The sequence below is a fragment of the Citrobacter sp. Marseille-Q3906 genome, from assembly GCF_916618775.1.
Classification (GTDB): domain Bacteria; phylum Pseudomonadota; class Gammaproteobacteria; order Enterobacterales; family Enterobacteriaceae; genus Citrobacter; species Citrobacter murliniae.
The window spans coordinates 2,127,283-2,242,625 of sequence record NZ_CAKAKA010000002.1 but is presented as its reverse complement, the minus strand read 5'-3'; the positions used below and the strand labels follow the sequence as shown (position 1 = coordinate 2,242,625).

Annotated in this window: 101 protein-coding genes and 1 riboswitch (2 of these 102 only partly in view); of the genes, 61 read left to right on the top strand and 40 right to left on the bottom strand. The window is 48.9% G+C overall.

Features of this window, described 5'->3' with window-relative positions; genetic code table 11:
• The 4 genes from LG384_RS15000 to LG384_RS14985 all read left to right on the top strand — a co-directional run.
• On the top strand, nt 1–114 hold the 3' portion of the coding sequence (locus LG384_RS15000) for a glycogen synthase (RefSeq protein WP_225761160.1). The gene continues 93 nt to the left of window position 1, outside the view; 114 of the gene's 207 nt are visible here — the last part of the coding sequence; the start codon falls outside the window, past its left edge; it ends in the stop codon at nt 112–114.
• 119 nt (nt 115–233) lie between these two features.
• Nucleotides 234–330, top strand: a riboswitch (TPP riboswitch).
• A 31-nt stretch (nt 331–361) separates the two neighbouring features.
• The gene (gene thiM, locus LG384_RS14995) at nt 362–1,150 is read left to right on the top strand and encodes a hydroxyethylthiazole kinase (RefSeq protein WP_225761159.1); all 789 of its coding nucleotides are present in this window, start codon (nt 362–364) and stop codon (nt 1,148–1,150) included.
• Complete coding sequence (gene thiD, locus LG384_RS14990) at nt 1,147–1,947, top strand: bifunctional hydroxymethylpyrimidine kinase/phosphomethylpyrimidine kinase (RefSeq protein WP_225761158.1); 801 nt, start codon at nt 1,147–1,149, stop codon at nt 1,945–1,947. Before thiM ends, thiD begins: the two co-directional genes overlap by 4 nt.
• 114 nt (nt 1,948–2,061) lie before the next feature.
• Complete coding sequence (locus tag LG384_RS14985) at nt 2,062–2,808, top strand: GntR family transcriptional regulator (RefSeq protein ID WP_045444852.1); 747 nt, start codon at nt 2,062–2,064, stop codon at nt 2,806–2,808.
• Here LG384_RS14985 and LG384_RS14980 read toward each other — a convergent pair.
• The 3 genes from LG384_RS14980 to LG384_RS14970 are packed head-to-tail and all read right to left on the bottom strand — an operon-like array spanning nt 2,782 to nt 6,022.
• Nucleotides 2,782–3,747 carry a PfkB family carbohydrate kinase gene (locus LG384_RS14980; protein WP_200012746.1) on the bottom strand — a complete coding sequence of 322 codons (966 nt, stop codon included), beginning with the start codon at nt 3,745–3,747 and terminating at the stop codon, nt 2,782–2,784. The two genes, LG384_RS14985 and LG384_RS14980, sit on opposite strands and share 27 nt — an antisense overlap.
• Nucleotides 3,744–4,748, bottom strand: a complete 1,005-nt coding sequence (locus tag LG384_RS14975) for an ADP-ribosylglycohydrolase family protein (protein WP_200012744.1) — start codon at nt 4,746–4,748, stop codon at nt 3,744–3,746. Before LG384_RS14975 ends, LG384_RS14980 begins: the two co-directional genes overlap by 4 nt.
• Nucleotides 4,745–6,022 carry a nucleoside permease gene (locus LG384_RS14970; RefSeq protein WP_045444843.1) on the bottom strand — a complete coding sequence of 426 codons (1,278 nt, stop codon included), beginning with the start codon at nt 6,020–6,022 and terminating at the stop codon, nt 4,745–4,747. The genes LG384_RS14975 and LG384_RS14970 overlap by 4 nt, the downstream gene beginning before the upstream one ends.
• 252 nt (nt 6,023–6,274) lie before the next feature.
• On the opposite strand from LG384_RS14970, the gene fbaB reads away from it, so the two are divergent.
• Nucleotides 6,275–7,327 (top strand): class I fructose-bisphosphate aldolase, encoded by a 1,053-nt coding sequence (gene fbaB, locus LG384_RS14965; RefSeq protein ID WP_045444840.1) that lies wholly within the window; start codon nt 6,275–6,277, stop codon nt 7,325–7,327.
• 21 nt (nt 7,328–7,348) lie between these two features.
• Here fbaB and yegS read toward each other — a convergent pair whose 3' ends face one another.
• From yegS to LG384_RS14920, 9 genes are all read right to left on the bottom strand, one after another.
• Complete coding sequence (gene yegS, locus LG384_RS14960; RefSeq protein WP_200012742.1) at nt 7,349–8,248, bottom strand: lipid kinase YegS; 900 nt, start codon at nt 8,246–8,248, stop codon at nt 7,349–7,351.
• Between the two features lie 128 nt (nt 8,249–8,376).
• Nucleotides 8,377–9,108 (bottom strand): arginine ABC transporter substrate-binding protein ArtJ, encoded by a 732-nt coding sequence (artJ, locus tag LG384_RS14955; RefSeq protein WP_045444834.1) that lies wholly within the window; start codon nt 9,106–9,108, stop codon nt 8,377–8,379.
• A 194-nt stretch (nt 9,109–9,302) separates the two neighbouring features.
• Nucleotides 9,303–9,971: an arginine ABC transporter permease ArtM gene (gene artM / locus LG384_RS14950; RefSeq protein ID WP_045444831.1), complete on the bottom strand. Its 669-nt coding sequence runs from the start codon at nt 9,969–9,971 to the stop codon at nt 9,303–9,305.
• On the bottom strand, nt 9,971–10,687 hold the full coding sequence (gene artQ, locus LG384_RS14945) for an arginine ABC transporter permease ArtQ (RefSeq protein ID WP_045444828.1): 717 nt from the start codon (nt 10,685–10,687) through the stop codon (nt 9,971–9,973). Before artQ ends, artM begins: the two co-directional genes overlap by 1 nt.
• 6 nt (nt 10,688–10,693) lie before the next feature.
• On the bottom strand, nt 10,694–11,425 hold the full coding sequence (gene artI, locus LG384_RS14940) for an arginine ABC transporter substrate-binding protein ArtI (protein WP_045449691.1): 732 nt from the start codon (nt 11,423–11,425) through the stop codon (nt 10,694–10,696).
• A 17-nt stretch (nt 11,426–11,442) separates the two neighbouring features.
• Complete coding sequence (gene artP / locus LG384_RS14935) at nt 11,443–12,171, bottom strand: arginine ABC transporter ATP-binding protein ArtP (RefSeq protein WP_045444825.1); 729 nt, start codon at nt 12,169–12,171, stop codon at nt 11,443–11,445.
• Nucleotides 12,172–12,398: 227 nt separating this feature from the next.
• Nucleotides 12,399–12,914 carry a lipoprotein gene (locus tag LG384_RS14930; protein ID WP_045444822.1) on the bottom strand — a complete coding sequence of 172 codons (516 nt, stop codon included), beginning with the start codon at nt 12,912–12,914 and terminating at the stop codon, nt 12,399–12,401.
• A 205-nt stretch (nt 12,915–13,119) separates the two neighbouring features.
• The gene (locus LG384_RS14925) at nt 13,120–13,449 is read right to left on the bottom strand and encodes a YkgJ family cysteine cluster protein (protein WP_071828981.1); all 330 of its coding nucleotides are present in this window, start codon (nt 13,447–13,449) and stop codon (nt 13,120–13,122) included.
• A 161-nt stretch (nt 13,450–13,610) separates the two neighbouring features.
• Nucleotides 13,611–14,129, bottom strand: a complete 519-nt coding sequence (locus LG384_RS14920) for a ClbS/DfsB family four-helix bundle protein (RefSeq protein WP_045444819.1) — start codon at nt 14,127–14,129, stop codon at nt 13,611–13,613.
• A 375-nt stretch (nt 14,130–14,504) separates the two neighbouring features.
• On the opposite strand from LG384_RS14920, the gene LG384_RS14915 reads away from it, so the two are divergent.
• Both LG384_RS14915 and LG384_RS14910 read left to right on the top strand, forming a co-directional pair.
• Nucleotides 14,505–14,828, top strand: a complete 324-nt coding sequence (locus tag LG384_RS14915) for a heavy metal-binding domain-containing protein (RefSeq protein ID WP_001160725.1) — start codon at nt 14,505–14,507, stop codon at nt 14,826–14,828.
• Nucleotides 14,825–15,655, top strand: a complete 831-nt coding sequence (locus LG384_RS14910) for an N-acetylmuramoyl-L-alanine amidase (RefSeq protein WP_045444813.1) — start codon at nt 14,825–14,827, stop codon at nt 15,653–15,655. Before LG384_RS14915 ends, LG384_RS14910 begins: the two co-directional genes overlap by 4 nt.
• Here LG384_RS14910 and LG384_RS14905 read toward each other — a convergent pair.
• The 4 genes from LG384_RS14905 to poxB form a co-directional block, all read right to left on the bottom strand.
• The gene (locus tag LG384_RS14905) at nt 15,652–16,665 is read right to left on the bottom strand and encodes an NAD(P)-dependent oxidoreductase (protein WP_225761157.1); all 1,014 of its coding nucleotides are present in this window, start codon (nt 16,663–16,665) and stop codon (nt 15,652–15,654) included. The two genes, LG384_RS14910 and LG384_RS14905, sit on opposite strands and share 4 nt — an antisense overlap.
• A gap of 98 nt (nt 16,666–16,763) precedes the next feature.
• Nucleotides 16,764–18,194, bottom strand: a complete 1,431-nt coding sequence (locus tag LG384_RS14900; RefSeq protein ID WP_225761156.1) for an SDR family oxidoreductase — start codon at nt 18,192–18,194, stop codon at nt 16,764–16,766.
• 10 nt (nt 18,195–18,204) lie between these two features.
• Nucleotides 18,205–19,206, bottom strand: coding sequence for a low-specificity L-threonine aldolase (ltaE, locus tag LG384_RS14895; protein WP_225761155.1), 1,002 nt, complete (start codon nt 19,204–19,206; stop codon nt 18,205–18,207).
• A gap of 36 nt (nt 19,207–19,242) precedes the next feature.
• Nucleotides 19,243–20,961: a ubiquinone-dependent pyruvate dehydrogenase gene (gene poxB / locus LG384_RS14890; protein ID WP_045444800.1), complete on the bottom strand. Its 1,719-nt coding sequence runs from the start codon at nt 20,959–20,961 to the stop codon at nt 19,243–19,245.
• Between the two features lie 152 nt (nt 20,962–21,113).
• Here poxB and LG384_RS14885 point away from each other — a divergent pair, with 152 nt between their 5' ends.
• Nucleotides 21,114–21,548 carry a DoxX family protein gene (locus tag LG384_RS14885; protein ID WP_045444796.1) on the top strand — a complete coding sequence of 145 codons (435 nt, stop codon included), beginning with the start codon at nt 21,114–21,116 and terminating at the stop codon, nt 21,546–21,548.
• A gap of 90 nt (nt 21,549–21,638) precedes the next feature.
• Here LG384_RS14885 and hcr read toward each other — a convergent pair whose 3' ends face one another.
• The 4 genes from hcr to aqpZ all read right to left on the bottom strand — a co-directional run bounded on the left by hcr (nt 21,639) and on the right by aqpZ (nt 26,192).
• Nucleotides 21,639–22,607 carry an NADH oxidoreductase gene (gene hcr / locus LG384_RS14880; RefSeq protein ID WP_045444792.1) on the bottom strand — a complete coding sequence of 323 codons (969 nt, stop codon included), beginning with the start codon at nt 22,605–22,607 and terminating at the stop codon, nt 21,639–21,641.
• A gap of 10 nt (nt 22,608–22,617) precedes the next feature.
• Nucleotides 22,618–24,270: a hydroxylamine reductase gene (hcp, locus tag LG384_RS14875; protein ID WP_048221081.1), complete on the bottom strand. Its 1,653-nt coding sequence runs from the start codon at nt 24,268–24,270 to the stop codon at nt 22,618–22,620.
• A 155-nt stretch (nt 24,271–24,425) separates the two neighbouring features.
• Nucleotides 24,426–25,325: a lysine exporter LysO family protein gene (locus LG384_RS14870; RefSeq protein WP_045444786.1), complete on the bottom strand. Its 900-nt coding sequence runs from the start codon at nt 25,323–25,325 to the stop codon at nt 24,426–24,428.
• Nucleotides 25,326–25,496: 171 nt separating this feature from the next.
• Nucleotides 25,497–26,192: an aquaporin Z gene (gene aqpZ / locus LG384_RS14865; RefSeq protein WP_200012738.1), complete on the bottom strand. Its 696-nt coding sequence runs from the start codon at nt 26,190–26,192 to the stop codon at nt 25,497–25,499.
• Between the two features lie 370 nt (nt 26,193–26,562).
• On the opposite strand from aqpZ, the gene LG384_RS14860 reads away from it, so the two are divergent.
• A complete protein-coding gene (locus LG384_RS14860; protein ID WP_048221084.1) occupies nt 26,563–28,221 on the top strand; it encodes an ATP-dependent endonuclease in 1,659 nt (552 codons plus the stop codon).
• Here the strand turns inward: LG384_RS14860 and LG384_RS14855 are convergent.
• On the bottom strand, nt 28,218–29,165 hold the full coding sequence (locus LG384_RS14855) for a VirK/YbjX family protein (RefSeq protein ID WP_045444774.1): 948 nt from the start codon (nt 29,163–29,165) through the stop codon (nt 28,218–28,220). The genes LG384_RS14860 and LG384_RS14855 overlap by 4 nt on opposite strands.
• 161 nt (nt 29,166–29,326) lie before the next feature.
• On the opposite strand from LG384_RS14855, the gene macA reads away from it, so the two are divergent.
• Both macA and macB read left to right on the top strand, forming a co-directional pair.
• Nucleotides 29,327–30,442, top strand: a complete 1,116-nt coding sequence (macA, locus tag LG384_RS14850; RefSeq protein ID WP_045444771.1) for a macrolide transporter subunit MacA — start codon at nt 29,327–29,329, stop codon at nt 30,440–30,442.
• Entirely contained in the window at nt 30,439–32,385 is a 1,947-nt protein-coding gene (macB, locus tag LG384_RS14845) for a macrolide ABC transporter ATP-binding protein/permease MacB (RefSeq protein ID WP_048221086.1), read from the top strand. Before macA ends, macB begins: the two co-directional genes overlap by 4 nt.
• Nucleotides 32,386–32,469: 84 nt before the next feature.
• Here the strand turns inward: macB and cspD are convergent, their stop codons facing one another.
• Complete coding sequence (cspD, locus tag LG384_RS14840; RefSeq protein WP_003036813.1) at nt 32,470–32,694, bottom strand: cold shock-like protein CspD; 225 nt, start codon at nt 32,692–32,694, stop codon at nt 32,470–32,472.
• A 322-nt stretch (nt 32,695–33,016) separates the two neighbouring features.
• Between cspD and clpS the strand changes: the two genes are divergently transcribed.
• Entirely contained in the window at nt 33,017–33,337 is a 321-nt protein-coding gene (gene clpS, locus LG384_RS14835) for an ATP-dependent Clp protease adapter ClpS (RefSeq protein ID WP_003036810.1), read from the top strand.
• A gap of 30 nt (nt 33,338–33,367) precedes the next feature.
• On the top strand, nt 33,368–35,644 hold the full coding sequence (gene clpA / locus LG384_RS14830; RefSeq protein WP_045444765.1) for an ATP-dependent Clp protease ATP-binding subunit ClpA: 2,277 nt from the start codon (nt 33,368–33,370) through the stop codon (nt 35,642–35,644).
• Between the two features lie 249 nt (nt 35,645–35,893).
• On the opposite strand, the gene yegQ is transcribed toward clpA, so the two are convergent.
• From yegQ to LG384_RS14790, 8 genes are all read right to left on the bottom strand, one after another.
• Nucleotides 35,894–37,255, bottom strand: a complete 1,362-nt coding sequence (gene yegQ / locus LG384_RS14825) for a tRNA 5-hydroxyuridine modification protein YegQ (RefSeq protein ID WP_225761154.1) — start codon at nt 37,253–37,255, stop codon at nt 35,894–35,896.
• A 159-nt stretch (nt 37,256–37,414) separates the two neighbouring features.
• A complete protein-coding gene (locus tag LG384_RS14820; protein WP_045444759.1) occupies nt 37,415–37,747 on the bottom strand; it encodes a YegP family protein in 333 nt (110 codons plus the stop codon).
• A 138-nt stretch (nt 37,748–37,885) separates the two neighbouring features.
• Nucleotides 37,886–38,608 carry a two-component system response regulator BaeR gene (gene baeR, locus LG384_RS14815; RefSeq protein WP_225761153.1) on the bottom strand — a complete coding sequence of 241 codons (723 nt, stop codon included), beginning with the start codon at nt 38,606–38,608 and terminating at the stop codon, nt 37,886–37,888.
• Entirely contained in the window at nt 38,605–40,008 is a 1,404-nt protein-coding gene (gene baeS / locus LG384_RS14810) for a two-component system sensor histidine kinase BaeS (protein ID WP_045444753.1), read from the bottom strand. The genes baeR and baeS overlap by 4 nt, the downstream gene beginning before the upstream one ends.
• Nucleotides 40,008–41,420 (bottom strand): MFS transporter, encoded by a 1,413-nt coding sequence (locus LG384_RS14805; RefSeq protein WP_225761152.1) that lies wholly within the window; start codon nt 41,418–41,420, stop codon nt 40,008–40,010. The genes baeS and LG384_RS14805 overlap by 1 nt, the downstream gene beginning before the upstream one ends.
• Nucleotides 41,417–44,497 carry a multidrug efflux RND transporter permease subunit MdtC gene (gene mdtC / locus LG384_RS14800; protein ID WP_225761151.1) on the bottom strand — a complete coding sequence of 1,027 codons (3,081 nt, stop codon included), beginning with the start codon at nt 44,495–44,497 and terminating at the stop codon, nt 41,417–41,419. Before mdtC ends, LG384_RS14805 begins: the two co-directional genes overlap by 4 nt.
• Nucleotides 44,498–47,620, bottom strand: coding sequence for an MdtB/MuxB family multidrug efflux RND transporter permease subunit (locus LG384_RS14795; RefSeq protein WP_225761150.1), 3,123 nt, complete (start codon nt 47,618–47,620; stop codon nt 44,498–44,500).
• Entirely contained in the window at nt 47,620–48,867 is a 1,248-nt protein-coding gene (locus LG384_RS14790; protein ID WP_225761149.1) for an MdtA/MuxA family multidrug efflux RND transporter periplasmic adaptor subunit, read from the bottom strand. Before LG384_RS14790 ends, LG384_RS14795 begins: the two co-directional genes overlap by 1 nt.
• A 278-nt stretch (nt 48,868–49,145) precedes the next feature.
• On the opposite strand from LG384_RS14790, the gene LG384_RS14785 reads away from it, so the two are divergent.
• Complete coding sequence (locus LG384_RS14785; RefSeq protein ID WP_136345439.1) at nt 49,146–49,205, top strand: type I toxin-antitoxin system Ibs family toxin; 60 nt, start codon at nt 49,146–49,148, stop codon at nt 49,203–49,205.
• A gap of 99 nt (nt 49,206–49,304) precedes the next feature.
• Here the strand turns inward: LG384_RS14785 and yegD are convergent, their stop codons facing one another.
• Nucleotides 49,305–50,657, bottom strand: a complete 1,353-nt coding sequence (yegD, locus tag LG384_RS14780) for a molecular chaperone (protein WP_225761312.1) — start codon at nt 50,655–50,657, stop codon at nt 49,305–49,307.
• Nucleotides 50,658–50,793: 136 nt separating this feature from the next.
• On the opposite strand from yegD, the gene alkA reads away from it, so the two are divergent.
• Nucleotides 50,794–51,663 (top strand): DNA-3-methyladenine glycosylase 2, encoded by an 870-nt coding sequence (alkA, locus tag LG384_RS14775; RefSeq protein ID WP_225761148.1) that lies wholly within the window; start codon nt 50,794–50,796, stop codon nt 51,661–51,663.
• On the opposite strand, the gene LG384_RS14770 is transcribed toward alkA, so the two are convergent.
• Nucleotides 51,631–54,960: a diguanylate cyclase gene (locus LG384_RS14770; protein WP_225761147.1), complete on the bottom strand. Its 3,330-nt coding sequence runs from the start codon at nt 54,958–54,960 to the stop codon at nt 51,631–51,633. The genes alkA and LG384_RS14770 overlap by 33 nt on opposite strands.
• A 316-nt stretch (nt 54,961–55,276) precedes the next feature.
• Here LG384_RS14770 and udk point away from each other — a divergent pair, with 316 nt between their 5' ends.
• From udk to asmA, 3 genes are all read left to right on the top strand, one after another.
• Entirely contained in the window at nt 55,277–55,918 is a 642-nt protein-coding gene (gene udk, locus LG384_RS14765) for a uridine kinase (protein WP_003036776.1), read from the top strand.
• A 91-nt stretch (nt 55,919–56,009) separates the two neighbouring features.
• Nucleotides 56,010–56,591: a dCTP deaminase gene (gene dcd, locus LG384_RS14760; protein WP_045444731.1), complete on the top strand. Its 582-nt coding sequence runs from the start codon at nt 56,010–56,012 to the stop codon at nt 56,589–56,591.
• A 26-nt stretch (nt 56,592–56,617) separates the two neighbouring features.
• Entirely contained in the window at nt 56,618–58,471 is a 1,854-nt protein-coding gene (gene asmA, locus LG384_RS14755; RefSeq protein ID WP_048221095.1) for an outer membrane assembly protein AsmA, read from the top strand.
• Between the two features lie 53 nt (nt 58,472–58,524).
• On the opposite strand, the gene LG384_RS14750 is transcribed toward asmA, so the two are convergent.
• Entirely contained in the window at nt 58,525–60,111 is a 1,587-nt protein-coding gene (locus tag LG384_RS14750) for a TerC family protein (protein WP_045444726.1), read from the bottom strand.
• A gap of 653 nt (nt 60,112–60,764) precedes the next feature.
• Here LG384_RS14750 and LG384_RS14745 point away from each other — a divergent pair.
• From LG384_RS14745 to ugd, 42 genes are all read left to right on the top strand, one after another.
• On the top strand, nt 60,765–61,904 hold the full coding sequence (locus LG384_RS14745) for a polysaccharide export protein (RefSeq protein WP_045444723.1): 1,140 nt from the start codon (nt 60,765–60,767) through the stop codon (nt 61,902–61,904).
• A gap of 5 nt (nt 61,905–61,909) precedes the next feature.
• On the top strand, nt 61,910–62,359 hold the full coding sequence (gene wzb / locus LG384_RS14740; RefSeq protein ID WP_225761146.1) for a low molecular weight protein-tyrosine-phosphatase Wzb: 450 nt from the start codon (nt 61,910–61,912) through the stop codon (nt 62,357–62,359).
• On the top strand, nt 62,356–64,518 hold the full coding sequence (gene wzc / locus LG384_RS14735) for a tyrosine-protein kinase Wzc (RefSeq protein ID WP_225761145.1): 2,163 nt from the start codon (nt 62,356–62,358) through the stop codon (nt 64,516–64,518). Before wzb ends, wzc begins: the two co-directional genes overlap by 4 nt.
• 76 nt (nt 64,519–64,594) lie before the next feature.
• Nucleotides 64,595–65,437 (top strand): colanic acid biosynthesis glycosyltransferase WcaA, encoded by an 843-nt coding sequence (gene wcaA, locus LG384_RS14730; protein ID WP_225761144.1) that lies wholly within the window; start codon nt 64,595–64,597, stop codon nt 65,435–65,437.
• A gap of 2 nt (nt 65,438–65,439) precedes the next feature.
• A complete protein-coding gene (gene wcaB / locus LG384_RS14725) occupies nt 65,440–65,928 on the top strand; it encodes a colanic acid biosynthesis acetyltransferase WcaB (RefSeq protein ID WP_045444710.1) in 489 nt (162 codons plus the stop codon).
• Complete coding sequence (gene wcaC / locus LG384_RS14720; protein ID WP_225761143.1) at nt 65,925–67,142, top strand: colanic acid biosynthesis glycosyltransferase WcaC; 1,218 nt, start codon at nt 65,925–65,927, stop codon at nt 67,140–67,142. Before wcaB ends, wcaC begins: the two co-directional genes overlap by 4 nt.
• Nucleotides 67,117–68,334, top strand: a complete 1,218-nt coding sequence (gene wcaD, locus LG384_RS14715) for a colanic acid polymerase WcaD (RefSeq protein WP_045444705.1) — start codon at nt 67,117–67,119, stop codon at nt 68,332–68,334. The genes wcaC and wcaD overlap by 26 nt, the downstream gene beginning before the upstream one ends.
• A gap of 5 nt (nt 68,335–68,339) precedes the next feature.
• Complete coding sequence (wcaE, locus tag LG384_RS14710; RefSeq protein ID WP_225761142.1) at nt 68,340–69,086, top strand: colanic acid biosynthesis glycosyltransferase WcaE; 747 nt, start codon at nt 68,340–68,342, stop codon at nt 69,084–69,086.
• Between the two features lie 9 nt (nt 69,087–69,095).
• A complete protein-coding gene (gene wcaF / locus LG384_RS14705; RefSeq protein ID WP_225761141.1) occupies nt 69,096–69,650 on the top strand; it encodes a colanic acid biosynthesis acetyltransferase WcaF in 555 nt (184 codons plus the stop codon).
• Between the two features lie 24 nt (nt 69,651–69,674).
• Entirely contained in the window at nt 69,675–70,796 is a 1,122-nt protein-coding gene (gene gmd, locus LG384_RS14700) for a GDP-mannose 4,6-dehydratase (RefSeq protein WP_045444698.1), read from the top strand.
• Nucleotides 70,797–70,798: 2 nt separating this feature from the next.
• Nucleotides 70,799–71,764 carry a GDP-L-fucose synthase gene (locus LG384_RS14695; RefSeq protein WP_048221100.1) on the top strand — a complete coding sequence of 322 codons (966 nt, stop codon included), beginning with the start codon at nt 70,799–70,801 and terminating at the stop codon, nt 71,762–71,764.
• 2 nt (nt 71,765–71,766) lie between these two features.
• Nucleotides 71,767–72,246 carry a GDP-mannose mannosyl hydrolase gene (locus tag LG384_RS14690; RefSeq protein WP_045444694.1) on the top strand — a complete coding sequence of 160 codons (480 nt, stop codon included), beginning with the start codon at nt 71,767–71,769 and terminating at the stop codon, nt 72,244–72,246.
• Nucleotides 72,243–73,466 (top strand): colanic acid biosynthesis fucosyltransferase WcaI, encoded by a 1,224-nt coding sequence (gene wcaI / locus LG384_RS14685; RefSeq protein WP_225761140.1) that lies wholly within the window; start codon nt 72,243–72,245, stop codon nt 73,464–73,466. Before LG384_RS14690 ends, wcaI begins: the two co-directional genes overlap by 4 nt.
• Before the next feature lie 3 nt (nt 73,467–73,469).
• Nucleotides 73,470–74,906, top strand: a complete 1,437-nt coding sequence (cpsB, locus tag LG384_RS14680; RefSeq protein ID WP_225761139.1) for a mannose-1-phosphate guanyltransferase — start codon at nt 73,470–73,472, stop codon at nt 74,904–74,906.
• 112 nt (nt 74,907–75,018) lie between these two features.
• Nucleotides 75,019–76,389: a colanic acid biosynthesis phosphomannomutase CpsG gene (gene cpsG / locus LG384_RS14675; protein WP_045444688.1), complete on the top strand. Its 1,371-nt coding sequence runs from the start codon at nt 75,019–75,021 to the stop codon at nt 76,387–76,389.
• 39 nt (nt 76,390–76,428) lie between these two features.
• Nucleotides 76,429–77,823 carry an undecaprenyl-phosphate glucose phosphotransferase gene (gene wcaJ / locus LG384_RS14670; protein ID WP_225761138.1) on the top strand — a complete coding sequence of 465 codons (1,395 nt, stop codon included), beginning with the start codon at nt 76,429–76,431 and terminating at the stop codon, nt 77,821–77,823.
• Between the two features lies 1 nt (nt 77,824).
• Entirely contained in the window at nt 77,825–79,303 is a 1,479-nt protein-coding gene (wzxC, locus tag LG384_RS14665) for a colanic acid undecaprenyl disphosphate flippase WzxC (RefSeq protein ID WP_225761137.1), read from the top strand.
• A 23-nt stretch (nt 79,304–79,326) separates the two neighbouring features.
• Nucleotides 79,327–80,607 (top strand): colanic acid biosynthesis pyruvyl transferase WcaK, encoded by a 1,281-nt coding sequence (gene wcaK / locus LG384_RS14660; protein ID WP_225761136.1) that lies wholly within the window; start codon nt 79,327–79,329, stop codon nt 80,605–80,607.
• Nucleotides 80,604–81,824 (top strand): colanic acid biosynthesis glycosyltransferase WcaL, encoded by a 1,221-nt coding sequence (gene wcaL / locus LG384_RS14655; RefSeq protein WP_048221107.1) that lies wholly within the window; start codon nt 80,604–80,606, stop codon nt 81,822–81,824. Before wcaK ends, wcaL begins: the two co-directional genes overlap by 4 nt.
• 11 nt (nt 81,825–81,835) lie before the next feature.
• Nucleotides 81,836–83,224, top strand: a complete 1,389-nt coding sequence (gene wcaM / locus LG384_RS14650; protein ID WP_225761135.1) for a colanic acid biosynthesis protein WcaM — start codon at nt 81,836–81,838, stop codon at nt 83,222–83,224.
• A 165-nt stretch (nt 83,225–83,389) separates the two neighbouring features.
• Nucleotides 83,390–84,283 (top strand): GalU regulator GalF, encoded by an 894-nt coding sequence (galF, locus tag LG384_RS14645; RefSeq protein ID WP_045444671.1) that lies wholly within the window; start codon nt 83,390–83,392, stop codon nt 84,281–84,283.
• A gap of 371 nt (nt 84,284–84,654) precedes the next feature.
• Nucleotides 84,655–85,740 carry a dTDP-glucose 4,6-dehydratase gene (gene rfbB / locus LG384_RS14640; protein WP_225761134.1) on the top strand — a complete coding sequence of 362 codons (1,086 nt, stop codon included), beginning with the start codon at nt 84,655–84,657 and terminating at the stop codon, nt 85,738–85,740.
• A complete protein-coding gene (gene rfbD, locus LG384_RS14635; protein ID WP_225761133.1) occupies nt 85,740–86,639 on the top strand; it encodes a dTDP-4-dehydrorhamnose reductase in 900 nt (299 codons plus the stop codon). The genes rfbB and rfbD overlap by 1 nt, the downstream gene beginning before the upstream one ends.
• A 54-nt stretch (nt 86,640–86,693) precedes the next feature.
• Nucleotides 86,694–87,572, top strand: coding sequence for a glucose-1-phosphate thymidylyltransferase RfbA (gene rfbA / locus LG384_RS14630; protein WP_048221110.1), 879 nt, complete (start codon nt 86,694–86,696; stop codon nt 87,570–87,572).
• Nucleotides 87,573–87,575: 3 nt separating this feature from the next.
• Nucleotides 87,576–88,124, top strand: a complete 549-nt coding sequence (rfbC, locus tag LG384_RS14625) for a dTDP-4-dehydrorhamnose 3,5-epimerase (RefSeq protein WP_048221111.1) — start codon at nt 87,576–87,578, stop codon at nt 88,122–88,124.
• 8 nt (nt 88,125–88,132) lie between these two features.
• On the top strand, nt 88,133–89,107 hold the full coding sequence (locus LG384_RS14620) for a CDP-6-deoxy-delta-3,4-glucoseen reductase (protein WP_225761132.1): 975 nt from the start codon (nt 88,133–88,135) through the stop codon (nt 89,105–89,107).
• A gap of 19 nt (nt 89,108–89,126) precedes the next feature.
• The gene (rfbF, locus tag LG384_RS14615; RefSeq protein WP_045444653.1) at nt 89,127–89,900 is read left to right on the top strand and encodes a glucose-1-phosphate cytidylyltransferase; all 774 of its coding nucleotides are present in this window, start codon (nt 89,127–89,129) and stop codon (nt 89,898–89,900) included.
• Nucleotides 89,901–89,904: 4 nt separating this feature from the next.
• A complete protein-coding gene (gene rfbG / locus LG384_RS14610) occupies nt 89,905–90,987 on the top strand; it encodes a CDP-glucose 4,6-dehydratase (protein ID WP_048221113.1) in 1,083 nt (360 codons plus the stop codon).
• A gap of 26 nt (nt 90,988–91,013) precedes the next feature.
• Entirely contained in the window at nt 91,014–92,327 is a 1,314-nt protein-coding gene (gene rfbH / locus LG384_RS14605; protein WP_045444646.1) for a lipopolysaccharide biosynthesis protein RfbH, read from the top strand.
• A gap of 40 nt (nt 92,328–92,367) precedes the next feature.
• Entirely contained in the window at nt 92,368–93,222 is an 855-nt protein-coding gene (locus LG384_RS14600) for an NAD-dependent epimerase/dehydratase (protein WP_225761311.1), read from the top strand.
• The gene (locus LG384_RS14595) at nt 93,222–94,562 is read left to right on the top strand and encodes a hypothetical protein (RefSeq protein ID WP_225761131.1); all 1,341 of its coding nucleotides are present in this window, start codon (nt 93,222–93,224) and stop codon (nt 94,560–94,562) included. Before LG384_RS14600 ends, LG384_RS14595 begins: the two co-directional genes overlap by 1 nt.
• Nucleotides 94,555–95,520, top strand: coding sequence for a glycosyltransferase family A protein (locus LG384_RS14590; RefSeq protein WP_225761130.1), 966 nt, complete (start codon nt 94,555–94,557; stop codon nt 95,518–95,520). Before LG384_RS14595 ends, LG384_RS14590 begins: the two co-directional genes overlap by 8 nt.
• Nucleotides 95,521–95,667: 147 nt before the next feature.
• Nucleotides 95,668–96,282, top strand: coding sequence for a DapH/DapD/GlmU-related protein (locus tag LG384_RS14585; RefSeq protein ID WP_225761129.1), 615 nt, complete (start codon nt 95,668–95,670; stop codon nt 96,280–96,282).
• A 1-nt stretch (nt 96,283) separates the two neighbouring features.
• Nucleotides 96,284–97,327, top strand: coding sequence for a glycosyltransferase family A protein (locus LG384_RS14580; RefSeq protein WP_225761128.1), 1,044 nt, complete (start codon nt 96,284–96,286; stop codon nt 97,325–97,327).
• Between the two features lie 19 nt (nt 97,328–97,346).
• Nucleotides 97,347–98,615 carry an O-antigen ligase family protein gene (locus LG384_RS14575; RefSeq protein ID WP_304522405.1) on the top strand — a complete coding sequence of 423 codons (1,269 nt, stop codon included), beginning with the start codon at nt 97,347–97,349 and terminating at the stop codon, nt 98,613–98,615.
• 2 nt (nt 98,616–98,617) lie between these two features.
• Nucleotides 98,618–99,628, top strand: coding sequence for a glycosyltransferase family 1 protein (locus LG384_RS14570; RefSeq protein WP_225761127.1), 1,011 nt, complete (start codon nt 98,618–98,620; stop codon nt 99,626–99,628).
• Nucleotides 99,615–100,772, top strand: coding sequence for a glycosyltransferase family 4 protein (locus tag LG384_RS14565; RefSeq protein ID WP_225761126.1), 1,158 nt, complete (start codon nt 99,615–99,617; stop codon nt 100,770–100,772). Before LG384_RS14570 ends, LG384_RS14565 begins: the two co-directional genes overlap by 14 nt.
• A gap of 14 nt (nt 100,773–100,786) precedes the next feature.
• A complete protein-coding gene (locus LG384_RS14560) occupies nt 100,787–102,232 on the top strand; it encodes a mannose-1-phosphate guanylyltransferase/mannose-6-phosphate isomerase (RefSeq protein ID WP_225761125.1) in 1,446 nt (481 codons plus the stop codon).
• On the top strand, nt 102,216–103,646 hold the full coding sequence (locus tag LG384_RS14555) for a phosphomannomutase (RefSeq protein ID WP_225761124.1): 1,431 nt from the start codon (nt 102,216–102,218) through the stop codon (nt 103,644–103,646). Before LG384_RS14560 ends, LG384_RS14555 begins: the two co-directional genes overlap by 17 nt.
• 88 nt (nt 103,647–103,734) lie before the next feature.
• A complete protein-coding gene (locus LG384_RS14550) occupies nt 103,735–105,165 on the top strand; it encodes an undecaprenyl-phosphate galactose phosphotransferase (RefSeq protein WP_045444616.1) in 1,431 nt (476 codons plus the stop codon).
• 148 nt (nt 105,166–105,313) lie between these two features.
• Complete coding sequence (gene gndA / locus LG384_RS14545) at nt 105,314–106,720, top strand: NADP-dependent phosphogluconate dehydrogenase (RefSeq protein ID WP_045444613.1); 1,407 nt, start codon at nt 105,314–105,316, stop codon at nt 106,718–106,720.
• Nucleotides 106,721–106,928: 208 nt separating this feature from the next.
• The gene (ugd, locus tag LG384_RS14540) at nt 106,929–108,095 is read left to right on the top strand and encodes a UDP-glucose 6-dehydrogenase (protein ID WP_045444610.1); all 1,167 of its coding nucleotides are present in this window, start codon (nt 106,929–106,931) and stop codon (nt 108,093–108,095) included.
• 61 nt (nt 108,096–108,156) lie between these two features.
• Here ugd and LG384_RS14535 read toward each other — a convergent pair whose 3' ends face one another.
• On the bottom strand, nt 108,157–109,161 hold the full coding sequence (locus tag LG384_RS14535) for an NAD-dependent epimerase (RefSeq protein WP_225761123.1): 1,005 nt from the start codon (nt 109,159–109,161) through the stop codon (nt 108,157–108,159).
• Nucleotides 109,162–109,515: 354 nt separating this feature from the next.
• Between LG384_RS14535 and wzzB the strand changes: the two genes are divergently transcribed.
• Entirely contained in the window at nt 109,516–110,499 is a 984-nt protein-coding gene (wzzB, locus tag LG384_RS14530; protein WP_045444604.1) for an LPS O-antigen chain length determinant protein WzzB, read from the top strand.
• Between the two features lie 62 nt (nt 110,500–110,561).
• Here wzzB and hisIE read toward each other — a convergent pair whose 3' ends face one another.
• The 6 genes in view from hisIE to hisC are tightly spaced (each overlapping or abutting the next) and all read right to left on the bottom strand, a layout consistent with a single transcriptional unit that may run on beyond the window.
• Complete coding sequence (gene hisIE, locus LG384_RS14525; protein WP_048221123.1) at nt 110,562–111,173, bottom strand: bifunctional phosphoribosyl-AMP cyclohydrolase/phosphoribosyl-ATP diphosphatase HisIE; 612 nt, start codon at nt 111,171–111,173, stop codon at nt 110,562–110,564.
• A complete protein-coding gene (gene hisF / locus LG384_RS14520) occupies nt 111,167–111,943 on the bottom strand; it encodes an imidazole glycerol phosphate synthase subunit HisF (protein ID WP_045444599.1) in 777 nt (258 codons plus the stop codon). The genes hisIE and hisF overlap by 7 nt, the downstream gene beginning before the upstream one ends.
• Nucleotides 111,925–112,662, bottom strand: coding sequence for a 1-(5-phosphoribosyl)-5-[(5-phosphoribosylamino)methylideneamino]imidazole-4-carboxamide isomerase (hisA, locus tag LG384_RS14515; RefSeq protein ID WP_225761122.1), 738 nt, complete (start codon nt 112,660–112,662; stop codon nt 111,925–111,927). The genes hisF and hisA overlap by 19 nt, the downstream gene beginning before the upstream one ends.
• Nucleotides 112,662–113,252 (bottom strand): imidazole glycerol phosphate synthase subunit HisH, encoded by a 591-nt coding sequence (gene hisH / locus LG384_RS14510; protein WP_048221125.1) that lies wholly within the window; start codon nt 113,250–113,252, stop codon nt 112,662–112,664. The genes hisA and hisH overlap by 1 nt, the downstream gene beginning before the upstream one ends.
• Nucleotides 113,252–114,319: a bifunctional histidinol-phosphatase/imidazoleglycerol-phosphate dehydratase HisB gene (gene hisB / locus LG384_RS14505; RefSeq protein ID WP_048221127.1), complete on the bottom strand. Its 1,068-nt coding sequence runs from the start codon at nt 114,317–114,319 to the stop codon at nt 113,252–113,254. Before hisB ends, hisH begins: the two co-directional genes overlap by 1 nt.
• A protein-coding gene (gene hisC / locus LG384_RS14500) for a histidinol-phosphate transaminase (protein ID WP_045444590.1) crosses the window boundary here: on the bottom strand, nt 114,316–115,343 show its 3' portion. It continues 52 nt past the right edge of the window; 1,028 of the gene's 1,080 nt are visible here — the last part of the coding sequence; its start codon lies off the right edge, out of view; its stop codon occupies nt 114,316–114,318. The genes hisB and hisC overlap by 4 nt, the downstream gene beginning before the upstream one ends.

The following is a 115,343-nucleotide window of genomic DNA, read 5'->3' as shown; positions in this document are numbered from 1 at the left end:
AACGGGACTCAATTGAGCCCCGAGGAAGTCGCCGGGAATATGACCGATGAACAAAAAGAAATTTTTCTGGCGCGTCTCGATTTTCACAGAAACAGGCATGCTAACAATAAGTGATTATTAGGTGTTGATGTTTCTGCTGTTGGCTTGTATCAGATATAAAGATGGGATACCTGGCGAGGACTTGCATCAGCAAACGACTTCCTCTACGCTGCCAGTGTTACAAAATTTTATGTGACAACGACTCGGGGTGCCCTTCCTTGTGAAGGCTGAGAAATACCCGTACCACCTGATCTGGATAATGCCAGCGTAGGGAAGTCTGACACTGCTCGTGTCCCTTCTTCGCGCGGGCAGGAGCTGAACCATGCAGCCTGACCTGCACAGCCGCACGCTCGCGGCTCATACCCTTCACCAATTTAGAACACTTTCCCCGCTCACACATTGTATGACCAATGAGGTCGTACAGAGTTTTACTGCCAATACATTACTGGCTTTAGGTGCGTCGCCTGCAATGGTGATTGAACCGGAAGAAGCGAGCCAGTTTGCAACTATCGCCAGTGCGTTACTGATTAATGTAGGTACTCTCACTCAACGTCGCGCCACAGCAATGCGTGCTGCAGCCGAGCGGGCGCATCTTGCTAAAACCCCCTGGACTCTCGATCCCGTTGCCGTGGGTGTTCTGGACTATCGTCGTTATTTTTGTCTGGATTTACTGACGCTTCGGCCTGCCGCAATTCGCGGTAATGCCTCGGAAATACTTGCCCTCGCGGGGATGAACAGCGGTGGGCGAGGGGTGGATACCACCGATACGGCAGTCGCAGCACTTCCGGCGGCACAGGCGCTGGCGCGCCAGGCTGGAACTATTGTTGTGGTCACCGGGGAAGTGGATTACGTCACCGATGGCCAGCGCACCGTCAGCGTGAGCGGAGGTGATCCGCTGATGACGCGTGTGGTTGGTACTGGATGTGCTCTGTCGGCGGTGGTAGCAGCCAGTTGCGCACTGCATGGTGATCGGCTTGATAACGTGGCTTCCGCCTGTAGCTGGATGAAGCAGGCTGGAAAAATAGCCTCTGAACAAGCAATCGGACCGGGAAGTTTTATCCCGGCATTTCTCGATGCCCTCTATAACCTGGAAATGCAGGAGCAAGCATGAAACGCATTAACGCATTAACGATAGCCGGAACCGACCCTAGCGGCGGCGCAGGTATTCAGGCTGACTTGAAGACCTTCTCAGCGCTCGGGGCATATGGTTGCTCTGTAATTACGGCGTTAGTGGCGCAAAATACGCGCGGGGTGCAGTCGGTTTATCGGATCGAACCTGATTTTGTCGCCGCGCAGCTGGACTCCGTATTCAATGATGTGCGTATCGATACCACCAAAATTGGCATGCTGGCTGAAACGGACATTGTTGAGGCGGTCGCTGAACGCCTGCGCCGTCATCAGGTGCAGAACGTGGTGCTGGACACGGTCATGCTGGCGAAAAGCGGCGATCCATTACTTTCGTCTTCTGCGGTTGAAACACTACGTACCCGTTTGTTGCCGCAGGTGTCAATTATCACGCCGAATTTGCCAGAAGCTGCGGCGTTACTTGGGGCATCGCACGCACGAACGGAACAGGAAATGCTCGAACAAGGGCGTGCACTTCGTGCGTTAGGCTGTGATGCAGTATTAATGAAAGGTGGTCATCTGGATGACGAACAAAGCCCGGACTGGCTTTTTACCCGCGATGGTGAACAGCGTTTTACCGCCCCAAGGGTGATGACCAAAAATACCCACGGTACTGGTTGTACGCTATCGGCGGCGCTGGCGGCACTGCGTCCGCGTCATTCCAGTTGGGCCGACACGGTACAGGAGGCTAAGTTGTGGCTCTCTGCAGCACTGGCTCAGGCGGATACGCTTGAGGTGGGGGAGGGGATTGGTCCGGTGCATCATTTCCATGCGTGGTGGTAACACAGATTATCTTTCAATATTGCTCCCGGTCGATTTCACATTCGCCACCACGATGCATCTTGAATGATTTTTTGTATATACTGACTGCAGTACTGGCAGCCAGGAAAAAGATAAATGGAACAAGCGCATACCCAGCTTATCGCGCAACTGAATGAACGTATTTCAGCGGCAGATAACACGCCGCTGTATATGAAATTCGCTCAAACGGTTAAGGACGCTGTGCGCAGCGGGATCCTGGAACATGGCAATATTCTGCCTGGTGAACGCGATCTCAGCCAGTTGACTGGTGTTTCACGAATTACGGTGCGCAAAGCGATGCAGGCGCTGGAAGAAGAAGGTGTGGTAACCCGCGCCCGTGGTTACGGGACGCAGATTAATAATATCTTCGAGTATTCGCTAAAAGAAGCACGCGGTTTTTCGCAGCAGGTGGTTTTACGCGGTAAAAAGCCGGATACGCTGTGGGTTAACAAACGTGTGGTGGCATGCCCGGAAGAGGTGGCGCAGCAACTGGCAATTGCCGTCGGAAGTGAAGTTTTCCTGCTCAAACGTATTCGCTACGTGGATGAAGATGCCGTTTCAATTGAAGAATCGTGGGTTCCCGCGCATCTTATTCATGATGTGGATTCCATCGGTGTTTCTCTTTATGACTATTTCCGCAGCCAGCATATTTTCCCGCAGCGTACGCGCTCACGCGTCAGCGCGCGGATGCCAGATGCGGAATTTCAGTCGCATATTCAGATGGACAGCAGAGTGCCGGTACTGGTGATCAAGCAGGTAGCGCTCGACCAGCAGCAACGGCCCATTGAGTACAGTATTAGCTATTGTCGAAGCGATCTATACGTCTTTGTGTGCGAGGAGTAACGCGTCACGTGAGGGGGCACAATCGCCGCCGCGATGACCGACCACCCACGATCCCACTGCGTTGCCAAGGAGTACGGCATCGGCCAGCGACCAGCCCGAGGCCAGTCCAGCCAGCATTCCTCCTGCGTGGCTGTCACCCGCGCCAATAGTATCCACGACCGTCGTGGGGAATGCGGCAACGCAACCGGACGTTTGCTCGCTGAAATACCATGCACCCTCTTTATCGTGGCGGACCACAACCGGTGTGGTAAAGCGCTTCACCCACTCGGCACCAAAACCTTCAACATCGGGGCTTAACCTGAACCGCCCGGCGGCGATTTCTGCCTCCTGGCGATTCAGTGACACCAGCGGATGACAGGCCATAATTCGTGCCATCAGGGCATCAGAAATATCGCTGAGCCGTGGACCAAAATCGATAAACGGCGTCACCTCTTCCAGACCCTCCAGCCATTGCACAAGCAACTCGCCGCACGGTGAGGCCAGCTGGTAGCCTGACAGGTAAACCAGGCTCTGGCGCGGAATGTTCAATTGTGCCAGCCAGTCAGCATTCCACTGATTTTCTACGCCGCTGAAGGACATAAAGGTGCGTTCACCATCCGGCTCCACCAGTGCCAGACACCAGCCATTATCGCCTTCAGCATTATCGATCAGACTGTGTAATCCCTCTTTTGCCATCCGGTTGCGGATAATATCGGCCCACACGCCCTGGCCTAGCGGTAGAGCATTACTGGCGTTGATACCTAAACGCTTGAGCGCTACAGCAATATTCAGCGCACAGCCGCCAACGTTAACGCCCTGTTGTTTCAGCTCAATGTCACAACCGCGCCAGGGAAGGGCATACGCATCGGCAATCACATCAATTACCGCCGCGCCCACCACCGTTACCGGCCGCTGAGTGTGTAATTGCGGAAGAAGATCTCGCAGACGCGTGATGCTCATAATGCCTCCCGTTGTTCGCGCAGGCGCGTCAATTCCGTGGCGTAGCGTGTAAAGTCCAGTTGATTAACGGTATCCAGCTCCAGTTTCAACATCGAATCAATAGCGTCAGGGCCGTGCAACGCGCCGCAAATAGCTGTCGCCATTGCGCCGATAGTGTCCGTATCGCCGCCGAGGTTAGCGCACAGAATGGCGCAGCGGTTGGGGTCGGTCCCCGCCAGTTCAACCATGGCGATTGCGCAGGGGACGGATTCAATGGTACTGGTACCGGCTCCAACGACCTGATACAACTGCTCGCTGGCCGATTCTGCACCGTCTGCGTTGCGGACGATTTTAAGCGCCAGCTCCAGACGTGCGCAGAGCGATGCACTAAAGGTAGTGATCCGTTTTTGTTGTGCATGCAGGGCAATGGCTGGGAGAGCCTCGACAATATCCGCCCATTTCGCTCCGTCGATCGCACGCGAAACCGCCCATGCGATCACCACTGCACCGGCCACCGCCAGGTCTGATTTATGCGTCGGGCTGGATGCCAGCGCCACATCATCGATAAAAGCATCGAGATCGCGTGCTGGCAGCAGACAACCCAGCGGAGAAACGCGCATCGCTGCGCCGTTGGTTACGCCGTTATTTTCAAGATCGGCGACCGGCTTACCATCGCGAATAGCGTTTAGCGCAATCTTAGATGTGGGGCCGAGTACGTTTTTATTGAAGGCATCAAAGCGTTCGGCCCAGGCCAGAATATTGCGCCCAATCACGTCTGGTACGATTTCCCCGTTGCATTCAAGCAGGGCGTCAGCCAGGCACAATGCCATTGACGTGTCATCAGTGAATTCTGCCTGGTTAAAATAACAGGCAGCGTTATTTTCCGCAGGGCCAGGCAAAAAGCGGTCGATCCACCCAAAGTGTGCTTTAACACGGCTTCTTGGCCATAGTTCCGACGGCATACCCATCGCATCCCCTAACGCCTGCCCATAAAGAGCACCGAGAATACGTTCTGCTTTCATTTTACTTCCCCTTGTGTCAACGCAGTATCGCGATCGTCCACCTTAATTGCGGTGATTTCTTTGTCTGATTCGCGAAAGAAAATCATAAACAGTACGGCAATGACGGCGATCATAATCGCGCCAAATCCCCACATACCTGCCCAGTTGAAAGTGAGACCATTTACTGGTTCTTTATAGGCAAACATTTTTTCCATCATCACCCCGCCCAGACGGTACCCAAGCAGGCTGCCGAATCCCTGACAACAGAGAGTGATCAACCCCTGGGCGGCAGTCCGCATGTGTACTGGCGCTTTTTTATCGACATAGATATAGGCCGTCACGTAGTAGAAGTCGTAACTGACCCCGTGCAGCAGAATGCCGAGAAACAGCAGTGCGTAAGTGAAATATTCTTCCGCGCCGCCGTAAACGAAAAATCCGTAACGGATCGCCGCGGTAATAAGACCAAGCAGTAATACCTTTTTGATGCCAAAGCGTTTCGTGAAGAACGGCAGCGCCAGCATAAAGAAGATTTCAGAGAACTGGCCCAGCGTCATCCAGCCGGTAGCGTTTTTCATCCCGACTTCCGTGAGGTAGCCGTTGGCGAAGATGTAATAAAACGCGAGTGGCATAGCAAACAGGAACGAACAGAAGAAAAAGACGAGGAAGTTTTTATCACGCAGCAGGATTAATGCGTCCAGCCCCAGCATGACTTTGAAATCCATTTTGCCGGTACTTTTCGGTGGTGTATCCGGTAAGAAGAAGGCAAAAACACCGAGTAAAGCAGAGCTTCCGGCGGTGATGAGCAGAGGAATATTGGTTGGTGAGATATCGTTGTAGCCGAGCATTTGCGGTAAGAATCCGCATGCTAAACCGGAAGCAATCCAGCCAATTGTCCCCATAACACGGATGCGCGGGAAATCGCGTTCGACGTCCGGTACGTTGGCAAAAGCGATGCTATTAGTGAGCGCAATGGTCGGCATATAGGTTAGCGAGTACGCCAGTAATAACGGGAAGAATCCGCTAAATGTCGTTTGCTGCGCCGCAAAGTACATCAGAATTGCCCCGACGAACATCAGCACGGCCAGCACTTTTTGCGCGGAGAAAAAGCGGTCAGTTAACGAGCCAACAAAAATTGGTGAGAGAATGGCAGCAATCGCTGTACAGGCATAGGACCAGCCAATTTCACCGGCGGTAAATCCGCTTTTACTCAGCCATAGCCAGAGAGGTACAAACCAGGCGCCCCAGATAAACCACTCTACAAACATCATGAACGACAGCTTAACTGTAGTTTTCATCTTTAAATCCTTCATGACAGGTAAGGTACGCCTCGATAGTACCACTTGATAATACCTTTAAAATACCTTTGTGGCTTAAATTTGACCGCTGTAACATTTTTTCTGCCTGAATCGAGCCAGCGGAAACCGCTGAAAAGTGCGCTAAAGATGGAAAAAATGCGCAGTCAGTACCAGACTTATTGCTGCCCGCAACAAGGCGGGTCAGGACAATCCATATTCCGGTATCTGGCCGGAACTTACGGGAGCATAGCTATGACTGATATTGCGCAGTTGCTTGGCAAAGACGCCGACAACCTTTTACAGCATCGTTGTATGACCATTCCTTCTGATCAACTTTACCTGCCTGGACATGACTACGTCGACCGGGTGATGGTGGATAATAACCGTCCGCCTGCCGTGCTGCGTAATATGCAGACGCTGTACAACACAGGCCGACTCGCCGGGACGGGATATCTGTCTATTTTGCCGGTGGACCAGGGCGTGGAGCATTCCGCCGGGGCATCGTTTGCTGCTAATCCGTTGTACTTTGATCCAAAGAATATCGTTGAGCTGGCTATCGAAGCGGGCTGTAACTGCGTGGCATCGACCTATGGTGTGCTGGCTTCCGTTTCTCGCCGCTACGCGCACCGTATCCCATTCCTTGTGAAAATTAACCACAATGAAACGCTCAGTTACCCTAATACCTTTGATCAGACGCTGTATGCCAGCGTGGAGCAGGCGTTCAACATGGGGGCGGTAGCGGTTGGAGCGACCATCTATTTTGGTTCAGAGGAGTCGCGTCGCCAGATTGAAGAGATTTCTGCGGCATTTGAGCGTGCTCATGAACTGGGGATGGTGACGGTTCTGTGGGCCTATCTGCGTAATTCGGCATTTAAAAAAGACGGCGTGGATTACCATGTTTCCGCCGATCTGACCGGGCAGGCTAACCACCTGGCTGCCACTATCGGTGCAGATATCGTTAAGCAGAAAATGGCAGAAAACAATGGTGGGTATAAAGCGGTTAATTTCGGCTACACCGACGATCGCGTCTATAGCAAATTGACGACTGACAACCCTATCGATCTGGTGCGCTATCAGCTAGCGAACTGCTACATGGGCCGGGCTGGATTAATTAACTCAGGCGGGGCCGCCGGGGGCGAAACCGATCTCAGCGATGCGGTGCGCACAGCGGTGATTAATAAACGTGCCGGTGGGATGGGATTAATTCTTGGTCGTAAAGCCTTCAAGAAAACTATGGCAGACGGCGTTAAGCTGATTAACGCCGTGCAGGATGTTTATCTGGATAGCAAAGTCACAATTGCCTGAATCATTGCGGATTGCTTTGTACTAACGTAACAGCGGGCAATCTGGTGGTAACCGGCAACGCAACGCTGCGGGCAGGATTTCAATATGAAACTCCTGTCCGCTGAGCGGTTCACCATCGAGATTAAAGGTGATTTCATGTGGCGCACGGATGTCAAACCATGCCGATGCTCCATCAATGATGTTAGGGTTGTCATCGGATTGCGTTAACGTCGAAAGCAGTGCCGGAAGCAGTTCTTCTCCGGTAAATATCCGCAACTGTAGCAAACCGTCATTAATCAGTGCTGTTGGGCAAAGCTGCTGTCCGCCACCAGCCTGGCGCCCGTTGCCGATGCCAATCACCAGCGCGTCGCCCTGCCAGTGAAAGCCCTCACCGCGAATTTCGCAACTGTCGGGTTTGAGGGTATCCATTCGCATTAGTCCATGGATAAAGTACGACACGCCTCCCAGTGCGGCTTTGAGTTTTTCCGGTGTCTCGGTGGTGATCCGGGTTCCAAAACCCCCCGTCGCCATATTGATAAAATAGGTTTTATCGTTCACCTGTACCATATCGATCTCTACCGTATTCCCGGCGATAGCAAGCTTTAACGCTTTATCCAGCGCCTCCGGGATGCCTGCGCTGGTGGCGAAGTCATTCGCTGTTCCCAACGGCAGAATACCCAGTGCGATAGCGTGGCTATCCTCCGACTGAATTAACGCGGTGGAGACTTCATTGATGGTGCCGTCACCCCCGCCGGCAATCACCGTTGCGACACCCAGTTGACGGGCTTCATCAACGTAGCGCCGGGCATCACCTTTTTCCCAGGTAACGCGAACATGAATTTCCACGCCTTCATCGCGAAGCAGGGCGACTGCATCACGTAGAGGGAGATTATCAGCACTTTTTCCATTCAGGATCAGTAAGCTGGCAGGGAACGCTATCATCCTTTTGCCTCACTTTTATCGTTTTAACAAGTGTATGCCAGGAATCGGGATATGACCCAGGAACAGACTGAAAGCGGAAGCGTAAAGAGAAAAAAAGCCGCGATTGCGGCTTTTCTGACAAGGGGAGATTATTGCGGGAACCACTGGTCGCTGATTTTTTGATAAGTACCGTCAGCTTTGATGGCGGCCAGCGCATTATTCAATTTTTCCAGCAGGGCTTTGTTATCCGGGCGAACTGCGATACCAAGGCCGGTTCCGAAATATTCAGGGTCAGTTACTTTTGCCGTTGCCGTACCTAACTGAGGGTTGGTTTTCAGCCACTCATTAACCACCGCGGTGTCACCAAATACGCCATCAATACGTCCATTTTTCAGGTCGATAATCGCATTCTGGTAGCTGTCATAGGCTACAGTTTTTACTTCAGGATGTTTGTCCTGCAGGTATTTCTGGTGTGTGGTGCCGTTTTCCATTCCGATACGTTTGCCTTTTAGATCGGCAAAAGTTTTATAGGTATCTTTTTTCGCAATCACCAGCGCAGAGTTTGCATAGTATGGCTGAGTAAAGGAGACCTGCTTACTACGCTCTGGGGTGATATCCATACCGGAAATCACCGCATCATATTTTTTGAATTTTAGCGCGGGGATCAGACTGTCGAAAGCATGATTGGTAAAAGTACAGTCAGCCTGCATTTGTTTGCACAATGCTGTTGCCAGGTCGATGTCAAAACCGACAATTTTATTGCTCGCATCCAGCGATTCAAATGGCGGGTAGGTCGCTGATACACCGAAATTAATTTTATCAGCAGCTGAGGCGCCGGTGGCGAAAGTAGCAAGTAATGCGGCCAGTACTAACTTTTTCATGGTGGAACTCCCGTCTGTCAATCTTATGATTATTTACCGTGTCTGCGGCATAGATTTACAATGCCATTTAATGAATTTGTATGCAATAAAAATGATTAAGTATTTTTTATAAGATAAAAAAAGACGGACAGTTGAGAGACTTGTCCGTCTTGATGTTATTGTCTTATGCAGTTTATACGGTCTGGATTATATGGTTAGTTTCTGTGTTCAAACGCCAGTGCCTTGCGCTCGATTAAGCGCATCATTAAAGTCAACAGCCCGTTTACGATCAGGTAAATGACGCCTGCTGCACCGAAGACCATCACGTCATAAGTGCGACCGTACAACAACTGGCTGTAGCCCATGACTTCCATCAACGTAATGGTGTAGGCCAGCGAGGTGCTTTTGAACACCAACACCACTTCGTTTGAATAAGAGGATAGGGCGCGTTTAAAGGCGTAAGGTAGCAGTATTGCCAGCGTATCCTTTTTGCTCATCCCCAGCGCACCACATGATTGCCACTGGCCCTCCGGTATCGCACGGATAGCGCCGTAGAACAGTTGCGTGGTATAGGCCGCGCTGTTTAATGACAACGCAATCAGGGCGCACAACCACGGTTCTGACAGCAGATGCCAGAGTACCGGGTATTCCTGCAACGCGGGAAATTGTCCTGGCCCGTAGTAGATGAGGAAGATTTGCACCAGCAGCGGCGTACCAGTAAACAGCGTGATATAGGCGCGAACCAGCCAGACCAGCACGGGGGTTTTCAGCGTCAGGATGACGGTGAAAATTAGCGCCAGAACAAGAGCCACAACGATGGATGCGACCGTGAGTGTCAGGCTGGTATGCAGCCCTTTCATCAATTCAGGTAAATACTCAAGCATCAGCCCGGTCTCCGCTCAAAACGTGTTGCGCGCAGGTCAATGCGTTTGAGAATGTACTGACTCACCAGCGTAATCACCAGGTAAATAGCGGCTGCAACGATGTACCAGGTAAATGGCTCCTGAGTACGGGTAGCAATGCTTTTGGTTTGCAGCATCAGATCATTCACGCTAATCAGGCTAACTAATGCGGTATCTTTCAGGAGTACCAGCCACTGGTTACCCAGGCCTGGCAGAGCATGGCGCCACATTTGCGGCATCACCAGACGAAAGAAGATGGCGGTCTTAGACAACCCCAGCGCCTGACCCGACTCCCATTGTCCGAGCGGAACGGCCTTCAGCGCACCGCGCAGCGTTTGCGAGGCATAGGCCGCGTACAGCAATGACAATGCAATGACGCCGCACAGGAACGGGCTGACGTCGAAGTTTTCGATCTGCATCTGAACGGGGATCTGTACGAACCCAAGATTGATCGTAAAGCCATCGGCCAGCGTCAGCAGAAGTTGAGAGGAACCAAAATAGATAAACAGAACGACCAGAATTTCTGGTAGCCCACGCAGGATAGTGACCAGAGCTGAGCCCGTCCAGGCCACCGGACGCCATTTTACAGACTCCCAGACGGCAAAAAGCATGGCGAGCGCAAGGCCGATGATCAGCGCACAAACCGCAAGGCCGACGGTCATCCCGGCGGCGCTTGCTAAAGGAAAAAATTCATTCATCAAGTATTACTTCTGGAACCATTTGTTGTAGATGGTCTCGTAAGTCCCATCTTTCTTCACTTTTTCCAGCGCAGCGTTAAATTTCTGCTGCAGCTCGGTATTACCCTGGCGCACAGCAATGCCCAGGCCGGTGCCGAAGTAATCTTTATCCGTGACTTTATCGCCGACGGCGGCCAGTTTCGGATTGTCTTTCAGCCATTCAGTCACGACTGCAGTATCACCAAAGACGCCATCAATACGACCGTTTTGCAGATCAAGTTTGGCATTCTGGTAGCTGTCATACGGAACGGTGGTCACTTCCGGATGTTTATCCATGATGAATTTCTGGTGCGTGGTGCCGTTTTGCACGCCGACTTTTTTGCCTTTCAGCTGGTCAATACTGGTAAATTTACCTTGCTGACCAACAAACAACGCAGAGTTGTCGTAATAAGGAGTAGTGAACAGTACCTGTTTTTCACGCTCCGGAGTGATGTCCATGCCGGCCATTACCGCGTCAAAACGACGGAATTTCAGGCTTGGGATCAGGCTGTCGAACGCCTGGTTAGTGAACGTACAGGTAGCGTCAATCTCTTTACACAGCGCATTCGCCAGATCAACGTCAAAGCCCACGATCTTATTATTAGCATCGATGGATTCAAACGGAGGATAAGACGCTTCTGTAGCAAAACGAATAGTTTGGGCTGCGGTAGCGGAAAGGCTAAAACCTGCGATTAGCGCGGCAATCAGAACTTTTTTCATTGTCATTGTCCCGAATCTTAGTGAGAGAGATAGTTTTTAAACGCTTCGGTTTGCGGGTTGGCAAAGCAGCTCGCATCCCCAAACTCTACGATATGACCGTTTTCCATATACACCACACGACTGGCAGTTTTACGTGCAACTTCCACTTCATGGGTGACGATCACCTGAGTAATGTTGGTTTCAGCCAGCTCACGGATGATGCTGACGATTTGTGCCGTAATTTCCGGATCAAGCGCCGCGGTAGGCTCATCAAACAGCAGTACCTGCGGCTCCATCATCAACGCACGAGCAATGGCCACACGCTGTTGCTGACCGCCGGAAAGATGCAGTGGGTAACGATCGCTGTAAGGCTTGAGGCGCAGACGTTCCAGCAGTTTCTCGGCACGTGCCAGCGCTTTTTCTTTCGTCAGACCGAGTACGCGGCAGGGCGCTTCAATCAGGTTTTGCTGCACTGTGAGATGCGGCCAAAGATTGTATTGCTGGAAAACCATACCCACGTTCTGACGCAGCTCACGAATGGCTTTATCGGAAGGGGTTTTCGTGAAGTCGAAACGGTTGCCCGCAATAGAGAGCGTGCCCGAGCGCGGCATCTCAAGCAGATTGAGTACGCGCAGTAGCGAGCTTTTCCCGGCTCCACTTGGGCCAAGTAACACCAGTGTTTCACCCTGAGGGCAATCCAGCGTGATATCGAACAGCGCCTGATGGGCGCCGTAGAAGCAGTTAATGCCGTTTAATTGAATACTCATTGACACTCGTATACTGGCAGTCTGATAGCTATTGAAGCCGCAGATACTACCTTTGACAGAATAGTTATGCAATATTTATGCGTTAAAAGTTAAATGCAAACCGCATTCTTATCTAAACATAGCACAAAATAGCGGGGTCACCAGTGGGCAAGAATAATTGTCGGCATTCTATGCAGAATGCCAGACAATTTATGGGGGTTATGATTTAAGCTGTTGAATGGTGGTAATTAGCGATTTTCGATGGACTGGCGCAGCGTCCCGGCTGGCGCGTGTACGCTGCCTCCGAGATAGCGTACATCGTCCACAACCCAGCACTGGCCTTCACGGATCATCAGCACTTCATCACGCCAGGTCTGATTCCCTTGTTTAAGCTCTACGCGCAGTGGAATGTTGCGTGCATCACTATTCGGAATGGTCGATGCACTGGCAACGCTGGCGCTATCCGGTAATGTGGTGCGGCTGGAGAAAAGATCGCTGTTAAACAGTTCACGGTGCGTGTTGTCGCGGCTGGCATCGGTCAGCAGTTTCGCCAGATTGTCGCTCAGGTACGGACGAAGGGCGGTCATATCATTGTTACGATGCTGAATGCGGTAATCGTAGAATTGCTGTGCCACGCTGTCCGGCCCACCTTCCACACATGCGCCGCTACGCGGACCATTGTCTTTATAGGCCGGAGTCACCGTCGTACAGGCGCTGAGAAGTAGTGCACATGGAACCAGCAGAGAGAGTTTTGAGTAGCGCATAATGATTTCCTTATATACTCGTTATATTTCAAGTTGCTGATGCGTTGGCTATACTCGCTCATCCCGGTCACTGCGTAGCAGCGTGACCGGCGCTCGAACGATTCAGAGTATGAGCGTTCTACAACAGCGATAATGAATCATATCTTTTCAATGATAGCATAATTGATTAAGGCATTGTTTTTACTCGCTCCCTGGGGAGCCACGTTCAAAGTGGGGGGAGTCCGTAATATGTCCTTGCACGATTACACGCTTCATTCACACCACCATTTTCACCAGTCATGGCAAACTCTCTACATGTAGTAGGCCTGTTTTCATAAATAGTACAGTGGGCAGATTGTCCTGGCGTTCCACAAAGGGCAACGCAGCGGGGGCGGGGTTGGTTAGTGCCTGTCATACAGCGCAGGAAAGGGGATACCTGTTCGGTTAATTGGGCTGGCACTACACCATCAGCATCATCACCTTCAGACCAATAGAAAGAAACACGAAAAAATGCACAACACGCGCCACATGTCATGCATGGGTTCAGATTGCTCATTACTTCACCTGTTACAACATTACATATCAATTAAATCGACATATAAATTATGTCAGCCTTTGGTACCCGGGCAAGTGTACGTTACTGATATTGCATCCAGTTGGGTATTTGTAAATAGGGGGGCAGGATAATTTTTCATCCATGCTATTTTGCGCAGATGTTTACTTTAAGCTGATATTCTTATTTTTGGCCCATTTTCTTAATCTTCCATTAGCATTGGCATAAGGTGAAGATGTATTAAAGGAGATCATCCTTCCCATTGTCCATTTTGTGTACCATGGTTTTCCATACAAAATGTCATTAGAGCGCTCATCAATAAGCTTCACAATTTCATTTTTTACGGCCTGAAGCTCGGTTACTAATGAGCTATAGCTCAACTCACTGTAATCTGAGTAGAATTTTTGCGCTAAAAGACCAAGCTGATTCCATTTATAGCCCGTCTCAGGAAAGTCGACGGGCATCCCTTTCGCGTCAGAAGTGATCCACTTTACAACCAGGGCGTTCCATCCGAGCAGGTATGAAACCAGGTCATGAACGCTCATTTCTGTCCCTTTGGCATGTCCCTCCATCGAGCTATCTGCAGTTAACTCGGGAGGGATTGCGCTAAGGTAACTCATTAATTTACTGAAATTTTTATCAATAGCGAAAAGTAGTTCAGATTTGGTTTGCGGCACACTCATAAAGAATTCCCTCTCGCTTCAGAAGAGTTACCATAAAGACTACGGTGTAGTGTTTGAAAAACAGTCAATTATGTATCACTTACAACAGCAGGGAAAGGCCCTTGGGTAGATAAGCTCATTTGCTTTTTCTTCATAAGATATCAATACAAAAAACAGGGAAACTATTGGGAGGAAAATTGTTTATTGAGGCAGCATCGAGCTCAAAAAAATCAAATATATTAATTTGAAATTTATATAATTTGCTGAAAGGTAATCGACTTCTGGACGTGCTTTTTGTCGTTTTGAAAAATATACAATCACATCATTTTCAATGATAGTGTATAGGTTTGAGAATACTTTTGAGATCGCACGCTTAGCGCATTAAGGAGATTAACCATGCAGTTTTCGACTACCCCTACGCTTGAAGGGCAGAGCATCGTGGAATACTGCGGTGTGGTAACTGGTGAAGCTATTCTGGGCGCAAATATCTTCCGTGATTTCTTTGCGGGCATTCGTGATATTGTCGGGGGGCGCTCCGGCGCGTATGAAAAAGAGTTGCGAAAAGCGCGAGAAATTGCCTTTCAGGAGCTGGGGGAACAGGCGAAAGCGCTGGGTGCGGACGCGGTCGTCGGTATCGATATTGACTATGAAACTGTAGGTAAAGACGGCAGCATGTTGATGGTGAGCGTCAGCGGTACTGCGGTGAAAACTCGCCGATGAAACGTTTGTTATGTCTGCTGATGTTTACCCTGCTATTGGCAGGGTGTGCCGGTGAGAAAGGTATTGTTGATAAAGACGGGTATCAACTGGATACCCGCCGTCAGGCTCAGGCGGCGTATCCGCGGATAAAAGTGCTGGTTATCCACTATACGGCAGACGATTTTGACTCTTCTCTGGCGACGCTGACGGATAAAAACGTCAGTTCGCACTATCTGATCCCGGCGATACCGCCGCTGTACCACGGAAAGCCGCGTATCTGGCAACTGGTTCCGGAGAAAGATCTGGCGTGGCATGCGGGGATTAGTTTCTGGCGTGGCGCCACACGTATTAACGATACGTCGATTGGTATTGAACTGGAAAACCGTGGCTGGCAGAAATCGGCAGGCATAAAGTATTTTGCCCCGTTTGAGCCCGCGCAGATTCAGGCATTGATCCCTCTGGCGAAGGAAATCATTGCTCGCTACGACATCAAACCACAAAACGTGGTGGCACATGCGGATGTTGCGCCGCAGCGCAAAGACGATCCTGGTCCCCTGTTTCCGTGGCGTGAACTGGCGGCACAGGGGATTGGCGCATGGCCGGATGCGCAGCGCGTGATGTTTTATCTCGGCGGACGCGCACCTCATGAGTTAGTTGAAACGGCATCGTTACTCGATCTGTTGTCGCGTTATGGCTATGAGGTAAAACCGGAAATGACGTCACGCGAGCAGCAGCGGTTGATTATGGCGTTTCAGATGCACTTCCGCCCGGCGTTGTGGAACGGCGTGGCGGATGCAGAAACTCAGGCGATTGCCGAAGCGCTACTGGAGAAATACGGGCAGGATTAACGCGGTAGCTTACCGTGGTCGCGCAGCCAGGCCGCGGTACGCTCAATTCCTTCATCCAGCGTCACAACGGGCTGATAGCCTAACTCTTCCTGGGCGCGAGTGGTATCCAGCGTAAAGTCAAAATTCAGCTTTGAAACGCCGTAGTGAGTGAGCTTAGGTTCTTTAGCCGATTTGTTACCAAGACGCTCCATGCTGCGGGCAACCATGTCCAGCATCGGATAGGGTACTGAGCGAATACGGCAATCAATATTGAGCTCGTCGATAAGTTTTTGCACGATACTGCGCAGGGTACGATGCTCACCATTGGTAATGTTATACGCACGACCCGACGGCAGGTTATCGCAGGTTTCCTGACTTACCAGCCACATTGCGTGAACCGCATTTTCATAATAGGTCATATCCACCAGCGCACTGCCACCGTGTGGCAAAAGGATGCTGCCGTAGTGATGCATCATGTGTGCCAGGCGGGGGATAAAAACTTTATCGTGAGGGCCGAACAGGCTTTGCGGACGAAGCACTGTAAAGCGGGTCTGCGGGTTGGCCTGGGCCAACAGCGCAATAACGTCTTCACCAGCCGCTTTACTACGGGCGAATTCGTTGGCGAAACGGTGTGGACGGAAGTCCTCTTTAATATCGCGATGGTGGTGATAATCAAAATAGAGCGACGGGGAGGAGATATGAATAAAGTTACGCACGCCCCAGGCGACGGCCCATTCGCCCAGACGACGGGTCGCACGGACGTTGGCCAGATCGAACGCTTCTTGTGTTCCCCACGGCGAGGTAAAACTGGAGCAGTGCCACAGCGTGTCGATGCCTGCGAGCATCACTTTTGCCTGCGAAGAGACCAGTTCGGTCAAATCTGCATGCACAAATTCTGCGCCCATTTTCTCCAGCAGCTTACCCATCGCTTCGTTGCGACCGGTGGCTCTGACGCTGATGCCTTTGTTGCGTAAAAACTCAACCGCGTTTCGGCCTAAGCCGCTGGTGGCTCCGGTAACCAGTACCTTCATATCAATCCGCTGTGTTTAATAGAACTTCACGCGCATTCTTCCGTGAAATACGACTGTATGCAATGGGAAACGTGAAAGAATACAGCCTCTTTTTGTCTTTAGTCTGTGATTTGTTCTGCAAGTTTGGCGATACGCTTCGCCATCCCCCTGAAAATGAACAGGTGAGCCGGGATCATCAGCAACCAATAGAAGAGGCCTGGCATACCATGTGGATGCCACCAGGCGCGAACGTCTATACGGCGGTGATCGCCTTTATCTTCCAGCGTAAAGCTCAGGCGGCCAAGTCCTGGAGCTTTCATTCCAAACAGCAGGGTGAGCTGTTTTTCCGGCTCTACAATAATGACTTTCCAGCTATCAACGGTATCGCCGACCTGTAAAATCGGGTGTTCGGGTCGACCTTTCGCCAGCTTATGGCCTACCAGCAGGTCCAGTGCTGCACGCGTTTTCCACAATATATTGCCAAAGAAATAACCTTCCTTACCGCCGAGCCGGTTTACTACCTGCCACAGCGCTTTCCGGCTGGCAGACGTTTCGACGCTAAAACCGGCCTGTTTGGCAAAATAGCCGTATTCAGGGCGCCAGCGTGCGAATGCCTGGGCGTCGTAACCCCAGTCGCTGGAGTTGACCAGCTTCTCTTCTTCTTTGAGCGTACTGCGTACCGCATCGTCAAACGCAATCAATTGTTGCGGAATAAGCGACCGTAGCGCGGCGTCATCAGCCAGAAGATCGTGTTTCAGCCCTTGTATCAGCGCTTTTGCGGTGTTCGGCGGAACTGAGGTAATCACATTTAAAAACCAGACCGAGATCCAACGGGTAGGAAAGGGGATGGGAATAAGCAGGCGATGCTTGCCGCTGACGGCCATAAAATGCTCGAATTGCTCCTGGTAACTTAATACCTGTGGCCCTGCGGCTTCGAGCACACGATGTTCGCTTGTTGGGTGATCCAGCAATGCCACCAGGTAATGCAGCAGGTTTTCCAGTGCAATTGGTGTGGTGCGTGAGCGTACCCAACGGGGGGGAGTCAGCACCGGCAGGTTGTAGACCATGTCGCGCATCACCTCAAAGGCTGCTGAGCCAGCCCCCACGATTATGCCAGCCCGTAGCTCAGTTACCGGCACACCGGATTCTCGCAGTGTGTCCGCCGTTATCTGGCGTGCGCGCAAGTGATCGGACTGTTCATGTTTGGGAGCCTGTAATGAACTCAGGAAAATAAGCTGTTTGACCGGGGTGTTACGCAACGCATCACGGACATTCAGCGCGACCTGACGTTCATGAGCGATAAAATCGCCACCTTCGCCCATGCCATGAACCAGATAATAGACAGTATCGACCCCAGCCAGAAGAGGCGTCAGGTTATCCGGCCAGTTTAAATCGACTTTATGGCAACTGACGTTAGCCAGCTGCTGTTTTTCCAGTCGCTCAATGCGACGTGCCGCAGCCAGCACCTGATGCCCTTGCTGGCTGAGCGCCTGAACCAGATGCTGACCAATGTAACCACTGGCGCCAAGTACCAAAATCCGTTGCGGCACGCCTGTCTCCTTAGCGGTTTAAGAATGTGCGCCAGTGAGCGGCGACTTCAGCAAGTTGCTCACGCGAGACGTCCAGATGCATTACCAGACGTACAATTGGCGAGGCGTTAATCAGAACGTCTTTCGATTTCATATACTCGCCCAGCGCGGCAGCATGCTCTTCACCGACACGGACAAACAGCATATTGGTGTCGTGACGCATCACGTCAGCGCCAGCTTCTCGTAGTTGCTCTGCCATCCAGGCCGCGTTGTCATGATCGTCCTGCAAACGCGCAACGTTATTTTTAAGCGCGTACAGGCCGGCAGCCGCCAGAATACCAGCCTGACGCATCCCGCCGCCGGTCATTTTACGCCAGCGAATGGCGCGTTTGATGTAGTCCTGGCTACCGACTAACAGTGAGCCGACCGGCGTTCCCAGACCCTTGGAGAGGCAAATGGTGAACGAGTCGCAATACTGGGTGATCTCTTTCAGCTCACATCCGTAGGCAACGACAGCGTTAAAAATACGTGCGCCGTCAACGTGTAGCGCAAGATTTCGTTCGCGGGTGAAGTCCCAGGCATCCTTTAAATACTTGCGCGGCAGCACTTTACCGTTGTGGGTATTTTCCAGACTGAGCAGGCGTGTGCGGGCAAAATGGATATCGTCTGCTTTGATTTTGGCAGCAACTTTATCCAATGGAAGAGAGCCGTCTGGTGCTGCGTCGATAGGCTGCGGCTGAATACTGCCCAGCACTGCGGCACCACCGGCTTCGTATAAATAGTTATGCGCCCCCTGGCCTGCAATGTACTCTTCACCGCGTTGGCAGTGACTGAGTAGCGCAACCAGATTTGCCTGAGTGCCGGTAGGTAAGAAAATCGCCGCTTCTTTGCCTGAAAGCTCAGCGGCATATTGTTGAAGTGCATTGACGGTAGGGTCGTCCCCGTACACGTCGTCCCCGACCGGGGCGGTCATCATTGCTTCGAGCATGGCACGGCTCGGCCGGGTAACGGTATCACTGCGTAAATCGATCACGGGCATTCCTTGTAGTGTGAGGTAATGCCCTCTGTTTTACCTGAGCCAGTTGGTTTTCGCCAGTTCGATCACTTCATCACCGCGTCCGCTGATGATCGCGCGCAACATATACAGGCTAAAACCTTTAGCCTGTTCGAGCTTGATTTGTGGTGGAATTGCCAGTTCTTCTTTCGCTACAACCACGTCAACCAGCACCGGGCCATCAATCGACATTGCCCTTTGTAGTGCCTCATCTACGTCTGATGATTTTTCCACGCGAATGCCGGTGATCCCACACGCTTCGGCAATGCGCGCGAAGTTGGTATCGTGCAGTTCAGTACCGTCAGTCAGGTAGCCGCCGGCCTTCATCTCCATCGCCACAAATCCCAGCACGCTATTGTTAAAAACGATAATCTTCACTGGCAGTTTCATCTGCACGACTGAAAGAAAATCTCCCATCAGCATGCTGAACCCACCGTCGCCGCACATTGCGACTACCTGGCGTCCTGGTTCTGTCGCCTGAGCGCCTAACGCCTGTGGCATAGCATTCGCCATTGATCCGTGATTAAACGAACCAAGCAGACGGCGCTTACCGTTCATTTTCAGATAGCGAGCTGCCCATACGGTAGGCGTGCCGACATCGCAGGTAAAGATGGCGTCGTCGGCGGCGAAATGACTGATCTGTTGCGCCAGATACTGCGGATGTATGGCTTTATCGCTGGGTTTGGCTAAATCATCCAGGCCTTTGCGTGCATCACGATAGTGTTCCAGTGCTTTATCCAAAAACTGCCGGTCGGTTTTTTCTTCCACCAGCGGTAGCAGGGCGCTAAGTGTGGATTTAATATCACCCACCAGCGCCATATCGACTTTACTGTGCGCGCCAATGCTCGCCGGATTGATATCAATCTGAATAATTTTGGCGTCGGTTGGGTAGAAGGGGCGATAGGGGAACTGGGTGCCGAGTAAGATCAGCGTGTCGGCATTCATCATTGTATGAAAACCTGATGAAAAGCCAATTAGCCCGGTCATGCCGACATCGTACGGATTGTCATATTCAATGTGCTCTTTCCCGCGCAGGGCATGAACAATCGGTGCTTTGATTTTCGCAGCAAACTCGACCAGTTCTTTATGCGCACCAGCGCAACCACTGCCGCACATCAACGCGATATTGCTGGAATAGCGTAGCAGTTGCGCCAGCTTTTTAATCTCTTCTTCTGCTGGGGTCACCACCGGTAACGGCGCGTGGTACCAGTGTGTACTGGCGCTTTCAGGGGCCGGTTTTAATGCCACGTCACCTGGTAGAACGACCACGGAAACGCCGCGGTTTAACACCGCTTTACGCATGGCAATTGCCAGTACCTGCGGGATCTGTTCAGGGCTGGAAACCAGCTCGCAATAGTGGCTACATTCACGGAACAACTCTTGCGGGTGGGTCTCCTGAAAATAACCACTGCCGATTTCACTGGAGGGAATATGCGCGGCAATCGCCAGCACCGGGACGTGGTTACGGTGGCAATCAAACAGGCCGTTAATCAGGTGCAGGTTTCCCGGCCCACATGAACCGGCACACACCGCCAGTTCACCAGTCAGTTGTGCTTCTGCACCTGCGGCAAAGGCCGCAACCTCTTCATGCCGGGTTGGCATCCAGTCAATCGTTCCCATACGATTCAGACTATCACTCAGGCCATTCAGTGAGTCTCCTGTTACACCCCAAATGCGTTTTACCCCAGCTTGTTCGAGGGTTTTAGCAATAAACGCAGCAACCGTTTGTTTCATGGTTTTCCATCTCCTTTAATGTGATACCGGTTACAAGTTTAGATGAAGATAATAGTTATGCTTCTCATTCCCCCTGATTTTCGGCAGCTTTCTTTTCAGATAGATAAAGCGTAGCTTGAGAGCAGATATGGTAAAACAAGGAATAAATTCAAATGTTTACGAGCCTATTAAATGCAGTGAATCGGATGCTGACTCATGAAGACTTTGGCAAGTTTTTGTTACGCCTTGCCGTTGGGGGACTGATGCTGTTTCACGGCTTGCATAAGCTTTTTGCGGGTATTGATGGTATCAGCGGCATGTTGATCGCTAAGGGATTCCCGGGTTTCATCGCTTACGGTGTTTTGTTGGGGGAGGTGGTTGCTCCTTGCCTGATTATTCTCGGTATTTTGACGCGTCCGGCGGCGTTAGGGCTGGCGTTTACGATGGTTGTAGCATGGCTGATGGTCGGGATGGGGGAGACCTGGTCGCTGGACAAAACTGGCGCATGGGCGATTGAAAGCTTGGTGTATTTTTTTATTGGTGCGCTGGCAGTGGCATTTTTAGGTGCGGGGAGATATGCGTTGGGTGGCAACTCGGCCTGGCGGTAAAAAATAGTCGGATGACAGCATAAACAGCTTATCCGTCCTACGGTTGTTCTTGTAGGACGGATAAGCTCAGTGTCATCCGGCTATTAATGATTATGCAAGTACCAGATCACCTTGTGGATGGCAGGAGCAGGCCAGTACATAACCTTCAGCAATTTCCGCGTCAGTCAGCGTCATGGTGCTGGAGACCGTGTAGTTACCATCAACCACTTTGGTTTTACAGCAGCCGCATACGCCCGCACGGCATGCGGCGACGATCGGCACGCTGTTGCTTTCCAGCGCTTCCAGAAGGGTCGTGCCAACCGGTGCATAAAACTCTTTTGCCGGTTGTAACTTGGTGAACTTCAGACCGCTGGTGGCGGCTTCCGCTACCGGAGTGAAGAACTGCTCTTTAAAGAAGCGCGTCACGCCAAGCGCTTTCACTTCTTTTTCAACCAGATCCATGTACGGCGCCGGGCCGCAGGTCATTACGGTACGTGCGGTCAGGTCCGGTACGCTCTTCAGTAGTTCGGTTGTCAGTCGGCCGGAAACAAAGCCATGGGTAGCATTGTTTTCGGCGACTAACGTGACCGGATACTCACGCCATTCGTCGGCAAAAATGACATCTTCCGGCGAACGGACGTTAAAGATCACCTGTACATCGGCCTGCGGACGATACTTTGCCAACCAGCGACGCATTGACATGATTGGCGTAACACCACAGCCAGCAGCCAGCATCAGGAACTTGTCTTCCGCTTTATCTTCACAGGTGAATTCACCCATGGCATCGGACAGCCAGATGTAGTCGCCGCGCTTCACGTCACGGGTTAACCACTGAGAACCTGCACCGTCGTCAATCCGCCGAATAGTCAGCGTGATGTATTCGCTAACGCCCGGTGTTGAGGAGAGGGTGTAAGCACGCAGCGTATCCGCGGAGTTACGTACGCTGACCAGTGCATACTGCCCGGCACGATATGGGTAATAGTCGTGGCATAGCAACGAAATTGTCCATACATCCGGCGTTTCCTGATGGATGTGATGAACCTGCATCCGCCACGGGCACTGATGGGTTGGCATTGTCATTCTCTACTCCTTACGCGCTCAGCAGCTGCTTCATGTCTTCTTCAACAGTGGTCACAGAACGCAGACCGAATTTCTCGTTGAGTACAGCCAGCAGATCCGGCGTGAAGAAGCCAGGTGCAGTTGGGCCAGTGACGATGTTTTTCACACCCAGGGACAGCAGGGTCAGCAGAATTACAATCGCTTTCTGTTCGAACCAGGAGAGCACCAGAGACAGCGGCAGGTCATTGACGCCACAGCCCAGTTTTTCCGCCAGGGTTACTGCCAGGATGATGGCAGAGTAAGCATCGTTACACTGACCGGCGTCGACCAGACGTGGCAGACCTTCGATATCGCCGAAGTCCAGTTTGTTGAAACGGTATTTACCACAGGCCAGCGTCAGGATCAGGCAGTCGTCCGGTACGCTGGTGGCGAAGTCGGTGAAGTAGTTACGTTCACCACGGGCGCCGTCGCAGCCGCCAACCAGGAAGATGTGACGCAGTTTTTCGCGGCTCACCAGGTCGATCAGGGTATCAGCTGCGCCCAGCAACGTCTGACGACCGAAACCGACGGTGATCAGGTGTGGAATTTCGCTGTACGGGAAGCCCGCCATTTGCTGCGCCTGAGCGATAACCGGACCGAAGTCGTCGCCTTCCAGATGGCTCACGCCCGGCCAACCGACGATGCTACGAGTCCAGATACGGTCGTCGTATGCGCCAACGGTCGGGTCGATGATGCAGTTAGAGGTCATTACGATTGGACCTGGGAATCGGGCGAATTCCACCTGCTGGTTCTGCCAGCCACTGCCGTAGTTACCGATCAGGTGTTTGAATTTACGCAGCTCCGGGTAACCGTGCGCTGGCAGCATTTCACCGTGGGTGTAGACGTTAACGCCGGTGCCTTCGGTCTGCTCCAGCAGGTTATACAGATCTTTCAGGTCATGACCAGAGATTAGGATGCATTTCCCTTCGGTCGCTTTCACGTTGACCTGAGTCGGTGTTGGGTGACCGTATTTGGTAGTTTCACCGGCATCCAGGATGCTCATCACTTTGAAGTTCATCTGGCCTATTTCCATAGAGCACTCCAGCAGAGCGTTCATATCGGAAGGCCAGGTACCCAGCCATGCCATGATTTTGTGGTACTGAGCGTAGATATCGTTGTCGTACTGACCCAGAACATGTGCGTGTTCCATGTAGGCTGCCGCACCTTTCAGGCCGTACAGGCAAAGCAGACGCAGGCCGAGAATGTTCTCGCCAATGGTCGCTTTGTCTTTATTCGGGGTAAATTCCGCTGCCTGACGTTGCAGGTCACCCAGATCGTCGCTGACCAGTTGCAGGTCAGCCATCGGGTTATCGACAGTCGCGTTAGCATCAATGTTCAGGCATTGTGCTTTCAGTGCGTCACGCATGGCGATAGCTTCGCGAGCATAGCCGACAATACGTGGGGAGTCGAAGTTTACGTTGGTCAGCGTGGAGAAGAACGCGCGCGGAGCAAAATTATCAACTTCATGGTCGATGATGCCGTATTCACGCGCTTTAACCGCCCATGCAGACAGACCTTGTAGGGAAGCAATCAGCAGATCCTGCAGATCGGAGGTCTCCGCTGTCTTACCGCACATACCCTGCGCGTAAGAGCAGCCGTTCCCTGCCGGAGTACGGATGGTTTGTTCACATTGCACACAAAACATGGTCACACCTTTTAAAGTTATATTTAATATACATGTTTAAGGTTATGCCTGCGCGCGCAGGGATTAAAGGGATTTCTAATACAACTTGCAGGGAGATTGATTTAGCGCAATTTTGGCGGTAGCTGACTACCGCCAGAGAGGTATTTGTCTGTATATCAGGCGGAGAAAAATGCCATCAACAGAGGCACCAGTAAACTCAGAATAAAGCCGTGAACGATTGCAGCTGGAACCATCTCCAGACCACCGCTACGTTGTAAAACGGGCAGGGTGAAATCCATTGATGTCGCACCGCAGAGTCCTAAGGCGGTGGATCGACTGCGGCCAACTAATCCCGGAATTAACATAATGGCAATCAGTTCGCGCGCCAGATCGTTAAAGAAAGCGGCGCTGCCGATAACCGGCCCGAACGATTCGGTCAACAAAATACCGGAAAGGGAATACCAGCCAAATCCCGATGCCATCGCCAGTGACGTTTTCATCGGTAGACCGAGGATTAGTGCATTGATGACTCCACCCAGCAGCGAACTGGCAACCACGACGACGGCAACAATCATGCCTCTGCGGTTCAGCACAATCTGTTTTAAGGTCATGCCGCTGTTGCGCAATTGAATTCCCACGAGGAACAATAAAAAGATCAGCGTATATTCGCTGGCTTCGGTTGCGTGCTGCAGCATTGAAAACCCGGTAAGCCCGAGCAGAAAACCCAGGACAACGACACCACAAAGTTGTAGCGACTCAAGTGCCATTGCAATTCGCGAAGGTAACTTTTCTTGCTGGTGGTTGTGTCGCCAGGGCAGTGCACGTTCCAGCCACAGTAGCGCCGCAATGTTACATAGCAGAATGACCGTAATACTGACGGCAGAATAATGAAGAATGGATAACAGATTACTGGCGAGATTATCCAGAAACGCCAGGCTGATGCCCATAAAGAAGAGAATAAGGTAGACGATCCAACTCAGCAGGCGATTAATGAGTTTTAAAGCAGCCCTGTGCCGAAGCGGAATCAGATAACCCACAATAAGTGGGACCAGAATGATTAACAGTCCTGAAAACATGAACAACCGGGTCCTTTATATGTGAAGCAGCGCACTGACACTACCCAATAAAAGCTTTCAGGTAAAGTTACAAAAAAAGCCGGGTGGCGCTGATGCCTACCCGGCTTACATATTGCAGTGAACTGTAGGTCAGGTAAGACACTGCCACCTGACACTATGGCCTACGTGGGATTAATCGCGTTTTTCCAGCAGGGTGCGATAAATAAGTCCACCGAGAACCCCACCGATAATCGGCATGACCCAGAACAGCCACAGTTGTTCTAGCGCCCAGCCGCCCTGGAAGAGGGCAACGGCGGTACTACGTGCCGGGTTTACGGATGTGTTGGTGACCGGAATGCTGATCAGGTGAATCAGCGTTAACGCAAGACCAATAGCAATGGGTGCGAAACCAGCCGGAGCATGTTTATCGGTAGCACCGTGGATAACCAGTAAGAAACCTGCGGTCAGAACGATTTCAATAACGATAGCAGAAAGCATCGAATAGCCGCCCGGAGAATGTTCACCGTAGCCGTTTGACGCAAACCCACTGGCTGTAGCATCGAAGCCTGCTTTACCGCTGGCAATAAGATACAGCACAGCTGCCGCAACAATACCGCCCACGACCTGGGCAACAACATAACCAATAACGTCTTTTGCCGGAAAGCGACCACCAGCCCATAAACCGAATGTCACTGCTGGGTTAAAATGTCCGCCTGAAATATGACCGACGGCAAATGCCATTGTCAAAACAGTGAGACCGAAGGCCAGCGCAACACCGGCAAATCCAATACCTAACTCAGGGAATGCTGCGGCCAGCACGGCACTCCCACATCCACCAAAAACAAGCCAGAATGTACCGAAGAATTCGGCTGCTAATTTCCTGAACATAACCACCTCAATTAAAAGTTCCGGGTTCGTTGTCGTACCCGGTTATTCATCGCTAAAAGGGGCGATGATTAAAGAGCGTATATTTTAGAAAAAAACATCATCCCTTCGCCACTTAAATTAATAAAAAAATTTGATTTAAGGCAATGCGACGTCAATCCTTTTTGGATTTGATGTAGATAAGGTATCGTTTAATTACATTAAGCGGATTGTTGTGCCCTGAAATAATATTCATTGTAAATTTTAAGAAGAATATTCTTATGTTTTTTAGTTCCCCCGGTTTCGGTTTGGGTGATATCGGGTGTCCTGAGTGCCTGCTTGCCGTTATACTCCTGATAACTTGAAGGAAAAAGTTAGCATTTCCGGAGGCTATATGATTCTCGAACGCGTTGAGATTGTTGGGTTTCGTGGTATTAATCGGCTGTCGTTGGTGCTGGAGCAAAACAACGTGCTGATTGGGGAGAACGCGTGGGGTAAATCCAGCCTGCTGGATGCATTAACCCTGTTGTTGTCACCTGAGTCGGATTTATACCATTTTGATCGCGAAGACTTTTGGTTCCCACCGGGTGATGTCCAGGGGCGGGAACATCATTTGCACATTATTCTGACGTTTCGCGAATCTCAACCGGGCCGCCATCGGGTACGTCGGTACCGTCCGCTGGAAGCATGCTGGTCCCCATGTTCGGATAACTATCACCGTATTTTCTATCGGCTGGAAGGAGAGTGTGCGGATGATGGTAGTGTCCTGACGCTGCGCAGCTTCCTTGATGGCGCAGGCCATCCTTTACCCATCGACGATATTAACGACCAGGCCCGCCATCTCGTCCGCCTGATGCCGGTTCTACGTCTGCGTGATGCGCGTTTTATGCGGCGGATCCGCAACGGTACGGTGCCAGATATGGCCGATGTTGAAGTCACCGCCCGTCAACTGGATTTTCTGGCGCGCGAACTCGCTAACCGTCCACAAAATTTGACGGATGGACAGATTCGCCAGGGGCTTTCAGCCATGGTTCAACTGCTGGAGCACTATTTTTCTGAGCAGGGATCTAGTCAGTCACGTTATCGTCTGATGCGTCGGCGATCCAATAACGAACAACGTAGCTGGCGTTATCTGGACATTATTAACCGCATGATTGATAAGCCAGGAGGACGTACGCACCGCGTGATCCTTTTGGGGCTTTTTTCGACCCTGTTACAGGCTAAAGGCACACTTAGGCTGGATAAAGATGCCCGTCCTTTGTTGCTGGTAGAAGATCCAGAAACACGGTTGCATCCTATTATGCTCTCTGTCGCCTGGCAGTTGCTGAATCTACTTCCTCTGCAGCGTGTGGCGACCACCAACTCCGGAGAATTGTTGTCTCTCACGCCCGTTGAGCATGTTGTCCGTCTGGTGCGTGAATCCTCCCGCGTTGCCGCCTGGCGGCTGGGGCCGGGTGGTTTGAGTGCGGAAGACGGACGGCGTATTGCGTTTCATATTCGCTTTAATCGAGCGTCGTCGTTGTTTGCCCGCTGCTGGCTGCTGGTGGAGGGGGAAACGGAAACCTGGGTTATTAACGAACTGGCTCGTCAGTGCGGACATCACTTTGATGCCGAAGGCATTAAAGTCATTGAGTTCGCCCAGTCAGGCCTTAAACCGCTGGTTAAGTTTGCCCGGCGTATGGGGATAGAGTGGCATGTGTTGGTCGATGGAGATGAAGCGGGCAAAAAGTACGCCGCTACCGTACGCAGCTTGCTGAATAACGATCGGGAAGAAGAACGCGAGCATTTAACCATACTGCCTGCGCTGGATATGGAACACTTTATGTACCGACAGGGATTCTCTGACGTCTTTCATCGGGTGGCACAAATTCCGGAAAATGTACCAATGAATATGCGCAAGATTATATCGAAAGCTATTCATCGTTCGTCAAAACCGGATCTGGCGATTGAAGTGGCGATGGAAGCAGGGCGACGCGGCGTTGAAGCCGTACCAACCCTGCTCAGGAAAATGTTTTCGCGCGTGCTGTGGTTGGCGCGCGGACGGGCTGATTAGTGGCGGAACATCAGCGATAACTGAGCGTGTATATTGTCCAGTAACTGATAGCGGCGGCGATATTCCGCGCGTTTTTTACTGGCAATATCTGCCTCGTTTTTTCGAGCCAACGAGCGTGGAATATGATAATACCCGTGGCTGTCGCATTCTCCACCTACCGACTCCCAAAAGGCATTATAGTCAGAAAGAATAACCTTGTTTTTATCATGGTAACGTGGGCTGCGAAAAATATGCTGCTCATTACTGACAGCCAGAACTTGTTCGATATTAAGCTGTTCCGCAAAGCGGCAAATAGCCTCCATTACAATACGCTTAGGAAAAATTCCATGGCATGATTTGGTCGCTTTTTGAATTTCTTCGTGCGGCAGTTGAGCATTACCCTGTACGCCGCCAATAAAGAGCGTACTTTTCTTATTGTACTTACACAGTGTGAACGTCATTTTAATCAGGATGTCCCCGGCGCTATTACGCATGAGAATTGTACTTTCCCCTTCTTTATCCAGTGCAGTGAACATCATCATGTCGACAGTGAATATTTCACCGTCTTTGCCTTCAATTTTCGCCAGTTGCAATCCATCATTGCTTAAAAATGCACTAAACTCCGCGGGCAAAAATGCGTTACGGATAACATGGTAATGAAAGCGCACCGCGTCTAAACGCATTTTCAGGTCGAAATTTTTAGCAAGATACGGGCGATGTAAACGCACCGGCAAGCGCGGCTGGCGGGAGAGTAAATTATCAAGGTCTGGCCACTGTGCCAGTTCAGTCATCCATTCTCGAGTCAGTCGTGGTATCAGCAATGAGCGCCACATAAACTTACGGCGAAAACTTCGCTTTTCCCAACAATTACCGGGTCGCCAATGACCGGTAGTCAGGTTGCAAAAAAGGCCAAAACCAGTTGCTGGTTTTGCAGAATGAAAAGTGCTTTCAGTTAGCTGGCTCATAATAACAATCCAATTGATACGCTGGTACTAATTTCAGCACGGTGGATCTTAACGATTCATCAATAACTCTGTTATTCTTTGAACTTTTCAACGCCTGTTAATTTATCGTTGATGTTTATCACTCCACTCTGGTGGACGTATTGGGGGAAACTGGGATTTTTATGAAGCTCAAGGGAAAAATTAAAAAACGGTATTTTCTCATCGCCATCATTATTATTGTGGTGATGATTGCACTTTGGAGAACACTAAATGCTCCATTACCTCAGTATCAGACGTTAATTGTTCGACCTGGCGATCTCCAGCAAAGCGTACTGGCAACCGGGAAACTGGATGCGTTACGCAAAGTTGACGTAGGTGCGCAGGTGAGCGGGCAGCTAAAAACGTTGTCAGTAGCGATTGGCGATAAAGTAAAAAAAGATCAACTGCTTGGTGTTATTGATCCTGAACAGGCGCAAAACCAGATCAAAGAGGTTGAGGCGACGCTCATGGAATTACGCGCTCAGCGTTTGCAGGCAGAAGCCGAATGGAAACTGGCGCGGGTAACGCTTTCTCGTCAGCAACAGCTGGCGAAAACACAGGCTGTTTCTCAGCAGGATCTCGACACTGCGGCTACCGAAATGGCGGTTAAACAGGCGCAAATTGGCACCATTGATGCACAAATTAAGCGTAATCAGGCCTCGCTTGATACGGCAAAGACTAACCTCGATTACACCCGCATCGTGGCTCCTATGGCCGGTGAGGTAACCCAAATTACCACCCTGCAGGGGCAAACCGTGATTGCTGCACAGCAGGCACCAAACATTCTGACTCTGGCAGATATGAGTACCATGCTGGTAAAAGCGCAGGTGTCCGAGGCGGATGTTATTCATCTGCATCCGGGGCAAAAGGCCTGGTTTACTGTGCTGGGCGATCCGCAGACGCGCTATGAAGGTACACTCAAAGATGTGTTGCCAACGCCAGAGAAAGTGAATGACGCTATTTTCTATTACGCCCGCTTCGAAGTGCCTAACCCGAAAGGGATCCTGCGTCTGGATATGACCGCGCAGGTTCATATTCAGCTAACGGATGTGAAAAATGTGCTGACAATCCCGTTAGCGGCCCTTGGCGATCCTATTGGCAACAACCGTTATAACGTCAGACTGTTGCGCAACGGCGAGACCCGGGAACGTGAGGTCTCTATCGGCGCACGTAATGACACTGATGTAGAGATTGTAAAAGGGCTGGAAGAAGGGGATGAAGTCATCATCGGTGAGGCGAAACCTGGAGCGGCGCAATGACGGCATTGCTTGAGCTGAGCAATATCTGCCGCAGTTACCCGTCAGGAGAAGGGCAGGTCGAGGTGTTAAAGAACGTCTCCTTGAGCATCCAGGCCGGCGAAATGGTGGCGATTGTCGGGGCTTCTGGCTCGGGCAAATCGACGCTGATGAACATTCTGGGATGTCTGGACAAGCCTACCAACGGGACGTATCAGGTTGCCGGGCGCGATGTTTCCACCCTGGACAGCGACGCGTTAGCGCAACTACGGCGTGAGCATTTCGGCTTCATCTTCCAGCGGTATCATTTACTCTCGCATTTGACGGCAGCGCAAAACGTTGAGGTACCCGCGGTCTACGCCGGAACCGAGCGTAAGCAGCGGTTGGCACGAGCGCAGGAGTTGCTCCAGCGACTGGGACTGGGTGACAGGGTCGACTATCAACCTTCCCAGCTTTCCGGTGGGCAGCAGCAGCGCGTCAGTATTGCGCGTGCGCTGATGAATGGCGGACAGGTGATTCTGGCCGATGAACCGACCGGGGCGCTGGACAGCCATTCTGGCGAAGAGGTGATGGCTATTCTGCATCAGCTGCGCGATCGTGGACATACGGTGATTATCGTAACTCACGACCCGCAGGTAGCCGCACAGGCCGAGCGAGTGATTGAAATTCGTGATGGCGAAATCGTGCGTAATCCGCCGTCACAGAAACCCTCTGCAGGGCGCGGTATTGCGGAACCGACGGTGACGACGGCCTCCGGTTGGCGTCAGTTTGCCAGCGGTTTTCGTGAGGCGCTTACCATGGCGTGGCTGGCAATGGCCGCCAATAAGATGCGTACACTGCTGACCATGCTTGGCATTATCATTGGTATTGCTTCTGTGGTCTCTATTGTGGTTGTTGGTGACGCAGCAAAACAGCTGGTGCTGGCTGATATTCGCGCTATCGGGACGAACACCATTGATATCTACCCCGGCAAAGATTTCGGTGATGATGACCCACAGTATCAGCAGGCGCTGAAATATGACGACTTAGTCGCTATTCAGAAGCAGCCCTGGGTGAGTTCCGTTACGCCTGCGGTGTCGAAGAATTTGCGTCTGCGTTATGGAAATATCGACGTGGCGGCCAGCGCGAACGGCGTTAGTGGAGATTACTTTAACGTTTATGGCATGACGTTTAGCGAAGGGAACACTTTTAACGCAGAACAGTTAAATGGTCGGGCACAGGTGGTGGTGCTTGACAGCAATACCCGACGCCAACTCTTCCCCAACAAAGCGCAGGTGGTGGGAGAAGTTATCCTGGTGGGAAATATGCCTGCCACCGTGATTGGGGTCGCCGAAGAGAAGCAGTCGATGTTTGGCAGCAGCAAGATCCTGCGGGTCTGGTTGCCTTACAGCACCATGTCCGGGCGGATCATGGGGCAATCGTGGCTGAACTCTATTACCGTGCGTGTTAAGGATGGTTTCGACAGCGCGCAGGCGGAGCAGCAACTGACCCGACTGTTGTCGTTGCGCCATGGTAAAAAAGATTTCTTCACCTGGAACATGGACGGCGTCTTGAAAACCGCCGAAAAAACCACACGTACTTTACAGTTGTTCCTGACTCTGGTTGCGGTGATTTCTCTGGTGGTCGGCGGAATAGGCGTGATGAACATTATGCTGGTTTCCGTGACTGAACGAACGCGTGAAATTGGCATTCGTATGGCGGTTGGTGCGCGTGCCAGTGATGTGCTGCAGCAGTTCTTAATTGAAGCAGTGCTGGTGTGTCTGGTCGGTGGGGCGTTAGGTATTAGCCTGTCGATGCTAATCGCTTTTACGTTGCAACTTTTTCTGCCTGGATGGGAAATTGGATTCTCTCCTTTTGCCCTGCTGACGGCTTTCCTGTGCTCAACGGCGACCGGCGTTTTGTTTGGCTGGCTGCCTGCGCGTAATGCGGCGCGCCTTGATCCCGTCGATGCTTTGGCGCGTGAATAACGTGTTGTATTGCATAAGAAATAAAAATGCCAGCCTCCGGGGCTGGCATTTTGTCTGCGGGATGTACACAATGAGACAGAAGAGCTATGCGACAGCTTCTGCTTCAATGACAGGCACGATGACGCTGGCGTGATTGCCTTTTGGCCCCTGGTGGACATCAAACTGGACAGACTGTCCGGCTTTTAGCGTTCTGTAACCATCCATTTGAATGGTGGAGTAATGGGCGAAGATATCTTCGCCACCGCCTTCAGGGCAGATGAAACCAAACCCTTTGGCATTGTTGAACCACTTAACAGTACCCGTTTCCATGCTTCGACATCCTTCGTAAATCTTATATAAGTAAGATGGAATGAACCGGTGGCGGAGTGGGGGCTGTTCAAAACCTCGCCAACTCTCGAGACTACAATTTAGAGAAATCAGGCGGGGCGTCAAGCGTCAGGCTAGTGGAATAGGGTAAAAATGCATCAAAATTTGAAGCAGTTAACGCTATTGTCGGTTCTGTGACAGATGTCGCGAATGACACTGATAGATGATAATTATCTAATACTTGAGGTAGATTGATTGTGCGCATAGGCTCTTGTCAGCGGCAAGTTATTCTGCCGGTAACCGTAACTGAAGATGACGACTGACAATGGGTAAGACGAACGATTGGTTGGATTTCGACCTGCTGGCGGAAGACAAATTGCGCGACGCGCTAAAACCGCCATCTATGTATAAAGTGATATTAGTCAATGATGATTACACTCCGATGGAGTTTGTTATTGACGTGTTACAAAAATTCTTTTCTTATGATGTAGAACGTGCAACGCAACTGATGCTTGCTGTTCACTATCAAGGTAAAGCTATCTGCGGCGTATTTACCGCGGAAGTGGCTGAGACCAAAGTTGCGATGGTGAACAAATATGCGAGGGAGAACGAGCATCCGTTGCTGTGTACGCTGGAAAAAGCCTGAATGCAGGCATAAATATTGGGGGAGGTGCCTATGCTCAATCAAGAACTGGAACTCAGTTTAAACATGGCTTTCGCCAGAGCGCGCGAGCACCGACATGAGTTTATGACCGTCGAGCACTTGTTACTGGCATTGCTCAGTAACCCATCGGCCCGCGAAGCGCTGGAAGCGTGTTCTGTGGATTTGGTGGCGCTCCGTCAGGAACTCGAAGCCTTCATTGAACAAACCACACCCGTATTGCCTGCCAGCGAAGAAGAGCGCGACACGCAACCGACGCTGAGTTTTCAGCGTGTACTGCAACGTGCTGTCTTTCATGTTCAGTCCTCCGGGCGTAATGAAGTCACTGGCGCAAATGTGCTGGTTGCCATCTTCAGCGAGCAGGAATCTCAGGCGGCGTATCTGCTGCGTAAGCATGAAGTCAGTCGCCTGGACGTGGTGAATTTTATTTCTCATGGCACGCGCAAAGACGAACCGAGTCAGTCTTCTGATTCAGGTAATCAGCCAAATAGCGAAGAACAAGCTGGCGGGGAGGACCGTATGGAGAACTTCACCACTAACCTTAACCAGCTTGCTCGCGTGGGCGGTATTGATCCGCTCATTGGCCGGGAAAAAGAGCTGGAGCGAGCCATTCAGGTACTGTGCCGCCGCCGTAAAAACAACCCGCTGCTGGTGGGTGAGTCTGGCGTCGGGAAAACCGCGATTGCTGAAGGCCTCGCCTGGCGTATTGTCCAGGGTGACGTGCCGGAAGTCATGGCAGACTGCACGCTTTACTCGCTGGATATTGGGTCGCTGCTGGCGGGAACCAAATACCGTGGTGATTTTGAAAAACGGTTTAAAGCTCTGCTGAAGCAGCTGGAACAGGATACCAACAGTATTCTGTTTATCGATGAGATCCACACCATTATAGGTGCAGGGGCTGCATCTGGCGGCCAGGTTGACGCCGCAAATCTGATCAAACCGCTGCTGTCCAGCGGTAAGATCCGCGTGATCGGTTCGACCACCTATCAGGAGTTCAGCAATATTTTCGAGAAAGACCGTGCGTTAGCGCGTCGCTTCCAGAAAATCGATATTACTGAACCGTCGGTGGAAGAGACCGTGCAGATTATTAACGGTTTGAAACCCAAATATGAAGCGCACCACGATGTTCGTTATACCGCAAAAGCAGTGCGTGCAGCGGTTGAGCTGGCGGTGAAATATATCAACGATCGTCATCTGCCGGATAAAGCGATTGATGTGATCGATGAAGCTGGCGCCCGTGCGCGACTGATGCCGGTCAGCAAGCGCAAGAAAACCGTCAACGTAGCGGATATTGAGTCCGTTGTGGCTCGCATTGCGCGGATCCCGGAGAAGAGTGTTTCGCAGAGCGATCGAGATACGCTGAAAAATCTGGGCAACCGCCTGAAAATGCTGGTGTTCGGGCAGGATAAGGCTATTGAGGCACTGACTGAAGCGATCAAGATGAGTCGTGCAGGTCTTGGTCACGAGCATAAACCTGTCGGTTCGTTCTTGTTTGCTGGTCCGACTGGCGTCGGTAAAACCGAAGTCACGGTGCAACTGTCCAAAGCGCTGGGTATTGAACTGCTGCGTTTTGATATGTCTGAATATATGGAGCGCCATACCGTCAGCCGCCTGATTGGTGCGCCTCCGGGGTACGTTGGATTTGACCAGGGCGGTTTGTTAACGGATGCGGTGATTAAACATCCGCATGCGGTACTGCTGCTGGATGAAATCGAAAAAGCGCACCCGGATGTCTTTAACCTGCTGCTGCAGGTGATGGATAACGGTACGTTGACTGACAACAACGGGCGCAAAGCGGATTTCCGCAACGTGGTGCTGGTAATGACCACGAACGCCGGGGTGCGTGAAACTGAACGTAAATCGATTGGGCTTATTCATCAGGACAACAGTACTGATGCGATGGGCGAGATCAAAAAAGTATTTACGCCGGAGTTCCGTAACCGTCTCGACAATATTATCTGGTTTGATCATCTCTCTACTGAGGTCATTCACCAGGTTGTGGATAAATTTATTGTCGAACTTCAGGTTCAGCTGGATCAGAAAGGCGTATCTCTGGAAGTGAGTCAGGAAGCACGTGACTGGCTGGCAGAGAAAGGCTATGACCGCGCCATGGGCGCACGCCCGATGACGCGTGTAGTCCAGGACAACCTGAAAAAACCATTGGCAAACGAACTGCTGTTCGGTTCGCTTGTGGATGGTGGGCAGGTGACAGTCGCGCTGGATAAAGAGAAAAATGAGCTGACGTATGGCTTCCAGAGTGCGCAAAAGCATAAACCGGAAGCAGCACATTAAATTCTTATCTCATAACAGACCGGGCGTAAATGCCCGGTTTTTTTTCGCCTGAAATTGGGTAACGGATGGAGCAGAGGCAAAAAATAAGCCTGCGTAAGGGAGATTACGCAGGCTAAGGAGGTGGTTCCTGGTACAGCTAGCATTTATGGGTTATGTTTTTCAGCGAAACAGATAATACCCTTAATGAACGAAACGGTATGTGATCGGTTTCTAAGAATCTTCCGAACGCCGAAAAATATCCATAATTAACTACTTAGTATGCGGATTTCGCGTGGATTCCCCGGCAAAATTACGCATTAACAAGGCATAGTTCAGATCAATATCTTGCGGTACCGGCATCCACACAGTGTAGCCATCCCCTGGAGCGACCGGCATTGCCTCGCCTTTGGCGTTTTCCATCTGCTCTAGGGTGAAATTGATATTACCCTGCGGGGTCATCAGTTCTAGGCTATCACCAACGGTGAATTTGTTTTTCACCAGTACTGCCGCCAGCTCACCTTTGCGCTCGCCAGTGAATTCACCGACAAATTGCTGGCGCTCGGAAACAGAAAAACCATATTCGTAATTCTGATAGTCGTCATGTGTGTGGCGACGCAGGAAGCCTTCGGTATATCCACGGTGCGCCAGACCTTCCAGCGTCTCTAACAGACTGGTGTCGAAAGGTTTACCGGCAGCGGCGTCATCAATCGCTTTACGGTACACCTGCGCGGTACGAGCACAGTAGTAATAGGATTTGGTACGGCCTTCGATTTTCAGTGAATGCACACCCATTTGGGTCAGACGCTCGACATGGGCAATGGCGCGTAAATCTTTTGAGTTCATGATGTAAGTACCGTGTTCGTCTTCGAACGCGGTCATATATTCGCCCGGGCGCTGAGCTTCTTCGATCATAAACACTTTGTCAGTCGGTGCACCAATACCCAACGTAGGTTCGACGTTTTGTACTGGAATAGGCTCATGCTTGTGTACGATGTTGCCTACCACGTCTTCTTTACCTTCCTGCACGTTATATTCCCAGCGGCAGGCATTGGTACAGGTGCCCTGATTCGGATCGCGCTTGTTGATGTAGCCGGAGAGCAGGCAGCGGCCGGAGTAAGCCATGCACAACGCACCGTGAACGAAGATCTCAATCTCCATATCCGGTACCTGATTACGGATCTCTTCAATTTCTTCCAGCGACAATTCACGGGACAGGATCACGCGGGTCAGTCCCATCTGCTTCCAGAATTTTACCGTTGCCCAGTTTACAGCGTTAGCCTGTACCGACAGGTGAATGTCCATATCCGGGAAGTTTTCGCGTACCAGCATGATAAGACCCGGGTCGGACATGATTAAGGCATCCGGTCCCATTTCCACAACCGGTTTCAGGTCACGAATGAAAGTTTTCAGCTTGGCGTTGTGTGGGGCAATGTTTACCACCACGTAGAATTTTTTACCCAGTTCATGGGCTTCATTAATCCCGAGCTGCAAATTTTCGTGATTGAATTCGTTGTTGCGCACGCGCAGCGAGTAACGCGGCTGGCCCGCATATACTGCATCTGCGCCATAGGCAAAAGCGTAACGCATATTTTTCAGCGTTCCCGCCGGGGAAAGGAGTTCCGGTTTAAACATAATTTTCTCGTTCTGATGACAGGTCAGACTCGCCTCACTCAATGAGGCGGTTAGGGGAGTGCCCCCATATTAAGGGCGGGCATTGTAGCGCTGCGGGGAAGACAGGTAAAGAAAAACGCCGGGCGACAGTTTGGCGTTACCCGGCTGATGAAGTGATAATCAGGTTTTATCTTTCACCGTCTGACTTATGCCATTGGTTTTTACCGACGCAATTCCGGTATCTCGCGACTGCTCGTTTGCATACAGCTGACTGGTACCAATAACCTGATGGTTTGCCGCTTTCAGATTGAAATGCAATTTGCCGTTTGTCGCCGTTTTTTTCTCATAACGTTCGCTCAGTGGGCTGTTTACCTGGACCGAGGCGATCCCCTTTTCCGCAGCACCTTTTGTGGCGTAAAGCTCACTGGTCAGGATAGTTTCTCCATTTCCTGCCTTAAGAACAAATCGGTACTGATTATCACTGCTTTTGCTTAACTCAAACCAACCAGCCATATGAACTCCTTGATTAAAAATTTTATATCAAACAGTTATTAACGACAGCGTATTGCCAGTAAGAGTATGGGTGATATTCACAGAGTTGCTAGTGACGAAGGCTCCGCCAGCTGACAGAGCCATTTTAGAGAGGGATGTTTACGCAATTCTGCACGCATCGGCTTCCCAGCGATATCCCACGCCATAAACGGCGCGGATAAACGACTGTTCCGCGTCCAGCGACTCCAGTTTGCGGCGCAAGTTCTTGATGTGGCTGTCGATGGTGCGGTCAGTGACGACGCGATAGTCGTCATAAAGATGGTTGAGCAACTGCTCGCGCGAGAATACTTTCCCCGGTTCATGCGACAGCGTTTTGAGCAAGCGGAATTCGGCTGGCGTTAAGTCGAGCATTTTTCCACGCCACGAAGCCTGAAAACGACCTTCATCAACGATCAATGGGCTGTCAGCATCCATCTGTTGCAGCTCTTGCTGTGGCTTGCAACGACGCAAGATCGTTTTCACCCTGGCAACGACTTCTCGCGGGCTGTAGGGCTTACAAATGTAGTCATCTGCGCCGATCTCAAGCCCCAGTAGCCTGTCTATCTCTTCAATTTTGGCGGTAACCATCATGATGGGAACTTCAGAGAAACGACGAATTTCCCGGCACAGGGTCAGACCGTCGGTACCTGGCAGCATCAGATCCAGTAAAATCATATCGGGTGGCGTCTGTCGCACGTAAGGCAGCACCAGATCACCGTGATTGATTAGGGTTGGGGCATAGCTTGCAGCGCGCAGATAGTCGATAAGCAACTGTCCCAGCTTGGGTTCATCTTCCACAATCAGAATACGTGGTGTGTTTTCATCAATGGGTAACTCAGTCATACATCTCTCTGTAAATCGCGTTCCAGCGGTAACTCTACTGTAATGCTAACCCCACCAAAAGGCGAATGGGCGGCACGGATATGTCCATTATGCGCCTGGACGATATTGACGCAAATCGCCAGCCCCAGCCCGGAACCCCCGCTGGCGCGGTTACGGGACCCTTCCGTACGATAAAATCGTTCAAACAGTTTCTGTAACTGCTCCTCACTGACCCCTGGCGCTGAATCGGCGAAGGTCAACAGCACCAGCCGGTCACGTTGTTCGGCAGAAATATGCAGCCCACCGCCGCTGTCGGTGTAGCGCAGGCTGTTTTCCAGCAGATTGTTGAATAACTGCATCAGACGATCGCGGTCACCAAATACCGTTACGCTGTCCGGGAGCGAAAGCTGGATCGTTAATCCGCGGCTGGCGAAGCGTTCGCGGAAAGCTCCGCTCGCGACTTCCAGCAACGGTATAAGATCTAACGAGGTTTTTTGGTAGGCCAGAGCCCCTTCATCAGACATCGAGAGCTGATGAAGATCGTCCACCAGTTTGGTGAGCGTACCTACTTCGGCCTGTAGCGAGGCAACTGAGTCAGGAGTGAACTGGCGAACGCCATCCTGAATAGCTTCCAGTTCTCCGCGTAAAACTGCGAGTGGTGTGCGCAGCTCGTGAGAAATATCGGCCATAAAATCACGACGCATCTGCTGGTTCTTTTCCAGCGTACTGGCAAGCTGGTTGAAATCTTGCGCCAGTTTGCCCAGTTCATCCGTGCTGGTGGGCGTAACTCGAGTGGTAAAATCACCTGCCGCCAGTTTGTGCGTGCCGTCTACCAGCCGCTTGACTGGTGCCAGCAGGCTACGCGCCAGGGTAAACGTTGCCAGTGCCGCCAGCAGGGTAGAGAGCGCGACAATGAGCCAGCTGGTTCGGCGCTGTTGTTTATCAAAATTGATATCCGTATTGCGCGTTAAGCGCTCGACGGGAGAGGCAATGACAGCCCCAACTTCAGCACCGTTAACTTTTATAGGGCGGCGCATACCGTCACGGGGCACCGGGCCGCGCGGACCAACCAATACATGTGCTTTTTGATCGACAACCCAAAACTGTGTGCGCCAGCCGTGTGGGGGCATTCCCGGGCCGGGTTTGTCATCGTCATTTTCGTGTTCAAAAGAGCGCAGGATCTGAAAAACAAAGCGCTCGTTGTTGCGTAAGAAACGCCAGTTGCCGTGCTGTTCATACTGTTCGCCCAATGCGTCGCCCAGCATTTGCAGACGCTGTTCATTACCATGCTTGATGTAGTCAATAAAACCGCGTTCGAAGCTAATGCGTACGGCCCAGTGCATGCTAATCAGCAACACAATGCAGGTGGCGAAAATTGCCAGAAACAGTTTGCCGGTGATACCGGGCCGCCAGAACTTCATCAGGTGCTCCTTTTGCGTCGTGAAATCACCGCGTTGGGTTGCGTGTCGTTCGGCACGCGGGCAAAAATGATGGCTGGCAGCGCAATAATGAGAGCAATGCACAGCCAGGTATACATAAAGACGGTATGCGTGGTGTCGCTGCCGATAGCGATATGCTGTTGACCAAACATACCCAATAGCAGTCCGGCAATGGTAACCCCAATGCTCATTGACAGTTGCATGATCATCGAAAGCAGACTGTTGCCACTGCTGGCGAGATCGTCAGGTAGATCTTTTAACGTCAGGGTGTTCATTGACGAAAAACGGGTTGAATTGACCATTCCTTGTAAGAATAAAACGAAGGGCAGGGCGTAATACCAGCCGAGCAGGGCGGTCGTCATCAGCAGCAGGCTGACCAGTGACAGGCCAAGCGTCGTTGCGACCAGCACCCGACGATAGCCAAATCGATTAACGACCTGAACCACGATGCGTTTCATTCCCATACTGCCCAGTACCATTGGGATCATCATCAGACCGGCGTGAAACGGTGAAAAGCTCAGGCCAATCTGTAAAAATACCGGTGTCATAAATGGCAACATCCCGCTACCAATGCGCCCGGCAAAGCTGCCAAACAGGCCTAACGAGAAGCAAGGTGTGCGGAAAAGCTTCAGGCTAAACAGTGCCCGCGGATTATGCCGGGCGTGTTTGAGGTATAACAGGACCGCCACTACGCCGCAGATAACGAGCGCAGCCAGAGTAATGTCTGAAATTCCGCTTCCCTTACTGCCATCCAGAGCCAGCGTCAGCACCGCCATGCCAACTGCCAGCATCATGAAACCCGAAAGATCGAATCGTCGGGTTTGCATGGTGTAGTTGGGCATCAACATCAATGTCGCTATTGCCCCGACAATGCCGACCGGAATGTTAATCAGGAAAATCCAGTGCCAGGAGGCGTATTCAACCAGAATGCCTCCTAACGCCGGTCCCAATAGCGGACCCACCTGACCCGGCAAGGTGACGAATGTCATTGCCGCCATATATTGTTCGCGGGGGACAATTTTCATCACCGTTAACCTGCCGACCGGCACCATCATTGCTCCGCCAACACCTTGTAAAACGCGGGCAATGACCAGCTCATTGAGCGTATTGGACCAGGCACAAAACAGCGATCCTAGCGTAAACAGGATGATGGCGGTGAAGAAAATATTACGCACACCAATCTTATCCGCCAGCCACCCGCTGGCGGGCAGCATTACGGCCACGGTTAATACATAGGACACAATGACCATATGCATATGCAACGGGCTTTCACCAAGGCTTTTTGCCATTGAGGGAAGCGCGGTGTTGACGATGGTGGTATCCAGCGACTGCATAAAAAAGCCAAATGCCACAATCCACAGTTGCCAGCGGGTGCTGTCAGGAAGTTCTGTCATAGATCTGCTACCGGTTTGCTGTTTTTACGCGAAAAACGCAGACGCAGACGGTCGAAAAAGAGATATACCACTGGAGTGGTGTACAGCGTCAGAAGCTGACTGACTACCAGCCCGCCGACAATGGTTATCCCGAGAGGTTGGCGCAGTTCCGAGCCGTCGCCTGCGGATAACACCAAAGGTAGTGCGCCAAACAGCGCCGCCAGCGTGGTCATCATTATTGGGCGAAAGCGCAGCAGACATGCCTGGAAAATCGCTTCTTCCGGCGTCAACTTACCGTTTCTCTGCGCTTCCAGCGCAAAATCGACCATCATGATGGCGTTTTTCTTCACAATGCCAATTAATAGCATGATCCCTATTAGCGCGATTAGGCTGAATGGGGCATTGAACAACTCCAGCGCCAGCAATGCGCCAACGCCAGCAGAGGGAAGCGTTGAGAGGATCGTCAGCGGATGAACGTAGCTCTCATACAGCATGCCCAGTACGATATAAACCGTCGCTATTGCCGCAATAATCAGGATCACCTGCGAGTTCATCGTGTCCTGAAAAACCTGCGCTGTGCCAGCAAAACTACCGCGCACCGTGGAAGGTACACCAAGCTGCGTCATCGTTCTGTTGATAGCCTCTGTCGCTTCAGAAAGTGAAGCCCCAGTTGGCAGGTTAAAGGAAATTGTTGAGGCAGCAGAGAGTCCCTGATGATTTACGGACAGCGGGGCGTTCGCTGGTTGCCATTTGGCAAAGTACGACAACGGTATAGCCTTCCCGTCGTTATTGATGACGAACATTTTATCCAGCGCACTGATGTCCTGGGTGTAGCGTGGATCGACTTCCATCACCACTTTGTACTGGTTCATCGGTTGATAGATAGTCGATATTTGTCGCTGGCCAAAGGCGTTATTTAGCAGACTATTGGCAGCTTCAACGTCGATCCCCAGACGAGACATGGTGTCACGATCGTAGGTCAGGTTCATCTCCGCGCCGTTGTCCTGCTGATCGGAGTTGACGTCAGCCAACTGGGGCAGGGCAGCTAACGCTTTACGGATTTTGGGCTCCCATTCACGTAGTGCCGCAAGGTCATCGGATAACAACGTGTACTGATAGCTGGCGTTGGCTTGTCTTCCACCGACGCGAATATCCTGCACCGCCATCAGAAACAGGTTCGCACCAGGCTCTTTGGCTAACTTCACACGCAGGCGGTCGATTACCTGCTGAGCGGTTTCATGACGCTCGCCACGAGGCTTCAGCGTAATAAACATCATGCCACTGTTGACGCGAGAACCGCCGGTGAAACCGGTCACGTTATCTACCGCCGGGTCGTCGCGGATGATCTTCATAAAATCCTGAAGCTTGCCGCGCATGGCCTGAAACGAAATGCTTTGGTCGGCCTGGATCCCACCCATCAATACGCCAGTATCCTGCTCCGGGAAGAAGGTTTTGGGGATGGAAATATAGAGCCAGACGTTCAGTGCGATCGTGCCGAGTAAAACAACGCCTACCAGCCGCGTGTGGTGTAATACCCATTTCAGTGAAGTGCCATAACTCTGTTGTAAAGCGACCAGCAGACGACCAAAGCCCCGTTTACGGGACTGTTGGCGAGGAGGCGTGGACTTAAGCATCCAGCCGCACATCATAGGTGTGAGCGTCAACGAAACCAGAAGTGAGATACCGATTGCTACCGACAGGGTGACGGCAAATTCACGTAATAATCGTCCCGGCAGCCCTCCCATTAACAGTAACGGCAGGAATACCGCTACCAGCGACAGGCTCATAGACAGTACCGTAAACCCCACTTCGCGGGTGCCCTGTAATGCTGCCTGTAATGGCTTCATCCCCGCTTCCAGGTGACGGGCAATGTTCTCCAGCACGACGATGGCATCGTCGACCACAAAACCTGTGGCGATGGTCAGTGCCATTAACGACAGGTTGTTGAGGCTGAATCCACAAAGATACATGGCGGCAAAGGTGCCAATCAGCGAAACCGGAACCGCAACGGCGGGAATGAGCGTCGCGCGTCCGGAGCGCAGGAAGACAAATACGACCAGGATCACCAGCGCGACTGAGATAATCAGCGTCTGTTCCACTTCCTCCAGCGAAGCGCGAATGGTCGGAGAGCGGTCCTGGGCAATTTGTAGATCGATGGTAGCCGGGATCAGGGTTTGCAACTCCGGCAGTTTGGCCCGGATGCTGTCGACCGTCTGGATGATATTGGCTTCCGGCAGTTTGCGAATGATCAGCAAAATAGCCGGTTTGGCGTTGGTCATACCGGCATTACGAACATCCTGTACCGAGTCACTGACCGACGCAACATCACCCAGCCGCACGGCCGCACCATTGTTGTAGTGGATGATCAGCGGTTGATATTCCGCTGCGGTTTTTAGTTCGTCGTTGGTTTGTACCTGCCAGCGCCGTGTTTCACTCTCTATGGCCCCCTGAGGTTTGCGCACGTTGGCATTACTGATGGCACTGCGCACATCGTCAAGCGAGACCCCCTGGTTAAATAAGGCTTGCGGATTCAGCCCCACGCGCACGGCGGGCAGGGAACTGCCACCGACGTCAACGTCACCGACACCGTCGATTTGCGCAATAGTCTGCGCCAGTTGAGTCGATGCGAAATCATACAACTCACCCTGCGAGTAGGTATCCGAGGTCAGTGTCAGGATCATGATTGGCGCATCGGATGGGTTGGCTTTTCGGTAAGTCGGGCGATTGGGCATCCCGCTCGGTAACAGGCTCTGCGCAGCGTTAATGGCGGCCTGAACGTCCCGCGCCGCACCGTTAATATCACGGTCGAAATTAAATTCAAGAATAATGCGCGTGCTACCAAGTGAACTGCTTGAGGTCATTTCGTTCACGCCCGCGATGCGCCCCAGTGAGCGCTCCAGCGGCGTTGCTACCGAGGAGGCCATCGTTTCTGGCGACGCGCCGGGCAACGATGCGCTAACCATGATGACCGGAAAATCCACCTGCGGCAGCGGGGCGACCGGTAACAGGCGAAAGCCCAGTATGCCGCACAGGGTAATAGCGACGGAGATGAGAATGGTCGCGACAGGACGATGAATGAAAAGAGCGAAAAATTTCATTTACGCTTCCTCTTCCTGGCGCGGGAAGCGGTTTTTCACATACAGCGACAGACGGTCAAACAGCAGATAAATCACCGGGGTGGTAAACAGCGTTAACACCTGACTGACCAGCAAACCGCCGACCATACCAATACCTAATGGACGGCGCAATTCAGCACCCACGCCAGTACTTAACATGAGTGGTAAAGCTCCCAACAGCGCCGCCAGGGTGGTCATCAGGATCGGCCGAAAACGCAGCAGGCAAGCCTGAAAAATGGCGTCGCGCGGCGCCATTCCCTGTTCGCGTTCGGCGGCGAGGGCAAAGTCGATCATCATGATGGCGTTTTTCTTAACGATACCGATCAGCAAAATGATGCCGATAATCGCGATGACGTCCAGCTCACTACCGGCAATCATTAACGCCAGTAGCGCCCCGACGCCCGCAGTAGGCAGCGTGGAGAGAATGGTAATCGGGTGAATAAAGCTCTCATACAGGATGCCAAGCACGATATACATGGCGACAACTGCCGCCACAATCAGCCAGATGGTATTGCCGAGCGCGGCCTGGAATGCCAGCGTGCTACCCTGGAATTGAGTAGTAATATTCGACGGCAGGTTGAGCGTTTTTTCAGCCTGCAAAATCGCCTGTACCGCATCACCCAGCGAATGATTGTCCGGTACGTTAAACGAGATGGTCGTAACCGGAAACTGATCGAGGTGGTTAATCGACAGTGGGGCAAAACGTTGTTCAACGCTGGCGATCGTGCTCAGAGGCACAATTCCGCCATCGCTGCTGGTCAGGCGAATGGAGTCCAGCGCGGAAAGACCGGGCGTATTGTCGGTGTCGTGTTCTAACACTACACGATACTGGTTTGCCTGGGTGTAAATAGTCGAAATCAACCGTTGTCCGAAGGCGTTGTACAGAGCGTTATCGACATCCGCCATACTGATGCCTAAACGGCTGGCACTGTCGCGATTGACGTTAACCCATGCTACCAGTCCTTTATCCTGCCAGTCGCTGCTGACATCTGAGAGCTGCGGTAACTGCTGCAGTTTTTCCAACAGCTGTGGTACCCAGGTGCTGAGCGCGTCGAGAGAGGTGGCTTGCAATGTAAACTGGTATTGTGTCCGGCTTACCTGCGTGTCGATGGTCAGATCCTGAGTTGGCTGCAGGTAGAGATCTACGCCAGGAACTTTATCAACGGCATCCTGCAGGCGGGCGATAACCTTCTGTACGCGATCATCTCGATCATCCAGTGGCTTAAGGTTAATTTGCAGGCGCGCGCTGTTCAGTGCCGGATTAGTACCGTCAACACCGACGAACGCGGTCAGGCTTTCAACCGCCGGGTCTTTGAGGATCACGTCAGTCACCAGGCGCTGGCGCTGGGCCATACTGGCAAATGAACTGGACTGTGGAGCCTGCAGCGTGCCCTGAATAATGCCATTATCCTGCACCGGGAAGAATCCTTTCGGAATAAAGACCCACAGCATGACGCTAAGGACGAGTGTGCCGAGCGCCACGCTGAGTGTCAGCCATGGGTGGTTCAGCACTTTAGCCAGCCAGTGACCGTACCCGGCAATGACCCGATCAAACATTCTTTCAGAAGCGCGAGAGAAGCGGTTTTGTTTGCGCAATGACTCCTGACTGAGCATACGTGCGCACATCATCGGCGTGAGGGTCAGTGACACGACGGCGGAAATCAGAATGGCTACTGCCAGCGTAACGGCAAATTCGCGGAACAAACGCCCGACAATATCTCCCATAAATAACAGCGGGATTAGCACGGCGATCAGTGAGAAGGTCAGAGAGATGATAGTAAAGCCGATTTCGCCTGCCCCTTTCAGGGCTGCACTCAACGGTTTTTCTCCCTTCTCGATATAGCGTGAAATATTCTCGATAACCACAATGGCGTCATCCACCACAAAGCCTGTGGCGATGGTCAGCGCCATTAGTGTCAGGTTATTGATGGAGAAATCGAGAAAGACCATCACCGCGAAGGTGCCAATCAGCGACAGCGGAACGGCGACTGCGGGAATAATGGTGGCGGGGATATTACGCAGGAACAGATAAATAATCATCACCACCAGCGCGATTGCCAGCATCAGTTCAAACTGGGTGTCGGAAACCGACGCGCGAATATTGGTCGTGCGATCCGAGAGCACGGTGACATTGACTGACTTCGGCAGGCTTTCCGTTAACTGTGGAAGCATCTGGCGAATGCTGTCTGCTGTGGAGATAATGTTTGCACCAGGCTGGCGCTGAACATTCATCACAATGGCTTGTTGCTTATTGGCCCAGGCGCCAAGCCAGCTGTTTTCTGCTCCTTGCTCGACGGTGGCGACATCGCCGAGGCGCACTGGTGCGCCATTTTTATACGCAATGATTAACTGACGATATTCATCGGCAGACTGCATCTGGTCGTTGGCAGAAAGAGTAACGGCGCGTGTTGGGCCATCAAGACTCCCTTTTGCTGAATTGACGTTTGCACTGGTGATGGCGGTACGGATGGTTTCGCTGGTCAGCCCGAGAGCGGCAATGGCTTGTGCATTAAGCTTGACGCGTACTGCCGGACGTTGCCCACCTGAAAGTGTCACCAGACCAACACCGGAGACCTGGGAAATTTTTTGCGCCACGCGCGTTTCCACCATATCTTCCACCTGCGTCATTGGCATGGCGGTAGAGGTGACGGCCAGCGTCATGATCGGCGGGTCTGCCGGATTTACTTTGCTGTAGACCGGTGGGTTCGGCAGATCGCCCGGCAATAGATTGGTGGCGGCGTTAATCGCGGCCTGGACCTCCTGTTCGGCTACGTCCAGCGGCAGGGTTAGCTGAAACTGCAATGTGACAACGGATGCGCCGCCCGAACTTTGCGAGGACATTTGTTTCAGGCCGGACATCTGTCCAAACTGGCGCTCCAGCGGGGCGGTGACGGCGGAAGTCATAACATCCGGGCTAGCGCCAGGGTAGAGCGTCACGACCTGAATAGTGGGGTAATCCACTTCAGGCAAAGCAGCAATGGGCAGGAAGCGATAGCCAATAATCCCGGCGAGTAAAATTGCCACCATCAACAGCGTGGTCGCGACGGGACGTAAAATAAACAGGCGCGATGGGCCGCCTGTATTGCCTGGGGGTAACACCTGCATCAGGAGCGTGCTCCTTTTTTGCTGTACCCGCTAGCGGTGGCTTTCTCTTCTGTGGCTGAGGAGGTGTGTGCCTCCACGACTTCGACTTTAGCCCCTTCCGTCAGGCGGTCGATACCATCGGTGACGACGCGATCACCCACTGACAGCCCTGCAGTGATCACGACTTTTTGGCTATCCTGAATACCCGGTTTGACAAGATGCTTGCTGACCTTGTTTTCTGTGTTCAGTACCCAGACAAAGTGACCCTCGTTGCCCATCTGTAATGCGGAGGTTGGGATCACGACAGCATTTTGTTCGGTGTCGACCAGCATGCGGGCGTTAACAAACTGATTCGGAAACAGTGCGTCGTCCTGATTATTAAAACGGGCCTTAGCTTTGATGGTACCGGTGGTGACGTCAATCTGATTATCCAGACTCAGCAGTACGCCTTCGCTCAGTTTCTGCGAATTGGTGCGATCCCAGGCCTCGACTTTCAGCGGAGCACCCGTTTTTTGCGCCCGTAACACGGTGGCAATATCGTTTTCAGGCAAGGTGAAGATCAGATCGATCGGATGGGTTTGGGTAATAACGACAATCCCTGTGGTGTCACTGCTGGAAATCTGGTTGCCGACATCGACCTGCTTCAGTCCCACGCGGCCATCCACAGGTGCCGTGACCCGGCTCCAGTCGAGCTGTAATTGTGCGCTGGCGACGCTGGCCTCATCAGCTTTGATCGTCCCCTGAGTTTCATTGACCAGAGCCTGCTGAGCATCCAGCTCCTGTCGGGAAACAAGATTGGTTTTGACCAGTTGCTGATAACGGGCAAGGTCGCGACGGGCATTTGTCAGCGTGGCTTTATCCTTCGCTAACTGTCCCTGCGCCTGAGCTAAAGCAACTTTAAACTGGCTGGGATCGATCTCTGCAAGCAGGTCGCCGGCTTTAACCTGTTGTCCTTCCTGGAAGTGTAGCGCGATGAGTTGACCGTCCACGCGGCTACGTACCGTCGCAGTGTTAGCCGCAGTAATTGTTCCCAACCCTGTCAGATAACGCGGGACGGTTTGTTCGGTGGCGGTTGCTGCCTGAACGGGAGCCAATGAACCGGAACGCATTCCCCGACGACCAGGGCCAGAGGTGTGCTGCGCTTGCCCGGTAGCACCAGGCGCGCTTCCCTGGCGATCGCTATGGTTTTGCCAGAACCAGAATGCGCTGATGGCGGCCACGACGATCACGATTGCTATCACCCTGCGGGTTTTGTTACTGCCTTTCATTGTTATAAGTTTCTCATCCTGAAACGTTTCGCGGAATGATACTAGTTTAGCCAGCGGACAAGGGAGAAAAATGGAGGAATTATGAAACACTGTAGGGATTCGTCTGAATGCTGACGCGGCTTGCGAGGCATTACGCAACAATCAGCGGTGAAAATAGCGATTACGTCATTGTGCGTTAGAGTGCTGGCACGGCAAAAAGGAGGAAAGCCAAAGATTTCAGCGGGACGCTGGAACGGGAAAGCCCCTCCCGAGGAAGGGGCCAAAATAAGGAAAGGGTTATGATGAAGCACGTCATCATACTGGTGATACTCTTAGTGATTAGCTTACCGGCTTACTAAGACACCAGGTGGAAGGGAAACCTTCCCTAACCCTCACTCCTGAAAATAAGCCACAGTAGTGATGATGTCAATACGCGTGCTTTTCAGCCTGCGAGCCACTTAGCGGAAAACCACTTCCGCCCAGCGAGCCAGTCCCGCGGTGACAGAGCCAAAATCATCACCACCGGCGATCGGGATCCCCGGGAGCTGTTCTGCAAGGGCTTTTTTAATCAACGGTGAACGGGCACTACCGCCGGTCAGATAAATGACATCCGGTTTTTCCTGTGCATTATCCAGGGCCAGTTGTACCTGTTCCAGAATACGCGCCAGGGGCTGATTCAGCGCCGTTTCCAGCCCCTGCTGGCCGATAGCCGTTGCCAGTGCATCGCTGATAAACGGGAGTGCTGTAGTGATGTTTGTCTGGCCCGACAGCGCAATCTTGCTCTCTTCTGCGCAGCGCACCAGACGATAGCTCAGGCGCTCGCGCCAGACTTTAAGCAGCAGGGCCACTTTGTCAGCTTCGCGAGCATCGCGGATCAGATCGTTTAACAACCGTCCGTTGGCGGTACTATAGAAATCACTTTGTGCGGGAACATCGTTGATAGCGACCGCGTTCCACCACGGAAGAATGGGTAAAGCGATGCCCTTTTCTGTTTCTCCACCCATGCCGAGCAACGGCATCAGATGTTTAAATGCCAGCGCAATGTCCAGGTCGTTACCGCCTACGCGGCATCCGCTGTGCCCCAGCAAACTGTTTTCACGATCGGCTCGGTGGTGCCATTGTGGTCCCATCAGCAGTAACGAGCAGTCAGTGGTACCGCCGCCGATATCCACAACCAGTACGCGCTTTTCTTCTTGCAATGTAGCTTCGTAATCCAGACCCGCTGCTACTGGTTCGTACTGAAAGACCACATCCTTGAAACCAGCACGTTTTGCCGCGCGCTCAAGAATGCCCTGGGCCTGAGTGTTGGCGTCATCACCGCCTAACCCCTGAAAGTTTATCGGACGGCCAATTACAGCCTGGGTGATGGTTTCGGGTAGCTGGTTTTGCGCCTGGTTGCGGATGTGCAGCATCATTGCGCAGACTAAATCTTCAAACAGGGCAACCTGCTGTGGCTTCAGGCCGCTGGCACCCAGAAAAGATTTAGGCGATTTAACAAAGTAAACCTCTTCCGGATCCTCAATATACTGACCCAGCGACGCCAGACCAAACTGCACGCTGTTGGCGTTAACATCAATGTCTTCTTCGCGGTTATAGCGCATCGCGCGACGCAGCAGAGCCTGCGTTTCGTCATCTGTTGTTGGCACATCATGATGGCGATACAGCCATTCACTTACTGCTTCGCGCGTTGGAGCGCAAAGCATAGAGGGGAGTAGCGTGCTGTTATTTTCCATTTTGAGCAATTGTGGTTGCCCGTCACGCATTACAGCCACTGAACAGTTTGCCGTACCGTAGTCAAAACCAATAAACACCGTAAAAATCCCCATGCCAGTGAAGAAGGGGCGTGACTTTAGCGAAATGTTGCCGTCCAGACAACTGGAATATGAAAGCAAGGCACATCGTTCGGATACCGTTTATGCTGTAGGTTTGAATAAAAAGGAAAACCAGATGTTAACGCTGAGCTGGCACCCACCCTATGACTGGCCCTGGATGTTAGGGTTTCTTGCCGCACGTGCGGTGGATGGCGTAGAAACCGTGGGGGAGTTGTACTATGAAAGAAGCCTGGCCATCGGTGAGCATCGCGGCCTGGTGAGCGTCACCCCTGATCCGGAAGCCAACCTGCTGCAGATTACGTTGAGTCCAGGGTTACAACCCGTGGCCTCCGAGTGTCTGGCGAAAATCGAGCGGTTGTTCGATCTTACCTGCCGTCCCCAACTTATTGTCAGCGCATTGGGTAATCTGGGGGCTGCTCGCCCCGGGCTGCGGCTACCAGGATCGGTCGATGCCTTCGAACAGGGGGTTCGGGCAATTTTAGGACAACTGGTGAGTGTGACGATGGCGGCAAAATTGACGGCGAAAGTTGCCCATGCCTACGGTGATACACTTGAAGACGCTCCAGAATATGTATGTTTCCCCCTCCCTGAAGCGCTGGCCTCGGCCGATCTGTTGCATCTGAAAGCGTTAGGTATGCCGCTGAAACGTGCCGAAGCGTTGATCCACCTGGCCCGGTCCGCGCTGGAGGGTACGCTTGCATCTGTTGCCCCGTCTGATATTGAACAAGGCGTGAAGCATCTACAAACTTTTCCAGGAATTGGGCGCTGGACTGCCAACTACTTTGCTCTGCGCGGATGGCAGGCGAAGGATATTTTTTTGCCAGATGACTACCTGATTAAACAGCGTTTTCCAGGCATGACACCTGCGCAAATCCGGCGATATGCAGAGCGCTGGAAGCCATGGCGTTCCTATGCGCTGTTGCATATCTGGTATACAGAAGGCTGGCAACCGTCAGTTGATAGCAAAGTTGCTGGTGTTGAGTAACAGATCCAGCGGTTGGGCATCGGCAATGATATCGCCATAAATCATATCGATACCGATGCCAGAAAGCGCATCCATGATAAGTGGCATTTGTACCGGGCCAGCGATGGTTTTGATATCAAGACGCTGTGCATGGCTCTGTATAATGGAAACCCACATTTCATCCATCAGATTACCGTGAGCGCTGGCGCTTAGTTCGCTGTCGAGCAAAAGGTAATCGGCTACGTGATACTTGAGGTCGTCAAAGACCTCTAAGTCCCGACCTGCCTGACTTAAAATAATACGACAGCCTGCATGACGTAGGCGATGGATTGCTGATACGGCCTGCGTAGGATGCGTATTCATCACTCCCACCGGGATGGTCAGATGCAATAACCGTGGCGGCAGCGAACTCTGTTCCAGATGCTCCAACAGTTCATCCACAATCTCCGAATTTAGCAGTCCGGCGGCGGAAAGCGGCAGGGCAATACTGAGTCCTTTGCTGGCGACAGCTGAGGCGGAATGAGAGAAAAACTCATTAAATACCCGCCGATCGAGCGCATGATTGAGTATGGGATCTGCCAGACCGGCGCGGAAGGTCTGTTCTTCGATGACTTCGCCGTCGTTATTCCATAGACGTAGTGAGAGAAGCCAGAAGCTAAATGTCTCAGGAATGCGCGGGGATGCGACACCCCTGGCAACCATGAGTATCGGGTTGTGGGTAATAATCTGTTTCTGTTCATCTGGCAAGAGCAGCCCTCGTGTACCATGCGTTTGACTCTGCTCTGGCTCGTACACGCATACTCGCCCACGACCACTGTTTTTCGCTGCGTAGCAGGCAATATCTGCCTGAGACATGACCTCGGTCGCGACATGGTTTTTTTCATCAATCAGCGTGATCCCTGCACTGGCACCAATACGATGTAAGCGGCCTTCCCACATAAAGTGATAATCGTTGATGGCGCTAATGATACGGCCCGAGATGAAGCGTGCGCTTTCAATATTGCAATCCGGTAGTAACAGACCGAACTCATCGCCGCCAAGACGTGCCAGTACGTCGCTGGAGCGCAGCATACTGAGCATCAGTGAAGACAACTCGCGCAGCAGGGCATCGCCTGCGGCGTGTCCAGCGCTATCGTTCACTGCTTTAAAACGATCCAGATCGATAAAGACCAGTACATGACGCTGGTGTGAGTCCTGTACGGTGTACAGTAATTGTTTCAGATGGTTCTCGAAACTGACTCTGTTGGCAAGATTGGTCAGGTCATCATGCGAGGCGCTGTAGCTGAGTTGACGTAACATTTTACGTGACTCAGTGACGTCCTGAATCACCAGTACGGAACCAATACTACCACCGTCAAGAGTGCTGAGCGGGGTGATGCTGTACTGAATATCGTAACTACTGCCGTTACGACAATGCAGGACCACCTCTTGCTCTATTGCCGAACGTGACATGTCGGCACTGTAGATGTTTTCCATGAGCGGACCGTTTTCACCAAAGGTGATGCGTAGCACTGTCAGCAATGGAATACCTATTGCGCTTTCCTGCTGCCAGCCGCTCATTTTCTCGGCAACTGGATTCATAAAGGTGACGTTCATATTAACGTCAATACAAATCACTGCTTCGCCGATGGAATCGAGCGTAATATGCAAACGCTCTTTTTCCTGATAAAGCTCTTCATGCAGTTGCTTCACTTCGGTCATATCCAGATTAATGCCGAGTAAGCGTTCAACTTCACCGTCTTTGTTCAGCACCCGATTAGCCAGCGAGCGAATATGGCGCACGCCGTCTTTTACCGCGATACGGTATTCGAGCTTGAAAGGGATCCGCGCCGCAAGCGAATCGCGAATCACATTTTCGGCGTACTCACGATCTTCAGGAACGACGCAGTTGTACCAGACTTGCCAGGTTGGTTTGATATGCGCAGGGACTTCATAGAGATCGAACATGCGTTTATCCCAACTGATCACGTCAGGCTGCAGATCCCATTCCCAGATACCAATGCCGCCCGCCTCATTTGCCAGCGTAATACGTTCCATCAGTCGTTTATTTATCCACTCCGTGTGCTTCAGGTCGTTGATGTCCTCAACCTGCGCAATAAAGTAGAGTGGGGTGTTATCACTATGGCGAACCAACGAAACGGCCAGCAACGCCCAGACAACTTCGCCTGCGCGGGTGTAATAGCGTTTCTCCATGGAGTAACTATTGATTTCCCCACGAGACAGCATATTCAACTGTTCCAGGTCATTGTTCAAATCTTCCGGCCATGTCAACTGCTGGAAGGTTAACGCTCTCAGCTCATCCTGGCTATAGCCAAGAAACTGGCACAGGGCTTTATTTGCCTGAAGCCATTGTCCTTCAGTACCGACCAGTGCCATGCCTATCGCCGAGTATTCCATAGCATTACGGAAGCGTGATTCGCTTTCAGAGATGTGTTTTCGTTCAGCCCGGAATGCGTACATCACCATGGTCATCATGTTGGCAGGCAACAGAATCATTAAAAACGGCAGCCACGGTATGCTCGTCATAATGTGCGTTTTTGGTGTGTAGAGCAGCGATGGGTTAGCGGCGAGCATCAGCGAAACCATCATTACCGTGCTCAGGAAAATCAAAAACGCCTCCATACGTGGCAGACGGACGGCACTCCACATCAGCAGAACGATAACGCAGGTAAACGGCCATGGAACGTACATCATGGAGAGCCAGCTTAATGTTAAGGTCACCAGCAGGGTGATGAGAGTCTCAAACAGTAAACGGGGATCGCGATGGCGCAGCAGATAATGAGGCTTAAACAGCAAACCTAATGGGACCAGCGCGAGGGCGCCGATGGATTCTGACAGAACCCAAATGAGAAACGTATTTAGCGATGTTTCGCCTGGGAGGAGCAGCCACATTAAAACGCCGCCAACCAGCGGCGGGACGACGGCGCTACCGAATGCCAGGCGTGACCAGTCATTAAGATTTTGTAATGGATTGTACCAGGGTAACAGTTTGCGCAATAACATTGCGCCAGTGATCGCCTCAATAATATTGATGGCCGTGTAGGTAAAATTAAGTGACTCGCCAGGGAAAAATAGCAAAGACGCACCGATGCTACCGAAGGAGCAAGCCAGTGCAATCCCGGGCCACATTCGTCCCGCATGACGGTAAAATGCCACCATCATGATAGAGGTGGGGAACCAAAGCGGTGCCAGTTGCGTTCCGAAGCGTGATAGCTCCAGCGAGAACAGCGTAAAGACAAAAGCCACCAGACCTAAACTGGCCAGGCGCAGTAGAGGATGAGGTAAGGTAACTAAAACATGTTGGGATTGTTTACTCATTACCACTCTACCCAAATAGCTGATGTCGCCCTGGAGGAGATGCCGGGCGCGTACTGTTTAATCTGAGATTATGCTAGTACAAACAATTTACAATTTATACGCCAGCTGCTCATAAATTAACACTCCCAAGCTATTAATTCATAAGGCGGGAGAATAAATGGCGTGCCTGCTTTAAAACTGACCATTTTAATTTGCGACAGGGACAGCATTGGTGCAGCCTGGGCTGGCATCGCGCCAATGAAATCCCTATAATTGCCGCGTTTGGCGTTTCGACGCCGCCCTTCCTTACATCCAGGTTAATCAGGTCGCTAAATTTATGACTGATCAGTCTCATCAGTGCGTCATTATCGGCATTGCCGGCGCATCGGCTTCCGGCAAGAGTCTTATTGCCAGTACTCTTTATCGCGAATTGCGCGAACAAGTGGGTGACGAACATATTGGCGTTATTCCCGAAGACAGTTATTACAAAGATCAAAGCCATCTGTCGATGGAAGAACGTGTAAAAACGAATTACGATCATCCGAACGCGATGGATCACAGCCTGCTGTTTCAGCATCTTCAAACGCTTAAACGCGGGTCGGCGATTGAATTACCCGTTTACAGCTATGTTGAGCACACGCGTACGCAAGACACCATTCATATTGAACCAAAGAAAGTGATTATCCTGGAAGGCATTCTGCTGCTGACGGATGCACGTTTGCGTGACGAGATGAACTTCTCTATTTTTGTTGATACACCACTGGACATTTGCCTGATGCGTCGTATCAAACGGGACGTGAATGAGCGAGGCCGCTCCATGGATTCAGTGATGGCGCAATACCAAAAAACCGTCCGTCCGATGTTCCTGCAATTTATTGAACCTTCAAAACAATACGCCGATATCATCGTGCCGCGTGGGGGTAAAAACCGCATCGCAATTGATATTCTGAAGGCGAAAATCAGTCAGTTCTTTGAATAAGTTCAGCGAATTGTGTACCGTTCAGTGATAACCTGGTTCACCCTTAGCACGTCTGGTGTTAAGGGGTTGAAGCACGAAAGGAGAAAGTGCCATGCGTTTATGTGACCGAGATATTGAAGCCTGGTTGGATGAAGGTCGTCTGTCGATCAATCCACGCCCTCCTGTCGAGCGAATCAATGGCGCAACGGTAGATGTGCGCCTTGGAAACAAATTTCGTACGTTCCGCGGTCATACGGCACCGTATATTGATTTGAGCGGACCGAAGGATGAAGTCAGTGCCGCGCTGGATCGCGTGATGAGTGATGAAATCGTTCTCGATGATGGTGAGGCGTTTTTCCTGCACCCGGGGGAATTAGCACTGGCTGTCACTCTGGAGTCCGTTACGCTGCCATCCGATCTCGTTGGCTGGTTAGACGGACGTTCGTCACTGGCGCGTCTGGGTCTGATGGTACACGTTACTGCACACCGCATCGATCCGGGCTGGTCGGGTTGCATTGTTCTGGAATTTTACAACTCCGGGAAATTACCGTTGGCCCTGCGCCCCGGCATGCCGATTGGCGCGCTGAGTTTTGAGCCGCTTTCCGGTCCGGCTGCGCGACCTTACAATCGTCGTCAGGATGCGAAATATCGCGACCAGCAGGGCGCTGTAGCCAGCCGGATTGATAAAGACTGAGTATTTGTCAGTCCATTGGGGATAGCATGAGACGATTTCTGACGACGCTGATGATTCTTCTGGTCGTGCTGGTGGCCGGTTTTTCCGCGTTAGTACTGTTGGTTAATCCGAATGATTTCCGCGCGTACATGGTAAAGCAGGTTGCTGCGCGTAGCGGATATCAGTTGCAGTTGGATGGTCCTTTGCGCTGGCATGTATGGCCTCAGCTAAGCATCCTCTCCGGGCGCATGGTGTTAACGGCTGAGGGTGCCAGCGAACCGCTGGTACGTGCCGACAATATGCGTCTTGATGTGGCGTTGTGGCCGTTACTGAGCCATCAGCTTGATGTTAAGCAGGTGATGCTCAAAGGTGCTGTGATCCAACTGACCCCACAAACCGAAGCGGTGCGCGGAGAAGATGCGCCCGTAGCTCCGAAAGATAATACGTTTCCTGATCTGGCAGACGATCGCGGATGGTCGTTTGATATCGCTCGTCTGCGGGTTGCTGACAGCGTTCTGGTATTTCAGCATGAAGACGATGAACAGATTACGGTTCGTGACATTCACCTGAATATGGAACAGGATGCCCAGCATCGCGGTACGTTCGACTTCACCGGACGCGTGAACCGCGATCAGCGTGATCTTGCGTTATCCCTTAGCGGCACCGTAGATGCTTCTGATTATCCGCACAATCTCGCGGCTAATATTGAGCAGCTTAGCTGGCAGTTACAGGGCGCCGACCTGCCGCAGCAGGGGATTCGCGGCCAGGGGCAGCTTCAGGCTCAATGGCAGGAAGATAAAAAACAGCTCGCATTTAGCCAGATTAAGATGACGGCTAATGACAGCTCTCTGACTGGGCAGGCTATGGTCGCGCTGGCGGATAAGCCGGAATGGTCGGTCGACCTGCGATTTGGTCAGCTCAATCTCGACAACCTGATTGTGCAACAGGATGCCGCTGCTGTAACAAACGGTGGGGCGCAACAGGGACAGAGTCAATCGACGCTGGCTCGACCGGTCATCGCCTCGCAGGTTGATGCCGTATCTTATCAAGGACTGAAGGGGTTTTCTGCGGATATTACATTGCAGGCGGACAAGGTTCTCTGGCGGAAAATGGCCTTTGATAATGTTTCCGCGAAGATATCTAACGATTCCGGATTGCTGAACATTGATGAGTTACAGGGAAAAAGCAATGGTGGGATTATCTCACTTCCCGGTACGCTGGATGCCAGAAAGACTCAGCCGCGAGCGGTCTTTCATCCACGTCTGGAAAATGTAGAAATTGGGACTATCCTCAAAGCCTTTGACTATCCGATTGCGCTGACGGGCAAGCTGTCGCTGACTGGCGATTTTTCAGGTTCAGATATTGACGCTCAGGCATTTCGTCACCACTGGCAGGGGCAGGCCAGCGTCGAGATGAGCGACACGCGTATGGAAGGGATGAACTTCCAGCAACTGGTGCAGCAGGCGGTTGAGCGCAGCGGCGGTGATGTAACATCGCAGCAAGATCTGGACAATGTCACCCGGCTGGATCGTTTTGTTACCGATCTGACGCTGAGTAACGGCAAGGTTATGCTGGACGACATGGAAGGGCAGTCCGCGATGCTGGCACTTTCAGGTAAAGGCACGTTAGATCTGGTTGAACAGAACTGTGATACACAGTTTAACGTACGCGTGCTGGGCGGCTGGAATGGGGAAAGCAAACTGATTGATTTCCTGAAAGCCACTCCCATTCCGCTTAGGGTCTACGGTAAGTGGCAGGCTTTAAACTACAACCTGCAGGTAGACCAGCTTCTGCGTAAGCACATGCAGGATGAAGCGAAACGCCGGTTGAATGACTGGGCCGATCGCAATAAAGACTCCCGCAACGGCAAGGACGTTAAAAAGCTGCTCGATAAACTCTGATTTGTATTGTCGGACAAGATGTCTTACGTCTTGTCCGACTTACAACACGTTACCTACACTTCGTAATCCATCTCTTCTTCATTATTGTGCAACGGTATTAACTGTACTTTTTGCACCCGGTGATTTTCTACCTGCAAGGTTTTCAGCAGGTAATCACCAACCTGAACTTCCTCCCCGGTTTTTGGAATGCGTTGCAAATACTCCATTAACAGCCCGGCAATCGTGTGATACTCACGTTTATCGTCCAGTGGAATAGGAACGTATTGCACCAGGTCCTCCAGTGGCATATGTCCGTTAGCTGTCCATGACCCATCGGCATTCTTCTGAATATCATGTCGGGCGTCGATCTCTTCCACCTCATTAGGCAAGTTACCGGCGATGGTTTCCATTACGTCACTCAGTGTCACGATCCCTTCAACCGAACCAAACTCATCAGCCACAAAAGCAAAGTGCGTCCGGGCGTTACGGAACTGCTCCAGCGCTGGAAGCAACGGCAGTGTCTCCGGGAATACCAACGGCTGGCGGATCAGGACGCGTAAGTCGAGTTGCTCGCCACGTAGCGATTGTTGCAGAAGGTCAATCACATGCACCACGCCAAGCAGATCTTCCTGTTCGTCTTCTCCGGTCACAACGAGGCGCGTATGCTGGTTTTTCTCCAGTAACGCGCGGATTTCTGTTTCAGGAGCATTGAGATCGATATGCTCAATATCATGACGTGAAGTCATGATGCTGCTGACGGTACGCTGATTCAGGTTCAGTACGCGCTCGATCATCCGGCGCTCCTGCGGGGCAAAAATCTGGCCGTCGTGATGATCCGCCAGCATAGCAGAGGTTTCTGCATCCAGTTCGGCGTCTTCTTTTTGTCCACTTAGCAGGCGCATAACCGCCTCGGCAGTACGCTGGCGCAAAGTATGGTTGGCTGACAGGAAACGACGGCGGTTAAAGATAGCTAACTGGTTCAGTGCTTCTATCATGACCGAGAACCCGATAGCGGCGTACAGATAGCCTTTCGGAATATGGAAGCCAAACCCTTCTGCGACCAGGCTGAAACCGATCATCAGCAGGAAGCTAAGGCACAGGATGACGATGGTTGGATGGCTGTTTACAAAACGGGTCAACGACTTGCTGGCCAGCACCATCAGGCTAATAGCAATAATGACAGCCGCCATCATAACCGCCAGGTGATCGACCATCCCCACGGCGGTGATCACTGAGTCCAGAGAGAAAATGGCATCCAGTACCACAATTTGTGCCACGACTCCCCAGAACTTAGCGCCTTTACGCTGGGTGGGGTTATCGCTGTCTTTTCCTTCCAGTCGCTCGTTAAGCTCCATTGTGGCTTTGAACAGCAGGAAGAATCCCCCGAATAGCATAATCAGGTCACGTGCACTGAAGCTCAGATCCCGGATGCTAAATAGTGGCGTGGTCAGCGTCACCAGCCAGGATATTGACGCCAGCAGCAGCAGGCGCATGACCATCGCGAGCAATAGTCCGGTAATACGCGCCTTGTCCCGCTGGCCAGGTGGCAGTTTTTCCGCGAGGATGGCAATAAAAACGAGGTTATCAATGCCAAGAACAAGTTCTATCACGATTAGCGTGACGAGTCCGGCCCAGATCGACGGATCGGCAATCCATTCCATAGTAAAAGCTATACCCATAGTTGTATGACAATTGTCACAATTCGATCATGGATAAAGCCGACGGAAAATGCAATGGCGATAAGGGATTTCTCTGCCGTTTATATCTGGAGTGACACGAGATAATAGCCTTAAATTTACTACAGGATATAGTTTTATAAATATTAACATATTTAAGAAATATCGCAGGTTACGTAATTGCAGAGTGATAATGTCAATATCAATAAAATCCTAAAAATATAAAATTTGCGTCCTTAATATTAATCTTAAAAGCAAGGGGACGACGAGCTGTTTTCTTGCCTGTAACACCGTTAGCTGTAACAATTCTTTCCGTAATCACCAAAAGAGAAATATTACTATATCACCCCGCAGTGCTATTTCTGCTGCATTGTTGCTATGAAAGTGATGAAAATAGAGGGGCGAGAAAAATATAAATTAATCAGTGCATTGGTAGCTAAAGAAGCCAGGGGCGGTAGCGTGCCTGGTCGCCTGATGATAAGCCTGAATTAATCTGTCAACAGACTGCTGACGAATTCATTTTTTTAGGACTGATGCCGATTATATTTTCGTTTAATTAACGGCAATGTAAATGGCACAGGTGAAGACGCTATTTAGAATGCACGTGATAATTACTCTGCCAAAGTGATAAATAATCAATGATGAAATCCAAACTTAGATTAATACCAGTATTGGTATCGGTAATCTTGATCAACGGTTGTACCGTACTTCCGGGCAGCAATATGTCTACGATGGGTAAAGATGTGATCAAACAGCAGGATGCTGATTTTGATATCAATCGGATGGTGAATGTTTATCCACTAACCCCTCGACTGGTAGAGCAATTACGTCCACGACCGAATGTTGCACAACCCAATATGTCGCTGGACCAGGAGATTTCGGGGTACCAGTATCGGGTCGGCGCAGGTGATGTACTAAATGTGACCGTCTGGGATCATCCAGAACTCACAACGCCAGCGGGGCAATACCGAAGCTCAAGTGATACCGGCAACTGGGTTCAACCTGATGGCACCATGTTTTATCCCTACATTGGTAAAGTGAGCGTTGTTGGGAAAACGTTGGCAGAAATTCGTAGTGATATTACCGGGCGCCTTGCGAAGTACATTGCTGACCCGCAGGTGGACGTTAATATCGCTGCTTTCCGCTCGCAGAAGGCGTATGTCTCAGGGCAGGTTAATAAATCCGGCCAGCAGGCCATCACCAACGTTCCGTTAACTATCCTTGATGCGATTAACGCCGCCGGTGGACTGACCGAGGCGGCGGACTGGCGTAACGTTGTGCTCACCCATAGTGGACAGGAGCAACGTATTTCCCTGCAGGCGCTGATGCAAAATGGCGATCTGAGCCAGAACCGTCTGCTCTATCCTGGCGACATTCTGTTTGTCCCACGTAATGACGATCTTAAAGTCTTCGTGATGGGGGAAGTGAAAAAACAGAGCACCCTCAAAATGGACTTCAGCGGGATGACGCTTACCGAAGCGCTGGGAAATGCGGAAGGTATCGACCTGACCACCTCCAATGCCAGCGGTATCTTCGTCATTCGACCGTTAAAAGGCGAGGGCGAACGCAGCGGCAAAATTGCCAATATCTACCAACTGGATATGTCAGATGCGACCTCTCTGGTGATGGCGACCTCTTTCCGACTTCAGCCATACGACGTGGTGTATGTCACGACCGCGCCGGTTTCTCGCTGGAACCGTTTGATCAATCAGTTGCTGCCGACTATCAGCGGTGTTCGTTACATGACGGATACGGCCAGCGACCTTCACAACTGGTAATCGCCATGTTTAACAAGATATTAGTCGTTTGCGTGGGGAACATTTGCCGCTCCCCAACGGCAGAACGTTTGTTAAGGCAATTTCATCCGGCGTTGACGGTCTCTTCCGCGGGCCTGGGCGCGTTGGTCGGCAAAGGTGCGGATCCCAAAGCCATTAGCGTGGCTCTGACACACGACCTGTCTCTTGCAAATCATAGCGCGCGTCAAATTTCGGGGCGAATGTGTCGGGAGTATGACCTGATCCTGACCATGGAAAAGCGCCACATTACAGCACTGTGTGAAATGGTGCCGGAGATGCGGGGCAAAGTGATGCTTTTTGGTCACTGGGACGGTGAGCGTGAAATCCCCGATCCCTATCGCAAAAGCCACGAAGCATTTGACTCGGTATACGCATTACTTGAACGGTCTGCCCGCCAATGGGCTAAGGCGCTGAACGCGGAGCAGGATAAACAATGACGGAAAAAATAAAACAGTCTGCCACGCCGGTAACAGGCAACGATGAAATCGATATCGGTCGCCTGGTGGGGACGGTTATAGAAGCGCGTTGGTGGGTGCTTGGCATAACCACTGCTTTTGCGCTGTGTGCTGCGATCTACACCTTGTTTGCCACCCCTATCTACAGTGCTGATGCTCTGGTGCAAATTGAGCAAAATACCGGTAACTCGCTGGTTCAGGATATTGGTTCAGCGTTATCGAACAAGCCCCCGGCTTCTGAAGCCGAAATCCAGCTTATCCAGTCGCGACTGGTATTGGGTAAAACGGTGGACGATCTCGATTTGGATATCGCCGTCACCAAAAATACGTTTCCCTTTTTCGGCGCGGGCTGGGAGCGACTCATGGGCCGCCAGAACGAAACGGTCAAAGTGACGACATTCACTTTTCCAAAGCCGATGAATGAACAGATCTTTACGCTGACCGTGCTGAATGCCAAAAGTTACCAACTGACGAGCGACGGGGGTTTTAGCGCCCGGGGGCAGGTCGGAAAGTTGTTAAACCACGATGGGGTTACGATGCAGGTCCAGGCAATTCATGCCAGTCCCGACAGCGAATTCACCATCAGTAAATTTTCCACGCTTGGGATGATCAATACCCTGCAAAATAACCTGAGCGTCACTGAAACCGGGAAAGACACCGGCGTATTGAGCCTGACATTTACCGGTGAAGACCGGGAGCAGATCCGCCAGATCCTCGACAGTATTACCCGTAACTACCTGGAACAAAACGTGGCGCGTAAATCTGAAGAGGCGGCCAAAAGCCTGGCGTTTCTGGCAAAGCAACTGCCCGAGGTGCGTAACCACCTGGATGTTGCGGAAAATAAACTGAATGCGTTTCGCCAGGATAAGGACTCAGTAGATCTTCCGCTGGAGGCGAAAGCGGTACTGGATTCGATGGTGAATATTGATGCTCAGCTGAATGAACTGACGTTCAAAGAAGCTGAAATTTCCAAACTGTTCACCAAAGCGCACCCGGCGTATCGCACGCTGCTGGAAAAACGCCAGGCGCTGGAAGATGAGAAAAGCAAACTGAACGGGCGCGTGACCGCAATGCCGAAAACGCAGCAGGAAATTGTCCGCCTGACCCGCGATGTTGAGTCTGGTCAGCAGGTTTATATGCAGTTACTGAACAAACAGCAGGAGCTGAAGATAACCGAAGCCAGTACGGTAGGTGATGTTCGTATTGTTGACCCCGCCATTGCTCAGCCTGGCGTACTGAAACCGAAAACTGCGCTGATAATTCTCGGTAGCATTATCCTTGGCCTGATGCTTTCAGTTGTTGGCGTTCTGCTGCGTTCTCTGTTTAATCGTGGGATCGAGAATCCTCAGGTGTTGGAAGAGAACGGTATCAGTGTATATGCCAGTATTCCTCTTTCTGAGTGGCAAAAAGCACGTGATAGCGTCAAAACCATTAAAGGTGTTAAGCGTTACAAACAAAGTCAGCTGTTGGCGGTGGGGAATCCGACCGACCTGGCGATAGAAGCAGTACGCAGCCTGCGTACCAGCCTGCATTTTGCCATGATGCAGGCGCGCAACAATGTGCTGATGCTTACCGGGGTCAGCCCGTCAATTGGGAAAACGTTTGTCTGCGCCAACCTGGCGGCGGTCATTAGTCAGACCCACAAACGCGTTCTGCTGATCGACTGCGATATGCGCAAAGGCTATACGCACGAACTGCTCGGGACCAATAACGTCAATGGTCTGTCCGATCTCCTCATTGGTAAGGGTGACCTCTCGTCCTGTGCAAAACCAACCTCAATCGCGAATTTTGATCTGGTCCCGCGCGGACAGGTTCCACCGAATCCTTCAGAACTTTTGATGAGTGAACGCTTTGGCGAACTGATGGCCTGGGCAAGCTCGAACTATGATCTGGTGCTCATCGATACCCCGCCAATACTGGCAGTGACCGATGCGGCGATTGTGGGACGTCATGCCGGCACTACGCTGATGGTCGCCCGTTATGCCGTCAACACCCTGAAAGAAGTCGAAACCAGCCTGAGCCGCTTTGAACAAAACGGCATTCAGGTGAAAGGGGTGATCCTCAACTCTATCTTCCGTCGCGCCAGTGGATACCAGGATTACGGCTACTACGAATATGAGTACATGTCGGATTCGAAGTAATTAATGAACGGTGCCGGTAGGTGGCATAAACGCGCTTTATCTGGCCGACAAACGTATCTCGATCTGGGGAATGAGAATGACAACAGACAACCCGCTAATTTCAATTTATATGCCGACCTGGAACCGTCAGCAACTGGCTATCCGGGCAATTAAATCGGTGCTGCGCCAGGACTATCCTCACTGGGAGATGATCATTGTGGATGATTGTTCTTCGTCCTGGGAGCAGTTGCAGCAGTTTGTCGATGAGCTGAACGATCCACGTGTTACCTATATTCATAATGCCATTAACTCCGGGGCATGCGCGGTACGCAATCAGGCCATTATGCAGGCCAGCGGGCAATACATTACGGGGATTGATGACGACGACGAGTGGACGCCAAACCGTTTGAGCGTCTTCCTCAAATATCGCCATCAACTGGTGACTCGTGCGTTTCTCTATGCCGATGACTATGTCTGCGAAGGCGAGGTCTATTCGCAGCCAGCCAGTCTGCCGCTCTACCCAAAGTCCGTGTACTCGCGACGTAAATTCTATAAGCGCAACATTATTGGTAATCAGGTCTTTACCTGGGCCTGGCGCTTTAAAGCGTGCCTGTTCGATACAACGTTGAAAGCCGCACAGGATTACGACATTTTCCTGCGTATGGTGGTGGCGTATGGCGAGCCATGGAAGGTACAAGAGGCAACGCAAATTCTGCATGTTAATCACGGCGAGATGCGTATTACATCATCACCACGAAAATTCTCCGGTTACTTCCAGTTCTACCGCAAGCACAAAGGCAAATTTGACCGGGCCAGCAAAAAATATCAGCTGTTTACTCTCTATCAGATCCGTAACAAACGAATGAACTGGCGCACGTTGTTGACGTTACTTTCAGTGCGTAACAGCAAGCGTCTGGCCGCCGGGCTGAGAGGACGTTAAATATGCTGGAAGATTTACGTGCGAACGGCTGGAGCCTGCGTCCCTGCTGCATGGTAGGGGCGTATCGGATTGCTCATTTTTGCTCCGTGTGGCGTAAAAAAAACGTGCTGAACAACTTGTGGGCAGCACCGATATTGGTGATGTATCGCCTTATCACTGAATGTGTATTTGGCTATGAAATTCAGGCAGCAGCAACTATCGGTCGTCGTTTTACCATCCATCATGGCTATGGGGTAGTTATCAACAAACATGTAGTGGCAGGTGACGATTTTACCCTTCGCCATGGCGTTACCATCGGTAATGTTGGTGCAAAAGATATGGCCTGCCCGGTGATTGGTAACGGTGTTGAGCTGGGGGCTAATGTCATTCTGCTTGGCGCTATCACCATTGGTCATAACGTGACGATTGGCGCAGGCAGCGTTGTACTTGATGACGTTCCTGACGACGCGCTGGTGGTGGGTGAAAAAGCACGGGTTAAAGCAACGAAATGAATATATTACAGTTTAATGTCCGACTCGCAGAAGGAGGGGCAGCAGGGGTAGCTTTGGATCTGCACCTGCGCGCGCTGGATAAAGGGTTGTCGTCGCGTTTTGTGTATGGTTATGGCAAAGGCGGCAAGAGAAGTATCAGCCACGACAACTATCCACACGTGATTAAGCACACGCCACGCCTGACGTCGGCGGCGAATATTGCGCTGTTTCGTCTGGCTAACCGCGACCTGTTTGGCAATCTCGATAATTTGTACCGCACAGTTACCCGTACATCTGGTCCACTGGTGCTGCATTTTCATGTGCTGCACAGCTACTGGCTGAATCTGGAAGAGGTAGTGGCGTTTTGCCAAAAGGTGAAGTTGCATAAACCCGATATCACCTTCGTCTGGACACTACATGATCACTGGAGTGTCACCGGTCGCTGTGCCTTTACCGACGGCTGTGAGGGCTGGAAAACTGACTGTCAGAAATGCCCAACGCTGACCAACTATCCCCCAGTAAAAGTCGATAAGGCGCACCAACAACTGCCCGGCAAACGACAGATGTTTCGCGCCATGCTGGCGTTAGGCTGCCAGTTCATCTCTCCCAGTCAGCATGTAGCCGATGCGTTTAACCACCTGTACGGCGCAGGACGCTGTCGCATTATTAATAACGGGATTGATATTGCAACGGAAGCCATTCTCTCTGACCTGCCACAGGCAATGGAACATCACAGCAGGCCGAAAATTGCAGTAGTGGCTCACGACTTGCGCTATGACGGTAAAACGAACCAGCAACTGGTGCGCCAGATGGTCGCGCTGGGCGACAAGATAGAGCTACATACCTTCGGTAAGTTTTCGCCGTTTACCGGGGTGAACGTAACCAATCACGGATTTGAAACCGATAAGGGCAACTTAATGAGTGCTCTTAATCAAATGGATGGGCTGGTATTCAGTTCCCGGGTTGATAACTATCCGTTGATTTTATGCGAAGCGCTATCTATCGGTGTGCCGGTGATCGCCACGCATAGCGAGGCAGCGCAGGAAGTGCTGGCTAAATCGGGAGGAAAAACGTTCAGCGACGCTGATGTCCTGCGACTGGTACAACTGAATAAGTCAGAAATAGCTCAGGCTGTATTCGCTACTTCGCTTGCGACGTTTAGCCAGCGTAGTCGGGCTGCATACAGCGGGCAACAGATGCTGGAGGAATATGTCTCGTTCTATCAGAATCTGTAGCTACCTGATGTTACCGCTGCTGTATCTGCTGGTTAATGTCAAACTTGCACAACTGGGAGAAAGTTTTCCCGTCACGATCGTCACTTTTTTACCGGTTCTGTTGTTGCTGTTTATTGAACGCATCAATATCAAAAAGTTGCTGATTGCGCTCGGTGTCGGTGGAGGACTGACAGCATTTAACTATCTGTTCGGTCAGTCGCTGGATGCAAGCAAATATGTCACCTCCGCGATGCTTTTTGTGTATACCGTGATCATCATTGGTATGGTGTGGAGTATTCGGTTCAAAACGATTTCGCCGCATAACTATCGGAAAATTTTACGTTCCTTTTGGCTGGTAGTAGGGCTGGTGGTGGGGCTTGCTGCGATTGAAATGACACAGATTATTCTGAGCGGTAGCAGTAGCGTAATGGAAGTTATTTCGAAATATCTTATTTACAGCAATAGTTATGTTCTGAACTTTATTAAGTTTGGTGGCAAACGTACTACCGCACTCTATTTCGAACCGGCATTTTTCGCTCTGGCCTTAATCTCAATTTGGCTCAGTATCAAACAGTTTGGTATCAAAACGCCTAAGTCCGATGCTATGATTCTGTTAGGGGTAATATTATCAGGATCGTTTTCGGGGGTGATGACATTTATCTTGTTTTATTTACTGGAGTGGGTGTTCCAGTATTTGAATAAAGATGCGATAAAAAAGAAGTTACCGTTGGCGATTATCTCACTAAGCGTGTTTCTGATTGGAGTGGTATTTGCATTTCCATACATCTCGACGCGTCTGGGAGATTTAGGTACAGAAGGTTCGTCATCGTATTATCGTATCGTCGGCCCATTGGTAATGGTTGGTTATTCTCTGCTGAATATTGATGGCGTAGTCAGATTCGGCTCACTTTATGAGTATGTTGCGTCATTCGGAATTTTTAACGGTGCGGATGTAGGTAAAACGATAGACAATGGTTTGTATTTGTTGATTATCTATTTTTCATGGTTTGCCGTGATATTAGCCCTCTGGTATATGGGGACAGTCATGAAAATGATGCTGAATGCGTTTGGCGATAATCAGAATTATCGGGTGCAGCTTTATCTTTTTACGCCATTGTCGTTGTTTTTCACCGGTTCAGTATTTAGTCCGGAATACGCTTTTTTAATTGTGTGTCCGTTTATTTTGCGCAAGGCGTTGAATATCGCGAGGTAATTTACATGCTGCTCAGTATTATCACCGTCGCCTTTCGCAATTTGGAAGGGGTTATCAAAACTCACGCGTCACTGTCTCACCTGGCGCAGGCGGGAGATATCAGCTTTGAGTGGATTGTCGTTGATGGTGGCTCCACTGACGGTACGTCAGCGTATCTTGAGGATCTTAACGGAGAGCACAGGTTACGCTTTGTCAGCGAGCCGGATAACGGTATTTATGATGCGATGAATAAAGGTATTGCGCTGGCGCGCGGGCGGTTCGCTTTGTTCCTTAACTCCGGGGATGTTCTACATGCAGATGCCGCAAAGTTTGTTCGTCAGCTGAAAGCGCAAAGTGATAACGCGATGGTTATCGGTGATGCGTTACTGGATTTCGGTGATGGTAATAAAATTAAACGCCGGGCTAAACCAGGCTGGTATATCTATCACAGCTTACCGGCCAGCCATCAGGCGATTTTTTTTCCGGTTAGCGGATTGAATGTCTGGCGTTATGACTTGCAATATAAAATATCCTCAGATTATGCATTGGCTGCCAAATTATATAAGTGCGGATTTTCTTTTAAAAAAATCACCGGACTGGTGTCAGAGTTCTCTATGGGCGGTGTGTCTACTACGAATAATCTGGTATTATGCCGGGATGCAAAAAAAGTGCAGCGACAGATATTACGGATGCCAGGTTTTTGGGCTGAGCTTTCCTGGTATTTACGCCTGCGAACAACCGGTAAGACAAAAACCTTATATGGTAAAACGTAGGGGCACACTATGCAGAATTTAAATGGCTTCTCAGTACCGAAAGGTTTTCGCGGTGGCGGCGCCATTAAAGTGCAATTATGGTGGGCAGTACAGGCGACATTATTTCGGCTGTCACCACAGGTGATGTATCGCTGGCGCGCATTTTTATTACGAATGTTTGGCGCGAAAATAGGAAAAAACGTAGTAATCAGACCTTCAGTAAAAATTACTTATCCGTGGAAATTAACCCTGGGAGATTATGCCTGGGTAGGTGATGACACGGTTTTATATACGCTGGGTAATATTACGATTGGTGCGCACGCGGTTATTTCACAGAAAAGTTATTTATGCACCGGGAGTCATGATTGCACCAGTCAATATTTTGATATTACCGCCACGCCGATTGTTGTTGGTGAGAAATGCTGGCTGGCGACGGATGTTTTTGTTGCTCCTGGTGTGACGATTGGCGATGGCACCGTAGTGGGTGCACGAAGCAGCGTTTTTAAATCGCTGCCGGCAAATACCGTTTGTCGGGGTAATCCCGCAGTTGTTACGCGCAAACGCGTCGAAAAAGTTACTCCCTGAGGGGATCATTTAAGAGGTGAAAACATGTCAAAAGTCGCTCTCATTACTGGCGTAACCGGGCAGGATGGTTCCTATCTGGCAGAGCTTTTGCTGGAAAAAGGTTATGAAGTGCATGGTATTAAACGCCGTGCATCATCGTTTAACACCGAACGCGTGGACCATATTTACCAGGATCCGCATTCGGGTAATCCCAAATTCCATCTGCACTATGGCGATCTGACGGATACCTCCAACCTGACCCGGATTTTACAGGAAGTTCAACCGGATGAAGTTTATAACTTGGGGGCGATGAGCCACGTAGCGGTGTCATTTGAATCACCGGAATATACCGCTGACGTCGATGCGATTGGCACGCTGCGCCTGCTGGAGGCGATCCGCTTCCTCGGTCTCGAAAAGAAAACCCGTTTTTATCAGGCATCCACCTCTGAATTGTATGGCCTGGTACAGGAAATTCCGCAGAAAGAGACCACGCCGTTTTATCCGCGATCGCCGTATGCAGTTGCCAAACTGTATGCCTACTGGATCACCGTCAACTACCGTGAATCCTACGGCATGTTCGCCTGTAACGGCATTCTGTTTAACCACGAATCCCCGCGCCGGGGGGAAACCTTTGTCACGCGGAAAATTACCCGCGCGATTGCCAATATCGCCCAGGGGCTGGAGTCGTGTCTGTATCTCGGCAATATGGATTCCCTGCGCGACTGGGGACATGCCAAAGATTACGTCAGGATGCAGTGGATGATGCTGCAACAGGAAACACCAGAAGATTTTGTTATTGCCACTGGTGTGCAGTATTCCGTACGTCAGTTTGTGGAAATGGCGGCGGCACAGTTGGGCATTAAATTGCGCTTTGAAGGTCAGGGCGTGAACGAAAAAGGGATTGTCGTTTCCGTGACCGGCCATGATGCCCCAGGTGTTAAACCGGGCGATGTGATGATTGCTGTCGATCCGCGTTATTTCCGTCCGGCTGAGGTAGAAACTCTGCTGGGCGATCCGGCCAGGGCTCACGAAAAACTGGGCTGGAAACCGGAAATTACGCTGCGCCAGATGGTCTCTGAAATGGTTGCCAACGATCTGGAGGCGGCGAAGCGACATTCTCTGCTGAAATCCCATGGGTATGAGGTCGCCATCGCGCTGGAGTACTGAGGATGATGAAACAACGTATTTTTGTGGCGGGCCATCGCGGGATGGTGGGGTCTGCCATCGTGAGGCAACTGGCGCAGCGCGATAACGTTGAGTTGGTGCTGCGTACCCGTGATGAGCTTAATCTGCTGGACGGGAATGCGGTGCGTCACTTCTTCGCGACCGAACGTATTGACCAGGTGTATCTGGCAGCGGCAAAAGTGGGTGGTATTGTGGCAAATAATACTTATCCTGCTGATTTTATTTATGAAAATATGATGATTGAGAGCAATGTTATTCATGCGGCTCATCAGCATAACGTGAATAAGCTGCTCTTCCTCGGCTCATCATGCATTTACCCGAAGATGGCCAGACAGCCGATGCACGAAAGTGAACTATTGCAGGGGGCGCTTGAACCCACTAATGAACCGTATGCGATTGCAAAAATTGCCGGGATCAAGTTGTGCGAGTCATACAACCGTCAATATGACCGCGACTATCGTTCGGTAATGCCCACCAATCTATACGGGCCGCACGACAATTTTCATCCGAGCAATTCGCATGTGATCCCGGCGTTGCTGCGCCGCTTTCATGATGCCTGTAATCAAAATGCGGCGGACGTTGTGGTGTGGGGGAGCGGGACGCCGATGCGCGAGTTCCTGCATGTGGATGATATGGCCGCGGCCAGTATTCATGTGATGGAGCTGGCTCGCGAAGTCTGGCGAGAGCACACCCAGCCGATGTTGTCGCATATCAACGTAGGTACAGGTGTTGACTGCACTATTCGCGAACTGGCGCAGACTATCGCGAAGGTAGTGGGCTACAAAGGGCGCGTGGTGTTTGATGCCTCGAAACCGGATGGTACACCACGGAAGTTGCTCGATGTCACGCGACTACACCAGCTTGGCTGGTATCACGAAGTGTCGCTGGAGGCCGGACTTGCCAGCACCTGGCAGTGGTTCCTTGAGAATCAGCAGCGGTATCGGGGGTAATTATGTTTTTACGCCATGAAGATTTTGCCACCGTCGTGCGCTCTGCCCCGTTGGTGGCTATTGATTTGATTGTGGAAAACGCGCGTGGCGAGTACCTGTTTGGTCAGCGCATCAATCGCCCGGCTCAGGGATACTGGTTTGTACCGGGGGGGCGGGTGCAAAAAGATGAGCCGCTTCACATGGCCTTCGAACGCCTGACCGAAGCCGAACTGGGGCTGCGTTTATCGATATCCGCAGGCAAGTTTTATGGGGTCTGGCAGCACTTTTATGACGATAACTTTTCCGGTGAGGATTTCTCGACCCACTACATCGTGCTCGGTTTTCGTCTGCGGGTGCAGCAAAATGAACTGCAATTGCCTGATGCCCAGCATGAGGCGTATCGCTGGCTAACACCTGAGGCACTGTTGGAGTGTGAGAACGTGCACGATAATAGCCTGGCGTACTTTATGCCGGAGCGTCAGCCCGGAGTGGCGGGAATATGAAGATCCTGGTGTATGGCATTAACTATTCTCCCGAGCTAACTGGCATCGGCAAGTACACCGGTGAGATGGTGGAGTGGATGGCGCGCAAAGGGCATGACGTTCGGGTGATCACCGCGCCTCCTTATTATCCACAGTGGAAAGTAAACGGTCGCTATTCCTGCTGGCGCTACCGTCGTGAGGAGGGTGATGCCATTGTCTGGCGTTGTCCGCTGTACGTGCCTGAACAGCCATCAACGCTTAAGCGACTGCTGCATTTAGGCAGTTTCGCTCTGAGTAGTTTTTTCCCGCTAATGGCCCAGCGTCGCTGGAAACCGGATCGCATTATTGGTGTAGTGCCAACGCTGTTTTGTACGCCTGGCATGCGGTTGCTGGCCTGGCTTTCCGGGGCGCGGACGCTGCTGCACATCCAGGACTATGAAGTTGACGCTATGTTAGGGCTCGGGATGGTCGGGAAAAGCAAAAGCAGCGCAGTGGCGAAACTGGCCAGCGCTTTTGAGCGCAGTGGCCTGCACAGTGTGGACCATGTTTCGACAATCTCTCGTTCCATGATGAACAAAGCTGAGGGAAAAGGCGTCGCGCCGCAGAAGGTTATTTTCTTTCCTAACTGGTCGGAAGTGGCGCGTTTTCGTGAGGTGTCCACAGCCGATGCTCAGGCACTACGTCAGTACCTTGGTTTGCCTGAAGATCAAAAAATCATTCTCTACTCAGGCAATGTTGGAGAAAAACAGGGACTGGAAAGCGTGATTGATGCGGCAGTTCAACTTAGCAATCAACCATGGTTGTTTGTGATCGTCGGGCAGGGTGGTGGAAAAGCGCGGCTGGAGAAGATGGTCAGTGAACTCGGTCTGCACAACGTGAAATTTTTCCCCTTGCAGTCTTATGACGCGCTACCTGCGTTACTGAAGATGGGCGATTGCCATTTAGTCGTGCAAAAACGTGGTGCGGCGGATGCCGTTTTGCCTTCAAAACTGACCAATATACTCGCTGTTGGCGGCAATGCAGTGATCACCGCCGAGCCTGAAACCGAACTCGGTCAGCTCTGTGAAAGCTATCCGGGGATTGCGGTTCGCGTGGAGCCGGAGTCGGTGAGTGCATTGGTCAGTGGTATTGAACAGGCGTTGATGATGCCAAAAGTAAACACGGTGGCGCGAAATTATGCCGAAAGCACGCTGGATAAAGAAAATGTGCTCACCCAATTTATTGCAGATATACGGGGATAAATCATGAGTCAATCCAAACTCTTTCCGGTCGTTATGGCCGGTGGCTCTGGTAGTCGGTTGTGGCCGTTGTCCCGTGTACTGTATCCAAAACAGTTCTTGTGCCTGAAAGGCGATCTCACCATGTTGCAGACCACAATTTGTCGTCTGAACGGCGTAGAGTGCGAAAGCCCGGTCGTTATCTGCAATGAACAACACCGTTTCATCGTGGCGGAACAGTTACGACAACTTAATAAGCTGACCGAGAACATTATCCTTGAACCCGCAGGGCGCAATACAGCCCCAGCGATTGCGCTGGCTGCGCTTGCGGCAAAACGTCACACCCTGCAGAGGGATCCGCTACTGTTGGTGCTGGCAGCTGATCATGTGATTACCAACGAAGAGGCTTTTCGCGAAGCGGTTCGCAATGCCATGCCGTATGCCGATGCGGGTAAACTGGTGACATTTGGCATCGTGCCGGATCAGGCTGAAACTGGCTACGGTTATATTCGGCGTGGCGATGTTTCCCCCACCAATACCGATGCTGTCGCTTTTGACGTTGCGCAGTTTGTTGAGAAACCCAATCTTGAAACCGCGCGGGGTTATGTGGCAAGCGGCGATTACTACTGGAACAGCGGTATGTTTTTGTTCCGTGCCGGTCGCTACCTCGAAGAACTGAGAAAGTACCGTCCCGATATTTTCGACGCCTGTGAGAATGCCATGAGCATGGCCGATCCCGATCTTGATTTCGTTCGCGTTGATGAAGAGGCCTTTCTCGCCTGCCCGGAAGAGTCGGTGGACTATGCGGTGATGGAGCATACGGCTGACGCAGTAGTGATGCCGATGAACGCGGGCTGGAGTGATGTGGGTTCGTGGTCATCGCTGTGGGAAATCAGCGCCCATACCGCCGAAGGTAATGTGCATCACGGCGACGTGATTAGCCACAAAACTGAAAACAGCTATGTCTACGCGGAGTCAGGCCTGGTGACGACTGTTGGTGTGAAGGATCTGGTGGTGGTACAGACCAAAGATGCGGTGTTGATTGCCGATCGCAACGCGGTACAGGATGTGAAAAAGGTGGTTGAACAGATTAAAGCTGACGGACGCCATGAACACCATATTCACCGTGAAGTGTACCGTCCGTGGGGCAAGTATGACTCTATTGATGCCGGAGAACGCTACCAGGTGAAGCGTATTACCGTTAAACCGGGTGAGGGGTTGTCTGTGCAGATGCATCATCACCGCGCCGAACATTGGGTGGTGGTGGCCGGTACAGCTAAGGTGACAGTCAATGACGACATCAAACTGCTTGGCGAAAATGAGTCGGTCTATATTCCTCTGGGGGCGACTCATTGCCTGGAGAACCCCGGAAAAATTCCGCTAGACCTGATTGAAGTGCGCTCGGGATCCTATCTCGAAGAGGACGATGTGGTGCGCTTTGAGGACCGCTACGGACGGGTTTAACGCTACAAATCTGCAGGCCCGGTAAGCACAGCGTTATCGGGCAAATAATGACAACAACCTGTTTTGGCCATATTCCGGTCAGGGCTAACTGTTGCCTGAAAAAGGGGTAATCATGACGAAATTAACCTGTTTCAAAGCCTACGATATTCGCGGCAAGCTAGGCGACGAGCTGAATGAAGACATTGCATGGCGTATTGGCCGCGCCTGTGGTGAATTCCTGCAACCGAAAACGGTGGTACTGGGCGGCGATGTGCGTCTGAGTAGCGAAGCGCTTAAGCTGGCGCTGGCGAAAGGGCTGCAGGACGCGGGGGTGGACGTACTGGATCTTGGTATGTCAGGCACTGAAGAGATTTACTTCGCGACGTTTCACCTTGGTGTTGACGGTGGTATCGAAGTCACCGCCAGCCATAACCCGATGGATTACAATGGGATGAAGCTGGTACGTGAAGGCGCGAGACCCATCAGTGGCGATACCGGCCTGCGAGACGTGCAGCGCCTGGCACAGTCTAACGATTTTCCGCCCGTCAACCCGACAACACGCGGTAGTTACAAGACTATTAATCTGCGTGACGCTTACATTGACCATCTGCTGAGTTATATCAACGTCAACAATCTGCAACCGATAAAGCTGGTGCTTAATTCTGGTAACGGTGCGGCAGGTCCGGTGGTGGATGCCATTGAAGCCCGGTTTAAGACGCTGGGCGTGCCGGTTGAATTCATCAAAATTCACAATACCCCTGATGGCTCCTTCCCTAATGGTATTCCCAACCCACTGTTACCGGAATGTCGTGAAGATACCCGGAATGCGGTGATTGAACACGGTGCGGATATGGGGATTGCTTTTGACGGGGATTTTGACCGTTGCTTCCTGTTCGATGAGAAGGGCCAGTTTATCGAGGGTTACTACATCGTTGGCCTGCTGGCACAGGCATTTCTGGAGAAACATCCAGGGGCCAAAATTATCCATGACCCGCGTTTGTCCTGGAACACGGTGGATGTGGTGAACACTGCGGGAGGCACGCCGGTGATGTCGAAAACCGGCCACGCTTTTATCAAAGAGCGTATGCGTCATGAAGATGCGGTTTACGGCGGTGAGATGAGCGCCCATCACTATTTCCGCGATTTTGCTTACTGCGATAGTGGGATGATCCCGTGGTTGCTGGTAGCGGAATTGCTGTGTCTGAAAAGACAGTCGCTGGGCGAACTGGTACGTGACCGGATGGCGGCGTACCCGGCGAGTGGCGAAATTAACAGCACGCTGGCGGAGCCGGCAGTGGCTATCAATCGTGTGGAACAACATTTTTCAGGTGAGGCGCTGACGGTGGACAGAACCGATGGTATCAGCATGTCATTTGCCGACTGGCGCTTCAATTTACGTTCCTCCAATACCGAACCCGTGGTGCGCCTTAATGTGGAATCGCGCGGAGATATTCCGTTGATGGAAGCGCGAACACGCACTCTTCTGGCGTTGCTGAATCAGTAATGCCGGTTCTTCCGGACGGGTTGACTAACAGGAACCACGATGACACATCTAAAAAAGCGCGAACGAACCAAAACCAATGCGTCGTTAATCTCGATGGTGCAACGCTTTTCGGATATCACCATCATGTTTGGCGGACTGTGGATGGTCTGCGAATTGGCCGGTTTGCCTTTCCTGTACATGCACCTGCTGGTGGCGTTAATCACGCTGGTGGTTTTTCAGATGCTGGGCGGAATAACGGATTTTTACCGCTCCTGGCGCGGCGTCAAAATATCCACTGAGCTGGTGTTACTGCTGCAAAACTGGACGCTGAGTCTGATTTTTAGTGCGGGATTGATTGCCTTTAATAACGATTTTGATAACCGACTGGCCCTGTGGCTGGCGTGGTATTTGCTTTCAAGCATCGGCCTGGTGCTGTGTCGTGCTTTTATTCGCTTCGGTGCGGGATGGTTGCGAAACCGCGGTTATAACACTCGACGGGTAGCAGTTGCAGGCGATCTCCCCGCAGGGCAGATGCTGCTGGATAGTTTTCGCCATGAACCGTGGCTCGGTTTTGAGGTGGCTGGCGTCTATCATGACCCAGAGCCTGGAAGAAACTCTCGTGACTGGGCCGGAAATCTGCAACAACTGGTGGATGACGCCAAAGCTTCACGCATTCATAACGTCTATATCGCAATGTCGATGAACGAAGGGGCACGCGTAAAAAAACTGGTGCGCGACCTGGCTGATACCACCTGTTCGGTGATCCTTATTCCCGATGTCTTTACTTTCAATATCCTGCACTCGCGGATTGAAGAGATGAACGGTGTGCCGGTTGTCCCCTTGTATGACACGCCGCTGTCAGGCATTAACCGTCTGCTGAAACGCGCGGAAGATATCGTGCTGGCGTCGTTAATTCTGTTGCTTATTTCTCCGGTGTTATGCGCCATTGCGCTGATGGTGAAGCTGACCTCAAAGGGACCAGTCATTTTTCGCCAGACGCGTTACGGCATAGACGGCAAACCGATCAAAGTCTGGAAATTTCGCTCCATGAAGGTAATGGAAAACGATGCGGTGGTGACTCAGGCGACCCAGAACGATCCGCGTGTGACCCGCATAGGCAACTTCCTGCGCCGCACTTCGCTTGATGAACTGCCGCAGTTTATTAATGTGCTGACGGGGGGGATGTCTATTGTCGGTCCACGTCCGCATGCGGTGGCGCATAACGAACAGTATCGTCAGTTGATTGAAGGTTACATGCTGCGCCATAAGGTGAAACCCGGCATTACCGGTTGGGCGCAAATCAATGGCTGGCGTGGTGAAACCGATACGCTGGAAAAAATGGAAAAACGCGTTGAGTTTGACCTTGAGTACATTCGTGAATGGAGCGTGTGGTTCGATATCAAGATTGTTTTTCTGACGGTGTTTAAAGGCTTTGTGAATAAAGCGGCGTATTAATATGAGCTTACGAGAAAAAACCCTCAACGGCGCAAAGTGGTCAGCAATTGCCACGGTGATCATCATTGGCCTTGGCCTGATCCAGATGACTGTACTGGCGCGCATTATTGATAGCCATCAGTTCGGGCTGTTAACCGTGTCGCTGGTGATTATCGCGCTGGCAGATACGCTGTCAGATTTTGGTATCGCCAATTCTATTATTCAGCGCAAAGAGATCGGTTATGTTGAACTCACCACCCTGTACTGGATAAACGTTGGGCTGGGTATTGTTGTTTGCGTAGCGATGTTTCTGCTCAGTGATACGATTGCCAGTGTACTGAACACCCCCGATCTGGCGCCGCTGATAAAAGCGCTGTCGCTGGCGTTTGTGGTAATACCGCATGGCCAACAGTTCCGCGCCCTGATGCAAAAAGAGCTGGAATTCAACAAAATTGGCATCATCGAAACCAGTTCGGTGCTGACCGGTTTTACCTTTACCGTGGTCAGCGCCCACGTTTGGCCGTTAGCGATGACGGCTATTCTGGGCTATCTGGTGAACTGTGTGCTGCGAACGCTGCTGTTCGGCTATTTGGGTCGCAAAATTTATCGCCCCGGACTGCATTTTTCCCTCGCTAACGTGTCGGCAAACCTGCGTTTTGGCGCGTGGCTGACTGCAGACAGCATCATCAATTACGTTAATACCAATCTTTCCACCCTGGTGCTGGCCAGAACTCTGGGGGCTGGCGTTGCGGGAGGGTTCAACCTTGCCTGGAATGTGGCGGTTGTGCCGCCAATAAAACTGAATCCAATTATTACCCGAGTGCTGTTTCCGGCGTTTGCCAAAATTCAGGACGACACGGAAAAGCTACGGGTGAATTTTTACAAGCTGCTGTCGGTCGTGGGGATTATCAATTTCCCGGCGCTGCTGGGATTAATGGTGGTGTCGAACAACGCGGTGCCGCTGGTGTTTGGTGAGAAGTGGAACAGTATCGTTCCGGTACTGCAACTGCTGTGCATTGTGGGTCTGCTGCGTTCAGTCGGTAATCCGATAGGTTCTTTGCTGATGGCAAAAGCCCGCGTCGATATCAGCTTCAAATTCAATGTATTCAAAACCTTTTTGTTTATCCCTGCCATTCTGGTTGGCGGGAATATTGCTGGTGCGCTTGGCGTCACGCTGGGGTTTTTGCTGGTACAGATCATTAACACCATCCTTAGCTATTTCGTGATGATCAAACCGGTACTGGGGCCGAGCTACCGGCAGTACATGCTCAGTCTGTGGTTACCGTTCTATCTCTCCTTACCGACACTGGTTGTGAGTTACCTGACTGGAATTACGCTGCAAGGTCAGTTGCCGTTAAGCATGCTGCTGGCCTTACAAATAGCGGCAGGGGCGCTGGCGTTTACCGTGATGATTTTACTTTCGCGTCATCCGCTGGTGGTGGAGGTTAAGCGCCAGTTCTGCCGCAGTGAAAAAATGAAAACACTGCTACGCGCAGGGTAAGAAAATCGTTTTAAGAGGTCATTATGAAATTACTAATTCTGGGCAACCACACCTGCGGAAATCGTGGCGATAGCGCTATTCTGCGCGGTTTGTTGGATGCCATTAATACGCTACAGCCAGAGACTGAAGTAGATGTGATGAGCCGCTACCCGGTGAGTTCCTCCTGGTTACTGAACCGCCCGGTGATGGGCGATCCGTTGTATTCACAAATGAAGCAGCACAACAATGCTGCGGGTGTGGTGGGGCGGGTGAAGAAAATACTGCGCCGTCGCTATCAGCATCAGGTACTGCTTTCTCGCGTCACTGATTCTGGCAATCTGCGTAATATCGCGATTGCTCAGGGATTTACCGACTTTGTCCGTCTGCTTTCGCGCTATGACGCCATCATCCAGGTGGGCGGATCGTTTTTTGTCGATCTGTACGGCGTGCCGCAGTTTGAACATGCCCTGTGCGCGTTTATGGCGAAAAAACCGCTGTACATGATTGGTCACAGTGTGGGGCCATTCCAGGATGAACAGTTTAATCAACTGGCGAATTACGTTTTTGGGCACTGCAATGCGCTGATTTTACGTGAATCAGTCAGCCTGGAACTGATGAAACGCAGTGAAATAACCACGGCGAAAGTTGAGTCCGGCGTGGATACAGCCTGGCTCGTTGATAATCATCAGGATGACTTTGAACCCAGCTATGTCGTTCGGCACTGGCTACACACGGCGGCACAGCAAAAAACCGTCGCCATCACGCTGCGTGAACTGGCTCCGTTTGATAAGCGGCTAGGGACCACGCAGCAGGCCTATGAGCAAGCGTTTGCCGGGGTGGTGAACCGGATCCTCGACGAAGGCTATCAGGTGATGGCGCTATCAACCTGTACTGGCATCGACAGTTACAACAAAGATGACCGCATGGTGGCGCTGAATCTGCGTCAGTACGTCAACGATCCAGCCCGTTATCACGTGGTTATGGACGAACTTAACGACCTCGAGATGGGGAAAATTCTCGGGGCATGTGATTTAACGGTGGGCACGCGTCTGCATTCCGCCATCATCTCAATGAACTTTGACACTCCGGCGATTGCTATCAATTACGAGCATAAATCAGCGGGGATTATGCAACAGCTGGGGCTGCCGGAGATGGCGATTGATGTTGGTCATCTGCTGGATGGCAGTCTACAAACGCAGGTTGCGGATGTGCTCGGGCAGTTACCGGCGCTTAAAACGCGGCTGAGCGAAGCCGTGCAGCGTGAGCGCGCACAAGGTATGCGTATGGTGCAGTCGGTATTGGCGCGTATTGAGGAGCAAAAATGAAGGTTGGTTTTTTCCTGCTCAAATTCCCGCTTTCATCAGAAACTTTTGTGCTTAATCAGATCACTGCGTTTATTGATATGGGTTATGAAGTGGAAATTGTCGCCTTGCATAAGGGCGATCTTGAAAATACGCATGCCTCATACGATGCCTATCAGCTGGCAGAAAAAACGCGCTGGCTGCTTGATGAACCGAACGACAAACTGAGGAAGTTGCAATACCGGATTACTGCTGCGTTACAAGGGATTACCCGCATGGTTTCCTGGAAGGCACTCAATATTTCGCGCTACGGTGATGAGGCGCGCAACCTGATTTTGGCCGCCATATGCGGGTTAACGCCAAAGGCATTGCATGCCGATGTGTTTATTGCTCACTTTGGACCGGCAGGTGTGACGGCGGCGAAACTACGTGAGCTTGGTGTAATTAGCGGCAAAATAGCGACGGTATTTCACGGCATTGATATTTCACATCGGGAGGTGCTTGCCCGTTATACCCCGGAATATCAAAAGCTGTTTCAGCGCGGAGATTTAATGTTGCCGATCAGTAATCTTTGGGCCGGGCGTTTACAAAAGATGGGATGCCCGCCAGAAAAAATCGCTGTATCACGCATGGGGATAGATATGACACGGTTTACTCCTCGTGAAGTGAAAGCACCTGCTGCTCCGCTGGAAATTCTCTCTGTCGCACGATTAACCGAGAAAAAAGGGCTGCACGTCGCCATCGAAGCCTGTCGTCAGTTGAAAGAGCAGGGCATGGCATTTCGTTATCGGATCCTGGGCATTGGCCCCTGGGAGCGTCGTCTGCGTACGCTGATTGAGCAATATCAACTGGATGATGTGATTGAAATGTCGGGTTTTATGCCCAGTCATCAGGTGAAAGAGATGCTCGAGCGAGCGGACGTATTTCTGCTGCCCTCAATCACAGGGACGGATGGTGATATGGAGGGGATCCCGGTGGCACTGATGGAAGCGATGGCTGTGGGGATCCCGGTCGTTTCTACCGTTCACAGTGGTATCCCTGAACTGGTTGAGTCCGGTAAGACAGGCTGGCTGGTTCCCGAAAACGATGCGCAGGCGCTGGCAGAACGACTGGCAGCATTGACTCATATCGACAGCGGAGAGCTAAAGCCAATTGTGCTGCGTGCACGTGAGAAAATTGAATCTGAATTCAATCAGTCAGTCATCAATACGCAGTTATCCAGCCTGTTGCAAACGCTGTGATTCGAGGTTGTATGCCAGAGAAAAAACTTTCCCGACGTACCTTTCTGGCGGCAGGCTCCGCGCTTGTCGTACTCCATTCACCGGTTGGACGCTCGCTTGAAACCGGGCGCAGCGTTGACATTCAGGACTACGATCCAAAGGATTGGGTAGCTTCGTTCCGACAGGCATTTTCAGAGGCACAAACGGTCGTTGTACCTGTCGGGTTGGTATGTGGAAACATGAATACCGGGATTTTCATTCCGCAAGGTAAAACATTACTTCTGCAAGGTCACATAAGCAGTAATGGGCGTGGTCGATTTGTTCTGCAGGATGGTTGCAAGGTAGTAGGGGAGAAAGGCGGGAGCCTGCATAATATTACCCTCGATGTGCGTGGATCGGACTGCCTGATTAAAGGAATCATGATGAGCGGTTTTGGTCCGGTGACGCAGATATATATCGGCGGTAAAAAAAAGCGGGTGATGCGCAACCTTACCATCGATGATATTACCATCACCCATGCTAATTACGGGATCCTGCGCCAGGGATTTCATAACCAACTGGATGGTGTGCAAATCACTAATAGTCGCTTTAGTGATTTGCAGGGCGATGCCATTGAGTGGAATGTGGCAATAAACGATCGCGATATTCTTATCTCCGACCATGTTATAGAGCGCATCAACTGTACCAATGGCAATGTTAACTGGGGCATCGGTATAGGGCTGGCGGGAAGTACCTATGACAATACCTACCCGGACGACCAGGCAGTGAAAAACTTTGTGGTTGCGAATATCACCGGTAGCGACTGCCGCCAGTTAATCCATGTGGAGAACGGTAAGCACTTTATCATTCGTAATGTCAATGCGCGGAATATCACTCCGGATTTCAGTAAGAAAGCGGGTATTGATAATGCAACGATTGCTATTTATGGGTGTGATAATTTTGTGATAGATAATATAAAGATGAGGAATAGCGCGGGAATACTGATTGGTTACGGCGTAGTCAAAGGGCGATATTTATCGATACCTCAAAACTTTAAATTAAATAATATTCAACTGGATAACACTAGTTTTGATTATAAATTACGCGGCATCCAGATTTCCTCAGGTAATGCTACCTCTTTCGTATCCATCACCAATGTCGATATGAAACGTGGAACGCTTGAGCTACATAACAAACCGCAGCATCTGTTTTTACGTAATATCAAGGTAATGCAGCAATCCACAGTGGGTCCCGCGCTAAAAATGCACTTCGATCTGCGTAAGGACATTCGCGGGAAGTTTATGGCCAAAGAGAATACATTGCTGTCACTGGCTAATGTCAATGCGGTAAATGAGACCGGGCAGAGTTCGGCCGATATCGACAGTGTGAATCATCAGGTGGTGAATGTGGATACAGTGAATTTTACGCTACCGGAGCGGTAATTTTACGAGCTTTTCTGCCTAAAATGATACCAGCTTGAGATTAATACTACTGCATTTGGCACATAAGCGGAGTAACATGTGAGGCATCTGATCAATGTAATTCATACTGGCTAAAACAAGCTAAAAAGCTATAATTCAGCAACTATTGTATAGGTGAATGACTTAATGGTTAATTTGAAAGCAGTTATTCCGGTAGCGGGCCTGGGGATGCATATGTTGCCTGCCACAAAGGCCATCCCAAAAGAGATGCTGCCGATCGTCGATAAGCCGATGATTCAGTACATTGTCGACGAGATTGTTGCTGCAGGGATCAAAGAAATCGTTCTGGTTACTCATGCATCCAAGAATGCAGTAGAGAACCACTTCGACACCTCTTATGAATTAGAGTCTCTTCTTGAGCAACGCGTAAAACGCCAACTGCTAGCCGAAGTACAATCTATCTGCCCTCCTGGCGTGACTATTATGAACGTTCGTCAGGCTCAGCTGCTTGGCCTTGGTCATTCAATTCTATGTGCCCGCCCGATTGTAGGGGATAACCCGTTCGTGGTGGTGTTACCTGATGTTATTCTTGACAATGCAAGTGCAGATCCGTTGCGCTACAACCTGGCTGCTATGGTTGCCCGTTTTAATGAAACTGGGCGTAGCCAGGTGTTGGCAAAACGTATGGAAGGCGACCTTTCCGAGTACTCCGTCATTCAGACTAAAGAACCCTTAGATAATGAAGGTAAAGTTAGCCGCATCGTTGAATTTATTGAAAAACCCGATCAGCCACAAACGCTGGACTCCGATCTGATGGCCGTGGGGCGTTATGTGCTTTCTGCGGATATCTGGGCTGAATTAGAGCATACGCAACCTGGCGCATGGGGACGTATTCAGTTAACCGATGCAATTGCTGAACTGGCGAAAAAACAGTCTGTTGATGCCATGCTGATGACCGGCGATAGCTATGACTGTGGTAAAAAAATGGGTTACATGCAGGCCTTTGTGAAGTACGGGCTGCGCAACCTGAAGGAAGGACCGAAGTTTCGCAAGAGCATTGAGAAGTTGCTTAGCGAATAGATTTTGATTTCTTTGTGACAATACTCCACAAAAAATAGCGGCAGCTAACATTCCAGCGACTATGCTTGATGCAATGGAATGTTACTGTCGTTTTTTTATTAAAAACAACCAATAACAACGAGTTAAACTACTAAGTTTAATCTTATCTTTGTCAGATTTTCCCTTGTTTATGACAGCATTTGGTAAGACAATTAACGTTTAAGCTTAAGAGAGCTTTGCGATAGCTAGCGGGGCTGGTTACATCTTTGGAAATTTATGTAGTGCTCTGGTAGCTGTGAAGCCAGGGGCGGTAGCGTGGATAAATATCCAGGGGGCTGTTTTTATACCAGCATCTTAATAGTAGCCATATATATGATATTCGGAATTAAAAAGTGAAAATACTTGTTACTGGTGGGGCGGGGTTCATTGGATCTGCAGTTGTTCGTCATATAATCAAAAATACCCAGGATGCGGTTGTTAATGTTGACAAACTAACCTACGCCGGTAACCTGGAATCGCTTGCTGAAGTTAATGAAAGCAGTCGGTATCATTTTGAACATGCGGATATTTGCGATAAAACGGCAATGGAACGTATTTTTGCTACGCATAAACCTGATGCGGTGATGCACCTTGCGGCCGAAAGCCATGTAGACCGTTCTATTACCGGACCTGCTGATTTCATTGAAACAAATATTGTGGGCACGTATGTGCTGTTGGAATCCGCGCGTGCCTATTGGTCAACAATGGACGTTGAAATGAAATCGGCGTTTCGTTTTCATCATATTTCGACGGATGAAGTGTACGGCGATTTGCCGCATCCGGATGAAGTGGCGAGCGGTACAGAATTACCAATGTTTACAGAAAAAACACCTTATGCACCTAGCAGCCCATATTCTGCATCGAAAGCTTCCAGCGATCATCTGGTTCGCGCCTGGATGCGAACCTATGGATTACCCACGATTGTCACCAACTGTTCAAACAACTATGGACCGTACCACTTTCCTGAGAAATTGATTCCGTTAGTGATCCTCAATGCTCTTGAAGGAAAGGCACTGCCTATTTATGGCAAAGGCGACCAAATCCGTGATTGGTTGTATGTAGAAGATCATGCCCGAGCGCTGTACACCGTTGTGACAGAAGGTCAAATTGGTGAAACCTACAATATCGGTGGTCATAATGAGAAAAAAAATATCGATGTAGTTCATACCATTTGCGATCTTTTGGATGAGATTGTACCAAAAGCGGTTTCGTACAGAGAACAAATCACCTATGTAACTGATCGTCCGGGCCATGATCGCCGCTACGCTATCGATGCGGATAAAATTAGCCGCGAGCTGGGCTGGAAGCCGCGAGAAACCTTTGAAAGCGGGATCCGTAAAACGGTGGAATGGTATCTGCACAATACTCAATGGGTAGATAACGTTAAAAGCGGTGCCTATAAAACCTGGATTGAACAGAATTACGGGGAACGTCAGTAATGAATATTCTGCTTTTTGGGAAAAATGGTCAGGTGGGTTGGGAACTTCAACGAGCATTAGCCCCACTTGGCAATATTATTGCTCTTGATGTTCACTCTAAAGATTACTGTGGAGATTTCAGCAATCCAGATGGTATTGCTGAAACCGTACGTAAGATACGTCCCGATGTAGTTGTTAATGCGGCGGCACATACCGCTGTAGATAAAGCTGAGTCAGAAGTTGAATTTGCGCAGTTGCTCAATGCTACAAGTGTAGAAGCCATCGCTAAAGCCGCCGCTGAAACTGGAGCGTGGGTGGTACATTATTCAACGGATTACGTTTTCCCAGGTACCGGTGAAACACCGTGGCGTGAAGATGATATTACGGCACCGTTGAATGTTTATGGCGAAACTAAACTGGCTGGTGAGAAGGCGTTACAAGAATACTGTCAGAAATATCTTATTTTCCGTACCAGTTGGGTTTATGCCGGTAAAGGTAATAACTTTGCCAAAACCATGCTACGGCTGGCTAAAGAACGGACAGAACTGTCAGTTATTAACGATCAGTATGGTGCTCCGACAGGTGCGGAGTTGCTGGCGGATTGTACCGCTCATGCTATTCGTATAGCTATTAAAAATCATGAGGTTGCTGGTCTCTATCACCTGGTTGCGAGTGGTGTTACCACATGGCATGACTATGCTGCTTTGGTGTTTGATGAGGCCAGAAAAGCTGGTGTTGAATTAGCAATTAATAAATTGAATGAAGTGCCAACCAATGCTTATCCAACACCTGCTCGCCGACCGAATAATTCTCGTCTGAATACTGAAAAATTCCAGCGTCACTTTGGGCTTGTTCTTCCACAGTGGGAGTCCGGTGTGAAGCGTATGCTGAACGAATTATTTACTACAACAGCAATCTGATCATGATAATAATGCTGCGTAAGCGGGCATTTTGCGCATAAAAGAGAAAATGAAATGAAAACGCGTAAAGGTATTATTTTAGCTGGTGGATCGGGCACCCGTTTATATCCAGTAACTATGGCAGTGAGTAAGCAGCTACTGCCTATTTATGACAAGCCGATGATTTATTACCCGCTTTCTACTCTGATGTTGGCTGGTATTCGTGACATCCTGATTATTAGTACCCCGCAGGATACTCCTCGTTTCGAACAACTTCTGGGGGACGGCAGCCAATGGGGGCTTAATCTTCAATACAAAATACAGCCTACACCGGATGGACTGGCCCAGGCATTTATCATTGGTGAAGAGTTCATCGGGACTGATGATTGCGCATTAGTGTTGGGTGACAACATTTTTTACGGACATGACTTGCCTAAATTAATGGATACCGCAGTCAATCAAGAAAATGGGGCAACAGTATTTGCATACCATGTGAACGATCCTGAGCGCTACGGTGTAGTCGAATTCGATAAGCATGGTACCGCTATTAGCCTTGAAGAAAAACCTATTGACCCCAAGAGCAATTATGCTGTTACCGGATTGTATTTCTACGACAACGATGTCGTGGAAATGGCAAAAAACTTAGATCCCTCGGCACGCGGTGAACTCGAAATCACGGATATTAACCGAATTTATATGGAGCAGGGCCGTTTATCGGTTGCAATGATGGGGCGTGGCTATGCGTGGTTGGACACAGGGACGCACCAGAGTCTGATCGAAGCCAGTAATTTTATTGCCACAATTGAAGAGCGACAAGGATTGAAGGTGTCTTGTCCTGAGGAAATTGCTTATCGGAAAGGGTTTATTGATGCTGTACAGGTTGAGAAACTGGCAGAGCCATTATCAAAAAACGATTACGGTAAGTACCTTATAAGAATGGTTAAAGGTTTATAAGAGATGAACGTTATTCAAACAGCAATTCCGGAAGTGTTGATCTTTGAACCGAAAGTGTTTGGAGATGAGCGTGGGTTCTTTTTCGAAAGTTTTAGTCAGAAAATTTTCGAAGAATCGGTTGGGCGTAAAATTACTTTTGTGCAGGATAATCACTCTAAATCGAGAAAAGGGGTCCTGAGAGGACTGCATTTTCAAAAAGGATCACATGCCCAGGGCAAGTTAGTGCGTTGCACGCTTGGTGAGGTATTTGATGTAGCTGTTGATATCCGCAAAAATTCACCGACATTTGGAAAATGGGTTGGCGTACATCTGTCAGCAGAAAATAAGAAGCAACTCTGGATACCTGAAGGTTTTGCACATGGTTTTGTCACACTGAGTGAAACCGCTGAGTTCCTCTATAAAGCAACGAATTATTATGCACCATCTGCTGAGGGTAGCATATTATGGAGTGATGAAATAATTGGTATCGAGTGGCCGATTACACAACCTCCAGAACTTTCAGCAAAAGATGCTGTTGCTCCTCGGTTAGAACAAGTTTCATTATCTGAGTAAGAATTACTGTGTCACATCTAATTAAGATTTTTCCATCCAATATTGAGTTCTCAGGTGAAGAAGACTCAACAATCCTTGATTCTGCGCTCTCTGCGGGTATACATCTGGAGCACAGTTGTAAAAATGGAGATTGCGGGGTTTGTGAGTCTACATTACTTGCCGGAGAAGCGACAGATCCCATGGGCAGGATATATGCACAAGGGGATAAAGTTCTAACCTGCAATTGTAAGCCTAAAAGTAACATACAGTTGCAGGCTCTTTACTATCCAGAATTGCAAGGGCAGGTGAAGAAGATCGTACCTTGTAAAGTCAATAGTATCGATCTTGTTTCTGCTGATGTCATGAAACTTACACTTCGTCTCCCCCCGACTGCTAAAATGAGTTTTCTTCCTGGGCAATATATTAATCTGCAGTACAAGGGTGTAACGCGTAGCTATTCTATTGCGAATAGCAATGAAGCAGATGGTATTGAGTTGCATATCAGAAATGTTATCAATGGCCAAATGAGTTCATTGATTTTCAATGAGTTGCAAGTTAATACTTTGATGCGTATCGAAGGTCCATGTGGAACTTTTTTCATTAGAGAAAACGATCGCCCAATTATTTTTATCGCCGGGGGTACAGGGTTTGCCCCTGTTAAATCCATGGTTGAGCATTTAGTGAAAAATACGATTTCTCGCGATATCTATATTTATTGGGGGATGCCATTCGCGAAAGACTTCTATTCAAAAGTTCCTGATGAATGGAGCAAGGATTTTGATCTGATTCATTTTATTCCCGTGGTGTCTGGAGATGATCAAACATGGAATGGGCGTAAAGGTTTTGTTCACCAGGCTGTGATGGAGGATTTTGACTCGCTTGAATCGTTTGATATTTATGCATGCGGGTCGCCCATCATGATCGACGCAAGTAAAAAAGACTTTATGTCAAAAAATCTGTCTGTTGATAATTTCTATTCAGATGCTTTTACCGCATCTAAATAATGATAATAGAGGGTTAGGTATGAAAGCGGTAATTCTGGCTGGTGGGCTTGGTACCAGATTGAGTGAAGAAACAATAGTAAAACCAAAACCAATGGTAGAAATTGGTGGTAAGCCGATTCTTTGGCATATTATGAAAATGTATTCCGCCCACGGCATTAAAGATTTTATTATCTGTTGTGGGTACAAGGGATATGTAATCAAAGAATACTTTGCTAACTATTTCCTGCATATGTCGGATGTAACATTTCATATGGCAGAAAATAGAATGGAAGTTCACCATAAACGTGTAGAACCGTGGAATGTAACGCTAGTTGATACTGGTGATTCATCTATGACCGGTGGCCGTTTGAAACGTGTGGCTGAGTACGTAAAGGATGATGAAGCGTTTCTGTTTACGTATGGGGATGGTGTTGCCGATCTCAATATCAGAGCTACGATTGATTTTCATAAAGCGCATGGTAAAAAAGCAACTCTGACGGCAACGTTCCCTCCTGGACGTTTTGGTGCCCTGGATATCCGTGGCGGCCAGGTTCAATCGTTCCAGGAGAAGCCTAAAGGCGATGGAGCGATGATCAACGGTGGTTTCTTCGTACTAAATCCTTCAGTGATCGATCTTATTGAAAATGATGCGACTACCTGGGAACAGGAACCGTTGATGACATTGGCTAAACAGGGAGAACTCATGGCTTACGAGCATGCAGGGTTCTGGCAGCCGATGGATACACTGCGCGATAAAACGTACCTTGAAGGTTTATGGGAAAAAGGTACTGCGCCCTGGAAAACATGGGAGTGACTGCATGATTGATAAGAGCTTCTGGCAGGGTAAACGCGTATTCATTACCGGCCATACGGGTTTTAAAGGTAGTTGGCTCTCTCTATGGCTAAGTGAAATGGGAGCAACACTAAAAGGTTACTCCCTTGAGGCCCCGACGAATCCTAGCTTATTTGACACCGCTAATATCAGTAACTTGATGGAATCGGAAATAGGCGATATTCGTGATTTTGATAAATTACGTAATTCTATAGCGTCTTTTAAGCCAGAAATTATTTTTCATATGGCTGCCCAGCCGCTAGTAAGGCTTTCTTATAAAGAACCTATCGAAACCTATTCAACAAACGTGATGGGCACTGTACATTTGCTTGAAGCGGTAAAACAGGTTGGGGGTATTAAGGCTGTAGTCAATATTACCAGCGATAAATGCTATGAAAACCGTGAATGGGTTTGGGGTTACCGCGAAAATGAAGCGATGGGCGGTTACGATCCCTACTCCAACAGCAAAGGCTGCGCTGAACTAGTTGCTTCCGCATTTCGTAATTCGTTTTTTAATCCTAAGGATTATGCAAACCATGGCGTTGGCTTGGCTTCGGTTAGGGCGGGTAATGTGATTGGTGGCGGTGATTGGGCAGAAGATCGCTTGATTCCAGATATTTTGCGTTCTTTTGAGAAAAAGAAGCAGGTCGTTATTCGCAATCCTCATTCCATTCGTCCATGGCAACATGTACTTGAACCGCTTTCTGGGTATATCGTGGTGGCACAGAGCCTCTATGTTGAGGGGGCCAAATATTCAGAAGGGTGGAATTTCGGTCCTCGTGAGGAGGATGCAAAAACGGTTGGGTTCATTGTCGACAAAATGGTGACATTATGGGGTGAGGGGGCCAGTTGGCAGTTGGATGGTCAGGATCATCCCCATGAGGCACACTATCTTAAACTGGATTGTTCGAAAGCCCATATGCAATTAGATTGGCACCCTAGATGGGGGCTCGTTGAAACACTTGGTCGTATTGTTAAATGGCATAAAGCATGGATAAACGGAGCAGATATGTTGGAATGCTCGAAACGTGAAATTCATGATTATATGACCACTACCACTTTTAGCTAAAATAGATAAGTACAGGAATTATAGCAATGACAGCAAAAAACCTGCGTGAACAAATATCCAAACTCGTTGCTGAGTATGCCGATGAGGCACTGAGCCCAAAACCATTTAATGCAGGTGTGAGTGTCGTCCCACCTTCAGGGAAGGTTATTGGTGCGAAAGAATTGCAATTGATGGTTGAAGCATCTTTAGATGGATGGCTTACAACGGGTCGTTTTAATGATGCTTTCGAGAAGAAACTCGGTGAGTTTATTGGTGTGCCTCACGTATTAACAACCACTTCAGGTTCCTCAGCGAACTTGTTGGCTTTAACAGCATTAACGTCACCGAAACTTGGTGATCGTGCGCTCAAGCCAGGTGATGAAGTCATTACCGTAGCAGCAGGGTTTCCAACCACAGTTAACCCAACAATCCAGAATGGATTGATTCCGGTTTTTGTGGATGTTGATATCCCTACTTATAATGTTGACGCTTCACTTATTGAAGCCGCAGTGAGTGAAAAATCAAAAGCGATTATGATCGCCCATACACTGGGTAATACGTTTGATTTAACGGAAGTGCGCCGTATTGCTGATAAGTATAACCTTTGGCTTATCGAAGACTGCTGCGATGCGCTCGGATCTACTTATGATGGTCAAATGGTCGGTACTTTTGGTGATATTGGTACTGTGAGTTTCTATCCTGCACACCATATCACAATGGGAGAAGGCGGGGCGGTATTTACCAAATCAGGCGAATTAAAGAAACTGATTGAATCCTTCCGTGACTGGGGACGTGATTGTTATTGTGCACCAGGTTGCGATAATACCTGTGGTAAACGTTTTGGACAGCAACTGGGTTCTCTGCCGTTCGGATACGACCATAAATATACCTACTCTCATTTGGGTTATAACCTGAAAATTACGGATATGCAGGCTGCATGTGGCCTGGCACAATTAGAACGTGTTGAAGAGTTCGTACAAAAACGCAAAGAGAACTTTGCATACCTTAAGCAAGGTTTGCAATCCTGTGCTGAGTTTCTTGAGTTACCGGAAGCCACAGAGAAATCTGACCCATCCTGGTTTGGGTTCCCGATCACGCTTAAAGAAACGAGTGGAGTTGAACGTATCGATTTAGTTAAGTTTCTTGATGAAGCCAAGATCGGTACCCGTCTGTTATTCGCAGGTAATCTGACTCGTCAACCGTATTTTGCGAATGTGAAGTACCGAGTGGTGGGTGAATTAAAAAATACAGATCGCATAATGAATCAAACCTTCTGGATTGGTATTTACCCAGGACTAACTACTGAGCATTTGGACTACGTAGTTAGCAAATTTGAAGAGTTCTTTGGTCTGAATTTCTAATATTAAGATAGGGACGCTTGACGTGAATAAAAGAATCCTAATGACTGGTGCTACTAGTTTCGTAGGTACCCATTTGCTACTAAGGCTAATAAACGAAGGCTACAGTATTATTGCGTTAAAGCGTCCTACAACTGAACCAACAGTAGTTAATAACTTGATTGAATGGGTGAATATATCTGATATAGAGAAAATATGTAAACCATCTGAGACTATCCATGCAATCATACACATTGCAACAGACTATGGTCGCGACGGAGTTAATATATCAGAACAGTATCAATGTAATGTGTTGTTACCAATTAGATTGCTTGAATTAATGCCAAAGTTTGATGCTAAGCTCTTTGTTTCTACTGATTCTTTTTTTGGAAAGTATGAAAAACAATATGGATACATGCGTTCGTACATGGCATCTAAAAGACACTTCGTAGAGCTATCAAAGATATATACAGAGACCCATTTGGATATTTGCTTCATAAATTTACGCCTGGAACATGTATATGGAGAGAATGACAAGGCAAGTAAGTTGATACCCTATATCATTAATAGAATGAAGGCTAATGAAGATATTGATTGTACATTAGCAATACAGAAAAGAGACTTCATTTATATAGATGATGTTGTGTCAGCATATTTAACCATATTAAAGAACAGTTTTAATGCTGGATATTATGATGTTGAAGTAGGAACGGGACGATCTACTGAATTAAAAGAAGTTTTTGAAAGGATTAAAAAAGAAATAAACAGCAAGAGTAAGATAAATTATGGTGCAGTCGCAATGCGTAATGATGAAATCATGGACTCTTATGCAAATACTTCTTTCTTAAACCGATTAGGATGGAGTGCTGAGTTTACTCTCCAGAAGGGTATAGAAAAAATGTTGAGAAAAAAAGATTAATGAATCGTATTATTAGAATGCTAGGTGTGGATAAAGCGATTCGATATGTTATCTTTGGCAAGATAATATCTGTTTTAACAGGATTACTATTGATAGTGTTGATCTCTCGCTATTTATCTAAGGATTCTCAAGGGTATTATTATACTTTTAATTCAGTGGTTGCGTTGCAAATTATATTTGAGTTAGGGTTGTCAACCGTGATAATACAGTTCGCAAGTCATGAAATGTCAGCGCTAAAATATGATTTTTCGGCTCGAAATATCATAGGGGAAAAATTAAACAAACAACGCTATCTCTCATTGTTTCAGTTAGCGATAAGATGGTATGCTGCGATTGCTTTATTGATAATACTTGTAGTGGGACCTGCTGGATATGTTTTTTTTACACAAGAAAATGACATAGGAGTACATTGGCAAGGTGCATGGATATTACTCACAATAGCTACAGCTTTTAATATTTTTCTTGTTTCCATGTTGTCTATTGCCGAAGGTACCGGGTTAGTCGCTGATGTAAATAAAATGAGAATGTATCAAGCATTATTAGCTGGTGTGTTAGCGGTAATCGTGCTAGTTTGCGGCTTTGGTCTTTATGCTACTTCAGCAATAGCAGTATCCGGGACTATAATATTTTCTATCTTTTCATATAAATATTTTAAAAATATTATCCTCCAATCCTTTATTAATAAAAATGAACATAGTGATGGTGGCATTTCATGGCTTCATGAAATATTCCCAATGCAATGGAGGATTGCTTTAAGTTGGATATCAGGCTATTTTATCTATTTTGTTATGACTCCTATTGCATTCAAGTATTTTGGCGCTGCTTATGCAGGACAGTTAGGGATGTCTTTGACATTATGCAATATGGTGATGGCTACGGGATTGGCTTGGATATCAACTAAATATCCACGATGGGGAGTAATGGTTTCTAATAAACAGCAAGTAGAATTGAATAAATCATTCAAAAAAGCATTAATACAATCTTCGTGTTTTGTATTAGCAGGGTTAGTTGGTGTGTATATTTGCCTATGGCTATTGAAGCTTTCTGGTTCAAATATAGGTGACCGTTTTCTGGAACTGAAAGATTTCTTCTTTTTATCTTTGGCAATTATTGGCAACCATCTTGTCGCTTGTGGTGCAACATATATAAGAGCTCATAAAACTGAAAAAATGACATTGGCATCATGCATAATGGCTCTCTTAACTATAATTACAATGTGGATTGTTGCATATTCAGGGCATCCTGGATTTTACATGTTGATGTATGCAGTGCTGACATGGGGATATTTTGTACCACAAACCTATATAATATTTAAAAGATTTAAGAGCACTTATGAGTAAAAGACCAATTCTAACTATTGCTATTCCAACATATAATCGTTCTGCGTGTTTAGCTCGTTTGCTTGATAGTATTATTCAGCAAGATAACTATTGCTGCGATGAGCTTGAGGTAATTATCTGTGATAATGCGTCAACAGATGAGACTGAATTGATATCCAAGAGGGGATTAGATAAGATAAAAAATAGCACTTATCATCTAAATGAGAAAAATTTGGGTATGGATGGTAATTTTAAAAAGTGTTTTGAGTTATCAAGTGGAAAATACCTTTGGATGATTGGAGATGATGATCTCATAGTTAGAGGTGGCCTCTCCAAGGTCTTTTCGATAATAAAATCTCGTCCATCATTAGATATGGTGTATGTAAATTCAGCTGCGAATGCTGAGTTGAGCTACGATATTGATACGAAATCATCCTTCTACTCAAACGACGCAGATTTTATATCTGACGTGAGAGTTATGTTTACTTTTATTTCCGGGATGATATGCAAGAAAAACGATTTTCTTATCAATGAAGTGGATATTTTCAGTTCTCGCATTTCTGGTAAATATCTTATGCATCTAACATGGCAAATACCGTTACTTAAAAATGGAACAGACTTTGCGATTATCCATGATAATATAATTCAGGCAGAGCCTGATAATTCAGGAGGATATCATCTATACAAGGTTTTTTCTTACAATTTGGCAACAATATTTGATATTTTCTATCCTAGAAAACACTATGTGAGTAAAAAGATTCGCACATCTGCATGTTTATTTCTACTTAATTTCATCGGTGATGAAGATAAAACAAAAAACTTTACAACAAATAATTATTTAAAAGATTGTGATAGTGCGTTTAATGATTTAAAAGTTTATAAGTATGGACTAAGGTTTTTTTACCTGCATCCTAATGCTGTACCGTTATTTAGGAAGGTAAAATTAATCATAAAAAAATTCTTAAAAAGGAATGGTTAATTATATTATTTAGGTGAAGTATAAAACTAGACTGTTGGGCTATAATACAATCTGCTGAATGTATGTGCTGTTTTTAAATGTGTAATTAATAAGCTGTCTATTATAACTAACTCTAATTTAAATCATGTGATTATAATAGGATTTTTAATGTATACCTATAGTACCAGACTAAAATTATTATTTATAATATCTTTATTGGGTAAGGTTAGGCGGAAATTAAAAGCCAAAATTTTGACTCTGCTTACGGGATATCAATTTAAAATGGTTGGGAAAAATTTCAAATTAAACGTTAAACCTTATTGTGGTAAAAAAAATCCCGATCAAAAATGGACTGGAATCCGTATAGGCGACAACTGCTGGGTCGAGGCTGTTTATAAATACGGTGAGGACAATTTTGAACCTTGCTTGCACATCGGTAATCGCTTATGTTTAAGTGATAATGTTCATATTTCATGTGCACATTCACTAGTTTTGGGAGATGATATATTAATAGGCAGTAAAGTTTATATAGGAGATCATAGTCATGGTAGCTATAAAATTAAATGCCATGAAATAGAGCCGCCAGCTAATAAAAAACTAGGCGACATTGCCCCTATCAAAATAGGTGATTGTTGTTGGATTGGTGACAATGCTGTGATTCTTGCTGGCAGTGAAATATGTGATGGATGTGTAATTGCAGCTAATGCAGTAGTCAAAGATTTAAAAGTTGAGAAGCCATGTTTAATTGGCGGTGTTCCTGCTAAAGTTTTAAAGGTGTTTTAACATGAGTGTTTTTATTAGTATCTGTATACCATCTTATAATAGATCGGAGTTTTTAGAACCTTTATTAGATAGCATATATAATCAAGATTATGCTATTGGTAATTCAGATTTTGAAATTATCATTTGTGAAGATAAATCTCCGCAAAGAGATAAGATTTATTCTATTGTTGAACAATATAAAATAAAACACAATAAAAATAATCTCCATATTAATCTAAATAAAGATAATCTAGGGTATGATAAAAATTTAAAAAACTGTATCAGATCAGCCACTGGAAAGTATTGCATGATAATGGGTAATGATGATCTTTTAGCTGATGGAGCATTATCAAAAGTCGTTAGTGTCTTGAAAGCGAACCCTGAAATAGTATTGGCTACGCGTGCATATGGTTGGTTTAAAGATAATCCAGATGAACTATGCGACACAGTTCGTCATTTAACACAAGATACATTATTTCAACCAGGTCTTGAGGCAATTAAATTTTTCTTTCGAAGAGTGGGTGTCATATCCGGCTTTATCGTTAATGCTGAAAAGGCTAATAATTTATCCTGTGATCTATTTGATGGTCGTTTGTACTATCAAATGTACCTGGCGGGCATGCTCATGTCCGATGGGCAGGGGTACTATTTCAGTGACGTGATTACCTTATCAAGGGATACAGAGGCTCCGGATTTTGGAAATGCTGGAACTGAAAAAGGTATCTTCACTCCTGGCGGATATAAGCCTGAAGGCCGCATACATATGGTTGAGGGGCTGCTATTGATTGCTAAGCATATAGAAAATACAACGCAAATAAATGGTGTTTACGATGGAATAAAGCGAGACTTAGCAAATTATTTCTATCCATATATCCGAGATCAACTTGATTTACCATTTATGTCTTACATAAAGATGATAAATAATTTCCGAAAAATCGGATTCAATAATGAAAGACTATTCTATATCCATGCGCTATTGGGATATGTATTAAAACGTAAGGGCTATGATGCTTTGATTAAATTCATTCGCAGCAAAAATGGTGGCACTCCACGCCTTGGTATCTAATATTATATAATCCAGGTTTATGAATATATTATATGCTGCAATATTAAGTGTTAATCTATTTTCTCCATACATTAGCTCATGGATGGTTGGCATTTTACCATTTCCACCAGGAGCAATGCTTAGAGATGTACTTAATGCATTTTTTATAATGTTAGTGTTGTTTCGATTTGTTACTGAGAGGAAAAAAACTCATTTATCTCTGATTGTCGCCATATTTTCATGGGTGGCATTAGTATCATGGGTCTTAGTATTAATTATATTTTCACCAGACAAAATGCAAGCGGTAATGGGGGCTCGGAGTTATATATTATTCCCGGCTGTTTTCTTTGCTTTAGTGGTAGTGATAGCATCTTATCCTGAGACTTTTAATGTTAAAAAGATAATAGGCTATATTTTAGCATTGATGTTTATTGTGGCTACAATATCTATTATTGATGTACTAATGAAGGGTGAGTTTATTAAGTTACTCGGATACGATGAACACTATGCAGGAGAACAGTTAAATTTAATTAATAGCTATGATGATATGATTCGAGCCACTGGTGGCTTCAGCGATGCACTCAATTTTGGCTACATGCTGACATTGGGAATATTGCTATGTATGGAGTGTTTTTCACAAGGTTACAAAAGAGCATGGATGTTGATTGTTAGCTTAGTGCTTTTTACTGCAATATGCATGACGTTAACCAGAGGGGCAATTCTTGCAGCAGTAATTATTTTTGCATGCTACATAATTTCAAATAGGAGAATGTTAATAAGTGGGGCTGTACTATTTTTAATCATTGCACCCACTTTAATGGTCTCCACTAATATATTTGATCAATATATAGAGACTCTTGTCGGCAGATTTACTGATTCATCGCAGACTTCACGTGGTTCTACTCAGGGACGAATTGATATGGCGATTAATTCAGTAAGCTATCTATCTGAACATCCATCAGGTATTGGACTAGGTACCCAAGGGTCAGGGAACATGCTTTCAGTAAAGGATAATAGACTAAATACTGATAACTATTTTTTCTGGATGGCTCTAGAGACTGGAGTTATTGGTCTAATTATCAATATTTTTTACATGACCTGTCAGTTTTATGCATCAATGTTTTTAGATAGGAGGGATACTAATCATCATACCTATACGCATCTTAGAGTATATTTTCTTCTTGGGATAATTTACTTAATAAGTGCTGCATTAAGTTCAGCGCCTTCGTCATCAACCTTTTCAATATATTATTGGACAGTTTTAGCTTTGATACCTTTTTTAAATTTAACCAATAAACGGTGTGTTTAATAATGAACAATAAAAATATATTGATGGATGTTAGTTGGTCAAATATGGGAGGGATTGGGCGTTTTACTGATGAAGTTTCTAAATTACTAACTGGAATATCCCGTTCTATATTGTACAAAAATTGTGCCTCTCCTTTAGCACCTCTTGGCTTGGCTAAGAGCATTTATCAGCAGAAAAATGCTGATTTGATTTTTCTTCCTGGTTATATACCACCACTTTTTTGTTCAAAAAAATTTATACTGACAATACATGATTTGAATCATCTTGATTTGAGTGATAATTCATCTTTTTTAAAGAGATCGTTTTATAATTTTATTATCAAACGTGGCTGTCATCAAGCTTACAAAATTTTTACAGTTTCAAATTTTTCTAAAGAAAGAATAGCAAAGTGGTCTGGAGTGGATCCTGATAAAATAGTTACAGTATATAATGGAGTGTCTGAAGAGTTTAACATTAATGTAATTCCAATGGATTTAGGGTATAAATATTTATTATGTGTGGGAAATCGGAAAACTCATAAAAATGAAAAGCGCGTAATATCTGCCTTTGCTAAAGCGGACATAGCTGACTCAATCAAACTTGTTTTTTCAGGCAACCCAAGTAGTGAGTTAGAAAAAATAATCAAGCAATATGGAATAAGCGAGCGTGTGACTTTCCTTGGTTTCGTTTCGGAAGAGGACTTGCCGTCCTTATACAAAGGATCATTAGGGTTAGTTTTTCCTTCTTTATATGAAGGATTTGGATTACCGGTAGTAGAGGCAATGGCATGTGGTATTCCTGTATTGACGTCTGTAACCTCATCGTTACCGGAAGTTGCTGGTAACGCCGCAATACTTGTTGACCCTGAGGTAGTGGAGGATATTACTGAAGGTATTACAAAATTAGTCAATGATACTGTGCTGCGTGAGAGATTAATCCATAACGGGATTGTACGGGCTAAGAAATTTAGCTGGCAAAGCGTTGTTAATGAAATCGAAATGGTACTGGCCGAGGCATGTAATGGAATTAAATGAGGCAAAAATATCTCTTGTTCACGAATGGCTATTAAGCTATGCGGGTTCTGAACAGGTTTCATCGGCAATACTACATGCTTTTCCTAAGGCAGAGTTATATTCTGTAGTTGATTTCTTAACAGATGAACAACGGAAGAATTTTCTGGGAAAACATGCAACAACAACATTTATTCAAAACTTGCCAAAGGCAAAAAAGTTTTATCAAAAATATTTACCACTAATGCCCTTGGCTATCGAACAGCTTGATTTATCGGATGCTAATATTATCATTAGCAGTGCTCATTCTGTTGCTAAAGGAGTGATTTCCGGCCCAGATCAGCTGCACATTAGTTACGTTCACTCTCCTATACGATATGCATGGGATTTGCAGCATCAATATCTTCGTGAGTCAGGATTAAATAAGGGAATAAAAGGGTGGCTAGCAAAGTGGCTTTTACATAAAATACGAATTTGGGACTACCGTACAGCGCATGGAGTTGATCATTTCATCGCTAATTCACAATATATTGCGCGAAGAATTAAAAAGGTCTATGGTCGTGAAGCGACGGTGATTTATCCTCCTGTAGATGTAGATAAATTCGAAGTAATAAAAGAAAAACAGGATTACTATTTCACAGCATCGCGTATGGTTCCCTATAAACGCATTGATCTTATTGTTGAAGCTTTCAGTAAAATGCCGGATAAAAAATTGATAGTTATTGGCGATGGACCTGAAATGAAAAAAATTCAAAGTAAGGCCACAGATAATATAAAATTGCTCGGTTATCAACCTTTCGCTGTTTTAAAAGAACACATGCAGAATGCTAAAGCATTTGTTTTTGCTGCAGAGGAAGATTTTGGGATAATACCTGTTGAAGCTCAAGCTTGTGGTACCCCAGTCATAGCTTTTGGCAAAGGTGGCGCTTTAGAAACTGTTCGACCAATAAGTTTAGAGGAGCCAACAGGTGTTTTCTTTGGGGAGCAGACTGTAGCATCTTTACATGAAGCAATTCATGAATTTGAAAAATCATCTCCACTTATTACATCTCAAGCATGCAGGAAAAACGCCGAAAAATTTTCTCACTCTAGGTTTAATCAAGAATTTATGAACTTTGTAAATGAAAAGTGGAACCTTTTCAAGACAGAGCAAATTATTAAACGTTAATTATGGTTTATTAAATGTCTAAACTAGTACCAGTAATAATGGCTGGAGGTACAGGTAGTCGCTTGTGGCCACTTTCTCGTGAACATCATCCCAAACAATTTTTAAATGTTGAGGGTGAATTATCTATGCTTCAAAATACCATAAGGCGATTGGCCCCGCTTTCAGCTGGAGAACCTGTTGTAATTTGTAACGATAGTCACCGATTCCTTGTGGCTGAGCAACTTCGTGCTATCGATAAACTTGCAAATAACATTATACTTGAGCCAGTAGGACGTAATACAGCCCCCGCAATAGCACTTGCAGCATTTTGTGCACTCCAGAATGCGGATGGTGAAGACCCTCTTTTGCTCGTCCTTGCAGCAGATCATGTTATCCGCGACGAGGAAGCCTTTATTCAGGCTATTAATCATGCCGAACATCTTGCCGTACAAGGCAAACTGGTAACTTTTGGTATTGTGCCAACACAAGCAGAAACCGGTTATGGTTACATCCGTAGAGGTGAAGCGATCGGAGATGATGCTTATACAGTCGCAGAGTTTGTTGAAAAACCTGATTTTGATACTGCCTGTCGTTATCTTAAATCAGGAAAATATTATTGGAACAGTGGGATGTTTCTATTTCGCGCAAGTTGCTACTTGAACGAATTAAAACTATTATCTCCAGATATTTATAGTGCCTGTGAAAAATCAGTAGGACAAATCAATCCTGACCTTGACTTCATTCGTATCAATAAAAACGCTTTCAGCTTGTGTCCGAGTGATTCCATCGATTATGCTGTAATGGAACACACTCAGCACGCAGTAGTTGTACCAATGAGTGCAGGTTGGTCGGATGTTGGCTCTTGGTCATCACTTTGGGATATTTCCAAAAAAGATCAGCAACGAAATGTCGTACATGGTGATGTGTTTACGCATAATAGTGAAGATAACTATATTTACTCCGAGAGTTCATTTATTAGTACAGTAGGTATAAGTAATCTTGTTATTATCCAGACTGCTGATGCTTTGTTAGTTTCGAATAAAGATTCGGTTCAAGATGTCAAAAAAATCGTAGAGTACCTTAAAAATAACAACAGAGATGAATACAAACAACATTTAGAGGTATTCCGCCCTTGGGGGAAATATAACGTAATTGACCGCGGTGATAATTATTTGGTTAAGCGAATAAGTGTTAAGCCTGGTGAAAAATTTGTTGCACAGATGCATCAACATCGAGCAGAACATTGGATAGTGGTATCGGGAACCGCCCGCGTCACAAAAGGGGAACAGACATTTATCGTGTCGGAAAATGAATCAACATTCATACCGCTCAACACTATTCATGCGTTAGAAAACCCGGGGATTGTCCCATTGGAGTTAATTGAAATCCAATCAGGTACTTATCTTGGTGAGGATGACATTATTCGCCTTGAACAGCGTTCTGGATATTCAGAGGGAGATACTGATGAACTCAGCCTATAATTGCCGCGATCTCATTAATACTTCAGGGATTGCTTTTGGAACCAGTGGAGCTCGTGGTCTTGTCAAAGATTTTACGCCTGAAGTCTGTGCTGCTTTTAGCGTTTCATTTGTGACTGTAATGCAGCAACAGTTTTCATTTGATACAGTTGCTCTGGCAATCGATAATCGTCCAAGTAGCTATGCAATGGCTCAAGCCTGCGCAGCAGCCTTAAATGGTAAAGGAATCAACACTGTTTTTTATGGAGTGATTCCAACCCCAGCTTTAGCTTTCCAGTCTATTTCTGATCGCATACCAGCTATCATGGTAACTGGTAGTCACATTCCTTTTGATCGAAATGGTCTTAAATTTTATAGACCTGATGGTGAAATCACTAAAGATGATGAGATTGCTATTATTAATGCTGAATCATCATATAATTTAATTAAGCTTAGGGAGCTACCAGTCTCTGCGGTTGCTGCTGATAATTATATTTCACGATATACATCGTTGTTCCCAGTGCCGTTCCTAAAAAGTAAACGTATTGGTATTTACGAGCATTCTAGTGCTGGGCGCGATCTTTATAAACCATTATTTCAAGCTTTGGGGGCTGAAGTAATAAGTCTTGCCAGAAGTAATGAATTTGTTCCTATTGATACCGAGGCTGTGAGTGAGGATGATAGAAATAGGGCACTTGAATGGATAAGAGAATTTGATTTGGATGCTATATTTTCTACTGATGGTGATGGTGATCGACCTCTTATTTCAGACGAAAAAGGACAATGGCTGAGAGGTGATATATTAGGTCTCTTATGTTCCCTTGAGTTAGCAGCAGATGCCGTTGCTGTTCCCGTGAGTTGTAACAGCGTAATATCTTCAGGACGCTTCTTTAAACATGTTGAACTTACTAAAATTGGTTCGCCTTATGTTATTGCTGCGTTTAAAGAATTATCTCCAAATTATAATCGCATAGTAGGTTTTGAGGCAAATGGTGGCTTTCTATTGGGTAGTGATGTCTATATTAACCAACATATACTACATGCATTACCCACTCGTGACGCGGTATTGCCTGCTATTATGCTCCTTTATCGAAGCAAAGATAGAAGCATCAGTGAACTTGTTGAACATCTTCCTGCACGTTACACTCATTCCAACAGATTACAGAATATCAGTGTTAAAACAAGTTTGTCACTGATAAATATTGGTCTGTCAGATCAGCAAGCCTTATTAAAGTATATTGGGTTAAGCGATTGCCACGTGCTTTCTTCTGATGTCACTGATGGGTTACGAATAACATTAAACAACAAGAATATTATACATTTGCGTCCTTCAGGTAATGCACCTGAATTACGTTGCTATGCAGAGGCTGACTCCCCAGAAGAAGCATATAATATAGTTGAAACTGTCCTTGCTAATATTAAAAGTCAAGTTGGTTAGATTATTTTAATTTAGTGTGTACAAAGTGTTCCTTTTGAAGGGACACTTTGTCTGGTTATCTGGTGCCCATTTAGAGGGTGAGGGTTAAATGGATAATATTGATAATAAGTATAATCCACAGTTGTGTAAGCTTTTTTTAGCCATATCTGATTTGGTCTTTTTTAATGTGGCACTATGGCTGTCATTAGGTTGTGTATATTTAATTTTTGATGAAGTTCAGCGTTTTGTTCCACAAGAACAGCTGGATACACGATTTATCTCCCACTTCATTTTATCTATAGTATGTGTGGGATGGTTTTGGATTCGATTACGGCATTATACGTATCGCAAGCCATTCTGGTATGAGTTGAAAGAAATTTTTCGTACCATTGTTATTTTTGCTGTATTTGACCTGGCTTTAAGCGCCTTTTCTAAGTGGCAATTTTCACGGTATGTCTGGGTTTTTTGCTGGACATTTGCGCTTGTATTGGTGCCATTCTTCCGTGTACTTACAAAGCATTTGCTTAACAAACTTGGAATCTGGAAGAAGAAAACCATCATTCTCGGAAGTGGCCAAAATGCACTCGGAGCATACAGTGCTCTTCAGAGTGAAGAGATGATGGGATTTGATGTTGTTGCTTTCTTTGATACTGATGCAATTCATTCTGAGATTAATGGGTTACCAATAATAAAAGAAGATAAAGAAATCTGGAGTTTGAATCGTACAGGTGATATTCATTATATTCTTGCCTATGAATATACTGAGTTAGATAAAACACAATTTTGGCTTCGTGAGTTATCAAAGCATCATTGCCGATCAGTAACTGTGGTTCCTTCTTTTCGCGGATTGCCATTGTATAATACAGATATGTCCTTTATTTTTAGCCATGAAGTTATGCTGTTAAGGATACAGAACAATCTTGCAAAGCGTACCTCCCGTTTCCTTAAACGAACATTTGACATCGTTTGTTCAATATTAATTCTATTAGTGGCATCACCCCTTATGATTTATCTTTGGTATAAAGTTACCCGAGATGGAGGTCCAGCGATTTACGGCCATCAACGCGTAGGGCGGAACGGTAAATTATTTCCGTGTTATAAATTTCGTTCAATGGTGATGAATTCGCAAGAAGTATTGAAAGATCTTCTGGATAAAGATCCCGATGCGAGAGCTGAGTGGGAAAAAGATTTTAAACTTAAAAATGACCCTCGCATTACTGCTGTTGGGCGTTTTATTCGAAAAACCAGTCTTGATGAATTACCCCAACTGTTCAATGTATTAAAAGGTGAGATGAGTTTGGTTGGGCCACGCCCAATCATTTCGGATGAACTTGAACGGTATTGTGATGATGTTGACTATTATTTGATGGCAAAACCAGGAATGACAGGTCTGTGGCAAGTTAGTGGTCGCAATGATGTGGACTATGAAACGCGTGTGTATTTTGACTCCTGGTATGTCAAGAACTGGACACTCTGGAATGATATTGCCATTTTGTTTAAGACAGTGAAGGTTGTTTTACATCGAGACGGCGCGTATTGAGTCTCGTTAGACATGGCTGATTACTACCCAAAAGGAAGCACTGGTACATCAATTACTACCTTCCTGCCTTGCCTCTGAGTTAACATGCTATTCACTTAAGCCCCCGGAGTTTGTCCCGGTGGGTAACCACACCTGACAGGAGTATGTAATGTCCAAGCAACAGATCGGCGTCGTCGGTATGGCAGTGATGGGGCGCAACCTGGCGCTCAACATCGAAAGCCGTGGTTATACCGTCTCCGTTTTCAACCGCTCCCGTGAAAAGACCGAAGAAGTGATTGCCGAGAACCCTGGCAAGAAACTGGTGCCTTACTACACGGTAAAAGAGTTTGTTGAATCCCTCGAAACGCCTCGTCGTATCCTGTTAATGGTGAAAGCGGGAGCAGGTACAGACGCTGCCATTGATTCCCTGAAGCCGTATCTGGACAAAGGCGATATCATTATTGATGGCGGTAACACATTCTTCCAGGACACCATTCGTCGCAATCGTGAACTGTCGGCCGAAGGCTTTAACTTCATCGGTACCGGCGTGTCCGGTGGTGAAGAGGGCGCACTGAAAGGGCCTTCTATCATGCCTGGTGGCCAGAAAGAGGCTTACGAACTGGTCGCGCCAATTCTGACCAAAATCGCAGCTGTTGCCGAAGATGGTGAGCCATGTGTAACCTATATTGGCGCCGATGGTGCGGGCCACTATGTGAAGATGGTCCACAACGGTATTGAATACGGTGACATGCAGTTGATTGCTGAAGCCTACTCTCTGCTGAAAGGTGGTTTGAACCTGTCTAACGAAGAGCTGGCGACCACCTTCACCGAGTGGAACGAAGGTGAATTAAGCAGCTACCTGATTGACATCACCAAAGATATCTTCACTAAAAAGGATGAAGACGGTAAATATTTGGTTGATGTGATCCTGGATGAAGCGGCGAACAAAGGTACCGGTAAATGGACCAGCCAAAGTTCTCTGGATCTTGGGGAACCCCTGTCTCTGATCACTGAGTCTGTATTCGCTCGTTACATCTCCTCCCTTAAAGACCAGCGTGTTGCTGCATCTAAAGTGCTGTCTGGTCCGCAGGCTAAACTGGCTGGTGATAAAGCAGAGTTCGTTGAGAAAGTACGTCGCGCTCTGTACCTGGGCAAAATCGTCTCCTATGCGCAGGGTTTCTCTCAACTGCGCGCTGCGTCTGACGAGTACAACTGGGATCTGAATTACGGTGAAATCGCGAAGATCTTCCGCGCAGGCTGTATCATTCGCGCTCAGTTCCTGCAGAAGATCACCGATGCTTATGCTGAAAACAAAGGCATCGCAAATCTGCTGTTGGCTCCTTACTTCAAAAACATCGCTGACGAATATCAGCAGGCGCTGCGTGATGTAGTGGCTTATGCTGTGCAGAATGGTATCCCGGTACCGACGTTCTCTGCCGCCGTAGCATACTATGACAGCTACCGTTCTGCGGTATTGCCGGCGAACCTGATTCAGGCTCAGCGTGACTACTTCGGTGCACACACCTATAAACGCACTGATAAAGAAGGTGTGTTCCACACCGAATGGCTGGATTAATCTGATTTAACCCAATCGTAAATGCAGGCCCGGAGCGCTCCTCCGGGCTTTTTTATGGGCAAAAAACGGCATTCGGCTTGGTCTGATAGGCCTTACAGTTATAAATCACGATATAATGATTGCATGCTGATCCGATACGACAAAGTTGGGTCTAACGATGGTGACACGTTCACCCTTAAATGTTTAACCGGAAGAAGTTGCAGAGCGAATGAAGATAACTATCTCAGGAACAGGTTACGTAGGCCTGTCGAACGGCATTCTGATCGCCCAGCACCATGAAGTGGTTGCCCTGGATATCGTTCAGTCTAAAGTCGACATGCTGAATCAGAAAAAATCGCCGATTGTTGATAAAGAGATCGAAGAGTATCTGGCCACGAAACCGCTGAATTTCCGTGCGACAACCGATAAGAATGATGCTTACCGCGATGCTGACTACGTTATTATCGCCACCCCGACTGATTACGACCCGAAAACCAACTACTTCAACACCTCCAGTGTGGAATCAGTAATCCGCGATGTTGTTGAAATTAATCCAAATGCAGTGATGGTCATAAAATCCACCATTCCGGTGGGCTTTACGAATTCCATTAAGGAGCAGTTGGGTATCGACAATATCTTTTTTTCGCCGGAGTTTTTGCGTGAAGGCCGTGCGCTATACGACAACCTGCATCCGTCTCGTATCGTAATTGGTGAGCGTTCCGAGCGCGCCGAGCGTTTTGCTGCACTGCTACAGGAAGGGGCCGTGAAGAAAGATATTCCGACCCTGTTTACCGACTCTACCGAAGCCGAAGCTATTAAGCTTTTCGCCAACACTTATCTTGCGCTGCGCGTAGCCTATTTTAACGAGCTGGACAGCTATGCAGAGAGTCTGGGGCTGAATTCGCGTCAGATTATTGAAGGAGTATGCCTGGATCCGCGTATCGGCAACCATTACAACAACCCATCATTCGGTTACGGTGGCTACTGCCTGCCGAAAGATACTAAGCAGTTGTTGGCTAACTATGCTTCAGTACCGAATAATATTATTGGCGCGATTGTTGATGCTAACCGTACGCGTAAAGATTTTATTGCTGACTCTATCCTCGCCCGTAAGCCGAAGGTGGTGGGGGTATATCGCCTGATTATGAAGAGTGGTTCTGATAACTTCCGTGCATCTTCCATTCAGGGAATAATGAAACGGATTAAAGCTAAGGGTGTGCCCGTTATTATTTATGAACCTGTCATGAAAGAGGATGAGTTCTTCCGTTCTCGAGTGATACGTGACTTAGACGCCTTTAAGAATGAAGCAGATATTATTATTTCTAACCGTATGACGCCGGAACTGGATGATGTCGCCGAAAAGGTGTACACGCGAGATCTGTTTGGCAATGATTAAATATCGTTTCTGTAAAAAAGGCCTTTTGAAAGGCCTTTTATTACATTAAACCAGATTGCAATTATACTTTGTAGAAATCACGATACCAGTCAACAAAGTTTTTCACGCCATTTTTAACTGTTGTTTCGGGTTTAAAACCAATAACCTCATACAGTGCTTTAGTATCTGCGCTGGTTTCCAGTACGTCGCCAGGCTGTAGTGGCAGCATATTTTTAGCTGCTTCAATACCAAGGGCATCTTCCAGTGCCTTGATGTAATCCATCAGCTCAACTGGTGAACTATTTCCAATATTGTACACGCGATAGGGCGCAATGCTTGTTGCCGGGGTTCCGGTCTCAACGGTCCATTGTGCGTCAACCTGCGGAATGATGTCCTGCAAGCGAATAATTGCCTCTGCGATATCATCAATATAGGTAAAATCACGCTTCATTTTTCCGAAGTTATACACGTCAATACTTTTACCTTCGAGCATTGCTTTGGTGAACTTAAAGAGCGCCATATCAGGGCGACCCCATGGACCGTATACAGTAAAGAAGCGCAGGCCTGTTGTAGGTAGTCCGTACAGGTGCGAATACGTGTGTGCCATTAGTTCATTAGCTTTTTTGGTCGCGGCATACAGAGAAACGGGATGGTCGACCGAATCATCCGTAGAAAAAGGCATTTTGCGGTTCAGGCCGTATACTGAACTGGAGGAGGCATAGAGCAAATGTTGTACTTTATTATGCCGACAACCTTCAAGCACGTTCAGAAAGCCAGTAAGGTTAGAGTCAGCATAGGCGTGCGGGTTTTCGAGCGAATAACGTACGCCAGCCTGTGCGGCAAGATGTATTACACGGTCAAAATGCTCGCTTGAAAAAAGCTCAGCCATCGTGTCCCGATCGGCTAAATCAATTTTATGAAAATTGAAACCGGGTTGCGCCAGTAAATCCAGACGAGCTTGTTTAAGGTTCACGTCGTAATAGTCGTTAAGATTATCAGTACCGACGACTTGGTGGCCTGCCTTCAGGAGGCGCTTGCTAACGTGGAAGCCGATAAAACCAGCGGCTCCCGTAACCAGAAATTTCATTTTTTGTTCCTCTTTCAGGCTAAATTATAGCCAGGTGCCAGCAGGCACCACAAAACAAGAATGATACCGTTAGATGGCAAGAAAGATAATCGTTAAGTGTCATTACGCCAACCTCTGTTTTGGTGATGAAAAACATATTCATGACGTGAATTTGTTGATTAATCAGATTAATCCTCAGTAACGGGCATCTGAACGTTGATGTTAATGATTTCCTGAGTAACTTTTTCTGTGATGATTAAAATACCAATCAAAATCCTGTAAACAATCTGCGATTTTTATCAATAATCCTATGGCATTACCCGTATATATGACTACACTATTTCCAGTTTCGGTTTTTCCTCATTTAGGGTATTTATGTCTGTGGGCGATAACAACACATCCGGGCGCAGTAACGATCCGGAACAGATTGATTTGATTGATTTAGTAGTGCAGTTGTGGCGTGGCAAAGTGACGATTATTGTTTGTGTGATTGTTGCGGTTGCGCTGGCGGCTGGCTATCTGATGATTGCTAAAGAAAAATGGACTTCGACAGCAATTATTACTCAGCCGGATGTTGGTCAGATTGCGACCTACAATAACGCATTCAACGTTATATATGGTAACAGTGCGCCAAAAGTAACAGATCTTCAGATGGATGTGGTTGGTCGTTTTAGTACGTCTTTCTCTGCGTTAGCCGAAACACTCGATAACCAGGAAAAACCAGAAAAATTGACCATTGAGCCGTCGGTTAAAGGTCAGCAGCTGCCGCTGGCGGTTTCTTATGTAGGTAATTCAGCAGAAAATGCGCAGCGTCAGCTGTCTGAATACATTCAACAAACTGATGAGAAAGTTGCTAAAGAGCTTGAACTCGACTTGGCTGATAACATCAAGTTGCAAACGACTACGCTTGAAGACTCTTTGAAAACTCAGGAAGTGGTTGCTCAGGAGCAAAAAGAATTGCGAATTAAGCAAATCCAGGAAGCATTGCGCTATGCCGAACAGGCGAATGTAACCAAGCCGCAGCTCCAGCAAACTCAGGATGTTACTCAGGACAGTATGTTCCTTCTGGGTAGTGAAGCCCTGAAATCGATGATTGAGCATGAGTCTACACGTCCCCTGGTGTTCTCTGACAGCTACTTTCAGACCAAACAAAAGCTCTTGGATATCGAGAATCTGAAGCTTGAGGGGGCAGAGATGCACTCCTACCGTTATGTGATGAAACCAAGCTTACCTGTGCGTCGTGATAGTCCGAAAAAAGCAATTACTCTGGTTCTGGCAGTACTGCTGGGTGGGATGATTGGTGCGGGTGTGGTTCTTGGTCGCAACGCTCTGCGTAGTTACAACGCAAAAGCGCAGTAAGTCATCATTTATTTACTGCAAAAGAAAAACCGGGCGTTGCCCGGTTTTTTTGTGTCTGCAGATTACTGATGACGTTTACGTAAATTCTCAATCACCGTGGTCAGATCGAGATCCTGGTCCTGCAACAGAACCAACAGGTGATACATCAGGTCTGATGCTTCATTGGTCAGTTCGAAACGATCATGCACCGTCGCGGCCAATGCGGTCTCGACACCTTCTTCACCGACCTTCTGGGCAATTCGTTTAGTGCCACTTGCATAAAGCTTCGCGGTGTAAGAGCTGGCAGGATCCGCCGTTTTACGTTCAGCAAGCAGTTGTTCAAGTTGATACAGGAAAAGCCACTGATGGCTTGCTTCACCAAAACAACTGCTGGTGCCTTTATGGCAGGTTGGTCCAACTGGATTGACCAGCACCAACAGGGTGTCGTTATCGCAATCGGGTGTAATGCTGACAACATTGAGAAAGTTGCCAGAGGTTTCACCTTTGGTCCACAAACGCTGTTTGGTGCGCGAGAAAAAAGTCACTTTCCCGCTTTCGAGGGTTTTCTCCAGCGCCTCCAGGTTCATATAGCCGAGCATCAATACTTCCCCGGATACCGCATGTTGCACAATGACCGGAATCAGTCCGTCGGTTTTTTCCCAGTCAAGTTCCCGGCTTTGTTGCTTCGTTAGCATATCCTGATCTCCACGCCCTGTGTCGCCAGGTACGTTTTTAATTCACCAATATTAATTATCTGTTTGTGGAAGACTGAAGCCGCGAGTGCGCCGTCGACATCTGCATCTCTGAATGCCTCGAGGAAGTGTTCCATCGTTCCTGCACCACCAGAGGCGATCAGTGGAACATGGCAAACCTCGCGCACTTTTTTTAGCTGCTCCAGATCGTAGCCGTTACGAACACCGTCCTGGTTCATCATATTGAGGACGATTTCGCCTGCCCCGAGTTTTTGCACTTCTTTTACCCAGTCGAGAGTTTCCCACTGGGTGACGCGGGTACGGTTTTCATCACCGGTATATTGATTGACGTGATATTTTCCGGTTTCTGTATCATGCCAGGTATCAATACCTACCACAATGCACTGCACACCAAAACGGTCAGCCAGGCGGGTAATCAGCGTCGGGTCGGCCAGCGCAGGGGAATTGATTGAGATTTTATCTGCACCAAAAGTGAGTATTTTGGCTGCGTCTTCCGCCGACTTAATGCCGCCAGCAACACAGAACGGAATGTCTATCACTTCTGCCACACGTGAAACCCAGCTCTTATCAACCACACGGCCATCGCTGGAAGCAGTGATATCGTAGAACACCAGTTCATCCGCACCTTCATCGGCATAACGTTTTGCCAGCGGCACGATGTCGCCAATGATTTCGTGATTGCGAAACTGGACGCCTTTGACAACCTGTCCATCGCGAACGTCCAGACATGGAATTATGCGTTTTGCCAGCATTGGATGGCCTCCTCAACGGTGAATTTACCTTCCAGCAGAGCACGGCCGACGATCACGCCGCGAACGCCTGTCCCGCGCAGAGCGGCCACATCTTCAATATCACCAATACCGCCAGAGGACTGAAATGCCACCTGCGGGTATCTGGTGCAGACCTCTTCATAAAGCGAGACGTTTGAGCCAGCCAGCGTGCCATCGCGGGAGATATCTGTACACAGCACATGCTTCAGGCCAACGGGTAAATAGGTCTCAACCAGTTCTTCCAGCGAAACGCCGGAGTCTTCCTGCCAGCCGCTGACCGCTACCTGTTTGTTGCCCTGGGCATCAATACGCACATCGAGTGCCAGTACCAGCGCATCGGCGCCAAAGCGGGTGAACCAGCCTTTAACCATCTCTGGAGATTTTACCGCTGTGGATCCGATAACCACACGCGCAACACCCGCGTCCAGCAGGGCTGCAACGTCCTCTTCAGTGCGCACGCCGCCGCCAACCTGTACCGGAACGTTTACGCCAGCGACCAGCGTTTTAATCAGCGGTATTTGTCGTTTCAACGGATCCTTTGCACCGGTCAAATCCACCAGGTGCAAAACCTGCGCACCTTGCGCGGCGTAGTCTTGTAGACGCGGTAAGGGATCGTTGCCGTAATCGCGCTGTTGCGTGTAATCGCCCTGATGGAGGCGCACAACCGTGCCGTCGATTAAATCTAATGCCGGAATAATCATCACATCTCCAGAAAGTTTTTCAGCAACTGCGCCCCTGCGGAACCCGAACGTTCAGGGTGAAACTGCACGCCGAAGAAATTGTCTTTTTGTACTGCAGCGGTAAACGGTTCGCCGTAGTTGCACTGAGCGATAGTCCACGGATTCACCGGCATGGCGTAGCTGTGCACAAAATAAAAATATGCGCCGTCCTCAATGCCCTGAAACAGACGGTTCCCGGCCTGCGGATATACGCGGTTCCAGCCCATATGCGGTAGTGGCAGGCCAAAATCGGTCATTTTGGGCACGTCCTGCTCAATAATGCCCAACAGGTCGACACCGTTACTTTCTTCGCTGCGGCGACCGAGAAGTTGCATGCCCAGACAAATCCCTAACACAGGTTGTGTACAGGCTTTGATCAGCTCTATCAGTTCTCGTTCTTGTAACTGATCCATTGCCGACTGCGCGGTGCCAACACCGGGCAGAAAGAGTTTATCGGCGCGCAGTACAACATCGGCGTCACGACTGACAATAGGATCGTATCCATGACGCGCCACGGCGGATTTCACCGAGTTCAGGTTGGCGCAGCCAGTATCGAGGATCACCACATTCATCACAGCACTCCTTTTGAGGAGGGAAGCGTGTCGCCTTCCACGCGAATCGCCTGACGCAGCGTGCGACCAAATGCTTTGAACAAGCTTTCCACGCGGTGGTGGTCATTTTTGCCTTTGGTTTTCAGATGCAGCGTTACACCCATGGTGTAAGAGAGCGAGCGGAAAAAGTGTTCAATCATCTCCGTGCTCAGATCGCCGACGCGCTGATAGGTAAATTCAGCCCGGTATTCCAGGTGAGGGCGCCCGGAAATATCCAGTGCGCAGCGTGCCAGACACTCGTCCATCGGCAGTACAAAACCAAAACGGTTGATTCCGCGTTTATCGCCCAGAGCCAGCTTTAAGGCTTCGCCCAGCGCCAGACCGGTATCTTCCACCGTGTGGTGATCGTCGATATACAGATCGCCTTTGACGGTAATTTCCATGCAAAAACCGCCGTGGGTCGAAATTTGATCCAGCATGTGGTCAAAGAAACCAACGCCGGTATTGATTTTGCTGCGACCCTCGCGGTCCAGCCAGACTTTGACGTCAATCTGTGTTTCTTTGGTATTACGCTCAACGTGAGCGTAACGATCGCGTCGGGTTAACTGTTCGGCAATTATCGACCAGTTCAGGGTTTCACGGTTATAGCGTAATCCGGTAATTCCCATGTTTTCAGCAAGTTGAATATCGGTCGCCCGATCGCCAATGACGTAGCTGTTCGCGGCGTCCAGCGCTTGCTCAACCAGGTACTGTTCGACCAGCTTCACTTTTGGCTTACGGCAATCGCATTCATCCGCTGGCAGATGCGGACAGATCAATACTTCATCAAATACCACCCCCTGAGAGGTGAATATCTGCATCATCAGGTTGTGCGGGCCGTCAAAATCTACCTGCGGGAAACTTTGCGTTCCCAGGCCATCCTGGTTGGTTATCATCACCAGCTTATAACCTGCCTTTTGCAGTTTCAGTAGCGCAGGGACAACCTCCGGCTCAAAAGCGAGCTTGTCAAAGCGATCAACCTGAAAGTCACTTGGCGGTTCAGAAATCAGGGTTCCATCACGGTCAATAAAAAGATACTTCTGGCTCATACTTGCTCCGCACGTAAGGCGTCAATGACGCGCTGGCTCTCTTCACGGGTTCCGACAGTAATACGCAGGCAGCCGCTTAACGAAGGTTGTTTGTTCTGGTCTCGTAAGATAATGCCCTGATCCCACAGAGATTTAAACACAGAACTGGAGGCGGTAAAGCGGGCCAGAATATAGTTGGTTTCAGAGGTGAAAACCTGCTCCACGCAGGGGATTGTTTTCAGGTTATCGACCAGATACTGGCGCTCTTGCAGGATCTGCGTCACCCGTTTACGCATGGCTGAAATCCCTTGTGGCGTCAGTGCCTGGGCGGCGATGTCTGCCACTGGGGTAGAAAGCGGGTAGGGTGCAATCACTTTCAGCAGCAGGTTGATAATTTCTTCATTAGCCAGCGTAAATCCGCAGCGCAAGCCTGCAAGGGCAAACGCTTTGGAAAGCGTGCGCAGGACCACCAGGTTCGGATATTCAGAAAGCCAGCCTGCCAGCGTTGCCTGCGGACAAAACTCAATATAGGCTTCATCGGCGACCACGATGGCTTTCCCCTGCGTCATGTCGAGCAGTGAGCGCAGGTCCTGTGGGTTGATCAACTGACCTGTTGGATTATTCGGGCTGCAAACGTAGACAACCTTTACACCATCAAGCTTCTCAGCTATGCCCTGTAAATCCAGTTGCCAGTCGTCAAGAGTAGGGACGGTGCGGCATTCAACGCCGATGGTTTCGGCGCTGACGCTGTACATGCCATAGGTTGGCGGGCAGTAGAGAATCGCATCTTTGCCGGGTTCACAAAATGCGCGGATCAACAGCTCAATACCTTCGTCTGCCCCACGACTGACCAGTACCTGCTGTGGTTTCACGTCTGCGTACTGTGCGTAGTTCTCGATCACCGCTTTCGGCTGACATTCCGGATAGCGGTTTAGCGTCTGCTGGCTTAACTGGAATTCAACAGCGGTCGGAAACTCATTAGCATTCAGCCAGACATCGCCATTACCGCCCAGACGGCGGGCGGACTGATAGGGCGTCAGCTCAC

Bases quoted from the DNA above. Each gene is read 5' to 3' on its own strand.
- LG384_RS14770 (WP_225761147.1), bottom strand. From the start codon at position 54,960: ATGAGTAAACAATCCCAACATGTTTTAGTTACCTTACCTCATCCTCTA.
- wcaF (WP_225761141.1), top strand. From the start codon at position 69,096: ATGCAGAATTTAAATGGCTTCTCAGTACCGAAAGGTTTTCGCGGTGGC.
- LG384_RS14980 (WP_200012746.1), bottom strand. From the start codon at position 3,747: ATGAGCATCACGCGTCTGCGAGATCTTCTTCCGCAATTACACACTCAG.
- thiD (WP_225761158.1), top strand. From the start codon at position 1,147: ATGAAACGCATTAACGCATTAACGATAGCCGGAACCGACCCTAGCGGC.
- asmA (WP_048221095.1), top strand. From the start codon at position 56,618: ATGAGACGATTTCTGACGACGCTGATGATTCTTCTGGTCGTGCTGGTG.
- cpsB (WP_225761139.1), top strand. From the start codon at position 73,470: ATGAGTCAATCCAAACTCTTTCCGGTCGTTATGGCCGGTGGCTCTGGT.
- LG384_RS14745 (WP_045444723.1), top strand. From the start codon at position 60,765: ATGATGAAATCCAAACTTAGATTAATACCAGTATTGGTATCGGTAATC.
- LG384_RS14555 (WP_225761124.1), top strand. From the start codon at position 102,216: ATGAACTCAGCCTATAATTGCCGCGATCTCATTAATACTTCAGGGATT.
- alkA (WP_225761148.1), top strand. From the start codon at position 50,794: ATGTTAACGCTGAGCTGGCACCCACCCTATGACTGGCCCTGGATGTTA.
- LG384_RS14985 (WP_045444852.1), top strand. From the start codon at position 2,062: ATGGAACAAGCGCATACCCAGCTTATCGCGCAACTGAATGAACGTATT.
- dcd (WP_045444731.1), top strand. From the start codon at position 56,010: ATGCGTTTATGTGACCGAGATATTGAAGCCTGGTTGGATGAAGGTCGT.
- rfbA (WP_048221110.1), top strand. From the start codon at position 86,694: ATGAAAACGCGTAAAGGTATTATTTTAGCTGGTGGATCGGGCACCCGT.
- LG384_RS14560 (WP_225761125.1), top strand. From the start codon at position 100,787: ATGTCTAAACTAGTACCAGTAATAATGGCTGGAGGTACAGGTAGTCGC.
- wzb (WP_225761146.1), top strand. From the start codon at position 61,910: ATGTTTAACAAGATATTAGTCGTTTGCGTGGGGAACATTTGCCGCTCC.
- macA (WP_045444771.1), top strand. From the start codon at position 29,327: ATGAAGCTCAAGGGAAAAATTAAAAAACGGTATTTTCTCATCGCCATC.
- LG384_RS14535 (WP_225761123.1), bottom strand. From the start codon at position 109,161: ATGAAATTTCTGGTTACGGGAGCCGCTGGTTTTATCGGCTTCCACGTT.
- artP (WP_045444825.1), bottom strand. From the start codon at position 12,171: ATGAGTATTCAATTAAACGGCATTAACTGCTTCTACGGCGCCCATCAG.
- clpA (WP_045444765.1), top strand. From the start codon at position 33,368: ATGCTCAATCAAGAACTGGAACTCAGTTTAAACATGGCTTTCGCCAGA.
- LG384_RS14575 (WP_304522405.1), top strand. From the start codon at position 97,347: ATGAATATATTATATGCTGCAATATTAAGTGTTAATCTATTTTCTCCA.
- hisF (WP_045444599.1), bottom strand. From the start codon at position 111,943: ATGCTGGCAAAACGCATAATTCCATGTCTGGACGTTCGCGATGGACAG.
- LG384_RS14870 (WP_045444786.1), bottom strand. From the start codon at position 25,325: ATGTTTTCAGGACTGTTAATCATTCTGGTCCCACTTATTGTGGGTTAT.
- LG384_RS14970 (WP_045444843.1), bottom strand. From the start codon at position 6,022: ATGAAAACTACAGTTAAGCTGTCGTTCATGATGTTTGTAGAGTGGTTT.
- wcaB (WP_045444710.1), top strand. From the start codon at position 65,440: ATGCTGGAAGATTTACGTGCGAACGGCTGGAGCCTGCGTCCCTGCTGC.
- LG384_RS14695 (WP_048221100.1), top strand. From the start codon at position 70,799: ATGATGAAACAACGTATTTTTGTGGCGGGCCATCGCGGGATGGTGGGG.
- rfbH (WP_045444646.1), top strand. From the start codon at position 91,014: ATGACAGCAAAAAACCTGCGTGAACAAATATCCAAACTCGTTGCTGAG.
- artM (WP_045444831.1), bottom strand. From the start codon at position 9,971: ATGCTTGAGTATTTACCTGAATTGATGAAAGGGCTGCATACCAGCCTG.
- fbaB (WP_045444840.1), top strand. From the start codon at position 6,275: ATGACTGATATTGCGCAGTTGCTTGGCAAAGACGCCGACAACCTTTTA.
- LG384_RS14565 (WP_225761126.1), top strand. From the start codon at position 99,615: ATGGAATTAAATGAGGCAAAAATATCTCTTGTTCACGAATGGCTATTA.
- mdtC (WP_225761151.1), bottom strand. From the start codon at position 44,497: ATGAAATTTTTCGCTCTTTTCATTCATCGTCCTGTCGCGACCATTCTC.
- LG384_RS14855 (WP_045444774.1), bottom strand. From the start codon at position 29,165: ATGAGCCAGCTAACTGAAAGCACTTTTCATTCTGCAAAACCAGCAACT.
- gndA (WP_045444613.1), top strand. From the start codon at position 105,314: ATGTCCAAGCAACAGATCGGCGTCGTCGGTATGGCAGTGATGGGGCGC.
- wcaD (WP_045444705.1), top strand. From the start codon at position 67,117: ATGTCTCGTTCTATCAGAATCTGTAGCTACCTGATGTTACCGCTGCTG.
- LG384_RS14595 (WP_225761131.1), top strand. From the start codon at position 93,222: ATGAATCGTATTATTAGAATGCTAGGTGTGGATAAAGCGATTCGATAT.
- wcaC (WP_225761143.1), top strand. From the start codon at position 65,925: ATGAATATATTACAGTTTAATGTCCGACTCGCAGAAGGAGGGGCAGCA.
- thiM (WP_225761159.1), top strand. From the start codon at position 362: ATGCAGCCTGACCTGCACAGCCGCACGCTCGCGGCTCATACCCTTCAC.
- wcaL (WP_048221107.1), top strand. From the start codon at position 80,604: ATGAAGGTTGGTTTTTTCCTGCTCAAATTCCCGCTTTCATCAGAAACT.
- LG384_RS14905 (WP_225761157.1), bottom strand. From the start codon at position 16,665: ATGAAGGTACTGGTTACCGGAGCCACCAGCGGCTTAGGCCGAAACGCG.
- LG384_RS14600 (WP_225761311.1), top strand. From the start codon at position 92,368: ATGACTGGTGCTACTAGTTTCGTAGGTACCCATTTGCTACTAAGGCTA.
- rfbG (WP_048221113.1), top strand. From the start codon at position 89,905: ATGATTGATAAGAGCTTCTGGCAGGGTAAACGCGTATTCATTACCGGC.
- rfbD (WP_225761133.1), top strand. From the start codon at position 85,740: ATGAATATTCTGCTTTTTGGGAAAAATGGTCAGGTGGGTTGGGAACTT.
- LG384_RS14585 (WP_225761129.1), top strand. From the start codon at position 95,668: ATGTATACCTATAGTACCAGACTAAAATTATTATTTATAATATCTTTA.
- udk (WP_003036776.1), top strand. From the start codon at position 55,277: ATGACTGATCAGTCTCATCAGTGCGTCATTATCGGCATTGCCGGCGCA.
- LG384_RS14690 (WP_045444694.1), top strand. From the start codon at position 71,767: ATGTTTTTACGCCATGAAGATTTTGCCACCGTCGTGCGCTCTGCCCCG.
- LG384_RS14885 (WP_045444796.1), top strand. From the start codon at position 21,114: ATGTTTACGAGCCTATTAAATGCAGTGAATCGGATGCTGACTCATGAA.
- LG384_RS14590 (WP_225761130.1), top strand. From the start codon at position 94,555: ATGAGTAAAAGACCAATTCTAACTATTGCTATTCCAACATATAATCGT.
- yegS (WP_200012742.1), bottom strand. From the start codon at position 8,248: ATGATAGCGTTCCCTGCCAGCTTACTGATCCTGAATGGAAAAAGTGCT.
- artI (WP_045449691.1), bottom strand. From the start codon at position 11,425: ATGAAAAAAGTTCTGATTGCCGCGCTAATCGCAGGTTTTAGCCTTTCC.
- LG384_RS14975 (WP_200012744.1), bottom strand. From the start codon at position 4,748: ATGAAAGCAGAACGTATTCTCGGTGCTCTTTATGGGCAGGCGTTAGGG.
- wcaM (WP_225761135.1), top strand. From the start codon at position 81,836: ATGCCAGAGAAAAAACTTTCCCGACGTACCTTTCTGGCGGCAGGCTCC.
- wcaK (WP_225761136.1), top strand. From the start codon at position 79,327: ATGAAATTACTAATTCTGGGCAACCACACCTGCGGAAATCGTGGCGAT.
- LG384_RS14550 (WP_045444616.1), top strand. From the start codon at position 103,735: ATGGATAATATTGATAATAAGTATAATCCACAGTTGTGTAAGCTTTTT.
- wzc (WP_225761145.1), top strand. From the start codon at position 62,356: ATGACGGAAAAAATAAAACAGTCTGCCACGCCGGTAACAGGCAACGAT.
- artQ (WP_045444828.1), bottom strand. From the start codon at position 10,687: ATGAATGAATTTTTTCCTTTAGCAAGCGCCGCCGGGATGACCGTCGGC.
- LG384_RS14750 (WP_045444726.1), bottom strand. From the start codon at position 60,111: ATGGAATGGATTGCCGATCCGTCGATCTGGGCCGGACTCGTCACGCTA.
- wcaE (WP_225761142.1), top strand. From the start codon at position 68,340: ATGCTGCTCAGTATTATCACCGTCGCCTTTCGCAATTTGGAAGGGGTT.
- LG384_RS14920 (WP_045444819.1), bottom strand. From the start codon at position 14,129: ATGAGTGTGCCGCAAACCAAATCTGAACTACTTTTCGCTATTGATAAA.
- LG384_RS14795 (WP_225761150.1), bottom strand. From the start codon at position 47,620: ATGCAGGTGTTACCCCCAGGCAATACAGGCGGCCCATCGCGCCTGTTT.
- hisA (WP_225761122.1), bottom strand. From the start codon at position 112,662: ATGATTATTCCGGCATTAGATTTAATCGACGGCACGGTTGTGCGCCTC.
- LG384_RS14580 (WP_225761128.1), top strand. From the start codon at position 96,284: ATGAGTGTTTTTATTAGTATCTGTATACCATCTTATAATAGATCGGAG.
- yegQ (WP_225761154.1), bottom strand. From the start codon at position 37,255: ATGTTTAAACCGGAACTCCTTTCCCCGGCGGGAACGCTGAAAAATATG.
- LG384_RS14805 (WP_225761152.1), bottom strand. From the start codon at position 41,420: ATGACAGAACTTCCTGACAGCACCCGCTGGCAACTGTGGATTGTGGCA.
- LG384_RS14930 (WP_045444822.1), bottom strand. From the start codon at position 12,914: ATGCGCTACTCAAAACTCTCTCTGCTGGTTCCATGTGCACTACTTCTC.
- macB (WP_048221086.1), top strand. From the start codon at position 30,439: ATGACGGCATTGCTTGAGCTGAGCAATATCTGCCGCAGTTACCCGTCA.
- hcr (WP_045444792.1), bottom strand. From the start codon at position 22,607: ATGACAATGCCAACCCATCAGTGCCCGTGGCGGATGCAGGTTCATCAC.
- rfbC (WP_048221111.1), top strand. From the start codon at position 87,576: ATGAACGTTATTCAAACAGCAATTCCGGAAGTGTTGATCTTTGAACCG.
- hisIE (WP_048221123.1), bottom strand. From the start codon at position 111,173: ATGCTAACGAAGCAACAAAGCCGGGAACTTGACTGGGAAAAAACCGAC.
- aqpZ (WP_200012738.1), bottom strand. From the start codon at position 26,192: ATGTTCAGGAAATTAGCAGCCGAATTCTTCGGTACATTCTGGCTTGTT.
- wzzB (WP_045444604.1), top strand. From the start codon at position 109,516: ATGTCTGTGGGCGATAACAACACATCCGGGCGCAGTAACGATCCGGAA.
- baeS (WP_045444753.1), bottom strand. From the start codon at position 40,008: ATGAAGTTCTGGCGGCCCGGTATCACCGGCAAACTGTTTCTGGCAATT.
- cspD (WP_003036813.1), bottom strand. From the start codon at position 32,694: ATGGAAACGGGTACTGTTAAGTGGTTCAACAATGCCAAAGGGTTTGGT.
- artJ (WP_045444834.1), bottom strand. From the start codon at position 9,108: ATGAAAAAGTTAGTACTGGCCGCATTACTTGCTACTTTCGCCACCGGC.
- clpS (WP_003036810.1), top strand. From the start codon at position 33,017: ATGGGTAAGACGAACGATTGGTTGGATTTCGACCTGCTGGCGGAAGAC.
- hisH (WP_048221125.1), bottom strand. From the start codon at position 113,252: ATGAATGTGGTGATCCTCGATACTGGCTGCGCCAACCTGAACTCGGTG.
- cpsG (WP_045444688.1), top strand. From the start codon at position 75,019: ATGACGAAATTAACCTGTTTCAAAGCCTACGATATTCGCGGCAAGCTA.
- LG384_RS14860 (WP_048221084.1), top strand. From the start codon at position 26,563: ATGATTCTCGAACGCGTTGAGATTGTTGGGTTTCGTGGTATTAATCGG.
- rfbF (WP_045444653.1), top strand. From the start codon at position 89,127: ATGAAAGCGGTAATTCTGGCTGGTGGGCTTGGTACCAGATTGAGTGAA.
- LG384_RS14925 (WP_071828981.1), bottom strand. From the start codon at position 13,449: ATGAGCAATCTGAACCCATGCATGACATGTGGCGCGTGTTGTGCATTT.
- baeR (WP_225761153.1), bottom strand. From the start codon at position 38,608: ATGACTGAGTTACCCATTGATGAAAACACACCACGTATTCTGATTGTG.
- hisB (WP_048221127.1), bottom strand. From the start codon at position 114,319: ATGAGCCAGAAGTATCTTTTTATTGACCGTGATGGAACCCTGATTTCT.
- LG384_RS14910 (WP_045444813.1), top strand. From the start codon at position 14,825: ATGAAACGTTTGTTATGTCTGCTGATGTTTACCCTGCTATTGGCAGGG.
- wcaJ (WP_225761138.1), top strand. From the start codon at position 76,429: ATGACACATCTAAAAAAGCGCGAACGAACCAAAACCAATGCGTCGTTA.
- hcp (WP_048221081.1), bottom strand. From the start codon at position 24,270: ATGTTTTGTGTGCAATGTGAACAAACCATCCGTACTCCGGCAGGGAAC.
- LG384_RS14790 (WP_225761149.1), bottom strand. From the start codon at position 48,867: ATGAAAGGCAGTAACAAAACCCGCAGGGTGATAGCAATCGTGATCGTC.
- LG384_RS14570 (WP_225761127.1), top strand. From the start codon at position 98,618: ATGAACAATAAAAATATATTGATGGATGTTAGTTGGTCAAATATGGGA.
- LG384_RS14820 (WP_045444759.1), bottom strand. From the start codon at position 37,747: ATGGCTGGTTGGTTTGAGTTAAGCAAAAGCAGTGATAATCAGTACCGA.
- wzxC (WP_225761137.1), top strand. From the start codon at position 77,825: ATGAGCTTACGAGAAAAAACCCTCAACGGCGCAAAGTGGTCAGCAATT.
- ugd (WP_045444610.1), top strand. From the start codon at position 106,929: ATGAAGATAACTATCTCAGGAACAGGTTACGTAGGCCTGTCGAACGGC.
- wcaI (WP_225761140.1), top strand. From the start codon at position 72,243: ATGAAGATCCTGGTGTATGGCATTAACTATTCTCCCGAGCTAACTGGC.
- galF (WP_045444671.1), top strand. From the start codon at position 83,390: ATGGTTAATTTGAAAGCAGTTATTCCGGTAGCGGGCCTGGGGATGCAT.
- wcaA (WP_225761144.1), top strand. From the start codon at position 64,595: ATGACAACAGACAACCCGCTAATTTCAATTTATATGCCGACCTGGAAC.
- gmd (WP_045444698.1), top strand. From the start codon at position 69,675: ATGTCAAAAGTCGCTCTCATTACTGGCGTAACCGGGCAGGATGGTTCC.
- poxB (WP_045444800.1), bottom strand. From the start codon at position 20,961: ATGAAACAAACGGTTGCTGCGTTTATTGCTAAAACCCTCGAACAAGCT.
- LG384_RS14915 (WP_001160725.1), top strand. From the start codon at position 14,505: ATGCAGTTTTCGACTACCCCTACGCTTGAAGGGCAGAGCATCGTGGAA.